Below are 86,102 nucleotides of genomic sequence, written 5' to 3' on the forward strand. Positions count from 1 at the left end.
TGGTTGTATGTTAAAGATCATGCTATTGCAATAGATTTAATTTTTCATAAAGGTATTACTGGAGAAACATACAATATAGGAGGTTTTAATGAGTGGAAAAACATAGATTTAATTAATTTGCTATGCGAGCAAATGGATATAGCTTTAAATAGACCAAACGGATCATCAAAAAAATTAATTACTTATGTAAAAGATCGTCCAGGACATGATTTAAGATATGCCATTGATGCTTCAAAAATAAAAGAAGAATTAGGTTGGCAACCTTCAGTAACTTTTCAGCAAGGTTTAAAAAAAACCATTGAATGGTATTTAAATAATGAAGATTGGTTACAAAGTGTTACTAGTGGTACTTATCAATCTTATTACGATAAACAATATAATTAGATTTTCATCTTTGCCCATTGGCAAGCAAGCAATATAAAATAAAAATTTTAATGAAAGGAATTATACTAGCAGGAGGATCAGGAACCAGATTACACCCTTTAACATTATCTGTAAGTAAGCAATTAATGCCTATTTATGATAAACCAATGATTTACTATCCACTTTCAACCTTAATGTATGCTGGAATTAAGGAGATTTTAATAATCTCTACCCCTAAAGATTTGCCCCTCTTTAAAGATCTTTTAGGAGATGGAAAAAAATATGGTTGCACCTTTGAATACGAAGTACAAGAGCACCCAAACGGTTTAGCTGAAGCGTTTATAATTGGAGAACATTTTATTGGAAAAGATAAAGTTGCACTTATTTTAGGAGATAATATTTTTTATGGTACAGGATTAGCTAAACTACTTCAAAGTAATAACAATCCTGAAGGAGGTGTTATTTATGCTTATCGTGTTCACGATCCTGAGCGTTATGGTGTGGTTGAGTTTGATAGTAAAGGACAAGCCATTTCTATTGAAGAAAAACCAAAAAAGCCTAAATCTAATTATGCAGTTCCCGGAATTTATTTTTATGATAATTCCGTAGTTAATATTGCTAAAAACATAAAACCGAGTGATAGAGGCGAACTTGAAATAACAGATGTTAATAGAGAATATCTAAATCAAGGAAATCTTAATGTTAGCATATTAGATAGAGGTACAGCTTGGTTGGACACAGGAACTTTTCAATCTTTAATGCAGGCTTCTCAATTTGTAGAAGTCATAGAGGAAAGACAAGGTTTAAAGATAGGCTCTATAGAAGCAGCGGCCTTTGAAATGGGATATATATCAGAAAACACCTTCAAAGACCTAGCAAAACCACTCTTAAAAAGTGGTTATGGAAAAAATTTATTGGGCTTATTGAATAAAAAATAAATGAAAGTATTAGAAACAAAATTACAAGGTTGCTTTGTATTAGAACCTAGAATTTTTAAAGATAAAAGAGGTTATTTCTTTGAATCTTTTAATCAGAATCAATTTAATCAGTTAACTGGAAACAATACCAATTTTGTTCAAGACAACGAATCTTTTTCAACCAAAGGAGTTTTAAGAGGTCTGCATTATCAAATAGGGATTCATGCTCAAGCCAAGTTAGTTCGTGTTATTAAAGGAAGGGTTTTAGATGTGGCTGTAGATATTAGAAAAAACTCTCCTACTTTTTCTCAATATGTTGCTGTAGAATTAACAGAAAACAATAAAAAACAACTTTTTATTCCAAGAGGGTTTGCTCATGGATTTGTAGTTTTAAGTGATACTGCAATATTCTCATATAAGTGTGATAACTACTATAATAAAGAATCTGAAGGTGGTATTATTTACAACGACCCTTTATTAAACATAAATTGGCAATTACCTGAAGAATCTCTCTTAGTTTCAGAAAAAGATGTAGTTTTACCAAAATTAGTGGACGCAAAACTATGATTAATATATTAGTTACAGGTGGAAATGGGCAACTAGCAAGCTGTATTAAGGATTTAGAAACAACTAATTTTAATTTTATATATACAGATTATTTAGATCTGGACATTACTGACCGAGAAAGCTTAGAAATATTTTTTAAGAATACGACTGTAAGTTACTGCATAAACTGTGCAGCTTACACGGCAGTAGACCAAGCCGAAAGTGATTTTGAAAATGCCACTAGAATTAATGAGCTTGGTGCAAAAAATTTGGCACAAACATGTCAAAAATATCAAACGACCTTAATTCACATTTCTACTGATTTCGTTTTTAATGGGAATCAAACTCGTATTTATAATGAAGAAGCTATTACCAATCCAATAAGTGTTTATGGTGAAACAAAACTTCAGGGAGAAATCCAAATACAAAAACATCTAAGTCATTATTTTATATTAAGAACTTCTTGGTTATACTCCGAACATGGTAATAATTTTATGAAGACCATGATCAAATTATCAAAGGAAAGAACGGAATTAAATGTAGTTTTAGATCAAATAGGCACACCTACCTATGCAACAGATTTGGCGTCTATAATCTTACACTTAATTTCTAAAAAAATCAACCAATATGGCGTTTATCATTATAGTAACGAAGGTGTAGCTAGTTGGTACGATTTTGCAAAGGCTATTTTTGAAGAAATAGATTCTAAAATAAAATTATTGCCTATTAAATCTATAGAGTACCCAACTCCAGCTAAAAGACCACCGTTTAGTGTACTTGATAAATCTAAAATAAAACAGACATTACAAATTGAAATTCCACATTGGAGAGATAGTTTAAGAAAAGCTTTAAAAAATTACAATGAATAAAAACTTACAAACAGCCATAAAAGCTTCATTAGAAGCAGGGAAAGTAATAATGGAAGTTTATGATACAGCTTTTAATGTGGAGATTAAAGACGATAAATCTCCTTTAACTGAAGCTGATAAGAAGGCAAACGACATTATTAATACTTTTTTGATACCTACAGAAATTCCTATTATTTCAGAAGAAAACAAACAAACAAATTATACTGTTAGACAAACTTGGGAAACATGTTGGGTTGTCGATCCTGTAGATGGTACTAAAGAGTTTATCAAACGTAACGGCGAGTTTACGGTTAATATTGCTTTAGTTACAAATGGAAAACCAGTATTAGGAGTTATTTATGTTCCGGCTACTAAAGTTTTGTATTACGCTGATGTTGAAAAAAATAAAGGCTTTAAAGTTGAATTAGATTCACCTGATGTAAATATTGAAAAGATAATAGAAAAAGCTAAATCGTTACAGCCAAAATCAGGAGATTCAAATCTCATTCAAGTAGTTGGTAGTCGTTCACATATGAGCCAAGAGACTTTAGACTATATGGATGTTCTTAAAGAATCAGGGAAAGAAGTTAAAGTTGTTTCAAAAGGAAGCTCCTTAAAGTTTTGTTTGATTGCAGAAGGAAATGCAGATGTGTATCCACGTTTTGCGCCAACTATGGAATGGGATACAGCTGCAGGACAAGCTATTTGTAATGCCGTTGGTATAGAAGTTATTTCAAAAGAAACAAATAAGCCTTTATTATATAACAAAAAGAACTTGTTAAATCCTTGGTTCCTAGTTTCTAAATAAAAGATAAATGACAGCAATAAGGAAGGAGTCTCATCTACGCAGCATAATAAAAGGTATTTCATGGCGAATTGTTGCCACGTCAGATACTATTTTGGTGGTGCTTTTAATTACCTGCCTTTCAGGAAACTGTAGTATTGAGGATGCATTGAAAATAGGTTTTATTGAGTTTTTTATAAAACTAGCAGTTTATTATTTTCACGAAAGAGTATGGCAACACGTCTTAAAAGATGGTGTGGTTACAAAAAAAGAAACTTTGTATAAAACTATGTCGTGGCGATTAATTGCTACAACGATGACATTTATAATTTCTGGAGCCATCTTGGATGTGTTTGGCGAGATAGCACTTTATATTGCAATTATTGAGTTATTTAGTAAATTTATTCTATATTATTTACACGAGCGTATATGGTTAAAACTGCCATTAGGAAAAATTCGTAATTTCTTTTTTCCAAAAAGGAATCATTAAAAAGATTTCCAATTCTGCTATTTAGCATTTATGTGTACAAAAAATATAAACGAAATGAGCTGTCACTGTTTTGGTTAAAAACAAAATCTTAAAAAGCAAACGCTATCTGACTAGTAAAAAAATAAAATGTACAGATGAAAGAAAATATTATCCCACATAATTACCTAATATCAGTAGAAGATAGAAGGAAATTTAATAAGCACAATTCCTTTTTATTATGGTTTACTGGCCTTTCAGGTTCTGGTAAATCAACTATTGCAAATGTAGTCGAGCAAAAATTATTTCAACAAGGTATTAATGCCTATACTTTAGATGGAGATAATATTAGAAAAGGTCTAAATAAAGACTTAAGTTTTTCACCAAAAGATAGAACAGAAAATATTAGAAGAATAGCCGAAACAGCAAATTTAATGATTGATGCTGGTTTAGTAACACTTGCAGCTTTTGTGTCACCTTATAAAAAAGATCGTGAGAATATTAAAAGTATCGTTAAAGATGTTAACTTTGTCGAAATATATGTGAATACCAGCGTTGAAGAATGTGAAAGACGTGATGTTAAAGGACTTTATAAAAAGGCTCGAGCTGGAGAAATAAAAAACATGACAGGTATTTCGGCCCCTTATGAAGAACCAGAAAACCCGAACATTGAAATAAATACAGAAAACGAATCGGTTGAAGCAGCAGCAGAACGAATCGTAGAATATATAACACCAAAATTAAAACTCAAAAATGAGTAAGTATTATTTAAATTATTTAGACGAATTAGAAAGCGAAGCCATTTTTATTTTACGTGAAGTTTGGGCTCAATTTCAAAATCCAGTTATTTTGTTTTCAGGTGGTAAAGATTCAATTTTAGTTGCACATTTAGCTAAAAAAGCATTTTATCCTGCTAAAATTCCGTTTCCATTAATGCATGTAGATACAGGACATAATTTTCCTGAAACCATTAAGTTTAGAGACGATATTTTAAAAGAACTGGGTGTTAACCTTATTGTTGGTTCGGTTCAAGAATCTATTAATGATGGTCGTGTAGCTGAAGAAAAAGGTAAAAACGCGACAAGAAATGCCTTGCAAATAACAACATTATTAGATGCTATTGAAGCTAATAAGGTAGATTGTGCTATTGGTGGTGGAAGGCGTGATGAAGAAAAGGCTAGAGCTAAAGAACGTTTCTTTTCACATAGAGATGATTTTGGACAATGGGACCCAAAAAATCAACGCCCAGAATTATGGAATATTTTTAACGGTAAGCATTTTCAAGGAGAACATTTTAGAGCGTTTCCAATTAGTAACTGGACAGAAATGGATGTTTGGAATTATATTAAACGTGAAAATATAGCCATTCCATCATTGTATTTCGCTCATGAACGTGAGGTAGTTTGGAGACAAGACTCTTGGATTCCAAACTCAGAGTTCTTGGTATTAGAAGACCACGAAGAAATAGTAACAAAGAAAATTCGTTTTAGAACTTTAGGAGATATTACTATTACCGGAGGTATTGAATCTGATGCAGACACCTTAGAAAAAATTGCCGAAGAAGTATCAGGTATGCGCCAAACAGAACGTGGAAATAGAACGGATGATAAACGTTCTGAATCTGCTATGGAAGATCGTAAACGTCAGGGATACTTTTAGATTAATAAATTAAAATTGAAAATGTTACCTTAAATTTAATTTAGGAGTTTTCAGAATTTCAAAGAATAAACATGTTAGACAATAATCAATTATTACGTTTTACAACAGCAGGAAGTGTTGATGATGGTAAAAGCACCTTAATAGGACGCTTACTATACGATTCTAAATCAATATTTGAAGACCAATTACAAGCCATTGAAAATACAAGTAAGAAAAAAGGTCTTGAAAATGTAGATTTAGCATTATTTACAGATGGGTTAAGAGACGAACGCGAACAAGGGATTACTATCGATGTAGCTTATAGATACTTTACAACGCCAAAGAGAAAATTTATAATTGCAGATACACCTGGACATATTCAGTATACACGTAATATGGTTACAGGTGCTTCAACTGCTAATGTGGCAACCATTTTAATAGATGCTAGACATGGTGTGATTGAGCAAACTAAAAGACATGCTTTTATAGCTTCTTTACTTAATATACCACATATAATTGTGTGTATAAATAAAATGGATTTAGTTGATTTTTCAGAAGAAGTTTACAATAAGATCGTTAGAGAATTTGAAGAAATAGCCTCTAAGCTATTAGTAACAGATGTGCGTTTTATACCAATGAGTGCCTTAAATGGAGATAATGTTGTAAACAGATCTACAAATATGCCTTGGTATCAAGGAGCCCCTATGCTTCATACTTTAGAAACCATGCATATAGGTAGTGATATTAATAAAGTTGATGCACGTTTCCCAGTACAAACCGTTTTAAGACCACAACGCGAAGGGTATATTGATTATAGAGGGTATGCAGGACGTGTTGCAAGTGGTATTTTTAGAAAAGGAGATGCCGTAACGATTATGCCATCTGGATTTACTTCAAAAATAAAAGGGATAAACCTAGAAGACAAAGAACTAGATGAAGCTTATGCGCCCATGTCTGTGTCTATAACGCTTGAAGACGATATAGATATTAGTAGAGGAGACATGATTGTGCGTTCTAATAACAAACCAGAAGCATCGCAAGATATAGAAGTTATGTTGTGCTGGTTAAATAACAGTCCAGCAAAACCACGTGCTAAATACTCTATTCGTCATACTTCTAACGAGCAAACAGCCATGATAAAGGAGGTGGTTTATAAATACGATATCAATACATTAGACCGTATTACAGGGGATACAGAATTAAAAATGAATGATATTTCTAAAGTAAAAATAAGAACGACCAAACCATTGATGGTAGATTCCTATCGAGAGAATAGAACAACAGGAAGTATTATTCTTGTGGATGATGCAACCAATGAAACTGTTGCTGCCGGAATGATAGTTTAATTATAAAATTTCACTAAATGAAGAATTTATATTTTGTATTTATATTTTGCATAGCTCTTGTGTCTTGTAAAGATGACAAAAAGGGAAATAAAAATATAGATAATGACGCAAATAATGTAGAAAACCAAGTTAAAGAAGAACCTAAAGAAGAGGGACTTCAAGTTACCCTGAATGCTGTTGTAGCTTCAGATATGGATTTGTTGTTAAGATACACGGAAAAGAAGACATTACAGTATAGCCCCAAAGATTTTGTAAAAGTAAGTGTTATAGGAAAAAATGAGCCTCAAGACATTTTATTTACATTGCCTGCTAATGTATATCCAACTGATATGAGAGTAAATTTTAAAGGAGGTATTAATGAAGGTCTTTCTATAAATAAGGCAAATTTTAACATGAGCCAAAGGAGTTTTGAAATTCCTAAAAATAAAATTTGGAACTTTTTTAACCCAAATCTGTTAACAGATTTTAATCAGGAGACAAATACATTTGTTGTTAAGAAAGAAAAGAAAAATACATTACCTGGATTTAATTTTAGACCAATTTTAATTGAAAAGCTAGAAGAAAAGATTTTTTAATTTTGTTGAATACTCCTAAACCAAAAACTATAGTTGCTACAAAAAATTAAAAAAAAAATATCTTCAGATAAAAATTTTAAAGAGTTATTATCTGGTAGTTCAATTACTTTTGTTTTAAAAATTTTAGGAATGCTATTTAGCTATTTAGTCCTAAAATTAATTTCTAAAGATTTTGGAGCTGAAGGTGTAGGTATTTACGGTCTTTCTAATAAAATTTTACGATCTATTGGCTTAATTTGTGCTTTAGGGTTTAATATTTCTGTATTAAGATATGTTGGAGAGTATAGTAGTAATAAAGATAAGTCCTCATACTTACAAGCTATATTTAAATACTTCAATCAATTAGCACTTCCTATTTCACTTATCGTTGCAGTTTTTATCTATACATATTCAGATTATATAGCTACCTATGTTTTTGAAAATTCAGATTATACTACAGCACTTAAGATCATTGCATTTACACTACCATTTTTTACTTTAAACTTAATTAACGTAGAATTTATTAGAGGGTTAAAGCTGTTAAAAGTTTCAGAGTTTTTAAGGAGCATCAGTATTTATTTAGTAATGCTCATTGTTTTGTTTTTTTCCTTATTAAATAGCGGGCTATTAAACCCAATATATGCTTTAGCTTTAGGAGTTTTTATAACCTTTTTAATATCTGTAATATTTATATATACACATTTAAAAAAGTTAGGTAATAAAAAAGAAAAAATATCTTTAAAAAGGACTAGTTTTGTAAAAACATCAATGCCAATGATGGTCATTTCAATATCATCTTTTGTGCTGGCTTTTTCTGGAGTATTTTTTTTAGAAACGTTTTCCTCAACAAAACATGTTGGAATATATAATATTTGTGTTATGTTGGCACAATTAGTTAGTCTAGCCTTGACAGTTGTTAACACCATATCAGCTCCAAAATTTTCAGAATTATATTGGAATAACCGAAAAAAAGAATTAAAAAAAGTAATTAGACAATCTTCAAAGCTTATTTTTTGGAGTTCACTATTTGTTTCAATAGTTCTTCTAGTTAATTCTGAAATGGTATTGACTTATTTTGGAGAAGAGTTTTTATTGGGGCAAACAGTATTGATTATTCTAATTTTCGGACAAATAATAAACGCGACCACAGGGTCTGTTGGTGTTTTTTTAAACATGACAGGTAACCAGAAGGCTTTACGAAATATTATTTTAACAACAGCTTTATTTGTTGTAGTTGGTTATTATTTTATAATTCCAGTCTATGGTATGGTAGGAGCGGCATTAGTGTCAGTTTCAGGAACTATTATTTTAAATGTTTGTTCAGCTGTGTATGTTTACAGTAAATTAAAATATGTTACTTTTTACATTCCTTTTTTAAAGTTTAGATATAATGAATAATGATTTGCCAAATTTTCTAATAGTTGGAACTGCAAAAGCAGCAACAACAACTATACATGAATACTTAAAACAGCATCCAAATGTATTTATGACAGACTGGAAAGAGCCTAGCTTTTTTAAGTTTAAGGACAAAAAAAACATTAGCTTCACTACAGGAAGACCAGTTAAATTTGTAACAGAAATAAAGGCTTATAAAGCACTTTTTGAAGATGGCCGGGATAGAGCCATAAGAGGTGAATCCTCTACCCCTTACTTGTATTTTTATAAGGAGACTATAGATAATATTAGAAAAACTATTCCTAACCATAAAGATGTAAAAATCCTCATTATTTTAAGGAACCCTATCGAAAGAGCTTTTTCTCAATACATGATGAAGGTTAGAGATTTAGTCGAAGATAAAAGCTTTCTAGAAGCCGTTAAGAGTGAAAAAACGAGAATGGAACAAAATGCTCATTTTGACTTTTTTTATGTAGATAGAGGGTTTTATTATAATCAAGTAAAAGCTTATCTAGAAGAGTTTAATTCTGTAAAAATAGTTCTATATGATGACTTTAAGAAAAACCCTGACAGAATATTAGATGAAGTTGTTACTTTTTTAGATCTTGATAAAATACAGTTTAAAAAAATAGGAAATCAAAACATATCTGGCAGACCAAAAGTAAAACTTATATCAAGGTTACAAAAGGAAGATTCTTTCTTAAAATCTTTTTTTAAAAATATTGTACCAAAAAAACTTAGAATAGAATTTACAAGCTTTATTCAGAAAAAAAATCTTGAGAAAGAAAACATTGACCAAGAATCTAAATATTATTTACAAGGGCTATATTTAGAAAATATTAAAAGTTTAGAAAAACTTATCGATAGAGATTTATCCAAATGGCTTGAATAGATATGATAAACAGAACGCCAAATATAAACTTATTCATTGTTGGGGCTGCTAAAAGTGGTACAACATCTTTATATAACTATTTATCACAGCATCCAGAGATCTTTCTCCCAAGGGTTAAAGAACCAAATTTTTATTCAAATGCCGAGTCTGATAACCCTGCTGATTATATAATTCCAAAAAAAGGTAAAACATGCCACAAGAGAATGATTAACGATAAAAACGTTTATTTTTCTTTATATGAAGAAGCTCGGAATCAAAAAATATTAGCAGATGCTTCCCCTTCTTATTTATGGGATAAAGATGCTGCAAAAAATATATATTCTGACTTTCCTAATACTAAAATTATTATATTGCTTAGAAGCCCTATACACAGAGCCTATTCTCATTACTTAATGGATTTAAAGTATGGTCACCAATTGGAAAATAATTTTAAACAGGCAATATTAAAGGACCAATTTGCAGAACCAAAAGTTTGGGGTAAAGCCCATATGTATTTAGATATAGGTTTATATTACGAACAAGTAGTTAGATATTTAGATGTTTTTGATAAGAAACATGTAAAAATTATAATTTATGAAGATTTTATAAAAAGCACAGAACAGTACTTAAGAGAAATATTTGATTTTTTAAAAATTGATAACTCTTTAGTCAATAAAATTGATTTTCAAAAAGTTCATAACCCATATGTTACACATAGGGGAAACATTTCAAAAGGATTTTTAAAGTATAAAAGTAAACTTAAAGTGCTGAAACATTTATTTCCAGAATTTTTGAAAGATTATTTAAATAAAGAAATATTATATAAGGAAGCAGAGAAACCAAAATTAAAACCAGAAGATCAATTGTTTTTAAATAATTATTATAAAGAAGATATAAAAAACTTACAATCACTTTTAGGCATAGACTTGTCTAATTGGTCATTATAGATAGGAAATGAGCACGAAAGGAATAACTATTTCATATAATAAATTATACATTTGGATGTATTCAATAGTTTTATTGGTACCATTTATTATCAACTCTCTTGAGGTCAATGTTCTATTATCTATCTTTCTACTGTCATTTTTGCCCTTAGTTAAAAGTTTAAGGTTTACAAATACCTTATTAACATCGCTATCGTTGTTATTTGGTATTTTGGCTATCAGTTTTTTTGCGTATTTTTTTTATGATAATACCTTATATAATACTATTAAGGATATAGTATACTTATTAAAACCCTTTCTTTATTTGTTATTAGGATATGTTTTAGCTAGTAAGATAAAAAACAAAGAATACATTTTTAAAACCGTAATATTTCTTGGTTTATTATTATCTGTTATTCATATTTCGAAAATACTTTTCTCTCTTATAACAACAGGAATTTTTGAAATAACATATCTAAGATATATTGGAGGGAAAGATAACTTTTTGTTGTTAATAGCTTGCACTTTGTTAGTTTTAAATAAGAAAGATAAATATTTCACAATTTCTTTTCGGTATAAAAAGTTAACTTATCTAATTTTGGCCACTTCATTTATTTTTTATTTTTCAAGAACAATGGTAGTGGCTTTTTTAATTTTGCTATTAGCATCAAAAGGTTATACAAAAATTACCAAGAAAGCTATTATAATTGGCTTTTCAATAATGATAGGTATTTTAGTGTTTTATAAAGCGCTATTTTCATTTGATATTGAACGTGGTGCTAGTGGTCTTGAAGGGTTTTTATATAAACTTAAAATAGCACCAAGTGAAATATTTACTACTGATGTTAATATGGATGATGCTTCTGAACGTTGGGATCATTGGAGGGCTTATGAAGCGAAAAGAGCTTTTGAGACCATGCGTGCAGAAAAAAGCATTACACCATTTATAATAGGAATGGGGTCAGGCTCGCTAATTGATCTGGGGTTTGTTGCTCCTCTTGGTAACGAACATATGCAGTATATTCCTAAAATACATAATGGTTATGCTTATGTATTTTTTAAAACCGGAATTATTGGTATTTCACTCTATCTTCTCTTTTTATTAAACCTCTATTTGCAATCTTATATTAGATCACGAAATGATAAATTAAAATTCATTAATAATTATATTTCTGGCATTGCTATATTTTATTTATTTACTAGCTTTATTATTTCAGGAATATTTAATCCAAAAGATGTTGTTTCAATATTTTTAGGAGCGTTACTTTTTTTACAATTACATTATAATAAAATTGCATGAGAATAGGGATTTTAGGCACAAGAGGAATACCAAACTACCATGGTGGTTTTGAGCAATTTGCAGAGTTTTTTGCAGTCTATGCACAACAGGAAAACCATGAAATTTTTGTATATAATTCGCATAATCACCCGTATCAAGAAAAAAAATATAAAAACGTTACTATAATTCATTGTTATGATCCTGAATCTAAGATAGGAACAGCAGGCCAGTTTATTTATGATTTAATTTGCATAAAAGATGCAAGAAAAAGAAACTTTGATATCGTTTTACAGTTAGGGTATACTAGTAACTCTATATGGGGAAAGTTTCTTCCTAATAAATCTACTATTATTACTAACATGGATGGATTGGAGTGGAAAAGAAGTAAATACTCAAAGAAAGTTCAAAAGTTTCTTATGTATGCAGAAAAGTGGGCTATTAAAACAAGTGATTATTTAATTTCTGACTCAATAGGTATTCAAATCTATTTAAAAGAGAAATACCAAGTAAAATCTAAATTCATAGCTTATGGAGCTAATATATTTTTACCTACAAGTAAAAAGCTAATTACTGATTTTGATTTATTGACAGAACAGTATTATGTTTTAATAGCTAGAATGGAACCAGAAAACAATATTGAATTAATTTTAGATGGTTTTATTAAAAGTAAATCATCACGTAAATTCTGTGTAGTTGGAAATATGGAGGCAACGGTTTTTGGAAGATATTTAAAAGATAAATATTCAAATTATAGTAATATACGTTTTCTAGGAGCTATATACGATTTAGATTTCTTAAATCATTTAAGATGTTATTCGTTACTTTATTTTCATGGACACTCAGTTGGAGGAACAAACCCTTCTTTGTTAGAGGCTATGGGGTCTAGAGCATTAATTGCAGCTCATAATAATGTTTTTAACAAGGCTATTTTGGAAGAAGATGCTTTTTATTTTAAGACAGTTAATGAAATATCGAATTTAATTTTAACGGTTAAAAAAGATCAAAATTTTAATAAGATCGAAAATAATATAGAAAAGATTAAAGTTCAGTATAATTGGCCAATAATAAACAAGCAATATTTAGATTATTTAATACAATGTCACAATGATCAAGATAAATAAATCTTGGGAATCTGGATTTTGTGCAGTAAGTCTATTGTTACTTATTTCTATTCCATTTGGTTATTTTTTAGGTAATTTAGCTTTTGCTTTATGGTCATTATATTCTTTCTTTTGGATTATAAAGAAGAAGAGTTTTATGCCCAATAAACAATTCTTTCCACTATTGTTTTTTTCCATTACCTTGTATGCCTCTGTTTTATGGTCTCAGGATTACGCTTCAACATTACATGGCATAGGCAGGCAAAGCTCTTTATTTATTTTTGCAATAGTTGGTGTGTTTTTACCAAAATTATCTAAACAAAAACTAAAACAAGTGCTTAATGTGTACGCTGTTTTTTTATCAGCTTTAGGAGTTGTTTTTTTAGCGATTGCAGCTTTTAAATACCATAAATATCAATATAAGAGTTTTTTATATTATCATGATTTAGTTTCTCCTCTTGATTTAAACGCTATTTACGTTTCCTATATAGTATCAGTTGTTTTTTTGTGCACTTTAAATAGCCATAATAGAAAGAATATATGGAGCCTCTTGGTGTCGGCTATTTTATTTGTATTTTTAATTATGTTAAGCTCTAAAATGATACTTTTTGTTACGGTTTTAATTGGTGTGGGTATAGTATTTTTTAATATAAAAAGTAACGTTCTAAAACTATCATCTGTAATCGTTATTGCGGTTTTAACTTTTGGGGTACTCACATTTTTTAAGCCTGTTCAAAGTAGGTTTTTAAAAGAGTTTGACACTTCATTGGTAGAAATCTTTAAAGAAGAATCATTTAAGAAAGGACGTGTATATACAGGGCTAGAAGCAAGGCTTTTACAAGTAAGAGTGTTTACCAATATTGTAAATACACCTTTTGAGTATGTTTTTGGGGTGGGTATTGATGCTTCTAAAGAAGAAATAAAAACGATACATCAAAAATTAAACACTCCAAAAGCATTTCAATCCTATAATTTTCATAATCAATACATACAGGTTTTTGCAGAGCTTGGTTTAATAGGTATAATATTACTTATCTTGGTATTGATATTTGGCTTAAAAAGAAGCTTAAAAGTTCATTTTCTTTTTCCATTTATTATCGTAACGATGGCTTTGTTCTTTACAGAGTCTGTAATATGGAGGCAAAGAGGAATAATGTTTTTTGGGATAATGTATATTTTATTAATGATAACAAGTAGTACCTATGAAAGCAAAAAATCAATATCAAAAATATAAATATTACCTTTTAAAAAAGAAAGAAATATATTTACATGGGCTGCAGGAATCACAAAAATTAGGAAAAAAAACAGGACCTAAAGTCGTGTTAAATTCTTTGCCAAAATCTGGAACACATCTTTTAGAAAGTTTGTTTTTTCAACTTCCATTAATGAGACATTGTGGAAAAAGAACACTTAAAATAGAAACACAAAACCCTGTTGAATCAAAACTACCTGTAATATCATCATTAAAAAAGGGGCAGTTTTTGTTATCGCATATGCAATTTCATGATTCAATAATAAAAACAGTTAATGAAAACAACATTAAAATAATTCATCTTATACGCGATCCAAGAGATGTCCTTTTGTCTCATTTAAATTACATTGAAAAAATGGACACAACGCAAAAGTCTCACAAATTAATTAGGCAGTACAATACAAGATTTGATAAATTAAAAGCTATGATAGAGGGTAAACATGATGTGCTTGAGCCTTTTTCAGAAGTGTTAGATAAATTCCAGCCGTGGTTAAACCAACCGGAAGTTTTATGTGTAAAATTTGAACACCTAATTGGTCCAAATGGGGGTGGAAGTAAAGAACTTCAGGTGGATGCTGTAAAAAATATTTCGAATTTTATATCCGTAGACATAAATAAGGATGAGCTTGAATCTATATGTAATAGTATTTTTTCTTCTAAAAGTTCAACCTTTAATAAAGGGAAAATAGGGAATTGGAAAAATACTTTAAGCGAAGAAGAAAAAGTATGGCTTAACAATGTGTTGCAGGTTCAAATTATTAATTATTTATATAATAATGATTAGTTTGAAGTTAAAATAATTTCAGAACGAACTAAGCTCTTAAAATTTAATTTATGTTATTTAATTCAATTGAGTTTTTATTATTTCTTCCAATAGTTTTTATTATTTATTGGATACTATCAAAAAAATTAATTCTACAAAATATTTTTTTGTTAGCTGCTAGTTATTTGTTTTACGGTTTATGGGATTACAGGTTTCTTTCTCTTATTATTTTTAGCTCTTTAGTAGATTATTTAATTGGGCTTCAATTAAAAAAGCAAGTAAACGGAAGAAAAGCTTTATTATTTACAAGCTTATTTGTTAATATCGGCTTTTTAATGGTGTTTAAATACTTTAACTTTTTTATAGATTCCTTTGTCGATTTCTGCAGTATTTTTAGCTATAAACCAAGTGTTACCACATTAAACATTGTGCTTCCTGTTGGTATAAGTTTTTATACATTTCAAACTTTAAGTTATTCTATAGATGTGTATAGAAACAAATTAGAGCCAACCAAAAGTATGCTAAACTTTTTCACATACGTAGCATTTTTTCCACAGCTTGTTGCTGGACCAATCGAAAGAGCCATTAATTTATTACCTCAAATAGAGAACAAAAGACTTTTTGATTATGTAAAGGCAAAATCGGGTATGCGACAAATTCTTTGGGGATTATTTAAGAAAGTCGCAATAGCAGATAGTTGTGCCGCATTTGTAGATCCAATTTTTGCCGATTACACTAATTTTAGTTCAATAGGTTTAATACTTGGAGCTGTTTTTTTTGCTATTCAGATTTATTGTGACTTCTCTGGATATTCTGATATTGCAATTGGCGTTTCTAAACTTCTTGGTATTGATTTAATGCAAAATTTTAGTTTTCCATACTTTTCAAGAGATATTGCTGAGTTTTGGAGACGTTGGCATATTTCACTCTCTACTTGGTTTAGGGATTATGTATATATTCCGTTAGGTGGTAGTAAAGTATCAAAGATTTTGCAGCTGAGAAATATTTTTGTTATTTTTTTAGTCAGTGGGTTTTGGCATGGTGCTAACTGGACATTTGTTTTTTGGGGTTTTTTACATGCGTTATGCTACATCCCGTTAATTTTCTTAAAACGTAATAGAAAAAACCTTGATGTTATAGCTCAAAATAAAATTTTTCCAAATTTTGTAGAGGTTATTCAGGTATTCAGAATGTTTGTCATTGTAACCTTTGCTTGGGTCTTTTTTAGGGCTAATAATATTCAAGAAGGATTTGGTTATCTAGAGCATATGTTTAAAAATATGTTTTTTGATAATTCATTTTTAAATAAAGTAGGGTTGGAAACTGAAAATTTATATGTCGTAACTTTTTTTATAATAGTTATGTTCGTTTTTGAATGGTTTAATAGAGCATACTCTTTTGGTTTATATAATATGCCTAAAAATAAAATTAGCCGTTATGTATTATATTTATTTTTGTGTTTAACAATTATTCAGTACTTATCCGGCAAAAACGAATTTATATATTTTCAATTTTAATTTGACTATGAAAAAATTCTTATTAGAAATATTGATATTTACAGCTGTGCTTTTCGTTGTTTTAAAAGCCATAAAATTAATGGTTCCATATTATTGGGGGAATAAGCAAGTAGCGCAAAAAATGGAGTTTTTGAAAACTTCAAATAAAGATTTTGATGCCTTTTTCTTTGGTTCTAGTAAAACATATCGTCATATAAACCCAATTCTATTCGAAAGTAAAACCGGGAAATCTGCGTTTAATTTAGGTGCTACTGGAACATTTACATTAGAAGTAGAGTATTTAATGGACAATTTTCTTCACACAAAAAAGTTTTATGATAAAAAAGATATTTATGTTCAAAACATTACTTACAGCTTTATAGGGAAAAAAAATCTACACTCTGTAAGATCTAATTATTATCTAGACACAAAACGTGCATTTAGAGGAATTAATTATTTCACATCCAGGAAAGAATATACTCAAGCTTACTACCATTTAGTTGGTTTTATTGAAAATCAATTATGTATCGGACAGGTTTTTGATATTTTTAAGTATAATATAAATGGGGTACTTCCCTTAAAAGGTATTATTGCTCAACAAAATGGGTTTTATCCATTGGATCAAAGTTTAAAGCATTCGCCCAATAACAAAAACCTAATTAAAAGAAACACAGATTATTTAAAACTTGTAGAGCAAAATAAACAACCTATAAAAACAAATCAATCAAAAGAATTAAAACTTATTAAATTAAAACCTATTGCTTTTGGGTTAGATGATTATTCTAATAGCTTTAATCTTTGGCTAATTAAAAACAATCCTATTTCAGACCCTAAATATTATTTTGATAGAGGACATTATAACTCTTTAGGGGCAGAAAAGTATATGGAAGAATTATCTGAAATTATTAATAAGCGTAATAAAGATAAAAAATAGTTTGTTATATCTAGTAACTTTTCTTTGCCTTTTTAACAAGCTCATTAATACTTAAGCAAAAATTTGCAATTAATCTATTTAACCCGCTAAAGTGCTTTTTAATATAAATACGGTACCCTTTAACCAGTAAATTGTTTTTAGCGCCACTAAACCCGACAAAGTGTATGTATTCCAGATTGGGCATAAACATTCTTTTGTAGCCTCTTTTAGCAACCTCTTTATTATAATCAACATCTTCTACATACATAAAAAAGGACTCGTCTAACCCACCAATATCTTCCCACAAGCTTTTTGGAGTAACTAAAAATGATCCTGACAACCAGCCTACTTCAATTGGGTTATTATTAGAAAACATACCAGAAGCAAATTCTTTATTAATTATAGAAAACCATTTAAAATAGATTAATTGATATGGTTTTGGTAGTGAGCCACTAGAAATTGTGTAGTTCTTATTTCCATTTAACATCTTAATACCTAAAACACCAATTTTAGAATCTTTCCTCATTAAATCCAATATAGGTTTCATTGGGTTTAATAAAATGGTATCATTGTTTAATAAAAAAAAGTATTTACCTTGAGCATGTTTTGCTGCAGCATTATTTCCACCAGCAAAGCCTAGGTTGTCCTTTGAGGCAAAAAGTTTTATTTTATTACTGTAATTATTTTTCAAAAATTCAATAGAATTATCCTTTGAAGCATTGTCCCAAATTATAATTTCATACGAAAAACCTTGACATTGTTTTTCAATAGAATCTAAACAATCAGTTAAATATTCTTCTCCGTTATAATTGACAATAATAATAGATAAATCCATAAAAAATTACACAGATTTTAATATAGTTAAAACTTCTTTAGCAGCTTTTTCCCAACTAAAAGACTTCACTCTTATTTTTCCTTTAGCAATCAAAGATTTTCTAACGGTATCGTCTGATAGAATCTTATTTATTTGGCTAGCTATTTCCTTTTCATTTTTTGGATCGACATAGAGACTAGCATCACCACAAACTTCAGGCAATGATGTGGTTTTAGATACCACAGTAGGAGTATTGTAGAACATGGCTTCTAACGGAGGCAGACCAAAACCCTCAGCAAATGATGGAAAACAAAAAACACTTGCGTTTTTATATAAAAATGGAATATCATCTTCTGGAACAAAACCTAATTTAAAAACACGATTTTTGATATTTAATTGATTTATGAGTCTATCCCAATCCATAGTTTTATGATCATCCTTGCCTACAATAACTAACCCCGTATTTTCATTTACATCTGGCATAGCCTTTAAAAGGCTTTGAATATTTTTTCTAACATTTAAGCGGCCTAGATATAAAATATAATTTTGAGGGAGATTGTATTTTTTAAATATCTCTAAATTATTAGTAAAACTATTAGATTCTTTTGTTAACCCTAAACCATGATGAACAACACTTATGTTTTCTTTACTAGAAAACCCGTGGTTTGCCATCCTTTCTTTTTCAGAATGAGAGATAGTTATAACATGATTAGAAAACTTAGACAAATACTTCATGGGCCAAAAATAGATTCTCTCGGTAAGAGAAAAATATTCTGTAAAATCCATAAACAAAGCATCATGCACATAATTAACTCTTTTTTTTGCACCAAATAAAGGTGCGTAATTTTGATAAAGACAAATGTCTAGTTTGTGTTTATATGTGTAAAAAGGGAGAATAAAAAAATTAGTAATTGCATTAACCTTGTTTGGCACATATACTAAATGAATATTACTTTGTTTATAGGGGAAAACAAAATTCTTGTCTTTCTTGTCTAAAAATATGTAATAATCATTGGAGGAGTCTACTTCAATAATTTGATTAACAAGATTTTCTACAACAACTTTACCGCTAGGGTGCCCATTAAAATACCACTTCGCATCTATTCCAATTTTCATTGATTTTAATCAAATTAATTTAAAAGCTAAGGTAATAAGATTAATTTTACTATAGTATATAATAAGTGTATTTAATTTATATATTTGATTAATTTACTTATGAAATATTCTTATATAATTTTTTTTGTTCTATGTTTTTTACCACTCATGACAACCTCTTGTTTTGATAGTTGTGATGGAGAAGAATTTAATTTCAGAGCTAGAATAGAGATTTTAATGTCTCACAGGGAGTTATTAGAATTGGAGTATACGGATAAAAATAATGAAAAGCATAGGGTAAAAGGGAATATTAAAGGTAGATTTGTTGAGTTTTGCTTAAACAAAGAGCCATTGGAATTACAATTTGTTTTTCAAAAATATAAAAAGAGTGAAAAAGTAACCATAGAAAGTCTTCTTTTAGAAAACGATGATAATCAAATGTTTATTGAAAAGAAGATGTTTTATTCATATTTTAATTCTAATAAGAGTATTAAATACAATAAAGAAGAAAACTCTTATAGCTTATTGGATGATAGCCCCAATCATATAAGTCCAATTTTAATCTCAAGAAAAAGTTTAAAAAATAGGTTGAAAAAAAGATTAGTATTATAAGTTTTTATATTAATACATTATATATTCATAATAATATGTTTTTAAAAACCAATATAAATACTAAAAAAGCACATCATATGAAATAATTCCTATTTTTGTCATACTTAAAGCAAACTAAATGAACATATCAGTAATAGGAACAGGCTATGTAGGTCTAGTAACAGGAACCTGTCTAGCTGAAACAGGAAACAATGTACTTTGTATAGATATTGACACAGCCAAAGTCCAAAAAATGGAAGAAGGTATTGTGCCAATTTATGAACCACAACTAGATGTCCTTTTTGAAAGAAATATTAAAGCAGGTAGGTTAAAATTTTCTACGTCATTAGAAGAAGGGTTAAATCACGGTGAAATTATATTCTTAGCATTGCCAACTCCAGAAGATGAAGATGGATCTGCAGACCTATCCTATGTTTTAGGTGCAGCTTCAGATATTGGCAAATTAATTACAGATTATAAAGTTATTGTAGATAAAAGTACGGTTCCAGTTGGTACTTCAGATAAGGTAAAAGAAACCATAGCCAAAGAAACCAATGTAGAATTTGATGTCGTTTCAAATCCTGAGTTTTTAAGAGAAGGTTTTGCAGTAGAAGATTTTTTAAAGCCAGAACGTATTGTTATTGGCTCGAGTTCAGATCGAGCAACAGAACTCATGGAAAAACTCTATAAACCATTTGTTCGTTCTGGAAACCCTATTATCATTATGGACGAAAAATCTGCCGAATTAACCAAATATGCTGCTAACTCATTTCTTGCAACAAAAATTACGTTTATGAATGAAATAGCTAATTTTTGTGAAAAAGTTGGTGCAGATGTCGATATGGTTCGTATAGGTATGGGAACAGATTCTCGAATTGGGAAGCGCTTTTTATTTCCAGGTATTGGTTACGGAGGCTCTTGTTTTCCTAAAGATGTTAAAGCACTACATAAATCAGGAAAAGATAACAATTATAATTTTGATATCTTAAGCTCCGTTATTAAAGTAAATGATATTCAAAAGAAAATATTAATTCCAAGAATATTAACTTATTTTAACCATAGTTTAAAAGACAAAACCATCGCCATTTGGGGATTAGCCTTTAAACCTGAAACAGATGATATTAGAGAGGCTCCAGCCTTATATATTATAGAAGAACTTTTAAAACACGAGGTAAATATCAATGTTTTCGATCCGGAAGCCATGCCAAACGTAAAGAATAAATTTGGTAAGCAATTAAATTATGCTTCAAATATGTATGAAGTTACCAAAGAAGCAGATGCTCTGATAATATGTACAGAATGGAGTATTTTTAGAACACCAGATTTCAAAAGGTTAAAACAAAATATGAATGAATCTGTAATTTTTGATGGAAGGAATTTATATGATGTGGAAGATGTTAAAGCAGAAGGTTTTTACTATAGCTCAATTGGAAGACGAGCTGTTAGTAAATAGTTAAATTATTTAAGATGGAAAGAGTATTAATTACTGGTGCAGCTGGTTTTCTAGGCTCGCATTTATGCGATAAATTTATAAATGAAGGTTTTCAGGTTATTGGTATGGATAACTTTATAACAGGAGACAAAAAGAATATTAGTCATCTATTAAGCAATCCTCATTTTCAGTTTATAGAGCATGATGTTACAGAGTTTGTAAAAATAGATGGACCACTAGATTATATTCTACATTTTGCTTCGCCAGCCAGCCCAATAGACTATTTAAAAATACCTATTCAAACTCTTAAAGTTGGGTCTTTAGGGACTCATAACCTATTAGGACTTGCAAAAGCAAAAAATGCTAGAATTTTAATAGCATCTACTTCCGAAGTATATGGAGATCCTTTAGTCCATCCACAAAACGAAGAGTATTATGGAAATGTAAATACCATTGGCCCACGAGGTGTTTACGATGAAGCCAAAAGATTTCAAGAATCAATTACTATGGCATACCACCGTTTTCATGGAGTAGAAACAAGAATAGTACGTATATTTAATACCTATGGACCAAGAATGAGACTGAACGATGGACGTGTAATTCCAGCTTTTATGGGGCAAGCTTTAAGAGGCGAAGATTTAACTGTTTTTGGTGATGGATCTCAAACTAGATCTTTTTGTTATGTAAGCGATGAAGTAGATGGAATTTATAAGCTACTGTTTAGCAATTACTCGTATCCAGTAAATATTGGGAATCCTCACGAAATTACCATCAAAGATTTTGCCGAGGAAATCATTAACCTTACAGGAACAAATCAAAAAGTAATTTATAAAGATTTACCAAAAGACGATCCTATGCAGAGACAACCAGACATCTCTTTAGCCAAAAAACTATTAAATTGGGAACCAAAAATAAATAGGCAAGAAGGGATGCTAAAAACATATAATTACTTTAAAGAACTAACTGAAGAGGAACTTTATAAAAGTGAACATAAAGATTTTTCTAAGCATATTAAAAAATAGTGACTGCATTTAAACAAGGTAGATATTCAGGTTATATAAAGTACATTTCATACTTAATTGATTTAAGTATTATAAATGGGCTTGCTTTATTGTACTTTTTTAAAACTGTAAACCCTATAGTATTTGTTTTGTTAATTTCAAGTGCTTGGATTGTTTTATCTATTTATTCCAAATTTTATGAAGTTTATAGATATTCTAGAGAAATAAATATAGCTTCCTTAATATTAAAACAGTTGGTTTTATTTACCTTACTCATGCTTGCTTTTTCGGGGTTTAATCATGAATTAGATATAAAACCTGCAACTATAATTAAGTACACATTAACCACTCTTTTTTTAATTGGAGTTTTTAAATTTACACTGTATTATTTACTTCAAAAATATAGATCTTCTTTTGGTGGAAATTACAGGATTACAGCGATAATAGGAAAAAATAAACAGACTACTGCTTTAGAAAGTTTTTTTAATAATAATCCAGAGTATGGATATATACACAAAAAAACTTTTAATTTAAAAGATAAAGAGTCCTTTAGCTTAGAATCGTGTTTTAATTTTATAATTAAAGAGTCTATTGACGAAATATATTGTTCTGTTTCGGAGCTTTCAAATTCTCAAGTACATAAAATTATAGATTTTGCAGATAATAATTTGAAGATTCTCAAATTCTTACCCGACAATAAAGATATTCACTCCAAAAAATTGAAATATGAATATTACGATTACATACCCATACTTTCCTTAAGAAACATTCCTTTAGAAGATTCTGTAAATCAGTTTGTAAAAAGATCGTTCGATATACTTTTTTCATCTTTAGTTATTGTTTTTCTTTTATCATGGCTAACGCCTTTAATTGCTTTGCTAATTAAAATAGAATCCAGAGGCCCAGTATTTTTTAAACAATCTAGAAATGGGTTTAATTATAAAGAGTTCGATTGTTATAAGTTTCGCTCCATGATGCCAAACAAAGATGCGCATTTATATCAAGCTACAAAAAATGATCAGCGAGTAACAAAAGTGGGTAAATTTATAAGAAAAACTAGTATTGACGAATTGCCACAATTCTTTAATGTGCTTTTTGGAGATATGTCTGTGGTTGGGCCTAGACCACATATGGTTAGTCATACTAATATGTATGCAAAGAAAATCGACAAATTTATGGTGAGACACTTTGTAAAACCTGGGATTACTGGTTTAGCTCAAATAAGTGGTTTTAGAGGCGAGGTAGAAACAGATAAAGATATAATAGGTCGTGTTAAATACGATATTTTCTATATTGAAAGTTGGTCACTTTTATTAGATCTTAAAATAATTCTAAAAACCTTCTTAAATGCTGTAAAAGGTGAAGATAAAGCGTATTAAAGAATACTTTTTAGATTGCTTAACTGTCTATCGAAATTGAATTCTTTTAAAGCAGTTTTCTGTATTTTTTCTTTTAACTCCAAGTTCAAATTTAATTTTTTGATAGTTGAAATTCTTAAGTTTAAAGCTTCGTAATTGCCTGCTTCTGCAATCCAGCCTAATTGATGAATCTTAATGATGTCCTCGCCTTCACCTCCACCAAAATAGAGCATAGGTAAGCCTAATCTGGCATATTCAAATATTTTTGAAGGGACAGATCCATAAATTCTATTTAGTAAAGGAATAATGGTTAAATCGTATTTTAAAAGTTCCTTATGAAGTTCTTTTCGCGAAACTTCACCATGATAAATAATAGGTAGTTCAGGATGATTAGAAATAAAGGTTTCAATTTTGGTTTGCTCTGCTCCTCGGCCATAAATATGAAACTCTAAGTTAGAATAATCCAATTGTTCACATAACTTATAAATGCCTTGAGCAATGCCAAGCAAACCAGCATAAACCATTTTTATGTTTCCTTCAGACGAAGTTGTACTTCCTAATTTTGGGACTTCAAAATTTGGATAATTTCTATATAAATAAGTTTCTTTATTTGGAAATAGAGACTTTATATGAGTTGTAATCTCTTCGCTCTGACCTAAAACAAGGTCAGCTTTTTTATAGTTAAAACGCTCAATTTTTTCTAACACTTTGTAGGTGAAACTCTTTTTTAGAGCACCTAATTCCAGTCCAGCTATGGGCCACAAATCACTCACATTTAAAATAAGCTTTCTGTTTTTCGATCTCAAAAAAAACATGTTTGTAAAAGCAACTAATAAAGGTGGAGATTGTACAATAACTGTTTGTGGAATCTTATTCCAGATAAAAAACCATATCAGACTAAAGCTATAAGAAAACATAGCAAACAAACGCAAAAATTTATTACTAGAGTTACTTGCATAAAGCCATAATCTATGAATAGTTATATTGTTTTCAATAGTTGTACACTTAAATTTCCCTTTATACTCTTTAAAGATTTTTCCAGTAGGATAATTTGGTAGAGGAGTAATAACAGAAATATCTATTTTCTCCTTTTGTAAACCTTCAGCTAAATGAAACATCCTATTGGATGCAGCTCCAGTTTCTGGTGGGAAATAACTAGTTATTATTAAAACCTCTTTCACTATAATTGGTAAATTTCTATTAAATGACTTACAATTCTTAGAGCAGATTTACCATCCCATAATTTAGGAACTTGACCTTGTTTCCAACTTCCAGAGTATAATTTATTAAAAGCTTCAGATATTTTTTCAAAATCGTTTCCCACCAATACATTGGTTCCAATTTCACATGTTTCAGGTCTTTCGGTTGAATCTCTAAGTGTAATACATGGCACATTCATAATGGTTGTTTCTTCAGTAATACCTCCTGAATCTGTTAATACAACCTTTGCATGTTTTACTAAATAATTGAATTCTAAATATCCCAAGGGTTTAACATAATGCAGATTTTCAAAATGTAAGTTTAAGCCTTGTAATAACTTTTTGGTTCTTGGATGTACTGGGAAAATTATTGGGAAGTCTGTTCCTAACTCGACAATTTTAGTAATCAGTTTTTTAAGTTGAAGTTCTTCATCTACATTACTTGGTCTATGAAGCGTCATAACAAAATAATCCTTCTCTTTTAAGCGTAAATCTCTCCAAAGATTTGGTTCTTTAAAACGATTTTCATTTTTACGGAGGGTGTCAATCATTACATTTCCAACAAAGAATATGTTGTTTTTAGATACTCCAAGTTTTTCTAAATTACTATTGGCATAGTTTGAGGTTGTAAAAAAATAATCAGTTAAGCTGTCGGTTACAATTCTATTTATTTCTTCAGGCATATTCATATCTCCCGAACGTATCCCAGCCTCTACATGCGCTACTTTTACACCAGTTTTTTTGGCTACTATGGTACAAGCCATGGTTGAGGTAACATCTCCAACTACCATTACCAAATCGCACGGGTTGTGTTGTAATTCTTTTTCAAAACCAATCATTATGGCAGCTGTTTGCTCGGCTTGTGTACCACTTTTAACCTCTAAATTGGTGTCAGGAAATGGAATGTTTAATTCTTCAAAAAAGGTGTCGCTCAAATTCTTATCGTAGTGTTGACCTGTATGAATAAGTCTAAAAGAGATATCAAAACCTTCTGATATTTTTTGTTTAATGGCCTCAATAATTGGAGCTATTTTCATAAAATTTGGTCGTGCACCTGCAACTATGGTAATATTCATTCGGTTTCTTTTAATAAGGATGAAAATTGTTTCAATTTACCACTTTTTGAACGTTCTAATCGATTTAGTCGTTCAAAATTAACTTGAAGACCTTTTTCTAAATAATGCTCCATTTCATTCGAAATAAGTGTCATTTTTTCTGGAGAAAGCACTTTTGTACTAACATACTTTATAATAAAAGTATCTTTTTTGTGTTGCTCTATTATAAATTCCTTTACATGTCCATCGTCTTCAATAATACTTTTTGTGATATAGTAAAAAGTTAAACCTGCAGCTTTTTTTCCACTTGGTAAGATTGCCATGTCGTTAGTTCTTCCAATAAGTTTTTCTAAAATAGGCTTTTTAGATGTGCTTTGTTTTGAAAGAATACCAATATCTCCAATATCATATCTAATAAATGGATGCGCTTTGTTGTAAAATGAGGTAATGACAATTCTTCCCTCTTCACCATGAGGTAATATTTTATTGTTGTCATCTAAAATTTCTACGAATAATGTTTCACTAGTAACCTGCCATTCATTTTTAAGATTTTGGAAAGCAATAATATCAAGTTCAGAAGCACCATATTCGTTAATTACAGGAATTCCAAATTGCAACTCCATGAGTTTCTTATCATCTTCAAAAAGCATTTCAGAGGTAACAATGCATGCTTTCAAACTAGAACAAACTTGTTTTAATAGCATATTTTTTTTCTGAAGAAACTTTGCAAATTGAACAAGAGAACTTGTATATCCGTTGATATAATCGAATTTGGTCGATTTAAATTTTTCTAAATAGCCATGAAACGCTTTATCGCTTAAATCAAATACAGAAAATCTATAGCGCTTGCTTAGAGCATCTTTAAAACGTTCTTTATAATATCCTTTCCTATCTAAGGGAATACCGTAAAATCGCGCTTGTTTGGAACTATTAAAATCTAAGTGATACCAACCAAACCTATCTTTAATAAGTGCCCAGGTTAAAGCATGACAAAACTTGTCTTTAGCAAATACAAAGGGATTTCCAGAAGAGCCAGACGTCTTGTTGATATAAACGTTTTTACGAGTAAAATTTATAGATAGACGCTCATCTAACGACTGTTGTAAATCGCGTTTAGTCATAATTGGAATGGAATTCCAATCTAAAGGATTAACATGTTTTGCAAGTTGTTTATAAAATGGTGTCTCTTTTAAATGATGACTAACAATGGCTTGCTTTTTTTCGATAATATGAGCTTCAAATTCTATATCTGACTTTTTTTGAATCTCTCGTAAAGCAATTTCAGCCTCCTTAATTGGAAAGCCATTGAGTTTTAAAGAAAGATCGAATAAATTCAAAACAGAAAAACATATTTTCTGTAAAGTAAACAAAAATTATTCGTGTATTCGAAGCATTAGTTTTATTTTTGTGCAAACAACTCACAACATGAACATTTTAATTCTTGGCTCTGGTGGTAGAGAGCATACATTTGCTTGGAAAATAGCTCAAAGCCCTCTATGTAATTCAATTTACGTGGCTCCGGGTAACTCTGGAACAGCTCAGATTGCAAATAATTTGGATATTAAAGTAACCGATTTCCAAGCTATTAAAAAGGCTGTTTTGGAATATCAAATTCAAATGGTCGTGGTTGGCCCAGAAGACCCTTTAGTACAAGGCGTTCACGATTTCTTTTTAAAGGATGAAGACATTAAGCATGTTTCTGTTATTGGACCTCAAAAAGCGGCCGCCAAATTAGAAGGCAGTAAAGAATTTGCTAAAGAATTTTTAGCACGTCATAACATTCCTACAGCTGCATACCAGAGCTTTGACTCCTCCAATGTGGAAGAAGGTTATGCCTTTTTAGAAACCTTAAAGCCACCTTATGTATTGAAAGCAGATGGACTTGCAGCAGGAAAAGGTGTGCTGATTTTAAACGATTTAAACGAAGCCAAAACCGAATTGAAAAGTATGTTAATAGATGCTAAATTTGGCGAAGCTAGCAACAAAGTAGTAATCGAGGAATTTTTAGATGGAATCGAGCTAAGTTGTTTTGTTCTAACAGATGGGGAGAATTATAAAATATTACCTACTGCAAAAGATTATAAACGTATTGGTGAAGGTGATACAGGCTTAAATACTGGTGGCATGGGAGCTGTTTCTCCAGTACCTTTTGCTACTGATGACTTTTTAAATAAAATTGAAGAACGCGTTGTAAAACCAACTATTGAAGGTTTAAAAAAAGACGATTTACCATACAAAGGTTTTGTGTTTATAGGCTTAATTAAAGTAGGAGACCACCCAAAAGTAATTGAATACAATGTTCGAATGGGAGATCCTGAAACTGAAGTAGTTTTACCAAGACTAAAAACAGATTTGGTTGAAATATTTAAAGCCATAGCCAATCAAACACTTGATAAGATAGACATTGAAATAGATCCACGAGCAGCCACAACGGTCATGTTAGTATCTGGTGGTTATCCAGAAGCCTATGAAAAAGGAAAAGAAATTACAGGTTTAGAACATGTTATAGATTCCATCCCGTTTCATGCTGGCGCCATAAATAAAAATGGAAAAATTATAACGTCGGGAGGTAGAGTTATGGCAATTACTTCTTTTGGTGATACGTATGAAGAAGCCATAAAAAAATCTTATCAAAACATAGAAAAACTACATTTTGATAAGATGAATTATCGAAAAGATATTGGTTTCGATTTATAAGTAAGAATGAGATGTAATGCTTTTATCATCATCGTTTGAGTCATTATATCCTTTTAATTGTTTCATCCAATATAAAAAGGCTACAAAACCAACAATAATAAATAACCAAGAAACAGCATTTGCTGCAAACCAACTCTCTAATTCTAATGCTCTTAAAGCGTCAAATGGAGCAAATAATATATCTACAAATAAATCTTGAATGGCGTAAAAAAAGTCTTTCATTTTATATAAATTTTAGGCTCAATAAGAGCTTATAAGGTATTATCAATATATTTACCTTACAAAATTACATATTTTTTCAATCTAAATCTGAATAAATAGGAAAGAAAGTTAGTAATTTACTTTTACTTATTAATTTCAGAAGAAAATTTTAAACAAATCAATACATGATTTCTAGTTTTTTTAGCAGAGCAAAACCTATTCATTTTGTAGCAGTAACTTTGTTGCTGTTAATTGCTTTTACAATAACTAAAGTCTATAGCATAAAGGAAACAGTCGATGTTTTTCTAATACTTAAACAAATATCCCTTTTTGTTATTTGTGTTTTATCAATTTTCGTTTTCGATTTTTTATCTGGAAAAAACGACTTGACCAAAAGTAATAGTTACAAAATATTGTTTTTCAGCTTGTTTATGGTCATGATGCCACAAACATTTTTAAATTCTAAGCTTTTAATAGCAAACCTCTTTATTTTATTTGCTTTAAGACGAATTATCAGCATTAGAACCATGAAACATGTTAATAAAAAAGTGTTTGATGCAGCTTTTTGGATTAGCCTTGCTACGCTGTTAAGCTTTTGGGCATCACTTTTTTATATTTTAATATTTGCAGCTCTTTTATTATATACTATAGCCGATGTTAAAAATTGGATCATTCCATTTGTTGGAATTTTAACAGTAGCTATCATAAGTTTTTGTTTTTTACTGTTAACAAATACAGATGTAATGGGTTACTTTTCTAATATAAATACAGATATAAGTTTCGATTTTAGCATGTTAAATACAACTCAGATTGTAATCTCCGCTACTGTTATTTTATCTTATTTTGCTTGGGCAGTCGTATTTTTTATTATCAATATAAAAACAAAGTCTAGAAGCTACAAACCATCATACATATTAGTGCTTTTAGCTGCATTGATAGCTATTACCGTTATCGTAATTTCACCTGAAAAAACAGGTGCAGAATTTATTTTCTTATTTGCTCCATTGTCAATTATTATGGCAAACTATTTAGAAATTATATCTGAAAATTGGTTTAAAGAAATTTTAATATGGGTACTAATTCTTGTGCCAGTAATTAATTTAGTTCTGTAATTTTTCACCAAAAGCTAAGTCGCCAGCATCTCCTAAACCAGGAATAATATAGCCTTTTTCATTGAGTTTCTCATCTACTGTAGCAACCCATAAATGCGTATCCTTTTCAAAATAGTTTTCTATAAAGTCAATTCCTTCCTGTGCAGCAATAACACTTACTAGATGAATGTTTTTAGGGGTTCCAAAAGGCTTTAAAGCTTCAAAAGTGGCCACCATAGATTGTCCAGTTGCAAGCATAGGATCTGCTAAAATTAAGGTTTTGTTTTCTAAATTTGGACAAGCCAGATACTCTACGATGATTTCAAAATTCTCAGGCTTTTCTTTATGATGTCTGTATGCTGAAATAAACGCATTTTCAGCTTTATCAAAATAATTCAATAGTCCGTTGTGTAAAGGAACTCCTGCTCTTAGTATAGAACAAAGTACCACATCGTTATTTATGGTTTCTAGTTCGCAAATACCTAATGGCGTTGTTATAGTTGTAGGTTTATAGCTTAACGTCTTGCTTAATTCGTAACCTAAAATTTCGCCAATACGTTCAATATTTCTTCGAAAACGCATGCTATCTTTTTGAATGTTAACATCTCGCATTTCTGCTATAAATGTATTTAATATGGTTTGTTTATCTGAAAAGTTATGAATATACATATCTGTACTAATTTATTGAGTGGTAAAGTTAATTAATTAGGCTTATATTTACGTTTGTAATTTCTAAATTTAATATAATGTGAACGGGAATCTACATTCCTTAGGCTTTAAAAATATTTTAGCTAAAAAATTATGTAGATTTGTGTTTAATAAAATAAAAATCATGTTTACAGACAAAGCCAATAAAATTTTCCAAGACGTTATCGAAAAATACCATGTTATAAACACAGTCGACCAACCTTTTGAAAATCCGTATAACAAAGAAACTCATTTATTAGAACATTTACTTTATAGAAAGAGTTGGATTGATACGGTTCAATGGCATTACGAAGATATTATTCGCGATCCACAAATAGATCCTGTTGCTGCTTTAAAACTGAAACGTCAGATTGATGCTTCAAATCAAGACAGAACAGATATGGTAGAATATATTGATAGCTATTTTCTTGAAAAATATAAACATGTAACACCTAAAGCTGATGCCACTATCAATACAGAAAGTCCTGCTTGGGGAATTGACAGATTGTCTATTTTGGCTTTAAAAGTATATCATATGAATGAAGAAGCTACGCGTACAGATGCTTCTGATGAACATATTGCTGCTTGTAAAAAGAAACTAGATGTTTTGTTGGAACAACGTGTAGATTTATCAACAGCTATCGATACCTTGTTAAGCGATATTGAAAAAGGCGATAAATACATGAAAGTGTACAAACAAATGAAAATGTACAACGACGACGAGCTAAATCCAGTGCTTCGTTCGCAAAAATAAATGTCATTCAGAACGAAGTGAAGAATCAAATAGATATTTCTACTGCGCTCAATATGACATTACGTTTGTTCTATGTCTTTACCAAAACACATCCTAGTTATTCGTCTCTCAGCTATGGGAGACGTTGCTATGACAATTCCTGTTTTAAGAGCATTTACTACACAATATCCTGATATAAAATTAACCATTTTAACCAGAGAGTTTTTTGCACCTTTTTTTAGAGATTTAGAAAATATCACTGTTTTTTCAGCCGACTTAAAAGGAAAACATAAAGGTGTTTTCGGACTTTATAACCTCTCAAAAGAGTTGAAAAATCTAAATATTGATGCTGTTGCAGACTTGCACAATGTGTTAAGAACAAATATTTTAAAAGTTTTTATCTTAGGAAAACCTTTTGTGCAAATCGATAAAGGGAGAGCAGAAAAAAAAGCTTTGGTTTCTGGTAAAAACTTTCAACAACTAAAATCCACTCACGAACGTTATGCAGATGTTTTTAGAAAACTAGGTTTTCCATTGGATTTAACAAATCCTAGTTTTCCTAAACGTGTTGCCTTAAATTCTAAACTGCAAAATATTGTTGGTACAGATACTAAAAAATGGCTTGGAATAGCTCCTTTTGCAGCTCACGAAAGTAAAATGTATCCATTAGATTTAATGGAACAAGTGATAGAAACGCTTTCTGAATATTATAAAATCTTATTGTTAGGAGGTGGAAAGAAAGAAGTTGACATTCTTGATGGCTTTCAAAACAAGTATAAAAACGTGATTAATCTAGCTGGAAAATTATCTTTAAATGAAGAACTAGATGTCATTTCAAATTTAGATATCATGTTGTCTATGGATTCCGGAAATGCACACATGGCAGCCATGATAGGAGTAAAAGTAATTACTATTTGGGGAGTTACACATCCTTTTGCTGGCTTTGCACCTTTTAATCAACCAGAAGATTTTGCTTTGCTTTCAAATAGAGAACAATTCCCACTTATTCCAACATCTATTTATGGAAACAAGTTCCCTGAAGGATATGAGGAAGCATCAAAAAGTATCGCTCCCAATACAATTATAAAAAAGATAGAATCTCTTCTATAAAAAAAGATCTTTTAGGTTTTTAAAACCTAAAAGATCTCTTCAATATTTTTAAATTACTTTTATTCAAAAGCTATAAATCCACTTCTTTTATAAAGTAACAGGATGACTTAAATATCATCATAATCTATTTTCACAGTTGGAGTTGTTGGATGTGCCTGACAGGTTAAAATCAATCCTTCAGCCACTTCACTATCAGTTAAAATATTGTTTTGTCTCATAGTCACTTCACCCTCAGTTACTCTAGCCAAGCAACTACTACAAATACCACCCTGACAAGAGTAAGGCGCATCTAAATCTTCATCTAAAGCAGCTTCAAGAATGGATTGTTTTTGAGACATTTCGAACGTGGTTTCTTCATCATCTACAACAACTGTAATTTTAGTTTTTCCATCTGCAATTTCTTCTTCATTTACATCTGCAGGTTTTGCAGCTTTAAAAAGCTCATAATGCACGTTTTCTTTAGGGATGTTATGTTCGGTTAAGACATCTTTTACTGTGTGTATCATAGCTTCTGGGCCACATAAATAGAAGGCATCTACAACCACGTTTTTATGCGTGTTTTTCATCACGAAATTAACGGTGCTTTTTTCAATACGTCCAAAAATAGCATCTTCTTCATCTGCTTGACTAAATACAAACTGGATAGAAAAACGGTCTTTATATTGATGTTGCAAGTCTAAAAGTTCCTGTAAAAACATGGTGTTTTTAGTCGATTTGTTTCCATATACAAGAATCACTTTACTATAAACTTCTTCTTCTAAAGCACATTTTATGATGCTTAAAATGGGTGTAATACCAGATCCTGCAGCAAAAAGAGCAATGTTTTTAGTTTTAGAATCATTTGGCTCGAAAACAAAACGCCCTTTTGGTGAAGCTACTTCTAAAACATCACCAACTTTCAAACTGTTATTAGCATAAGCCGAAAATGTACCATCTGTAACTTCTTTTACAGCTATTTTTAAATCGCCACTTTTAGGAGAAGAACATAAGGAGTAATCTCTCCGAATTTCATGATTATTAATAGTGGTTTTTAAAGTAATATATTGACCAGCTTTAAATGCAAAGGTGGCTTTTAAATCTTCTGGGACATCGAAACTTAATACAACAGATTTGTCTGTTTCTCTTAAAATTTCTTTTAAAGTAAGTTTATGAAAATGTGACATATTTATATTTTTGACAAAAATAAGAAATAGAGTTAGGAATTAAGTTTGATTGTAACAAAATGTGCATTATTATTACTAATAATAAAAACCGACTAGAATAAAATGAAAATTAAACACTTTATTAACCTAGAATGGAAACAGTATTTTAGGTCTGCCTATTGGCAAAAAAGTATGGCTTTAAATATTCTTCTTGTTTTTGTTGCTTTGTATTTTGTAGTAACATTCTTGGCTTTAGGAATTGCTTTATTTCCACTTTTAAAAGACGCATTTCCAGATCAAGATCCATTAATAATTGTAAACAGCTATTTATTTTATTGGTTTTTAGGCGATTTACTTATGCGTTTTTTCTTTCAGAAATTACCAGTTATGAGTGTAAAACCCTTACTAACCTTACCAATTAAAAGAAGTAAAGTGGTTCATTATGTATTAGGAAAGTCTAGTTTTTCATTTTTTAATTTCTTGCCACTTTTTGCTATAATTCCTTTTGGAGTAATGTTGATAATTAACAACTACCCATTGGTTTCAGTTATTTTCTGGATGGTTGGCATTTTTATTATCACCTTAATTATTAACTATTTAAATTTTATAATAGAGAGTTTTTCGTCTGAAACAGACTTTTCTTTTTTACCAATTATTGTATTTGCCGGAGGTTTATTTGCTATTAATTATTTCAATTTAATTTCTTTTACAGATTTAGTTTCAAGTGCAGTTTCTTCCTTTTATGAAACACCATTTCTTGTGGTAATTCCAATACTAGTTTTAATAGTTCTATATGTTGTAAACTTTGGTAAACTTAAGAATAAATTATATTTAGACAGTTCATTAAAATCTAAATCTCAAGAAGTTAAAGCTTCTAATTTGGAGTGGACCAGAAAATTTGGAGATGCTGCTCCTTTTATGCAATTGGATTTAAAATTAATTTGGAGAAACAAACGCCCAAGATCTTCAGTTTTCTTATTAATATTAGGTTTGTTATATGGCTTAGTTTTCTATCCAAACCCTGTCTATCAAGACAAGCCTTGGTTTTATGCGTTTATTGGAATTTTTGTAACGGGTATTTTCTTAATCAATTTTGGACAGTTTATTCCAGCTTGGGATAGTGGCTATTACAAAATGCTTATGAGCCAGAATATTAAATACAAACAATATTTAAAATCCAAATTTACTTTAATGACAGTAAGTGTTGTTATTTTATTCATTTTGAGTATTCCTTATGTGTATTTTGGTTGGAAAATTTTATTGGCACATTTGGCTGCAGCTATTTATAATATTGGTATTAATACACATGTAATTTTATATGGAGGATCTTTTAATAGAAAAAAAATAGATTTAAACCAACGTGCAGCTTTTAATTATCAAGGTACTGGAGCCGTACAATGGCTTATTGGTATTCCATTAATGTTATTGCCTTTAGCTATATTTGGAGCTTCGTATTATTTTTTTAGTTTCGAAATTGGCTGCTTGTTACTTACTGTTTTTGGTTTAATTGGGATTGTTTTTCATCAAAAACTCATGAACCTTATTACAGATAAATATTTAGATTCAAAATATAAAATGATTCAGGCTTTTAGTCAGGACAATTAATAAACACACCTCATGATAAACGCATCAAATCTTACAAAAAAATACGGCAGTAAATCTGTTTTAAATATTAAAAATTTAGAAATTCCAAAAGGTCAAAGCTTTGGATTGGTTGGAAATAATGGCGCAGGAAAAACTACTTTTTTTAGTTTACTTCTAGATCTAATTAAGCCAAGTACAGGACAAATAATAAATAAAGGAATTCAAGTGAATAATAGCGAAGACTGGAAACCTTTTACGGCATCTTTTATAGATGAAAGTTTTTTAATTGGTTATCTAACTCCAGAAGAATATTTTTATTTCATTGGCGAACTTCGTGGTCAAAACAAAGCAGATGTTGATAGTTTATTATCTCAGTTTGAAGATTTTTTCCATGGCGAAATATTAAATCAGAAAAAATATTTAAGAGATTTAAGTAAAGGAAATCAGAAAAAAGCAGGTATTGTGGCCGCTTTAATTGGAAATCCAGAAGTTATTATTTTAGATGAGCCTTTTGCAAATTTAGATCCCACCACTCAAATACGTTTAAAAACCATTATTAAAAACCTAGCCGAAACTCAAGAAGTTACCGTTTTAATTTCCAGTCACGATTTAATGCATGTTACAGATGTTTGCGAACGAATTGTAGTTTTAGATAAAGGGGAAGTTATTAAGGATTTAGCCACAAGCGCTGCTACTTTAAAAGAATTAGAAGCTCATTTTGCTGGCAATGAAACGGTTGTTAAGGAAACTATTTAAGCCTCAAGAAGTAAGTAAAATAGGAATCGCTTTTTGCTTACATAACTATCAAGAAGTTATATTTGATATATTTCTTTACAAATAATTCAAAAAGATGCCTTATTTTTACGGCTATACATAATAAATGTAGCTAATTTTAGTTTAAACTTAAACCAAATACAATCCACGTTGCGCACATCTTTTAGAATCATATTATTCCTGTTTTGCATCACGCTTTTGATAGCGAGTTGTTCTAGAAAAAAAGACTCCTTTTTAAGTAGGAATTATCACGCACTTTCAGCAAAAGACAATACGCTCTATAATGGCTACTTGGCTTTGGAAGAAGGCAGACAAGATCTTAATGCAACCTACGAAGACAATTATTGGGGTATTCTTCCCATAGAACGAATGCAAGTTTCAGATGAAATTACACTTCCTGGACAAAATGAAAACGAACGTTTTTCTAGAGCAGAAGAAAAGGCCGTGAAAGCCATACAAATGCACAGCATGAATATTCAAGGGAAAGAAGTTAATCCTCAAATGGACGAAGCTTATTTACTTTTAGGGAAAGCTAGATATTTTGATCAAAGATTTGTTCCAGCTTTAGAAGCTTTCAATTACATTCTTTATAAATACGCTGCAAGCGATAAGATTAATCAAGCAAAAATTTGGAGAGAAAAAACAAATCTGAGATTAGAAAATGACGAGCTGGCTATAGAAAATCTAAAACGTTTATTTAAACAAGAAGAATTAAAAGGCCAGGATTTAGCAGATGCCACTTCTACAATGGCCCAAGCCTATATTAATTTAGAAGCTTTAGATAGTGCTGCAACCCAATTAAATATTGCTAGTTTAAACACGAAAAACGATGATGAGCGTGGGCGATATCGATATATTCAAGGGCAATTATATAACAGACTTGGCTATATAGACAGCGCTAATATGGCTTTTGACAAAGTGATAAAGCTAAACCGAAAAACACCTCGTATTTATTTAATTGCAGCTCAGTTAGAAAAAGCAAACAATTTTGATCATGCTAATGGAGATAAAGTTTTATTGGTAGAAACCTTAACTAAGATAGAGGAAAACAGAGAAAATAGACCTTATTTGGATAAAATTTATCACCAAATAGGTAATTTTTATGGTAGAAGCAATCAGGATTCCTTAGCTGTAGAATATTATAACAGATCTTTAAGAACCAATTCTAGCGACAAAAGATTAAAAGCTATTAACTATGAAATATTAGGAGATTACTTTTTCGATTATACCGAATATAAAATAGCTGGAGCTTATTATGACAGCACCATGTTAAACATGGTTAAAAATACAAAGCCTTATAGGATTATTAAAAGAAAACGAGATAATCTAGACGATGTTATTTATTACGAAGACATTGCTTATTCTAACGATAGTATTATTGGTTTAACTAGATTAAACTCTGATGAACAATTGGCTTACTTTACAGATTATACCGAAAAACTAAAAATTAAAGCCCAAGAAGAACAAGAACAAAAGGAGTTAGAACAAGAGTATGCTAATATAAATCAAAATTTGGCTTCGGTTGATAGTAAAAATAGTTTTTCGGCTTCTAATGATTTAAAAGCACAATCTTCAAGAGGTCCAAACATGCCTCCTGGAGCATCTAGTTTTTATTTTTATAACCCGACAACAGTAGCTTATGGTAAAAACGACTTCCTTAAAAAATGGGGAAATAGAATTCTAGAAGACGATTGGAGATGGTCCACCAGAACTAAGTCTAACATAAGCACCACAGTTAACGAATCTGAAGAAACCCTAGTTGAAAACAACGAGCTTTTTGACCCGGAACACTATATCTCTCAAATTCCTACAGACCAAAAAGTAATAGATAGTATTGCAAAAGAGAGAAACTTTGCATACTATCAATTAGCTGTTATCTATAAAGAAAAATTTAAAGAATACGAACTTTCTAAATATAGGTTTCAAGAGTTATTAGCTATGGATCCAGAGCAGAAACTGGTATTACCTTCTAAATACAATTTGTATAAAATTTATTTGCTTTTAGATGAAAATGATGAAGCTTCTATAACTAAAAACGATATTATTACAAATTACCCAGATTCTAGATATGCTACCATTTTAAAGAATCCAGATGCTGCAAATCTAAGAGATGAAAACAGTCCGGAAAATATTTATCAAGCCTTATATGGCAAGTTAGAAAACCAAGAATACAGCCAGGTAATAACAGAAGCAGAATCTTATGCAACTTCTTTTGAAGGAGATCCTATGGTTCCAAAATTCGAATTATTAAAAGCCACTGCTATAGGAAGACTACGAGGTTTTGAGGCTTATACAAATGCCTTAAATTTTGTAGCTTTAAACTATGCTAATACTGCAGAAGGTGTAAGAGCACAGGAAATTATAAATGATGTTTTGCCAAAATTAGCTAATAAAGAATTTATTGATAATGAAGCAGATACAAACTTTAAAATAGTTTATTATTTCACAAACCCCTCTGAAAAAGAATTAGAGGCTTTTAAAACAAAATTACAAGCAGAAATAGAGAATGTAAATGTTTTTGATTTATCACTTTCTGTTGACGTGTATAATCCAACAACAACTTTTGTTATTGTTCATGGATTAAAAAGTAAAGATGGAGCCACAGGCTATGCGCAATCGCTTCAGGAAAAGAAAAAAGATAAAATTATTCATGACTTTTTCTCAGTATCTTCATCTAACTATAGAATCATTCAAATTCATAAGAATTTCGATGAGTATTTAAATTTACAATAACCCCAAATAATTAGTATTATGTTTTCCGATAATAAAAAAGACAGACAAAATACAGACCTCATTTCAAGTCAGAATATCATTTCTAAAGGCACTAAAATTATTGGTGATTTAATAAGTGAAGGCGACTTAAGAATTGATGGAACCATAGAAGGTAATTTAAAAACACCTGGAAAAATAGTTGTAGGAAAATCTGGATCTATAAAAGGAACTCTTAATGGAACTGATGCTCATTTTGAAGGCAAATTTTCTGGAAAATTATCTTTATCTGGAACACTTACTTTAAAATCTTCAGCACATATTGAAGGTGAAGTTGTATTAGGAAAACTGGAAGTAGAACCAGGAGCTACATTTAATGTTACATGTGCCATGAAAGGTGCGGTAAAAGAGTTTCACTCAAAAAATGAGCAAAAAGACACATCAAAACCCGGACAAGAAACAGCTTAATAACTACGCACGTTACTCAAGTATTGCTTTTCAAATGTTTGCTATTATAGGCATTGGAGCATTTATTGGTGTAAAATTAGACAATGCTTTTCCAAACAAATACAACCTCTACACGATTATTCTGTCTTTAGTGTTTGTAATTTTTGCCATTGTTTTTGTAATAAGACGTATTATTGCAATCTCAAAAGAAGACAATTAAATGAATCCAGTTTTTAAAACCAGACAACTTTCGTTTTTAATTCAAAACGTTGTACTTACCCTTATTCTATTAGGTATACATAGCTACTTACTTTCTCATTTTGAATCAATCACTTACAAGGTTCCTTTGTGGCAAGTTTATGTGTTCCATTTTGTTGTTACTACTTTAGTTTATTCGGTAATCAATTTTCAATATTCTAGAGGAAAAGCCGAGATATTTAACTTATTTATGGGTTTTACTTTATTAAAAATGATATTATCAGTTGCATTTTTATTGCCAGTTATATTGTCAGATATGGAGAAAAAACAACCTGATGTATTTAACTTTTTTATCCCTTATTTTTTATACTTGTTTTTTGAAGTTTATTCTTTAACAACTTTTCTTCAAAAGAAACCATAAAACATATTGATTTTCAAAGCATTAAATAATCATAAAAAAAGTGTTTGACAATTAATATAATGTACGTACATTTGCACGGAATTTAAAGCAAGGTATTTTTAATCAATACATAATGACATTAAGCACCTTTAGAAACGTATTTTTTTCTGCATTATTTATAGCAATTTCATTTGTTGGATATGCGTCAGAAAACCCAGAGAACGAGAACGGTAAAGAGTTCAATGCCAAAGAGATGATCATGCATCACGTTAAAGACGCGCATGAGTACCATCCATTTGATTGGAACGGAAAGCCTGTAACCATTGCTTTACCTATCATTTTATGGACAGATCAAGGTTTGGTTACTTTTATGTCTAGCGAATTTCATCATGACGATTCTGGAACTCAAATAGTTGAAAGAGATGGAGCTAGATTTGTAAAATACCACGAAAAAATATACCAATTAGATGCTAGTTCACAAGAAATAGTGTTTGATGAAGCTCATTACCCAGCAAACGCTAGTTTGCCTTTAGATTTTTCTATAACACGAAATGTGTTTATGATGTGGGTTTCGGTAATTGTTTTACTACTTATTTTTTTAACATCAGCTAAAGTTTATAAAAAATCTAACAATAAAGTGCCAACTGGAATTGCTGGATTTACAGAACCTTTAATCGTTTTTGTTCGCGACGAGATTGCGAAGCCAATGATTGGAGATTATAAGTATAAAAAATACATGCCTTATTTATTGACCATATTTTTCTTTATATGGATTAATAATATTTTTGGATTAATACCATTTTTAAATGGAGCTAACGTAAGTGGAAACATTGCTTTTACTTTAACCTTGGCTGCGTTTACTTTTATTATTACAACTATAAGTGGAAACAAAAATTATTGGAAGCATATTTTCTGGATGCCTGGAGTTCCAGTGCCAATGAAAATATTCTTAATGCCTATAGAAATTGTGGGAATGTTTGTTAAACCAATATCATTAACCATTCGTTTATTTGCAAACATTACGGCAGGACATATTATTATCCTGTCATTAATGGCACTTATTTTTATCTTTGAATCTATTGCAGTTGCTCCGGTATCTGTAGCATTTTCATTGTTTATTTTATTGATTGAAATTGTAGTTACTGCAATTCAAGCATATATTTTTACCGTGCTATCTGCTTTGTATATCGGGATGGCCACTGAAGAAGAACATTAATTAATTTAAATTTTATATTATGACTATTACAGGAATTGCAGCAATCGGAGCTGGTATCGCAGTAATTGGAGCTGGAATGGGAATTGGAAAAATCGGTGGGTCTGCTATGGACGCAATGGCTCGTCAACCGGAAATCCAAGGAAAAATCCAAACTTCAGCGCTAATTTTAGCAGCTTTCGTAGAGGCAGTAGCACTTTTTGGTGTTGTTGCATCATTAATCGTTTAATTATGATTATTAAATACAGAGATAACGGTTGGTTATCTCTGTATTTTAAATTTAGTAAGCCTTGAGGATTATTTCTTAAGAGTTATACGTAAAAATTAAATTTTAATTGAGGTAAACCTCAAAAGTATACCCACCTAGTGGGATTAAAAACTAAATAAATTAAGGAATGGATTTAATTACACCCGGTTTAGGACTTGTCTTTTGGACAGTAATTACATTTTTGTTTTTACTAATTGTCTTAAAAAAGTTTGCTTGGAAACCAATTCTTGGAGCTGTAAGCGATAGAGAAGATGGTATTAAAACAGCATTAGCATCTGCTGAAAATGCTCGTAAAGAAATGGAGAATCTTCATGCCGATAATGAGCGTATTTTAAAAGAAGCTAGAGCAGAACGTGAAGCATTACTTAAAGATGCTCGTGATATTAAAAACAAACTAATTGATGATGCTAAAGGTGAAGCACAAGCCCAGGCAGACAAAATAATAGTACAAGCTCAAGCAGCCATTGAAAGCGAAAAGAAAGCCGCAATGGCAGAACTTAAAAAACATGTTGCAGATTTATCTATTGATATAGCTGAAAAAGTAGTACGTGCAGAACTTTCTAACAAAGACAAACAAATACAATTGGTTGAGTCTATGTTAGGTGAAGCAAAATTAAACTAATACATAATGGCAGGAGCAAGAGCAGCAATACGTTACGCAAAAGCAGTTTTAAGTTTAGCATCAGATAAAAATACAACTGAGATTGTAAATAATGATATGAAGCTAATAGCTAAGACTATAGCAGAAAGCACAGACTTAAACAATATGCTTCAAAGTCCTGTTGTGAGTTCTTCAATTAAAAAATCTGTTTTATTAGATGTTTTTAAAGACTCTAATGAACTTACTAGTGATTTAATTGATACCTTAATTATAAATAAAAGATTACCACTTTTACAAGAAGTTGCTTTAAAATACAATCTTTTATTTGACGAATTAACTGGAACTCAAATAGCTCAAGTTACAACAGCAGTGCCTTTAACAGACGAATTAAGAACAAAGGTATTGGCTAAAGTTAAAGAGCTTACAGGTAAAGATGTTGAAATTAAAAGTATGGTAGACGAAAGCATTCTAGGAGGTTTTATTCTACGTGTTGGAGATACTCAATATAACGCAAGTATTGCGAACAAATTAAATAAGTTAAAAAGAGAATTTACATTAAACTAAGACTTGCCCAGTGCTTGTCGAAGGATCTAAATATTTAAAAAGATGGCAGAAGTAAAACCAGCTGAAATATCAGCAATCTTAAAGCAACAACTATCAGGTTTCGAAGCAGGAGCTACATTGGACGAAGTTGGAACAGTATTAACTGTAGGTGATGGTATTGTACGTGCTTACGGATTAGCTAACGCTCAATATGGAGAATTAGTTGAATTTGAAGGAGGTGCAGAAGGTATTGTACTGAATCTTGAAGAAGATAATGTTGGTATTGTACTATTAGGAACTTCAGTAGGAGTTAAGGAAGGTTCTACAGTAAAACGTACAGAACGTATCGCATCTATTAAAGTAGGTGAAGGAATTGTTGGTCGTGTGGTAGATACATTAGGAAACCCTATTGATGGAAAAGGACCAATCTCTGGTGAAACATACGAAATGCCTTTAGAGCGTAAAGCTCCAGGTGTTATTTTTAGAGAGCCAGTTACTGAGCCATTACAAACAGGAATTAAAGCAATTGATGCTATGATTCCAGTTGGTAGAGGGCAACGTGAGTTGGTTATTGGAGATAGACAAACTGGTAAAACAGCAGTGTGTATTGACGCCATTTTAAATCAAAAAGAATTTTATGATGCAGGAAACCCTGTATATTGTATATACGTAGCAGTTGGGCAAAAAGCTTCAACAGTAGCTTTAATTGCTAAAACTTTAGAAGAAAAAGGAGCTTTAGCTTACACAACAATAGTTGCTGCAAACGCATCAGATCCTGCGGCAATGCAAGTATATGCACCTTTTACAGGAGCATCTATTGGAGAGTATTTTAGAGATACTGGTAGACCAGCTTTAATTGTATTTGATGATTTATCAAAACAAGCAGTTGCTTACCGTGAGGTATCTTTATTATTACGTCGTCCACCAGGACGTGAAGCGTATCCTGGAGACGTTTTCTACTTACACTCAAGATTATTAGAGCGTTCTGCAAAAGTTATCAATAACGATGCTATTGCCAAAGAAATGAACGATTTACCAGAAACCTTAAAACCTATGGTTAAAGGTGGTGGATCATTAACAGCTTTACCAATTATTGAGACACAAGCAGGTGACGTATCAGCATATATTCCAACAAACGTAATTTCTATTACAGATGGACAAATCTTCTTAGATGGAGATTTATTTAACTCTGGAGTACGTCCAGCAATTAACGTAGGTATTTCTGTATCTCGTGTTGGTGGTAACGCACAGATTAAATCTATGAAGAAAGTATCAGGAACTTTAAAACTAGATCAAGCACAATATCGTGAATTAGAAGCTTTCGCGAAATTTGGTTCAGACTTAGACGCTGTTACTTTAAATGTTATTGAGAAAGGAAAGCGAAATGTTGAAATCTTAAAGCAAGCACAAAACGATCCTTTTAAAGTGGAAGACCAAGTAGCAATTATCTATGCAGGTTCTAAAAACTTATTAAGAGATGTGCCAGTTGCTAAAGTAAAAGAGTTTGAAAGAGATTTTATCGAGTTCTTAAAAGCGAAACATGCAGATGTATTAGCAACTTTAAAAGCAGGTAAATTAACTGATGAAGTTACAGATGTTTTAACTGAAGTAGCAAAAGATTTATCAGGAAAATATAAAGCATAATTAATATTCCCACGAAAGTGGGAATCTTATTTCATATTCTAAAATATGGCAAATTTAAAAGAAATACGTAACAGAATTTCATCGGTATCTTCCACGATGCAGATTACCAGTGCCATGAAAATGGTATCTGCTGCAAAATTAAAGAAGGCACAAGATGCTATTACAGCAATGCGTCCTTATGCAGATAAGTTAACAGAGCTTTTACAAAGTTTAAGTGCCACTTTAGATGCAGATTCTGGAAGTAAATTTTCAGAACAAAGAGAAGTTAAAAAAGTACTTTTAGTTGCTATTACTTCTAACAGAGGATTATGTGGTGCGTTTAATTCTAACATTATAAAGGAGGTAAGTAAATTAACTAAAGTTACTTATGCTAACCAAGAAGTTTCTTATATAGCAGTTGGTAAAAAAGCAAACGATGCCTTTAAAAAGACCAATAGAGTTGTTGCAAATGAAAGTACTATTTTCGATGATTTAACTTTCGATAATGTTGCGGATATTGCACAAACCCTTATGGATAAATTTGTTACTGGCGAATACGATAAAATAGTACTTGTTTACAATAAATTTAAAAATGCTGCGACACAAGAAATTATGACAGAACAATTTTTACCAATTGTTCCAATTGAAGCAGATGCGAATGTAAATTTAGATTATATTTTTGAACCTTCAAAAATAGAAATCGTAGAGCAGTTAATTCCTAAGTCTTTAAAAACCCAATTATATAAAGGAATTAGAGATTCTTTTGCTTCAGAACATGGTGCTCGTATGACTGCTATGCATAAAGCAACAGACAATGCAACTGAGTTGAGAGATCAATTAAAATTAACTTACAATAAAGCACGTCAAGCTGCTATAACCAACGAAATCCTCGAGATTGTTGGTGGAGCTGAAGCACTTAATAATTAGATTATTATTTGTACGAAAGTGCCAAATTTTATAAATAGTAAAACCTCACTGTATAAGTGAGGTTTTTTTATGGAACAGAATTTGATTTAGTATCTTTATAAAAACAACAACTAACACAATGAAAACACAAAAGCAGTTTCTGGGATTTATTTTAATTTTAAGTATCCTTATAACATTCACACAATGTTCTAGCGCTCAAAAGCTTCAAGAACAAGCCTCTTTTGAGTTAGGTGAAGTGAGTTTTCAAAGATGGATTGCAGGTGTACAAGGTGGAGGTTCAGGATACCATATGCTAATAAACGTGATTTCAAATAAAAACAATGTGGTTTTCGATTCTGTTTATTTTAGAGGTTATAAAGCTAAAATTGAAATTGGAAAAATAGCATACGTTGCAAATATTAAAACTAAAGACAATCAAAGAGAAGACCTTATTATGAGTAATAATGGACAAGAAGAATTTGGTAACAAACAACCAAATAAAGAAGCCAATTCCTCTTTTAAATTATCAGATAAGGAGTGTGTTATCAGTTATATTGAGAACGAAACAACCAAATATCTAAAAGTAAATAACCTCATAGAAAAACCCAAAGAAGAATATCCTTCTGCTCCACCAAGAGAGCCTTAATTTAATTCGTTGTGTGGCATCTTATAAAACTGTATATTTAGCAGCATAAAAACAACCACTTGAGTACTTTAAAATCTCTATTTAAACAAACTTTTATTTATGGTTTAGCAACAGTGCTACCACGAATGTTAAGTTTTTTATTAGTGCGTTTACACACAGACGAAAGCGTCTTAAAATCTGTTGCAGATTATGGAGATGTGTCTTTAATTTACTCTTATTTCGTTTTATTTAATGTTATTTTGGCTTATGGAATGGAAACAGCTTTTTTTAGGTTTTTCCATAAAGAAGATGATAAATCGAAAGTCATTGGAACCTCTTCCATATCCCTAATTATTTCATCCATTTTCTTTTTTGTTTTTGCTTTAGCTTTTCAAAATCAGATTGCAAGTGTTATAGATATTAAAGCCGAATACATCAATCTAGTTATATGGATTTTATTACTAGATGCTTTGGTTATCATTCCTTTTGCTTGGTTAAGAGCTAATGCAAGACCTGTAAAATATGCTTTTGTAAAAATTTTAAATGTAGTCATTAATCTAGGGTTAAATTTATTCTTCCTATTGTGGTTGAAAGACTTAGCAACAGAAAGTTCTTTGTTGGCATCCATATACAAACCTAATTTTGAAATCAACTATATTTTTATTGCCAATTTGGTAGCTAGTGCTGTCACTTTGTTAATAATGTTGCCTTTTTACTTCAAAATTAAATTCACATTTAATACAAGTCTTTGGAAACAGATGATGCGTTATGCTTTTCCCGTTCTAATTGCTGGAGTTGCATTTTCTATAAACGAAACTTTCGATAGAATTCTTCTAGATAAGCTCTTACCAGAAAATATCGCGAAAACTGAGATTGGTATGTATTCTGCCTGTTACAAATTAGGCATGTTTATGACGCTTTTTGTAACGGCTTATAAACTGGGTGTAGAACCTTTCTTTTTTAGTCATGTAAATACTGAAAACCCTAAAAAGAATTACGCTAGAATTCTTGAGTACTTTGTCATTTTTGGTTCAATTATTTTGTTAGGAGTTGTCGTTTTTGCCGATGTTTTAAAAGTAATCCTAATTGGAGATGAAGCCTATTGGCAAGCCATGATAATTGTACCAATTATTTTATTGGCTAATTTGTGTTTAGGAATTTATCATAACCTATCAGTTTGGTATAAAGTAACAGATAGAACCAAATTTGGTGCCTATATTTCAGTATTTGGCGCTCTTCTAACCTTAGCCCTTAATTTCTGGTTAATTCCTATAATTAGTTATGTAGGTTCTGCTTTTGCTACATTAGCTGCATATGCATCCATGATGGTGATATCATATTATTACGGAAGAAAATATTACCCAATTCCTTATAATCTTAAAAAAATCTCATGGTATTTATTTCTGTCAATAGGACTTTCATCGATAACGTTTTATGGATTTAGAGGGAATTATGTTGTTGGAATTTCAGCATTAATTGTATTTTTAGCTTTAGTTTTTCAACTAGAAAAAAATGATTTAAAAAGATTATTAAAAAAAACATAGCTTAAGGTCTTTTAGGTCTCAAAATATTATAATTTAAAATAGATTACCACTTTAGCGACAATAAACATGAATATAAAAATAATTAACAAATCCACTCATGCCTTACCACACTATGAAACTATAGCGTCTGCAGGTATGGATTTAAGAGCAAACTTAACCGAATCTATAACACTTAAGCCATTAGAAAGAACCATTGTAAAAACCGGTCTATTTATCGAATTGCCTATAGGTTTCGAAGCGCAAGTACGACCAAGAAGTGGTTTGGCTGCCAAAAAAGGAATTACTGTTTTAAATTCCCCAGGAACGGTCGATGCAGATTATAGAGGAGAAATTGGTGTAATTCTTGTAAACCTTTCAAATGAAGATTTTACTATAGAAAATGGTGAGCGTGTTGCCCAATTAGTTATTGCAAAACACGAACGTGCAGAATGGATTACAGTTGAAGAACTATCCGAAACCTCAAGAGGTGAAGGTGGTTTTGGAAGCACTGGAACAAAATGATTAATGAATTATGATTAACGATTTTTAATCAAATAGTAAATCAATAATTAAACAAAAAACGACTCAACTTTAAAAGATGAAAATAATAGTACCCATGGCAGGACGAGGCTCTCGTCTTCGTCCACATAGTTTAACAGTACCAAAGCCATTAATTCCAGTTGCCGGACAACCCATTGTCCATAGATTGGTAAAGGATATTGTAAAGGTTTTAAATCAGCCTATCGAAGAAATCGCTTTTGTACTTGGAGATCCAGCGTGGTTTGGAGACGATGTAGTTTCTAGCTTAGAAGAACTTGCAAAAAGTTTAAATGCCAAAGCTACCATCTATCGTCAAGATCAACCCTTAGGAACAGGTCATGCCATTATGTGTGCCAAAGAATCTCTTTCTGGACCTGCAGTTATTGCTTATGCTGATACTTTAATTAGGGCCGATTTCAATTTAGACCCAGAAGCAGATGCTGTAATTTGGGTGAAGCAAGTAGATAAGCCTGATGCTTTTGGTGTGGTTAAGTTAAATGATAATAAAGAAATTATCGAACTGGTTGAAAAACCAAAAACCTTTGTTAGTGATTTGGCTGTTATTGGGATTTATTACTTTAAGGAGGTAGCTGTTTTAAAAGACGAATTGCAACATGTGCTAGATAATAATATTATTAATGGAGGAGAATATCAAATTAATGATGGAATTAAAGGAATGATGGCAAAGGGAAAGATATTTAAAACCGGAACAGTAGACGAATGGATGGATTGTGGAAACAAACCAGTAACTATAGAAACCAATGCTAGAATGTTAGGTTTTTTGCAAGCTGATGGTAAAGAACAACTAATTGCTTCAACAGTTATAAATAATAACTCTACTATTATTGAGCCTTGTTTTATAGGTGAAAATGTGGTTTTAAACAATGCAACCATAGGCCCAAATGTTTCTATTGGTAGCAATTGTACGATTGAGACTTCAACCGTTAAAAATAGCTTAATACAAAACCATACTACTATTAAAAACGCTAATTTAGACGACGCAATGATAGGTAATTATGTTACTTACGATGGTAAGTTTACAAAAGTGAGTATTGGCGACTATTCGGTTTTAGAATAACAAAGAATATCATTCTGTGCTCGACGAAGCATCTATTTAAATATGAAAAACAAAATCTACATCCTCATTTTTTTCTTCGGAATAATTTTCATTCCACAGATAAATTATGCGCAAATAGATTTCAATAAAACCCCAGACGATGATTTAGGAGACGTTGAAGATAAAACTCAGGAATTCTTTTATGAAGCTTTAAAACAAAAGGGAATTGAAAATTACGATCGTGCAGTAACTGCACTTCTAAAATGTATTGACCTAGATAAAAAGGAATCTGTTTTTTATTTTGAATTAGGAAAAAATTATCATCTGTTAAAAAACTTTGGAGCAGCAGAAGATGCTTTAAAAAAAGCCATAAAATACCAGCCGGATAATGAGTGGTATTTAGATGAACTTTACAGTATTTATGCAGAACAAAATGATTCGGATAAGGCTATAAAAACAGTTAAGCAGTTAGTAAAATATCATCCAGATTATAAAGAAGATCTGGCCATGTTATATTTTAAATCTAAAAAATATAACGATGCCCTGGAGATTTTAGACGAATTAGATAAAGAACAAGGTATTACGCCTTCTAGAGATTTAATGCGAAATCAAATTTATACGGCAACTGGTAGAAAAAAGGACCAAATTGAAAACTTAGAAACTCGGGTTGAAGATAATCCTGACGAAGAATCAAATTATCTGGCTTTAATTTATAGATATAGCGAAAACAACGATAAAGTAAAAGCTTTTGAAACGGCAAAAAAACTCTTGGAAATTAAGCCAAACTCACAATTGGTGCACTTGGCTCTTTACAAGTTTTATTTAGAAGAAAACAATCCAGAACTAGCTATTGCTTCTATGAAAGTTGTGCTTCAAAGTCCACAAATAAATCCAGATGCTAAAATGATGGTCTTAACCGATTTTGTGAAGTTTGTTGGAGAAAACCCGGAATATGAACAAGATTTGGTTGACGCAACTAGCTTTACCTTAGATGATACCAATGAAAAAAGTCAAATAGAGTTAGCACAATACTATTTAACAAAAGGTGATAAACCTAAAGCCTTGGAGTACTTTAACGAAGCCTTAAAAATAGATTCTGATAATTTTAGTGTATTAAAAAATGTCCTTCTTTTAAATATCGACTTAGAACACTATGATGAAGCTGTAGTTAAAAGTGAAGATGCTTTATTAAAATATCCCTCTCAACCTTTACTGTATTTAGTTAACGGTGTGGCATTAAATAAACTTGAAAAGCCTAAAAAAGCTATTGATGCTTTAGAAACCGGACTTGATTACGTAATAGACGACACGAAAATGGAAGCCGATTTTTATAAGCAACTTAGCTTAGCCTATATGCAGTTAAACAATACAAATAAAGCCAAAGCGTTTAGTGATAAAGCCAATAAGTTAGAATCTCCAAATTAATGAAATTACCTTTTCTTAAAAAATATCTAGTTATAGGATGCATGTTAGTGACTTTTTTGGGATGTAAATCCACGAAAATAGCTTCTGATGGTTCTGTAAATTTAAATTTATCTTCAAAAGAAGTTATCAAAGAGAATTCTAAAATTTCGGCAGATTTTAAAACCCTTCAGGCTAAAGTTAGAATAGGTTACACCCAAGGAAACGACTCTCAAACACACACAGTTTCGTTTAGAATGCTGAAAGACCAAATAATCTGGATTAGCTCGTCTTTTAATATAATTAGAGTAATGATTACGCCTGAAAAGGTAAGGTATTACAACAAGTTGGACAACACCTATTTCGATGGAGATTTTCGTTTTTTAAGTGATATTTTAGGCACAGAATTGGATTTTGAAAAAGTACAAAACCTGTTGCTTGGAGACCCTTTGTATCCGCTAAACAAAACAGATTTTAGCATGTCTGTAAATAACGATGCATATCTGTTTCAGCCCAAAGAACAATTAGCGCTTTTTGAGTTGTTTTATATTATAAATCCAAGCCATTTTAAAATGGATTCACAACAGTTGGCTCAAACTATTGAGGCGAGATTTCTTCAAATAGATTATTTAAATTACCAAAAAGTAGAGAAACAAAGTTTGCCTGAAAATATTAAAATAATTGTGTTGGAAGGAGACAAAGAAACTGTTATAGAAATGGAATTCAAATCTGTATCTTTGAACCAAGATTTAAGATATCCTTTTAGCATACCTTCAGGATTCGAAGAAATAGTCTTAAAATAAATGAGGCAAAAAAACACTTTTAAATACATATTTCTACTGGTTTTTACTTTCAGTAGTGTGGTTGGGTTTTCACAAAGCAAGAAACAACAAGAGTTAGAGGAGCGACGTCAGGAACTTAGAAGAGAGATCAAGCAAATAAATGATTTATTATTCAAAAACAAATCTGAAAAGAAATCGCAAACATCTCTTATTGAAGATTTGAGTTATAAAGTGAGTGTGCGTAGAAATTTGATAAAAATTACCAATCAACAAGCCAATTTACTGACTCGAGAAATAAACACCAATCAAAAGAAAATTACTGAATTAAGAGACGAGCTTCAAACACTTAAAGACAATTATGCTAAAATGATTGTTACCTCCTATAAAAGTAAAAGTGAACAAAGCAGAGTCATGTTTTTATTATCGTCTAGCAATTTCCAACAAGCTTATAAGCGTGTGCAATACATCAATCAGTATGCAGAATACCAAAAAGAGCAAGGAGAATCTATTAAAATTAAAACAGCCGAATTACAAGAAACTAACAAAGCTTTATTAAAACAAAAAGAAGATAAACAAAAGCTTATCGACGAAAATAGAGTGGCACAAAGAGAACTGGAAGTCGAATTAAAACAGCAAGAAAGCCTGATGGCTTCTATCAATAAAAATTTAAATAATTACACCTCACAAATCAGACAAAAGCAAAGCGAAGCAGATAAAATTGATCGTGAAATCGAAAAAATTATCCGTGAGGCTATTGCTGCATCTAATAAAACGAAGGGTAAAACAACAACGACTACCTCTACAGGTTTTGCTTTAACACCCGAAGACAAACTATTAGCAAGTAATTTTGTGTCTAGCAAAGGAAAACTGCCTTGGCCAGTAGAAAAAGGTATTGTAAAACTGCGTTATGGAAAACAACCACATCCGGTAGTAAAAACAGTCATGATACAGAGTAATGGGGTACGTATAGCTACAGAAGAAGGGGCTCCAATTCGTGCTGTATTCAACGGAAAAGTACTTGCTGTACAAGCCATAAAACATGGTAATCTTTCGGTCTTAATACAACATGGTAATTATGTAACGGTTTACAAAAACCTCTCGAAAGTGTATGTTAAAAAAGGGGATAATGTATCTACCAAACAAGAAATAGGACAAGTGTTTACCAACCCTTCTAACAAAGAAACCCAATTAAACTTTAGTATTTTTAAAGATAGCTCCACTCAAAATCCAGCAGATTGGATTTACAAGATGTGATAACATTTTGAAACCTTTTTTGGGAGATTTACAAGATGTGATTTGTCATTCAGAGCAAAGCGAAGAGTCTCTGTGTTATTGACTACGTCACATCTTCAATTTAAATGCTTGGAGGAATCTATTTCTTCTATAATATCTTAATCAATACCCAATCCATTACGGAAAAACCGTAACCACAACCATGCATTTCATCGAAAAGTAGGAAAAATACGTAGTAACACGTAGAAGATATTTTAAATTTAACTTTTAGGTTTATGCTATATAAATTTAAAAATTATTTATTATGAGCAAAATTCAAAATTCAAAATTCAAAATTTTAAAAGCGTAAAGCTAAGGCGTTTTTTATCTAAAAGTTTAATCTTAGTTTTATTGTTTGGTGTACTTGGTTGTCAAAAAGATGATGATTCATTTATAAAACAGGAACATACCCCACAAACTTTAAAAACCAAGTATAGTATTACCAAAATAAACTATCAAACAGTGCAACAAAACAACCTTTTGGTAAATTCCATAACTAAAATCAAGAAGCAAACAGAAACAAAAGGCTCAAGCCCACAAAACAGATTGGTACATTCCAGTGCTTATGATTTTTATATAGATACAGATGTTGCCACCTATATGGAAAACACTAATGGCAGTTACCACTCTTATACCTTTCCAGTAATAAGGGACAACCCAACCGTAGCCTTGGAAAACATTTTATTTTCTTTACAAGCTGATGGCACCTACAAAGTGTCCTTGGTGTCCTATAACCTATCAGAAAGTGAAAAAGAGGCTTTATTTAATGAGCAATTTGTAGATTTAACTAATAAGATAGCTAAAGAAGATATTGATGAAGTAAATTTAATGGACGATGTGTTTAATAAGGAAATACAAACAACTTTTACTACATCTTATGTATGTGCATGTAATGTACCCGATCATGTTGGAGGGGTTAATCCTGATTCAGGAAATTTTTGTGATTGTGTTGGAATTCAAATTTCGATTACAAATGGTACTGAAGAAAATACAGAAGGAAATGGTCCAGAAGAGTTTCCTAATAATAATGAGATACCAGATGGAGAAAACAACTCAGGAGGAGGCGTACCAACTGATCCCAACAACCCTAAACCAAAAGAGGATGCCACATCTCCAACGGTTTCTATACCTTTTGATCAACAGGTTGCCAATTGTTTAAGCGAATATGCATTCAATGGCAATACGTCTATACAAACATGGTTAAATAGCGCAAGCTCTAGCGAGATTAAAGCACTTGCTAATTATTTAGGAAAAGGAGATAATTGCAGCAATCCAGCTACTTTGGATTTTGTTGTTGCTGGTATTGAGGCGATGAATGAAGGTGGATACTTTGATCATGCAAATAATGTTATTTTAGACTCTACGTTTCTAGCAAATGAAAAATTAAATTGCGTTTATAATAAGTTAAAAGCCGATAATTCATCACTGTTTAGAGAAACAGTAGGTGCTTTTATAGACAACCGTAATGCAAACCTAATATTTACTGTAGGTGAATGTGTCATGACTGATCTAGCTTGTACGGATGATAATTATTTTGCAGAGACAGGAATAATCAAAATAATCATTGAAGATATTAATACAAATTCTATTGATATAGCAAAAATGATTCTCCATGAATCTATACATGCAGAGTTAACTAAATATGTTGTAGAATATGAATCTGGGATTGATATTAATAATAGGTCTTTATTGTTTGAAAAATATAAACACTATAAAGATTTATATGGAGATGGTCATATTGAGCACATATATATGACAAATAAATATATAAACCCAATAGCAAGTGCTTTAAGGGTATATGACAACAATAGCTATCCAATAGATTATTACAAAGCATTTGCTTGGGATGGTATAAGAAGATGGGATGCTGATAATCTACTTTCAATGGAAATGGATTTAATATATGAGAGTTATAGACCAATCATAGTAGAAAATAGTGAAGTATGCAATTAAGAGTTATTTATATTTTAGTTTTTCTAGTTATTTTGTGTTCTTCTTGTCAAAACAACAACGAAGAGATAAAAGTTATAGGAATTGTTTATAATAGTATTCCAAAACTGCTTCCTTCATTTAACGAAAAACATGATACAATTTCTATAGATTCTAAACCTAAAAGTGGTAAAAAATTAAAGTATGCCATAAATGAAAATTTTGTAAATGATAAATTTGGAAACAATATTTCAAATTATTTTTATAAATATAATGAAGGTAAACTTAAAGAGAAAGTAAGCATAAACCATGATTATTGGTCTTTAGTAGAGCAGTTGCAAAAACAGAACAATAAAGGAAATATAATAGATAAGAAGAGCTTTATTAAATTTATTGGTAATGAGAATGTAGTGTTTCTGCCTAAAAAACAAATTAAAAATATAGAGAAATTAGAATATGGTGTTAATGCCATTATAAGTTTTTCTAATGTAGAGTTTAGTAAAGATTACACAAAAGCTGCTGTTACCGTTTATATTTACGGCGATGGCTTGGATGTGTCGTTACTAGTATATGTTTTACAAAAAGAAGTGGATAATTGGAAAATTATTTATCAAAGCAATATTTCATAAATTGATTATTAAAAGCCTCTTATTCTAAATTAGAATAAGAGGCTTTTTTTTTTAGTTTAAAAAAACACTAAACAAACAAAGCCTTCAACTCTGTAGCATCTTTAGGCTTCATTTTTCCAGCAAGAACCAAACTTAATTGCTTGCGTCTTAAAGCGCCTTTAAAGCGTTCTTTTTCTAATTTGGTTTCTGGAGTAATTTCAGGAACTTGTACGGGACGTCCGGTTTCATCTACTGCTACAAAGGTATAAATAGCTTCGTTGGCTATGGTTTTTTGTCCAGATTCTCTGTCTTCAATCCAAACATCTAAGTAAATTTCCATCGAGCTTCTAAACGCACGAGATACTTTAGCTTCAACCGTAACCACAGATCCAACAGGAACAGCACGATTAAATTCCACGTGGTTTACAGAAGCTGTAACCACAATACGTCTGCTATGTCTTCTAGCAGCAATACTAGCCGCACGATCCATTCTAGCAAGTAATTCGCCACCAAATAAGTTGTTTAACGGATTGGTTTCACTTGGCAGCACTAAGTCTGTCATAATGGTTCTAGATTGTTTCGGGGTTTTTATAGACATGATGGGTTGACATTTATTAAATGAAATGCAAAGGTAAGCCCATTTTGGATTTTAAACTTACGAATTATGAAAATTTTGTCACTGAAAATGAAATACAATGCAACGAAAAATCGCTACGTTTTTTTTGTAATAATTTGTCATTCCGACGAGAGGAGGAATCTATTATTTAAAGTAGAGTTAATTATAAAAATATAGATTCTTCAGTCGTACCTTCCTGCCTGACGGCAGGCAGGCTTCTTAAGGGCATTGTTATTGACATCATCGAATCTTCGATTTCCACCATTAGGAGGAATCTATTAATCAAAGTTTCGTAATTATAGAACGATAGATTCTTCGGTCATTTCTCCCTCTAAAGGACAAAACTAGTCTAATTCTTTCACCAACAACCAAGCGGCTGTATTATGCGAACGTTTTACCTCTCTTAAAGCACTTAAAGCTTCTAAACGGTCTTGGTAACTAGCGTAAACCACTTCGTGTAAACCGTATTTGTTGACACCAATTTTTTTAGCATCATAGCCTAAGCTTTTAAGCTCTTCTACTTTTTTGTCGCTGTTTTCTTCAACTCTAAAGGCACCAGCAATAATATGGTAATTGCCAACTTCTTTTTTCACGTTTAAAGTAACGGCTGGAAGTGGATTCTCGATAACAAAAGTAGCTTCCTGAATTTTACTTTCAAGTTGCTGATTGGCTTCTTCTTGAGCTATTTGATTTTGAGAGTTTATGTTTTCAACATAATAATTAGAAGCAACAAATCCACCTATAGTAAGTGCAATTACTGCTACAGCAGCATATTTTAAATACCCTCTAGACTTGCGTCTTTCTGGAGTAACTGCAATTGGAATTACTTTTTCAATTTCTTGAACGGCTTCTTTGTAAACTTCTCTGTTAACAGAAGGAGACACAAATTGCGATAAACCAAAAGCATCTGTTAAATAGTTTAAATGGTAAGAAGGCTCAAAAAGCATCTTGCCTTCATTATTTAATGAAAGCTCGCCAATATTATTAAAGGAGATGGTTTCCCCTTCAGTGAGATAAGATTTTAAGGCTTTAACACGTTTTTCAATCTTCTTTGAAGCTTCTTCAAAAGGAATCTTTTCTACATCGGCAATATAATGGGTTAAAATACCATCGTTTGCCTGGATTTGCTCGTTAAAAGATAGTTTCTTTTTTGGAGGATAAAAGGCATTTGTAGTCTCGTGAATGGTAGCCGAAACACGTTGTGTTAAAAAAGCTCCAAACTCAGGAACTGTAACACATTCATATCTATATAGTAAGTCGCTTATGTAAGATTCTAATTGCATAAAAACAAAGTTAGTAATTTTTGAATGCGAACAAAAATTCGGCTTAACTATTTATTAACATGATAAAATTGCTTTACTTGTAGTCTCATTATCAAAATATTAACATGACTGAAAATAGTTTACTATATATTTTGGCCTTGCAGCACGTGCCCAACATTGGTGATATTACAGCTAAAAAGCTGATTTCGCATTGTGGTTCTGTTGAAGCGATCTTTAATGAGAAGAAACAAAACCTCCTTAAAATTGATGGTATTGGAAGCTTGGTTATAAGAGATTTATATAGCAAACATCATTTTAAAGCTGCTGAAGAAGAGTTAAAATACATTCAACAGAATAATATTACTACCTTATATTTTGCAGATTCTGATTATCCTGAAAAATTAAAACACTGTATTGATGGTCCTATTTTACTGTTTCAGTCTGGGAATATCAATCTAAAGAAACAACGCATAATTAGTGTGGTGGGTACAAGGAAAATTACCACATACGGAATGGCTTTTTGCAATAAATTAATTGATGAATTAGCCGTTTTTAATCCAGTAATTGTATCTGGATTTGCTTATGGAACAGATATTACAGCTCAGAAAGCAGCCATTAATAATAACTTACAAACTATAGGCTGTTTGGCTCATGGTTTGAATCAAGTATATCCAAAAGCACATAAAAAATATGTAGCTGAGGTTGAAAAAAATGGGGGATTCTTTACCGATTTTTGGAGTAGCGATCCTTTTGATAGAAATAACTTTTTAAAACGAAATCGAGTCATTGCTGGTTTAAGTGAAGCCACTATTGTTATTGAATCTGCCGAAAAAGGAGGTAGTTTGGTAACTGCAGATATTGCAAATTCCTATAACAGAGATGTGTTTGCTGTTCCAGGAAGAGTAACAGATAGCCAAAGTTTGGGATGCAATAACTTGATTAAATTTCAAAAGGCTCATGTGTTGTCCACTCCGTTAGATATTCCATATATGCTGAATTGGGAATTAGAGGAACAAAAGAAAGCACCAGTACAAAAGCAATTGTTTGTAGAATTAAATGATGAAGAAAAAGTAATTTATAACTATCTAAAAGAAAAAGATAAACAACTTCTTGACGTTATTGCCTTAGAATGTCACTTGCCTATTTATAAAATAGCTGGTATTTTATTAAATATGGAACTTAAGGGCGTAGTTAGACCTTTGCCTGGAAAACTTTTCGAAATTATTTAGAAGTTTATTTTTAGAATCCAGATATCTTGAAAATAATCTAGTTTTGAAAGCTCTTTTTGTTTTTGATAAATGGTGTTTGCATCTTCATTCATGTCTAAATAAATATAATTCCAATTATTTTTGGGATTGATATACGACTTTGGTGCGTGTCCTTTTTCTTCCAAAGTTTTCATCCAGTTATCAGCATTTTCTTTTACTGAAAACACATTGGTTACTAAATAATATCCTTTTGGAAGATTGGGAATGCTAATGGATTTTAAACTTTCAATACGTTCTAAACCAGTTTTCTTTTTTGGTTTAGGAGTTGAGACTTGCTGTACTTTAACAGGTTTTGAAACGTCTGATTTAGGCTCAGGAATTTCGGTTGATTTCTCTTTTATTTCAACGTCAAGAAGTTCGGTAGGTTCTTCATTTTCAAATACAACTAAAGTCTCTTCATTACTTTTTCCTTCAAGATAAATAGGACTTATTTCAGTTTCAAAAGCCACAAAAAATAAATAAAATCCATCCGCTTTTGTTTTAAATTGAATGGTAGCTTCCGAAGAATTATTAGATAGAATGTGATTGTTTTTATTTGGAATGGCCATTTTTAAAACATCAAAACCTAAAGTGTTGGAACTGTTAGGATTTCGGTCTAAAAAAGCTTCGTCTTCAATAGTTATTTTACTATTAAAAAAATTATTTTCTGGGCGTTCTTTGTTTGATAATAAGACAGGCGATTTTTTTTCAGTATCTAAAATAGCACAATTATCTGTTTTATATTTTTGGTCGCCTTCTAAAGCGCCAATTAAAAGAGACGTTTTGATATTGCCAACTTCATCGGTTTTAAAATCTTTAAAAGTAATTTCGGTAATCGTTCTATCAACCCCAACAAAACCATTATAAGTAGTAAAATATTTAGCAGTTTCAAAATCGTTCTCATAAATAATATATAATAGCCAACCACCAGCAGCACCTCCAGAAACGTAGCCTTCGGTAGCTTTTATGTTTGCAACCGAATACGTGCCATCTATGGTGTTTGCATTTTTTAGCAACTGGGTAACATCTGCATAACAAACATAAGGTTTTGTATCGTTAAAGAGATTGGTTTGGTAACTATCGAAGATAATATTTCCATGAATAGGTTGATAGTCGCTCTCAGGGAGTTTAAACAATATGGAATTAACAATGGTATCGCGTTCATCTTTACCTTGATAGACCATTTTTTCGTAGTTAATAACTCTACGAACACCTTTATCATATTTATAAATAGCGCTCCAATATAAAGCGGCATATTTTATAGATGAAGCTTCGTTATTAAGGAGTAGGTTGGCCTGGCTAGAACTAAATGTCGATGCGTTATTGTCAACGTCTATATACTGCATTTTTAGTACATCGTTAATTTCAGAATCTTCGTTAAAAGGTGCTACAGCATCTGTGCTTACAATACTATTTCCAATAATGGCAGAATTCCCTTTTAGATAGAATTTTTTATTGGAAGCAAAGCGTTCTCCATCTTGAGCATAACTCCAAATAGATGTTGTAATTAAAAGAAATAAGAATAAACGCTTCATTTAATAGCTATTTAAAAACTAAATATACTATTAAAAATGAACCTATAAAATTTTGAAACTTAGTAACCTACTTTTTCACGAACACGCTTTAACACATCATTAGCCACAACTTTGGCTTTTTCTGCCCCTATGGCTAAAAGTCTGTCGATCTCATCTATATTATTCATATAATAATGATAACGTTCACGTTCTGTTGCAAATTTTTCAATTATTAATTCAAAAAGTGCTTGCTTAGCATGTCCATAACCATAACCACCTAGTTCGTAATTGGTTTTCATGGTTTCAATTTGATCTTCAGAAGCCAATAAACTGTAAAGAGCAAAACAGTTGCAAGTTTTCCAATCTTTAGGATCTTCAAGCGCTGTGCTATCCGTTTCAATAGTCATAATTTGCTTGCGAAGTTTCTTATCATCTAAAAAAATATTAATAATATTACCTTGACTTTTGCTCATTTTTCCACCATTGGTTCCAGGAACAATCATGATGTTTTCTTGAATACTTCCTTCAGGCATAACAAAAGTCTCTCCCATTTTATTATGGAAACGAGAAGCCACATCACGTGTCATTTCTATGTGCTGTAATTGATCTTTTCCAACAGGAATAATATTTGCATCATATAACAAAATGTCGGCTGCCATAAGCATCGGGTAATAAAACAAACCAGAATTAACATCTTCCAACCTGTCTGCTTTGTCCTTAAAACTATGCGCAAGTGTTAACCGCTGATATGGAAAAAAGCAACTTAAATACCAGGATAATTCTGTTACTTGAGGAATATCACTTTGTCTGTAAAAAACTGTTTTTTCTACGTCCAAACCAAAAGCCAACCAGGTTGCAGCTGTAGAATATGTGTTGTTCCGTAAAAGTTCAGCATCTTTAATTTGCGTTAGGGTATGTAGATTTGCTATAAACAGAAAAGAATCATTTTTAGGATCGTTAGCCATTTTAATAGCTGGAATTAACGCGCCTAAAATATTTCCTAAATGTGGTGTTCCTGTACTTTGAATGCCTGTTAAAATTCTTGCCATAATATTTCCTGCGAAAGCAGGAATCTTTTTAATTAGTTATTCTATTTTTTTTTACAAGTTACAAAGGTAATTTTTTTGATACAATAGCTCAATAAATTTAAGTAGTTTTGGCCCCTATGAGAATATTTAAGTATTTGTTTTGGATTTTATATCGCATTTGGTTCTATATACTTGTAGCCTTACCCATTATCGTTTTATTTCCATTTCTAATTATTTCTATACTTAAAGAGTCTTGGTATCCATATTTTTTTAGAATAGCTCGAGTTTGGGCAAAATTTATTTTGTTTGGAATGGGTTTTGTTTGGAAAATTGAACATGAACAAGTTCCAAATCCAGACAAAAGCTACATGTTTATTGCCAACCATACATCTATGGCAGATATCATGCTCATGTTGGTATCGGTAAAAAAACCCTTTGTTTTTGTAGGAAAAAAAGAGTTGTCTAAAATTCCACTATTCGGATTTTTCTATAAACGCACTTGTATTTTAGTAGATAGAAGCTCCGAAAGAAGTAGAAAAGCCGTGTTTTTAAGAGCTCAAAAACGATTGAAACAAGGTTTAAGTATTTGTATTTTTCCCGAAGGTGGTGTTCCAGACGAAGCTATTGTTTTAGATACTTTTAAAGATGGAGCTTTTAGATTGGCCATCAACCATCAGATTCCTGTGGTGCCTATGACGTTTATGGATAACAAAAAACGATTTTCTTATACTTTTTTTAGCGGTGGTCCAGGACGTATGCGTGTTAAAATTCATCCCTTTATTAAAACGGAAGGACTAACTATTAAAGACACGAAAGAAGTGAATAGTAAAGCACGATCAACAATATTAAAAACCTTAGAAAGTAACGAATAAAAAAAGCCACTCTTGGCACAGAGTAGCTTTCTTTTTTGATTATTGTTATTCAAACTTCTTTGAAATTAACAAATTAATCTAACCAACCAAAAACTAAAATTTATAACTAAAACCAGTATAAACACCAATAATATATGGGTTGAAATTACCAGAGGTATTTTCGAACGCATTTAATTGGTATTTAAAAGTAGGCTCTAGATTGAACTTAAATTTTTCTGTAAACTTATAGTCTAGTCCAACCCCAAAGTTGGTACTAAAACTCATGCTTTTTATATTGTTTGCTTCTCCTATATACGTGTTTTCATCGTTTAATTCAGAATATACTTCATTGCCATCTAAAATAAATGAACTAAAACCAGCAATCAGGTTTAGTCCTAATTTTTTGTTTCCAATTCGATAGCTTAACTCCACAGGAACTTCGAAATAACTAATGCGCTGACTAATTGCGGCATTCGACTTTGGACTTAAAGAATTATCTATTTGACCAACGCTTAAATTATCTGCACTAATAGCTGTAAGAGATTTGTAACCTTCAGATAAATTGATGTTTCTTAAAGGACTTGGAGCTGTGCTACTATTTGCTATGTTTTCGTAAAGAATAACATCGTTCGTGTCGTAACTCAAGTTTAAAGAACTTAATCCTGTACGTATGGATAGTTTCTTATTTAGATTGTAACTAACATTTACTCCATAACTGGTATTTACTTCTCCGGTTTTAGAATTGTTTGCAAATTGATCGTCAATGTGAGAGCCTTTTCCCATCGAATTATAATAAACAGGCGCAACATTAGCATATACTTGCCACCTGTTTATTATGTCATCTTTCTCTTCTTCAATAAGATCTTGGTTAGCTGCAATAGCTTCTTCTATGGTTAAGTCTGTTTTGTTCAGTGCTTCTTCCACAGTTTCTTCTACCTCAGCTTCTGTATTTTCTTCTATGGCAATCCCAGTTTCTGTTGTGGTATTGCTTAATTGTTGTAATTGATTTTCAGTTTTTGTATTATCGAATTCTAAATTGGTTTTACCATCTTTAGAGTTTGATTGTGTTACAGCTATATTATTGTTTTTAGTAGAGTTGTTGGTGTTATTAGAATTTTTATTCGAGTACTTATCCGAAGTTTTTTTGCTCTCTGTCGGAGAGTTTTTAGTTAGTCGTGAATCGGTTTTACTGTTAGATGTTGAGAGGTTTGTTGAATTCTTTCCATCTTCAATTGAGCTTTTAACATCGAATTCAGTAGTTTTTTCTTCTGTACTCATTTTGCTCTTGGAACTTGTGTTTTCTGTAACTCGTGTATCGGTTATATTTTTTTTAACAGAAAGGTTTGTAATATTATTATTGTTGAAAGGTTTTGATTGAAGACCTTCTTCTGAAGCTATTTGTGACTTATCTGAAGCATCTTCATCTTTATTAGTATTGTTGCTAATCTGAGATTCAGAAGTCGAAACTTTATTTACAACCTTATTTTTTTCGTTTGAAGTATTTGTAATAGTTGAATTTATATCAGTTTCATTAGAAGGGTTTGTAGCATCTTTTAAAGTGTTTTCAGTATCTACAACCTTTGTATTGTTTGTGTTAATAGAAAAATTATTATTCAATAATAAACCTCCAACCGTTAACATTAAAAGTAATAGAGCTGCAACTCCAGCAACTTTATACCAAAAAGGAAATACTTTCTTTTTGTCTTTTTGTGGTTGGTTTAATTTGTTTTGAATGCTGTTCCAAACTTGTGGGTTTGGTGACACTTCAAAGTCTTTGAATTTTTCTTGAAAAACTCTATCTATATGTTTTTTATCACTCATTACAAGGTATGCGTGTTTAAACTTGTTTTGTAATCTTCAATTTTATCTTTTAAAATCTTTCTAGCTCTTGCCAAATTAGATTTTGAGGTTCCTGTTGAAATTTCCAACATGTCTGCAATATCTTTATGTGAATAGCCATCTAAAACATAGAGGTTAAAAACCAATCTGTATCGGTCTGGTAATTCTTGAATTATCTGTAAAAGAAACTCGATTGAAACATCGTCGTCTTCAACAGTTACTTCTACATCTTCGATATTTGTATCATCAATAATCTCAAAAACACTTTGATTTCTATAGCGTTGTAATGCTGTGTTAATGGTTATTCGTTTTAGCCAACCTTCAAAAGAACCTTTGTGTTTATATTGCGATATTTTATTAAAAATAATCACAAAAGCATCTTGCAGATTATCTTCTGCTTCAGCATAGTTTTTACAATACTTTAAGCAAACAGAAAACAATTTACCCGAAAAGAGTTGATATAGTTCTGCCTGTGCTTTCGTATCATTATTACTACATTTTTGTATGAGTTGTTTTAAACCCAAATGATTACGTATTAATTTAATAAAGTTATTAATCTACTACTGGAACTTCAACAACCATATAATTGTTGCCTCCTTGCCAAAATTTAAAAATATAAGATCCGCTTTGGGTTGCTTTTAAATTAAACGAAGTTTCCATTTCTTCATTTAATGTTTCGCAATTATTATTTCCAGAAACCACATAAGCAACAACTGCTACTGTGCGTTCATTAGCTTCCTGTACAAAATAAATGTTATTAAAGGCATAACAAGTGGAAGGTCTAATATAGGTTAAAGTAATCTCATACGTGTCACCCAAATGGAATTGATCTGGCACAATAGCACTTTCTACAGGTAGAATTTCATAATAAACATCTTGTGCGCTATCGTCGCTAGTACTACAAGAGAAAATGAAACTAACCAATAAATAGTAGGCTACAAATTTCTTCATTAAAAAATACATATTTATCTTGTAGATGCAGAAAGTATAAAAAGGTTGCGTGAGATATTAAAAAATCCCGATACAAGTCGGGATTTTTTTCTTTATTCTTTATTAGCTTTTAGCTGAGCTTTAATTTTTTGTTCCAGTTCGTCTTGTAATTCTGGATTGTCTTTTATTAAGGCTTTAACAGCATCTCTACCTTGACCTAATTTGGTTTCGCCATAACTAAACCACGATCCTGCCTTTTTAATAATTTCAAAATCTACAGCAATATCTAAAATCTCGCCAACTTTCGAGATTCCTTCTCCATACATAATATCAAATTCCGCCATCTTGAAAGGAGGAGCGACTTTGTTTTTCACCACTTTAACTCTGGTTTTGTTTCCAGTTACATTCCCATCTGTTTCTTTAATTTGTGTAGAACGTCTAATATCTAATCTTACAGAAGCGTAGAATTTTAAGGCATTTCCACCAGTTGTAGTTTCTGGGTTTCCAAACATTACCCCAATTTTTTCACGTAATTGGTTAATAAAGATTACGGTACAATGTGTTTTGCTAATCGAAGCTGTTAGTTTTCTTAAGGCTTGCGACATCAATCTAGCATGAAGCCCCATCTTAGAATCTCCCATCTCACCTTCAATTTCACTTTTTGGTGTTAAAGCTGCTACCGAGTCAATAACAACAATATCTATAGCACCAGAACGAATTAGGTTATCAGCAATCTCTAAAGCTTGTTCTCCGTTATCTGGCTGCGAAATAACAAGGTTATCAATATCAATTCCTAAGTTGGCTGCATATGTTCTATCAAATGCATGTTCTGCATCAATAAATGCAGCAATACCGCCAGCTTTTTGAGCTTCTGCAATAGCGTGTAAGGTTAACGTTGTTTTACCAGAAGATTCTGGACCATAAATTTCAATCACGCGTCCTCTTGGATATCCACCAACGCCTAAGGCAATATCTAATCCTAAAGACCCTGAAGATATAGCATCGACATCAACAACCGCTTGGTCGCTCATTTTCATGACTGTTCCTTTACCGTATGCTTTATCTAATTTATCTAAAGTAAGTTTTAATGCTTTTAATTTTGCTTCTTTTTCGTTGCTCATTTCTCTATATTTTATCTTGTAAAAGTGATGCTAAAATACTACTTCTTTTTTCAGTTTACAATTTTATCACGCAACCTTTTTATACTTTCTGCATCTACTATATAAAGTGGGAAAATTTTAACTGTGAAAAAGAAAAAAATAAACACTCGCTTTTAATAAATGATTAGTTTAAACTTAAAAGTGTCAAAGACTATGAAATTTTTTAAAAAATGTATTAATGCACTAGGTGTTTCAGTGGCTATATTTATAAATAGTAACTGTAAAGCCGATGGAGGTTAACTCGTAACAATGTTTTTTCGATTTAGAAATTAAATTAAAAAATATTAATAACGAGTTAGTCTACTTAAAGCACTTTATAAATTTTTATAAAGTGCTTTTTGGTTTAAGGAAATCTATAAAAATATAAAAAACATTACCTTTGCAGCAAAAATAATCTTTAACCTTAAAAAATTAGTATAGCATGCAACTGTACAATACCTTAAGCGCTAAAGAAAGAGCCGAACTTATCGAGCAAGCGGGAAAAGAACGCTTGACCATCTCTTTCTACAAATACGCCAAAATTGATAATCCTGAAATTTTTAGAGATCACTTATTCTTAACTTGGAATAAACTTGATGTTCTGGGAAGAATTTATGTCGCTCACGAAGGCATAAACGCTCAACTTTCAGTCCCAGCAGATAATTTTAATCTTTTTAAAAACCATTTAGATACCATTTCGTTTTTAGAAAATGTGCGATTGAATATTGCCATTGAACACGATAATTTTTCATTTTTAAAACTAAAAGTGAAAGTACGCGATAAAATTGTAGCCGATGGATTAAACGATGATACGTTTGATGTGACTAATCTAGGAATTCATGTAGAAGCTGAACAATTTAATGAGCTTATTGACGATCCAAACGTCGTTTTGGTTGATATGAGAAATCATTACGAAAGTGAAATAGGACATTTTAAAAATGCCCTAACTCCAGATGTGGATACCTTTCGGGAATCGTTAGATATTATTGAAGCAGATTTAAGAGATCATAAAGAAGATAAAAAACTAGTCATGTATTGCACTGGAGGTATCCGTTGCGAAAAAGCAAGTGCTTACTACAAACACAAAGGTTTTAAAAATGTGTATCAACTAGAAGGAGGCATCATTAATTACGTGAGACAAGTTGAAGCTAAAGGTTTAGAAAATAAATTTATTGGAAAGAATTTTGTGTTCGATGAACGTCGTTCGGAGCGTATTTCAGACGATGTAATTGCACATTGCCACCAATGTGGCGAACCAGCTGATTTACATACAAACTGCGCTAATTCTGCATGTCATTTATTGTTTATTCAGTGTGAGGCTTGCAAAGAAAAAATGGAAAACTGCTGTTCTTCACATTGTCAGGAAATTATCCAGTTAACTTTCGAGGAACAAAAAGCTTTGCGTAAAGGACAAGGTAATAGTAATGACATCTTTAAAAAAGGACGAGCAGACCATTTACCTTATAAAACCGATTTGCGTAACATATTTGATAATTTTAAAAGTAAAACACCTTAATCTTCTGGTTATGCAACATATAGAATTAATGGCACCTGCAGGAAACTTCGAGTCTTTACAAGCAGCTCTGGATAACGGTGCAAATTCGGTTTATTTTGGAGTCGAACAATTAAACATGAGAGCTCGTGCAACGGTAAATTTTACGATTGCCGATTTACCTGAAATAGCCAGAAGATGCGCAAAGAAAAATGTTAGAAGCTATTTAACATTAAACACCATAATTTACGATCACGATTTATCTATTGTAAAAACCTTGTTAAAACAAGCTAAAGAAGCCAATATTACAGCAGTAATTGCCATGGATCAAGCTGTAATTGCTTCAGCAAGGGAGATTGGAATGGAAGTGCATATTTCCACCCAATTAAACATAACCAATATTGAAACGGTTAAGTTTTACAGCCTGTTTGCCGATACCATGGTATTGAGTCGTGAGTTGAGTCTGCGACAAGTAAAAAAAATAACCGAACAGATAGAGAAAGATCAAATAAAAGGCCCTTCAGGGAGATTGGTTGAAATTGAAATTTTTGGTCATGGAGCGCTTTGTATGGCTGTTTCTGGAAAATGTTATATGAGTTTGCACTCACATAATTCTTCAGCAAATAGAGGTGCTTGCAAACAAAATTGTAGAAAAAAGTATACGGTTATCGACCAGGAAACTGGTTTCGAAATGGAACTGGATAACGAATACATTATGTCTCCAAAAGACTTATGTACCATCGATTTTTTAGATGAGATTGTTGATGCCGGAATAAAAGTTCTAAAAATTGAAGGTCGAGGACGAGCGCCAGAATATGTAGCAAAAGTAATTAAATGTTATCGCGATGCGATTGATAGTGTAGCCAATAAAACTTACAGCAAAGAAAAAGTTATTTCCTGGATGCAAGAGTTGGAAAAAGTGTATAATCGTGGATTTTGGAGTGGGTATTATTTAGGTCAGAAATTAGGCGAATGGAGCAATAGCTCTGGTTCTCATGCAACTCAAAAGAAAGTGTATTTAGGGAAAGGCACACACTTTTACCCTAAAGCAAACATTGGAGAATTTAAAATTGAAGCTTTCGATATTACTGTTGGAGACACCATTTTAATTACAGGCCCAACAACAGGAGCCAAAGAAATGGAAGTACGTGAGATGATGATTAATGATGTAAAATCGGAGATAGGCTCTAAGGGAGATTTGGTAACCATTCCTATGGATTTTAGAATTAGACCATCGGATAAATTATATAAAATTGTTGAAAATAAAGTAGAAGCCTAATGGTAATTGTTACCTTACAACGCCATAAATGTATTGGTTGTAATTATTGTGTAGAAATGGCACCAAGCCAATTTCAGATGTCGAAAAAAGACGGAAAGACTGTGCTGTTACATGGGGTTGAAAAGAAAGGATTTTTCACATTAAAATCTAACGATTATACTATTTTGGAAGCTTGCGAAAATGCTTCAAAAGCATGTCCAGTAAACATAATTAGCGTTAAAATAAATTGATTAAATATCAATAAAATGAATATTTACAAACTCTTACAACTCAATAGAAAAATTAAAAGTCATAGAATTAAGTTTCTAGGACTCTATATGTTGCATAAGTTTAATCAACGCTATCTGGCAGTTAATATAGATCCAGTTATGGCCTGTAATTTACGCTGTAAAATGTGTTACTTTACAGATGCTGATTATGTAAAAACCTTAAAAGGACAATTTAAAGAAGACGAATTAAACCAAGTGGCTAAAACCATTTTTAAACGTGCTTTAAAACTTCAAATAGGCTGTGGTACCGAACCAACTTTATATAAAGATTTAGTTAAAGTTGTTGAGCTGGGGAAAACCTATAAAGTGCCTTATATTTCTATTACTACCAATGCAAACTTGTTGGACGAAGAAAAAATTGAAGCTCTTTTAAAAGCAGGCTTAAGCGAGTTTACTATCTCACTTCATGGTGTTCATAAAGAAAGCTATGAAAATTTTATGCAAAAGGCCAGTTACGAAAAGTTTCATAATGCTTTTAAAGCTTTTGAAAAATTAAAAAAGCAATACGATTTTAAAGTTCGCATTAATTATACCTTCAACAAAGATAATTTTTACGAATTGGCTGATTTTTTTAAGCATTTTAATGGCGAAAGTTTTGATATACTTCAAATTCGTCCCATTCAAAAAATTGGAAATACGGAATACAACGATTTCGATTTAGATAGCATTCGAGATGATTATCCAAAATTAATTAAAGATATTAGAACGCAGTGTAAAGAAAATCATATTACTTTATTAGCACCTAATAACATTCCTAAAAACCAAAGCACAAATGCTTCTAGTTTAATTTTCGATTATACGTTTTGTTATGTCTCGCCACAAAAATTCTGGAAGGATGGGTTTGATTATAACAATGAAAGTTTTAATACCTACTCCAAAAAAATTGGTTGGAGTAAGCAATTATGGTCTAACATTTTTAAATCTGAAAAAGAATTAAAATCTATGGCAAACAGGCTTAATTACGAGATTGAATTTAACTAAACTACTGTTTAATAATTTTAAAACTTTCTTGTTCATTTTTATTAGAAACTACCGAAAGAAAATACAGGCCCTTCGATACATTTGAAATATCAATATTGTACGCTGAGGTTTCATTGAAATTAACAGATTTAATCAATTTCCCACTTATATCGTAAACAGAAGCAGACTCTAATACTTTTGTTGTTTTTATTGATATGCTATGTCTTGTAGGGTTTGGAAAAATAGTTATTGGTTCTAAAACCTCGTCATCAACACTTAACGCACCTATATTAAAGGTGTGTGTTACCGTTTCACCAGCATAAGTTACTTCCCATTTCCATTCACCTTCTTGGTCGTACACACCAGTGTAGTACCAATAATAATATCCAGAAGATTGCGTAGCTTGATTAGTAAAATTCCAATCGTATAGAAAGGTGTTATCAGGTTTAATAATAGATAAATGGACATTAGTTCCAGCGACAAGATCTCTTAAATAGATAGCAAAATAGATTGTATCATCTACTTGAAAACTATCACTCGTATTTGGAGTTTCAGGTGTAGGACAAGTAGGGAAAATAACTGGCGGAGCAGTGTGAGTTAAAGCAGCATTGATTCCAGAGTAGTTATATGGAATTTGAGTTTCCCACCAACTAGTTGAATTCATGTTATTACAAGTTCCCATAAATGGATCTACCAATTGGGTGTAAGAGTTGTCGGTATATATCTCAAAATGCAAATGTGGACCTGTGGAATTTCCAGAACTTCCAACGGTTCCAAGAACTTCTCCTAAAGTTACCATATCTCCAACATTTTTTGTGGTAACCGAACCATTTTTCATGTGCCCATACCAAGCAATACTACCATCGTTATGTTGAATATAAACTGCATTCCAGATATTGTTATTAAAGTCACAACTTCTGTCAAACTGGCCATCATTTTTTGCAATTATTTGTCCGGGAGCAGCTGCAATAATTTCAGTTTGACCATTGTCCATTTGATTCCATATAAATGGCCATAAGTACATGTCAACCCCTTGATGATTATAACCACTAGCAGCATCGTAAGTTCTTGTACCACAATTATAATCTGTTAATTGATTAGGGTAAGCCGAATTATGATCTACATAGCCAGATATTGCCCAAGTGTTATTATAGCTAAAGCCATCTGCTTGTTTTAGCGGCCATATAAATAATGGATGTCCACCACGGCTATTACTTTCATTAAAAGCCAATTTGTTTTGAAGTTTTAAGGCTTCAATATTATTATTGGTTTCTATTTTAATAGCTTCTCTTTGATCAGTTGTTAAACAAGGTACTTTATCAGGATTGAAAATAAATTCTCCTCCACGAGGCTCTAAGTCTTGAGCTTGTGTGTTATAAATAGATGATATGATTAAGGTTATTACAAGAAAAAAAGTAAAAATAGATTTCATAATGATAGTTTTAAGTGATTTAAACCTTTATCGTAAAAAAATAAAAATGTGAGCATTAAATTGTTTAAAACATTGTTTTTAAAAGAGTATTATTTTTTAAATAATTGTATTACAGCACATTAAATATGTATCTATTTTCAGAAAGCAAGCTAGGCTATAAGTATTTTAACTTAATAAATAATCTTATCTTTACATCTTTAAAAGAATTATTAATCTTCTTCTGGAGGCTGTTACGGTTTTCAGAATCTATATATACATAAAACATATGAGTTGTAACACTTGCTCAACAGGCAAAGATGGACAACCTAAGGGTTGTAAAAACAATGGTACTTGTGGCACAGATAGCTGTAATAAACTAACTGTATTCGATTGGTTAGCCAATATGACGCTTCCTAATGGTCAAGAACCTTTTGACTGGGTAGAAGTGCGTTTTAAAAATGGAAGAAAACACTATTATAAAAATACAGAAAAATTAACTTTAAGCATTGGAGACATTGTTGCTACTCAAGCACAATTTGGACATGATGTGGGTATGGTAACCCTTACAGGGGAACTTGTTAGAATTCAAATGAAACGAAAAAAGGTTTCTGAAACTGATGAAGAAACCTTAAAAATATACCGAAAAGCTTCACAAAAAGACATTGATATTTGGTCTGAATATAGAGACAAAGAAGAACCAATGAAAGTGAAAGCACGCCAATTTGCTATTGATATTAGGCTTCAAATGAAGATTTCAGATATTGAATTTCAGGGAGATGGAAGCAAAGCCACTTTTTACTATACTGCAGAAGATCGTGTCGATTTTAGAGAGCTTATAAAAATGTATGCAAGGGAATTTAAAACCAGAATCGAGATGAAGCAAGTTGGCTTTCGTCAAGAAGCTTCAAGACTTGGAGGGATTGGATCTTGCGGAAGAGAATTATGCTGTTCTACCTGGTTAACAGATTTTCGTTCGGTAAGTACTTCAGCTGCACGTTACCAGCAACTTTCTTTAAATCCTCAAAAATTAGCAGGACAATGTGGAAAATTAAAATGCTGTCTTAATTACGAGTTAGACACTTACTTAGATGCACTTAAAGATTTTCCTAAATCCGATGTGAAACTGTATACCGAAAAAGGAACGGCTGTATGTCAGAAAACAGATATTTTTAAAGGTCATATGTGGTTTGCTTACGAAGGCGAATGGAGTAATTGGCACGTGATAACAACGAAGCAAGCTAGAGAAATTATAGAATTAAACAAGAAAAAAGAAAAGGTAGCTAGTTTAGAAGAATATGCTTCAGATCTCATAGCAGATACTAAAAGCGAATTTGAAAACGTTGTAGGACAAGATAGTTTAACGCGTTTTGATTCTAAAGGACCAAACAAGAAAAATAAAAGAAACAAAAACAAAAAAAGAAGAAAACCTCAAAACAAAAAAAATAATGCGAAATAGTGTTTTGTTAATTCTTTTGGCGTTTCTAATCGCGTCTTGCGATTCTAATAGTGTGTTTGACAAATACCAATCGGTACCTAATAAATGGCATAAAGATTCTATTATTAGTTTTAAAATACATCCACCAGACACCTTAAATACGTATAACCTATATGTTAATTTAAGAAACAATAACGAGTATAAATATAGCAACCTTTTTTTAATTGTTGAAATGAAGTTTCCTCATGGCAAGACCTTAAAAGACACTTTAGAATATAAAATGACACAGCCTAATGGCGAATTTTTAGGCACAGGATTTGCAGATGTAAAAGAAAACAAATTGTGGTATAAAGAGCAAGTTGTTTTTAATGAAACAGGAGATTATACTGTAAATATTCAACATGCCATGAGAGAAAACGGTAAGGTTAATGGTGTTGTTAATTTAGAAGGGATTACAGATATTGGATTTAGAATAGAAAAACCAGCTGCAAAATAAATTTATGGCTAAAACAAAAAAGAAACAAACAGAAAAGAATCAAGATTTTTCAAGCTACGTTAGATGGTTTTGGAAACTGTTTATAGCAGGCATTTTATTTGTTGTCACGCTATTTTTATTAGCATCATGGGGTGTTTTTGGAGACCTTCCAGACTATACCATATTAGAAAATCCTAAAACAAATCTAGCTACCGAAATTATTTCTTCAGACGGAAAAACCTTAGGTAAATTTTATTTTAACGATAATAGAACACCTGTTGATTACGATGATTTACCACAGCATTTAATAGATGCTTTAATTGCAACGGAAGATGTAAGATATTATGAGCATTCAGGAATAGATGCCAGAGGAACTTTAAGAGCAATTGCAAAATTAGGTGGAGGTGGTGGTGCCAGTACCATTTCTCAACAATTGGCAAAACAGTTGTTTCATGGTGAAGGCTCTACCAACACAATTGGTAGAATAACCCAGAAACTAAAAGAATGGATTATTGCCATTAAATTAGAACGTCAATATACCAAAGAAGAAATTATTGCTATGTATTTTAATATTTACGATTTTGGTAATAATGGTGATGGAATCCGTTCAGCAGCTAGTATTTATTTCGACAAAGAACCAAACGAATTAGACATTAAAGAATCTGCCATGTTGGTTGGGATGTTTAAAAACTCCTCGCTTTATAACCCAAGAGATCATAGAAATCCTGTAGGAACTAGAAACAGGCGAAACGTTGTTTTAAACCAGATGGCGAAATATAATTTTATCTCTGAAAAGGTAAAGGACTCGCTTCAAGCAACAGAATTAGAGTTGCGTTATTCTCCACAGTCACATCGCGATGGTATTGCAACTTATTTTAGAGCTTATCTAGATGGTTTTATGAAAGATTGGATTAAGAATAACCCAAAACCAGATGGAGAAAAATACAATCTGTATGGCGATGGTTTAAAAGTATACACAACCATTGATTCTAGAATGCAAAAATATGCCGAAGATGCTGTACAACAACACATGCCAAGGCTACAAGCAGAATTTGACCATCAAAATACACCAGATAGAAATCCAACAGCACCTTTTCTGGAATTGAGCAAAATTGAAATTGATGCACTAATGAAGCGTTCTATGAAACAAAGTGAACGCTGGAGACATATGAAATACGATTTAAATAAAGACGACGACGAGATTATCGCATCTTTTGATAAACCAACTCAGATGACTGTTTTTTCCTGGAAAGGAGAGATTGACACCATTATGAAACCAATGGATTCTATGCGTTATTATAAGTCGTTTTTACATACAGGCATGATGTCTATGGATCCACAAACAGGACATGTAAAAGCATGGGTTGGTGGTGTAAATTACAGACATTTTCAATACGATCACGTAAAGCAAGCTAGAAGACAAGTAGGGTCTACCTTTAAACCATTCGTATATGCTACAGCTATAGATCAATTGCATTTATCTCCTTGCGACGAGTTGCCTAATACACAAATAACCATTGAAGCTGGAAAATTTGGAAACCCAGAACCTTGGACACCTAAAAATTCCGATGGGCAATATGGTGGTTCACGTACGCTAAAAAGTGCTTTGGCAAATTCTATAAATACCATTACAGCTAGATTAATGGATAAAGTAGGGCCACAACCTGTTGTAGATTTAGTTAAAAAACTAGGTGTAGAAGCCAATATTCCTGTGGTACCTTCAATTGGTTTAGGAACTGCCGATTTAAGTGTTTACGAAATGGTAGGAGCTTATTCGACCTTTGCTAACCAAGGAGTTTATACCAAACCAGTTATGGTAACACATATTGAGGATAAAAATGGAACTATTTTATATCAATTTACACCAGAATCTAGAGATGTCCTAAGTGAAGAAGCAGCTTATGTTACAGTTAAATTAATGGAAGGTGTAACCGAAGGTGGTTCAGGAGTTAGATTAAGAACTAAGGGAGCCGATGCTTATCGCGCAGATTATAGAGAGATTATCACGGGATATCCATACGAATTTAAAAATCCTATTGCAGGAAAAACAGGAACCACACAAAACCAAAGTGATGGTTGGTTTATGGGTATGGTGCCAAACTTAGTCACTGGAGTTTGGGTAGGTGGCGAAGATCGAGCGACACATTTTAGAACCATTACTTATGGGCAAGGTGCAGCCATGGCTTTACCTATTTGGGGAGTTTATATGAAGAGTTGTTATGCAGATGAAGATTTAGAAATTTCTACCTCAGATTTTGAAAAACCTTTAGAACTTACCATTGAAGTAGATTGTGACAATTACGATCCAAATAATAGTACAGATTCCAACGCACCAGATGTTGAGGTGCCTGATGAATTGGATTTCTAATAGATGAAATAATACACACATATTAATTTAGCCATTCTTTTTAGAATGGCTTTTTTATTCTTTACTCTAAAACGTTTTGTAAATAAACCAATTACGGAAAAACCGTAATGGGTTTACCAACTTTTCGATGAAATGCGCAAATTTCTTAAAAATGCTTATGTAAAAAGTTTTTTTTTTATAAGTTTGACTTGTTGAAAGCAATGGCATTGGGTTTTGAAGTCTTGATAAAATTGCTTGAAACACGATCAAGATCACACTGGCGTCAGTTTTTTATATTCTCCCAAAATTGAGCAAATAGCATAAAACTTCAAAAAAACAAAACTTCAAAAACTTCTAAAGTTAAAACTTCTGGACTTTAACAAAAGCCAACAATTTAGTTTAATCAACCTGTTATATAATTAATTAAGCAGGTTTAAAATTTTAGAAATTATGAAAAAAGTATTTAGTATAGTTGCATTTGCATTCTTATTAACAACTAACTTAAACGCGAATGAAAATTTAAATAATCAAGTAGCTTTAAGCGAAACGATGGATTGTATAGATGAAGCAAGAGCAATTGCATTTTATCATATGGCAAACAGTGGTTTGTCTGAAGATCAAGGAGCAGAGCTTGTTTTATTATTGATACAAGGCTGTTAACCAGTTATAAAACACTAATAAAAAAATAAATATTAAGCATGCAAAAACAAAAACTTAATAGTATAAAATTATTTTCTATCCTAATATTTGTATTTATTAGTGTTTTTATCAATGCTCAAAGCATTAATGAAGTAAATTATAAGATCTTCATGAAAGAAGATTTAAATACAAAAATGGATCCTCAAATTAAAAACAGAATTGAAGATATAAATAAAGCTATAAATCAGATAGAATGTCGTTTAGTTTTTAATAATCAATTTAGTGTTTTTAAACAAATAAAAAAATTGGGAATAGATGACAATGATCTTTCTCATAAAATTGCGTCTGTGTTTGTTAATGGAGATTACTATGTAGATTTAGATAATAAAAACAAAATGATCCAAAAATGGTTTTCTGATGAACTATTTAATATTTCAATTCAGTTTAAAAGCTTAGAATGGGAAATTACCAAAGAAACAAAACAGATTGGAAAATATTTGTGTTATAAAGCTACCTCAATTAGATATGTTAGTAACTCAATTTCAAATACCAATAAAGAGTTTACAACAACCGTTTGGTTTACACCAGAAATTCCATTTCCTTTTGGACCACAAGGAATGGATGGGCTTCCTGGACTTGTTTTAGAAGCTACTCAAGATGATAAAATGTATTATTATGCTTCCGAAATAAAGCTTAATATACAAAATGAAAACTCAGAATTAAGTATTCCAAAAAAAGGCACTTTAATATCTGAAACTGATTATTCAAAACTAGTAAAATCAAAATCAAAATATTTATTTGAAGACTAATTAAAACTTCAAAAACAAAACTTCTAAAGTTAAAACTTCTGGGCTTTATCAAAAGCCAACAATTTAGTTTAATCAACTTGTTATTTAATAATTAAATAGGTTTAAAATTTTAGAAATCATGAAAAAATTATATAGTTTAACTACAATTCATATAATGTTAATATCATTAAATGCTCATACAACAAATTATAATGAAACAGTAGCCAGTAAATTAGAATTATTAGCTTTCGAACCAGAACAAAGTTGTTTTTCTTTTTATCATGACCTTTTCAATGAATATTATGGTGGAGTTAACATTGGCAATGTTGGTGATTTTAATGGTCTTGTAGCAAATTGTCAAGCTTTATTCGAATAATAAAAATGAACTTTCTATTTTCACATAATGGCACTTTAAAGATTATTTTGTGCCTCATTTTTTTTGGTTTTTTTTCAAGTTTATTCTCACAAACAAAATATTATAAGGTAACTTATTATATTTCAGAAATTAAACTTCATGGTTCCATTGATAATCTGGACGAAAAAGGTAAACGTTTTACAGAACAAGTTATTAATCGTGCGAAAGATGTAAATTATATTCTTACAACAAGTAAAGAATATTCTTACTTTGAGTCGGAAAATGTTTTAAGTAAAGTAAACGAATATTCCCAAGAACATATGCAATTAATTTTGGCAAAAAGGTTTGCTTCATTTAATGAAAAGGTATACAGCAATTTTAAAAAAGACAGCATTGTTTTTTTTAGAAATTTAGGAGGTCAAGATTATGTTGTAAAAAGGAAGGGTTATGTTTTTAATTGGAAAATAAAGAAGGAAACTAAAAAAATATTAGGCTATGATGCAATGAAAGCAGAAGGTCGTTATTTTGACATAATAACAAAAGAAGACTTTGTAGTTGAAGCTTGGTTTATTCCAACAATCCCTATTCAGTCTGGTCCAGATATTTTTATGGGATTACCTGGTTTAATTGCAGAAGTCAATTTAAAAGGAGCTGTAGTTACAGTAGATAAAATAGAGCCATTAGTAAGTGTAAAGATTAAAAAAGTGGATGAATCTAAAGCGATGACCCAACAAGAATTTGAAAGTTTAGTTGGGAATTTAAACAAAAAAATGGAGAATTATATAGAAGATTAATCGTGGCGCATGCTTAAATATTTAAAGTTAACTAGACTCTTTAAATTTTATTACATTTCATGAAGATATTTCATGTTATTATGAAGGTTTAATTTATGAATATTTTAGTGTCGATGGCTTTTTAGCTGATGGTTGTTTTAAAATGGGACTAGAAAATTGCTTATAAATTAAATAGCCATATAGATATTACTAACCTATATGGCTATTTAATTTAATTTTATGTTTTTAAAAAAATAACAGCATCTTTCCTTATTCTATTTTTATTTAAAGGAGTTATCGTATAGAGTTTAATTTAAGAAATATCATGGTATATAATTTATTCTGTTATTATAGAAAACCTTTATAACAATTTAACGAAAAAGTATAAAAGCGATCCTAATTCTATTAATTTAAACCTTTTTAAAAAATTAAAGGAATCGTATTCTAGAGATTAATTTATGAGTTGTATTATAAGAAACATATTGTTGAAAGTTGTACTTCTTTTGTCAGTATGTTCTGCTTATTCACAAAATATCTCCATAAAGGGTCAGGTTACAGACTCTCTAAAAAGCCCTTTAGAATATGCTAATATTTTGGCTATCCCTGAATTAGAAAACAAAGACATACGTTTTGCCATAACAGATTCTAGAGGTAATTTTTTATTAAAACTTGAATCTGAACAACAGTATAAATTAACTATAAGTTATTTAGGATACTTCCCGAAAGAAATAAATATTATTACTTATAACGAAGACATGAATAAAGATTTTGTTTTAGTTGAAGACGTTAGTAAACTAAATGAAGTTAGTTTAACATATAAAATACCAATTTCGGTAAAAAAAGATACCATTACATATAGAACGGATGCTTTTATTACTGGTGAGGAACGTAAACTTAGAGATGTTTTAAAAAAACTTCCTGGAATAGAAGTGGATCGTGATGGCAATGTAACAGCCCAAGGTAAAAAAATTACGAAAGTATTAGTAGAAGGAAAAACGTTTTTTACTGGAAACAGTAAGTTGGCAGTTAATAATATTCCTGCCGATGCTGTAGAAGAAGTTGTGGTGTTAGATAACTATAATGAGATTGCCATGCTTAAAGGCTTACAAGATAGCGAAGATATGGCCTTGGATATAAAACTTAAAGAAGATAAAAAAAAGTTTGTTTTTGGAGATGTTGAAGCTGGAGCTGGGATTAAAGAACGATATCTTGTTCATCCTAAATTATTTTATTACAGCCCTAAAACCAATTTGAATTTTATTGGAGATTTAAACAATACAGGAAATAAGAGATTTACTTTTAATGATTATTTAGAGTTTGAAGGTGGTTTTGGAAAGCTTATTGAAGATGCTGGAAGCTATCTTAATTTAATGAATAGTGATTTTGCAAAGTATTTAATCAATCAAGATTTTAAATCAAATACCAATCAATTTGGGGCCTTAAATATTAGACAAGCTATTAGTCCTGTAACAGATATTAGTGGTTATGTAATAACAAATAACTCTAAAACAGAAACTTTAGATCTTACCGAGAATGTATATTTAGACAACACAACACCGTTTAATGAAACTAGAACCGAAAACAATAAATTTAACACCTTTTTTACCATTGCAAAACTCACTTTAGATTACGAGCCTAGTTTTAAAGAAGATTTGGCTTTCAATAGCTTTGTTAAAGTTTCGAATTTGAATAGTTATGGTTTTATTAATACCATAAATCCAACTCAAAACAATACTATTAAAACGCAAATAGATAGTAAAAACTTAAACATAAAACAAAATGTAAATTACAGTTTAAAATTATCGCAGGACCATACAGGAGTTCTTGAAGCCACTTATAATTTTCAAAATGATAAGCCTATCACTAACTGGCTATCAAATCAGCAAATTCTACAAGGTTTAATTCCATTAGAAGATGATGTTTTTTATAATGTTTTTCAAACAAAAAAACTGAAAACACACAATTTTAATGGGTTAATTAAAGATTATTGGGTATTAAATAATTACAATCATTTATACATGAGTTTTGGGACAAATGTCGCATTTAGTGATTTATATACTAATGACGAACAAGTGCTTACAGATGGACAAGTAAACAATTTTTCAGATGCTGGTTTTGGCAACGATTTTAGTTATCAATTCTTCAACACCTTTATAGGGTTAGAATACAAATTCCAAATTGGGATTGCTACTTTTAAACCAGCTTTATATTATCATTTTTACTTTTGGAATACCAAACAGTTTGATTTGAGTTATACAAATAACAAAGCTTTGCTTTTGCCTCAATTCACAACAAAATTGGAATTTAATAATAGTGAAAAAATCAACTTTAAATATCAATTAAATACGCAATTCCCAACGGTTGACCAATTGGCTAGTAATTTTGTGTTGTCTAGTTTTAATAGCGTTTTTAAAGGGAATCCTACTTTAGCTAATCAATTGTATCATTCAGTAAGTTTAAGTTATTATAAATTTAGCTTATTTAAAGGGCTAAGTATTAATGCAATGCTTAAGTACAATAAAAAAGTAAAACAGTTTAAAACTGTAACCCAGTTACAGGGTATCAATCAGTATGACACATTAATTTTATTTGACCAACCAGAGAATACATGGTCTTTTAATGGAGCCTTTGCAAAAAAGATTAATAAAGTTCGTTATAAATTTAGAACTAGTTATAGTTATAATGATTTCTATCAATTATTAAACAATGAAACCAATAAGAATATCTCAAAAGGGGTATCATCTACATTAAGTCTTGAAACATTTTTTAAAAAATGGCCAAATTTTGATATAGGCTATACCAAAGAATTTAATACGTATGAAGCATTTAACAATAAAACAAAATTTGAGAATGACATTTTTTTTGTAAACCTTGAATATGATTTTTTAAACGATTTTATTCTTAAAATGAATTATAGTTTAGATGCCTATAAAAACAAGAGTGTTACCTTTAATAATCGGTTTGATAATGCAAATGCTTCTTTATTTTATAATAAAGAGGATTCTCCTTGGGGATTTGAAATAGCAGTAACTAATATATTTGACACAAAATATAAACAACAAAATTCTTTTTCTAGTTTTTTAATAAGTGATAGTAAAACTTTTATCATGCCAAGAATACTTATGTTTAAGATATCTTATAAGTTGTAATTCTTATTAAATTCTTCCTAAATACTAGAAATCGTTCTTAGATTTTCGTATTTTTCCACTACAATAAAATGACAGTAACATGATTAATAAAAAAGTGGCAAATGTTCATGAAGCTCTTGATGGGGTTCAAGATAATATGACCTTTATGCTTGGGGGTTTTGGACTTTGTGGGATTCCAGAAAACAGCATCAACGAGCTTGTAAAGTTAAACTTAAAAGGCTTGACTTGCATTTCAAATAATGCAGGAGTCGATGATTTTGGCCTGGGTTTACTACTTCATAAAAAACAAATAAAGAAAATGATTTCGTCTTATGTAGGTGAAAACGACGAGTTTGAACGTCAGATGTTAAGCGGCGAATTAGATGTAGAACTAGTTCCACAAGGAACTTTGGTAGAACGTTGCCGTGCAGCGCAATCTGGTTTCCCTGCATTTTTTACACCTGCAGGTTATGGAACTGAAGTGGCAGAAGGCAAAGAAGTAAGAGAGTTTAATGGAAAAATGTATGTCTTAGAACATGCCTTTAAAGCCGATTTTACTTTTGTAAAAGCTTGGAAAGGCGATGCAGCAGGGAATTTAGTTTTTAAAGGAACAGCAAGAAATTTTAATCCAGCCATGTGTGGATCTGCAAAAATTACCGTTGCTGAGGTGGAAGAATTAGTTCCTGTTGGAACTCTAGATCCTAACCAAATTCATATTCCAGGTATTTTTGTACAACGTATTTTTCAAGGGGAAGCTTATGAGAAACGTATTGAGCAACTTACAGTTAGACAAAGAGATTAATCAATTTGATGATTAAATGATTTGAAAATGAAAAATGACAAAGATAATTTAATCGTAAAATTAACATTTACACTAGCTATTGATGTTATTTCATTTTCTGAAGAAATTAGAGCTAAAAACAAATTTGAAATGGCGTCCTAAATTTTTAGAAGTGGTACTTCTATTGGAGCTAATATTAGAGAAGCTCAAAATGCTGAAAGTAAAAAAGACTTTATTCATAAATTTAAAATTTCAGCAAAAGAAGCTGATGAATTAGAGTATTGGCTAAAACTTTGTGAGTCATCTGAGTTTTATCCGAATCCAAATGAAAAATTATTAAAAGATTTGAAATCTGTAATTCTAGTTATTTCTAAAATTATATCAACTAGTAAAAAAAGCTAATTTTCAAATCATCAAATTAACACATTATCAAATAAAATTATGTTAGATAAAACAGGAATTGCTAAACGCATAGCTAAAGAAGTACAAGATGGCTACTATGTTAATCTAGGAATTGGTATTCCAACTCTAGTAGCTAATTATGTAAGAGACGATATAGAAGTGGAATTCCAAAGTGAAAACGGAATTCTAGGAATGGGGCCTTTTCCTTTTGAAGGCGAAGAAGATGCCGATCTTATAAATGCAGGAAAACAAACTATTACCGCTTTACCTGGAGCTAGTTTTTTTGACTCCTCCATGAGCTTTTCTATGATTCGTGGACAACACGTAGATTTGACCATTCTTGGCGCAATGGAAGTAGCAGAGAATGGCGATATAGCCAATTGGAAAATACCAGGAAAAATGGTAAAAGGGATGGGTGGTGCCATGGATTTAGTTGCTAGTGCCGAAAATATTATTGTTGCCATGATGCATACCAACAGAGCGGGCGACTCTAAACTACTTAAAAAATGTAGTTTACCTTTAACGGGCGTAGGCTGTGTTAAAAAGGTGGTGACTAATCTAGCCGTTCTAGAAGTTACTGAAAATGGATTTAAACTCTTAGAACGTGCTCCAGGAGTTTCTGTAGAAGAAATCCAGAAAGCTACAGAAGGTACTTTAATTGTTGAGGGTGATATTCCTGAAATGAGTATTTAGAATATTTAAAAGCCTAAAACACTTTATATAAATTTTAGCCATAATGTCTTGGATATGTATTATTAACATTCAAGACATTATGGCTTTTCTTTTTTTAAACTTATTATTTTCAATAACTCATTGTAGGAAAAGTAATAATAATTTTTATTAAATGTTAAAATTTAATGTATTTCATCGATTTATTATGTATTTTAGCTGAGTAACTCAAAAAAAGTTTCATATTAGCAGAACCAAATCAAAACAACTAATTAACCTAGTTCTTTAAAAAATTGAGTTTGTAATTTGCCCCAAATCTATTATAAATTTAAGATTTAAAGAAAACAAAACCCAAATCTACCAAAAACCTACTTATTATGAATTTTGCCTCAAATCTACCTAAACAACCTACAAATTACGAGAGCAAACTTTATACAAGTTTGCAAAGTACTGGACGCTTTATTAAAAGTTTACTGTATTTGACTAAAAAAATATTCATGCTATAACCCTTTTGGAATAGCATGAATTAATTTTTTGGTATAGTCTTTCTTCGGGTGGTTATAAATAACATCTGCATCGTCCATTTCTTCAATTTGTCCTTGATTCATTACAATTAATTGATCGGACATATATTTTACCACAGCTAGATCGTGTGAAATAAAAATATAAGTAAATCCAAAATTCTCTTTTAAATCGTTCAACAAATTAAGTACTTGTGCTTGAACAGAAATGTCTAAAGCGGAAACAGACTCATCGCAAATAATTAATTTTGGCTCTATAGAAATGGCTCGCGCAATACCAATTCGCTGTCTTTGTCCTCCAGAAAATTCATGAGGATATCTATTAAAATACGTTTCATCTAAACCAACTTTCAGCAATAAATCTAAAACGAGATTTTTTCTTTCTTTCTCTGAAACTCCAATACCATGAACTTTCATTGGTTCCATAATGGCTTTCCCAACAGGAATTCGTGGATTTAATGAAGCATAAGGATCTTGAAAAATAATTTGAATGTCTTTTCTAAGTTTTCTTACTTCTTTTTTAGTTAGTTTATTGATATTTAATCCGTTATATAAAATAGACCCAGATGTGGCTTTATCCAATTGTAAAATGGCATTTGCTAGAGTAGATTTCCCACAACCAGATTCTCCAACTAAACCAAGGGTTTCACCTTCATATAATTTAAAATTAACTTGATCTACAGCTTTAAAAACTTCAGGTTTAGAAAACCAACCAGGTTTAGAAATATAAGATTTCTCCAAATTAATCACTTCTAATAATGGTGCTTTAGAATAAATGTTTTTATGAAATAGCTTTCTGTCTTCGCTAGAAACAATAGACCTATCCGTAGTTTCATTCATAAAATCTTTTATGGTAGGAAGTCTTTTTAATCGCACATCTAGGGAAGGTTTGGAGTTGATCAAGGCTTTTGTATAAATATGTTCGGGACTTTTAAAAATTTGAAGAACAGAACCTTGCTCTACAATATTCCCTTGATACATAACTAAAATCCGATCTGAAATTTCAGATACCAGAGATAAATCGTGCGAAATAAAAATAATGCTCATGTCTTCTTCAGCCTGCAACTGTTTTAAGAGTAAAATAATTTCCTTTTGAACGGTAACATCTAAAGCTGTTGTTGGTTCGTCTGCAATCAAAATTTTAGGTTTACATGCTATTGCCATGGCAATCATAACCCGTTGCTTCTGACCACCAGAGATTTCATGCGGATAAGCTCTATAAACGCGTTCCGGATTTGGGAGTTTTACCTTTTTAAAAAGTTCTAAAGTCTCAGTTTTAGCTTCCTTTTTAGAGAGTTTTGTGTGCTGTAATAAAATTTCTAATACTTGTTTTCCACAAGACATGGATGGATTTAAAGAACTCATAGGTTCTTGAAAAATCATGGCAATATCGTTCCCTCTTATTTTTTGAAAATCCTTGGAATTAATTTTAGTTAAATCTACACCATCATACAAAATACTTCCATTGGTTGTTTTTGAAATTTGTTTTGGTAATAATCCAAGTATAGCAAGAGACGACACCGATTTTCCAGAACCGGATTCTCCAACAATTCCAAGAATTTGATTGGTTTTTAAATTAAAGGAAATATTATGGATAATCTCTTTCTCAATCTTATTGGAAATAAAGGAAATAGATAAATTTTTAATATGAAGCAAATGAGTTTTCTGCATACGTAAATGTAGCTATTTTGCAATTTTTAATTACGGTTTTTCCGTAAATAAATTAAAAGCTATTGTTTTTTATCGAAAATATTAATTTTAATATTACCATTTTCACAAAAAAAAGTTACATTCATGGGATTTTTAATAAATATTAACCAAAATAATTAAATTATTATCATGAAAAAAACCCTCACACTAGTAATTTTATGTTTGTTTTTTAGTGGATACAGTTTTGCTCAAGAGCGAAATTGTGCTTCTATGGATAACTTAGAATACAGAATGCAACAAGACCCTGGTCTAGCGCAAAAAATGGCTCAAATTGAAACTTACACTCAAAACAAGATTCAAAACATGGAACAAAATAGAATTGATGGTTCTATTATAACAATTCCTGTGGTTGTCCATGTTATTTACAGCAATTCTAACGAGAATATTAGCGATGCACAAATCTTATCGCAAATTCAAGTATTAAACGACGATTTTAGAAGAATGAATTCTGATGCCAACAACACGTGGTCTCAAGCTGCAGATACACAGATTCAGTTTTGTATGGCGACTGTAGATCCTAATGGAAATCCAACCAATGGAATTACTAGAAAGTCTTCAACAAAAACATCTTGGGGAACCAACGATGCGATGAAAAAGTCAGCTCAAGGTGGTGTAAACCCTTGGGATACATCACAATACTTAAATATGTGGGTATGTAATATTGGAGGAGGAATTTTAGGCTACGCACAATTTCCTGGAGGAAGTGCATCTACTGATGGTGTTGTAATTGGTCCAAATTATTTTGGAAGTATAGAAGGAGGCTCTGGATTTTACCTATCGTCTCCTTTCAATTTAGGAAGAACAACAACTCATGAAGTAGGTCATTTTTTAAACCTGCGTCATATTTGGGGCGATGGTGGATGTTCTGTAGACGATTATGTTAGCGATACACCAACCTCAGATGCTGCAAACTATGGTTGTGCTACCGGACATGTGTCTTGTGGAACCACAGATATGGTACAAAATTATATGGATTATAGCGACGATGCGTGTATGAATCTATATACACAAGGTCAGAAAAACAGAATGCGTGCAATCTTACTTCCAGGAGGTTCTAGAGCTAGTCTTGGAGCTTCAACAAAATGTGATGGAGGTGGAAATACCCCAACTTGTTCAGATGGCGTTCAAAACGGTAATGAAACAGGTGTAGATTGTGGTGGACCAGATTGTGCACCTTGTGAAACTTCTTGTACAGATAATGAAGTTATTGTATCTATTAAATTTGATAATTATCCTGCTGAGACAGCATGGTCACTTAAAAATAGTTCAGGTACAACCGTAGCTTCTGGTGGAACTTATGGGTCTGCAGCTGGAGGATCTACTATCTCTGAAACCTTATGTTTACCAGACGGATGTTATACATTCACAATCACGGACACTTATGGCGATGGCATCTGCTGCTCTTACGGTAATGGAAATTACTCTGTTACAGGTTCTACTGGAACATTAGTTTCTGGGAGTTCTTTTGGAAGTTCAGAAGCCACTGATTTCTGTTTAGGTGGTGCACCAGCTCCAACATGTACAGATGGTATTCAAAATGGTGATGAAACCGGAGTTGATTGTGGAGGTTCATCTTGTG

The 86,102-nt window shown here is 31.2% G+C and carries 83 protein-coding genes and 1 pseudogene (1 of these 84 only partly in view); 66 read left to right on the forward strand and 18 right to left on the reverse strand.

All coding sequences use genetic code 11. From position 1 onward, the window contains the following. From rfbB to OS191_RS10850, 19 genes are all read left to right on the forward strand, one after another. Window positions 1-384, forward strand: the 3' end of a protein-coding gene (rfbB, locus tag OS191_RS10760; protein WP_267155688.1) for a dTDP-glucose 4,6-dehydratase. Its footprint begins 672 nt before the window's first position; 384 of the gene's 1,056 nt are visible here — the last part of the coding sequence; its start codon lies beyond the left edge, outside the window; its stop codon occupies window positions 382-384. Window positions 385-434: 50 nt separating this feature from the next. Next, window positions 435-1,301 carry a glucose-1-phosphate thymidylyltransferase RfbA gene (gene rfbA / locus OS191_RS10765; protein WP_267155689.1) on the forward strand — a complete coding sequence of 289 codons (867 nt, stop codon included), beginning with the start codon at window positions 435-437 and terminating at the stop codon, window positions 1,299-1,301. Continuing rightward, window positions 1,302-1,847, forward strand: a complete 546-nt coding sequence (gene rfbC / locus OS191_RS10770; protein WP_267155690.1) for a dTDP-4-dehydrorhamnose 3,5-epimerase — start codon at window positions 1,302-1,304, stop codon at window positions 1,845-1,847. After that, window positions 1,844-2,695 carry a dTDP-4-dehydrorhamnose reductase gene (gene rfbD / locus OS191_RS10775; RefSeq protein ID WP_267155691.1) on the forward strand — a complete coding sequence of 284 codons (852 nt, stop codon included), beginning with the start codon at window positions 1,844-1,846 and terminating at the stop codon, window positions 2,693-2,695. Before rfbC ends, rfbD begins: the two co-directional genes overlap by 4 nt. Beyond that, window positions 2,688-3,482 carry a 3'(2'),5'-bisphosphate nucleotidase CysQ gene (gene cysQ, locus OS191_RS10780; RefSeq protein WP_267155692.1) on the forward strand — a complete coding sequence of 265 codons (795 nt, stop codon included), beginning with the start codon at window positions 2,688-2,690 and terminating at the stop codon, window positions 3,480-3,482. Before rfbD ends, cysQ begins: the two co-directional genes overlap by 8 nt. A gap of 7 nt (window positions 3,483-3,489) precedes the next feature. Beyond that, window positions 3,490-3,948: a DUF2061 domain-containing protein gene (locus tag OS191_RS10785; RefSeq protein WP_267155693.1), complete on the forward strand. Its 459-nt coding sequence runs from the start codon at window positions 3,490-3,492 to the stop codon at window positions 3,946-3,948. 134 nt (window positions 3,949-4,082) lie between these two features. Continuing rightward, window positions 4,083-4,685 (forward strand): adenylyl-sulfate kinase, encoded by a 603-nt coding sequence (gene cysC, locus OS191_RS10790; RefSeq protein WP_267155694.1) that lies wholly within the window; start codon window positions 4,083-4,085, stop codon window positions 4,683-4,685. Next, window positions 4,678-5,583 (forward strand): sulfate adenylyltransferase subunit CysD, encoded by a 906-nt coding sequence (gene cysD / locus OS191_RS10795; RefSeq protein ID WP_267155695.1) that lies wholly within the window; start codon window positions 4,678-4,680, stop codon window positions 5,581-5,583. Before cysC ends, cysD begins: the two co-directional genes overlap by 8 nt. A gap of 71 nt (window positions 5,584-5,654) precedes the next feature. After that, window positions 5,655-6,908: a sulfate adenylyltransferase subunit CysN gene (cysN, locus tag OS191_RS10800; RefSeq protein WP_267155696.1), complete on the forward strand. Its 1,254-nt coding sequence runs from the start codon at window positions 5,655-5,657 to the stop codon at window positions 6,906-6,908. Between the two features lie 17 nt (window positions 6,909-6,925). Beyond that, the gene (locus tag OS191_RS10805) at window positions 6,926-7,483 is read left to right on the forward strand and encodes a hypothetical protein (protein WP_267155697.1); all 558 of its coding nucleotides are present in this window, start codon (window positions 6,926-6,928) and stop codon (window positions 7,481-7,483) included. A 33-nt stretch (window positions 7,484-7,516) separates the two neighbouring features. Next, window positions 7,517-8,860, forward strand: a complete 1,344-nt coding sequence (locus tag OS191_RS10810; RefSeq protein ID WP_267155698.1) for a flippase — start codon at window positions 7,517-7,519, stop codon at window positions 8,858-8,860. Continuing rightward, window positions 8,853-9,749, forward strand: coding sequence for a sulfotransferase domain-containing protein (locus OS191_RS10815; RefSeq protein ID WP_267155699.1), 897 nt, complete (start codon window positions 8,853-8,855; stop codon window positions 9,747-9,749). The genes OS191_RS10810 and OS191_RS10815 overlap by 8 nt, the downstream gene beginning before the upstream one ends. A 2-nt stretch (window positions 9,750-9,751) precedes the next feature. Further along, the gene (locus OS191_RS10820; protein WP_267155700.1) at window positions 9,752-10,675 is read left to right on the forward strand and encodes a sulfotransferase family protein; all 924 of its coding nucleotides are present in this window, start codon (window positions 9,752-9,754) and stop codon (window positions 10,673-10,675) included. Between the two features lie 301 nt (window positions 10,676-10,976). Beyond that, window positions 10,977-11,951 carry an O-antigen ligase family protein gene (locus OS191_RS10825; RefSeq protein ID WP_267155701.1) on the forward strand — a complete coding sequence of 325 codons (975 nt, stop codon included), beginning with the start codon at window positions 10,977-10,979 and terminating at the stop codon, window positions 11,949-11,951. Then, entirely contained in the window at window positions 11,948-13,051 is a 1,104-nt protein-coding gene (locus tag OS191_RS10830) for a DUF1972 domain-containing protein (RefSeq protein ID WP_267155702.1), read from the forward strand. The genes OS191_RS10825 and OS191_RS10830 overlap by 4 nt, the downstream gene beginning before the upstream one ends. After that, window positions 13,035-14,264, forward strand: a complete 1,230-nt coding sequence (locus OS191_RS10835) for an O-antigen ligase family protein (RefSeq protein WP_267155703.1) — start codon at window positions 13,035-13,037, stop codon at window positions 14,262-14,264. Before OS191_RS10830 ends, OS191_RS10835 begins: the two co-directional genes overlap by 17 nt. Further along, window positions 14,233-15,066, forward strand: coding sequence for a sulfotransferase domain-containing protein (locus tag OS191_RS10840; RefSeq protein WP_267155704.1), 834 nt, complete (start codon window positions 14,233-14,235; stop codon window positions 15,064-15,066). The genes OS191_RS10835 and OS191_RS10840 overlap by 32 nt, the downstream gene beginning before the upstream one ends. Window positions 15,067-15,473: 407 nt before the next feature. Next, the gene (locus OS191_RS10845; RefSeq protein WP_323370114.1) at window positions 15,474-16,562 is read left to right on the forward strand and encodes an MBOAT family O-acyltransferase; all 1,089 of its coding nucleotides are present in this window, start codon (window positions 15,474-15,476) and stop codon (window positions 16,560-16,562) included. A 7-nt stretch (window positions 16,563-16,569) separates the two neighbouring features. After that, on the forward strand, window positions 16,570-17,475 hold the full coding sequence (locus OS191_RS10850) for a hypothetical protein (protein WP_267155706.1): 906 nt from the start codon (window positions 16,570-16,572) through the stop codon (window positions 17,473-17,475). A 10-nt stretch (window positions 17,476-17,485) separates the two neighbouring features. Here OS191_RS10850 and OS191_RS10855 read toward each other — a convergent pair whose 3' ends face one another. Together OS191_RS10855 and OS191_RS10860 are read right to left on the reverse strand one after the other, a co-directional pair. Then, window positions 17,486-18,289: a glycosyltransferase family 2 protein gene (locus OS191_RS10855; protein ID WP_267155707.1), complete on the reverse strand. Its 804-nt coding sequence runs from the start codon at window positions 18,287-18,289 to the stop codon at window positions 17,486-17,488. Between the two features lie 6 nt (window positions 18,290-18,295). After that, window positions 18,296-19,384, reverse strand: coding sequence for a glycosyltransferase family 4 protein (locus OS191_RS10860; protein ID WP_267155708.1), 1,089 nt, complete (start codon window positions 19,382-19,384; stop codon window positions 18,296-18,298). Window positions 19,385-19,483: 99 nt separating this feature from the next. On the opposite strand from OS191_RS10860, the gene OS191_RS10865 reads away from it, so the two are divergent. The 4 genes from OS191_RS10865 (at window position 19,484) to OS191_RS10880 (ending at window position 23,766) form a co-directional block, all read left to right on the forward strand. Then, window positions 19,484-19,975, forward strand: coding sequence for a hypothetical protein (locus tag OS191_RS10865; protein WP_267155709.1), 492 nt, complete (start codon window positions 19,484-19,486; stop codon window positions 19,973-19,975). Between the two features lie 118 nt (window positions 19,976-20,093). Continuing rightward, window positions 20,094-21,407, forward strand: coding sequence for a UDP-glucose dehydrogenase family protein (locus OS191_RS10870; protein WP_267155710.1), 1,314 nt, complete (start codon window positions 20,094-20,096; stop codon window positions 21,405-21,407). Between the two features lie 14 nt (window positions 21,408-21,421). Beyond that, window positions 21,422-22,408 carry a UDP-glucuronic acid decarboxylase family protein gene (locus OS191_RS10875; protein ID WP_267155711.1) on the forward strand — a complete coding sequence of 329 codons (987 nt, stop codon included), beginning with the start codon at window positions 21,422-21,424 and terminating at the stop codon, window positions 22,406-22,408. Continuing rightward, window positions 22,408-23,766: an undecaprenyl-phosphate glucose phosphotransferase gene (locus tag OS191_RS10880; RefSeq protein ID WP_267155712.1), complete on the forward strand. Its 1,359-nt coding sequence runs from the start codon at window positions 22,408-22,410 to the stop codon at window positions 23,764-23,766. Before OS191_RS10875 ends, OS191_RS10880 begins: the two co-directional genes overlap by 1 nt. On the opposite strand, the gene OS191_RS10885 is transcribed toward OS191_RS10880, so the two are convergent. From OS191_RS10885 to OS191_RS10895, 3 genes are read right to left on the reverse strand one after another with little or no spacing between them, the layout of a single operon-like run. Continuing rightward, entirely contained in the window at window positions 23,763-24,926 is a 1,164-nt protein-coding gene (locus OS191_RS10885; protein ID WP_267155713.1) for a glycosyltransferase family 4 protein, read from the reverse strand. The two genes, OS191_RS10880 and OS191_RS10885, sit on opposite strands and share 4 nt — an antisense overlap. Further along, a complete protein-coding gene (wecB, locus tag OS191_RS10890) occupies window positions 24,926-26,020 on the reverse strand; it encodes a non-hydrolyzing UDP-N-acetylglucosamine 2-epimerase (RefSeq protein WP_267155714.1) in 1,095 nt (364 codons plus the stop codon). Before wecB ends, OS191_RS10885 begins: the two co-directional genes overlap by 1 nt. Further along, the gene (locus OS191_RS10895; RefSeq protein WP_267155715.1) at window positions 26,017-27,336 is read right to left on the reverse strand and encodes a phenylacetate--CoA ligase family protein; all 1,320 of its coding nucleotides are present in this window, start codon (window positions 27,334-27,336) and stop codon (window positions 26,017-26,019) included. Before OS191_RS10895 ends, wecB begins: the two co-directional genes overlap by 4 nt. An 88-nt stretch (window positions 27,337-27,424) precedes the next feature. Between OS191_RS10895 and purD the strand changes: the two genes are divergently transcribed. Then, window positions 27,425-28,696 carry a phosphoribosylamine--glycine ligase gene (gene purD, locus OS191_RS10900; RefSeq protein WP_267155716.1) on the forward strand — a complete coding sequence of 424 codons (1,272 nt, stop codon included), beginning with the start codon at window positions 27,425-27,427 and terminating at the stop codon, window positions 28,694-28,696. Here the strand turns inward: purD and OS191_RS10905 are convergent. Next, on the reverse strand, window positions 28,691-28,918 hold the full coding sequence (locus tag OS191_RS10905) for a DUF6341 family protein (RefSeq protein WP_267155717.1): 228 nt from the start codon (window positions 28,916-28,918) through the stop codon (window positions 28,691-28,693). The genes purD and OS191_RS10905 overlap by 6 nt on opposite strands. 164 nt (window positions 28,919-29,082) lie before the next feature. Between OS191_RS10905 and OS191_RS10910 the strand changes: the two genes are divergently transcribed. Next, a complete protein-coding gene (locus OS191_RS10910; protein WP_267155718.1) occupies window positions 29,083-30,009 on the forward strand; it encodes a DUF6427 family protein in 927 nt (308 codons plus the stop codon). Here OS191_RS10910 and upp read toward each other — a convergent pair. Continuing rightward, the gene (gene upp / locus OS191_RS10915) at window positions 29,998-30,657 is read right to left on the reverse strand and encodes a uracil phosphoribosyltransferase (protein ID WP_267155719.1); all 660 of its coding nucleotides are present in this window, start codon (window positions 30,655-30,657) and stop codon (window positions 29,998-30,000) included. The genes OS191_RS10910 and upp overlap by 12 nt on opposite strands. Window positions 30,658-30,820: 163 nt before the next feature. Between upp and OS191_RS10920 the strand changes: the two genes are divergently transcribed. Together OS191_RS10920 and OS191_RS10925 are read left to right on the forward strand one after the other, a co-directional pair. Next, on the forward strand, window positions 30,821-31,429 hold the full coding sequence (locus OS191_RS10920; protein WP_267155720.1) for a DUF4254 domain-containing protein: 609 nt from the start codon (window positions 30,821-30,823) through the stop codon (window positions 31,427-31,429). Between the two features lie 72 nt (window positions 31,430-31,501). Continuing rightward, window positions 31,502-32,518, forward strand: a complete 1,017-nt coding sequence (locus OS191_RS10925; RefSeq protein WP_267155721.1) for a glycosyltransferase family 9 protein — start codon at window positions 31,502-31,504, stop codon at window positions 32,516-32,518. Window positions 32,519-32,625: 107 nt separating this feature from the next. Here the strand turns inward: OS191_RS10925 and OS191_RS10930 are convergent, their stop codons facing one another. Further along, window positions 32,626-33,681: a ferredoxin--NADP reductase gene (locus OS191_RS10930; protein WP_267155722.1), complete on the reverse strand. Its 1,056-nt coding sequence runs from the start codon at window positions 33,679-33,681 to the stop codon at window positions 32,626-32,628. 102 nt (window positions 33,682-33,783) lie between these two features. Between OS191_RS10930 and OS191_RS10935 the strand changes: the two genes are divergently transcribed. The 21 genes from OS191_RS10935 (at window position 33,784) to OS191_RS11035 (ending at window position 54,684) form a co-directional block, all read left to right on the forward strand. Next, on the forward strand, window positions 33,784-35,265 hold the full coding sequence (locus OS191_RS10935) for a DUF5687 family protein (RefSeq protein WP_267155723.1): 1,482 nt from the start codon (window positions 33,784-33,786) through the stop codon (window positions 35,263-35,265). Between the two features lie 12 nt (window positions 35,266-35,277). Then, window positions 35,278-36,000, forward strand: a complete 723-nt coding sequence (locus tag OS191_RS10940) for an ABC transporter ATP-binding protein (RefSeq protein ID WP_267155724.1) — start codon at window positions 35,278-35,280, stop codon at window positions 35,998-36,000. A 168-nt stretch (window positions 36,001-36,168) separates the two neighbouring features. Then, on the forward strand, window positions 36,169-38,751 hold the full coding sequence (gene porW / locus OS191_RS10945; protein WP_267155725.1) for a type IX secretion system periplasmic lipoprotein PorW/SprE: 2,583 nt from the start codon (window positions 36,169-36,171) through the stop codon (window positions 38,749-38,751). An 18-nt stretch (window positions 38,752-38,769) separates the two neighbouring features. Further along, window positions 38,770-39,195: a bactofilin family protein gene (locus tag OS191_RS10950; RefSeq protein WP_267155726.1), complete on the forward strand. Its 426-nt coding sequence runs from the start codon at window positions 38,770-38,772 to the stop codon at window positions 39,193-39,195. Then, window positions 39,152-39,394 carry an AtpZ/AtpI family protein gene (locus OS191_RS10955; RefSeq protein WP_267155727.1) on the forward strand — a complete coding sequence of 81 codons (243 nt, stop codon included), beginning with the start codon at window positions 39,152-39,154 and terminating at the stop codon, window positions 39,392-39,394. The genes OS191_RS10950 and OS191_RS10955 overlap by 44 nt, the downstream gene beginning before the upstream one ends. Next, window positions 39,395-39,793 (forward strand): hypothetical protein, encoded by a 399-nt coding sequence (locus OS191_RS10960; protein WP_267155728.1) that lies wholly within the window; start codon window positions 39,395-39,397, stop codon window positions 39,791-39,793. A gap of 112 nt (window positions 39,794-39,905) precedes the next feature. Then, window positions 39,906-40,988 (forward strand): F0F1 ATP synthase subunit A, encoded by a 1,083-nt coding sequence (gene atpB, locus OS191_RS10965; RefSeq protein ID WP_267155729.1) that lies wholly within the window; start codon window positions 39,906-39,908, stop codon window positions 40,986-40,988. A 19-nt stretch (window positions 40,989-41,007) separates the two neighbouring features. Then, entirely contained in the window at window positions 41,008-41,214 is a 207-nt protein-coding gene (gene atpE / locus OS191_RS10970; RefSeq protein ID WP_267155730.1) for an ATP synthase F0 subunit C, read from the forward strand. A 166-nt stretch (window positions 41,215-41,380) separates the two neighbouring features. Further along, window positions 41,381-41,875 (forward strand): F0F1 ATP synthase subunit B, encoded by a 495-nt coding sequence (locus tag OS191_RS10975; protein WP_267155731.1) that lies wholly within the window; start codon window positions 41,381-41,383, stop codon window positions 41,873-41,875. A gap of 6 nt (window positions 41,876-41,881) precedes the next feature. Then, entirely contained in the window at window positions 41,882-42,418 is a 537-nt protein-coding gene (gene atpH / locus OS191_RS10980; RefSeq protein WP_267155732.1) for an ATP synthase F1 subunit delta, read from the forward strand. A 42-nt stretch (window positions 42,419-42,460) separates the two neighbouring features. Continuing rightward, entirely contained in the window at window positions 42,461-44,041 is a 1,581-nt protein-coding gene (gene atpA / locus OS191_RS10985; protein ID WP_267155733.1) for a F0F1 ATP synthase subunit alpha, read from the forward strand. Between the two features lie 45 nt (window positions 44,042-44,086). Continuing rightward, entirely contained in the window at window positions 44,087-44,947 is an 861-nt protein-coding gene (gene atpG / locus OS191_RS10990; protein ID WP_267155734.1) for an ATP synthase F1 subunit gamma, read from the forward strand. Between the two features lie 118 nt (window positions 44,948-45,065). Next, window positions 45,066-45,572 (forward strand): hypothetical protein, encoded by a 507-nt coding sequence (locus OS191_RS10995; protein ID WP_267155735.1) that lies wholly within the window; start codon window positions 45,066-45,068, stop codon window positions 45,570-45,572. 59 nt (window positions 45,573-45,631) lie between these two features. Beyond that, window positions 45,632-47,095 carry an oligosaccharide flippase family protein gene (locus tag OS191_RS11000; RefSeq protein ID WP_267155736.1) on the forward strand — a complete coding sequence of 488 codons (1,464 nt, stop codon included), beginning with the start codon at window positions 45,632-45,634 and terminating at the stop codon, window positions 47,093-47,095. A 66-nt stretch (window positions 47,096-47,161) separates the two neighbouring features. Beyond that, the gene (gene dut / locus OS191_RS11005) at window positions 47,162-47,596 is read left to right on the forward strand and encodes a dUTP diphosphatase (RefSeq protein ID WP_267155737.1); all 435 of its coding nucleotides are present in this window, start codon (window positions 47,162-47,164) and stop codon (window positions 47,594-47,596) included. 76 nt (window positions 47,597-47,672) lie between these two features. Then, complete coding sequence (locus tag OS191_RS11010; protein WP_267155738.1) at window positions 47,673-48,692, forward strand: sugar phosphate nucleotidyltransferase; 1,020 nt, start codon at window positions 47,673-47,675, stop codon at window positions 48,690-48,692. Between the two features lie 42 nt (window positions 48,693-48,734). After that, entirely contained in the window at window positions 48,735-50,096 is a 1,362-nt protein-coding gene (locus OS191_RS11015; RefSeq protein WP_267155739.1) for a tetratricopeptide repeat protein, read from the forward strand. Further along, window positions 50,096-50,875 (forward strand): lipoprotein insertase outer membrane protein LolB1, encoded by a 780-nt coding sequence (gene lolB1 / locus OS191_RS11020; protein WP_267155740.1) that lies wholly within the window; start codon window positions 50,096-50,098, stop codon window positions 50,873-50,875. The genes OS191_RS11015 and lolB1 overlap by 1 nt, the downstream gene beginning before the upstream one ends. Next, the gene (locus tag OS191_RS11025; protein ID WP_267155741.1) at window positions 50,876-52,108 is read left to right on the forward strand and encodes a murein hydrolase activator EnvC family protein; all 1,233 of its coding nucleotides are present in this window, start codon (window positions 50,876-50,878) and stop codon (window positions 52,106-52,108) included. A 369-nt stretch (window positions 52,109-52,477) separates the two neighbouring features. Then, window positions 52,478-54,079: a hypothetical protein gene (locus tag OS191_RS11030; protein ID WP_267155742.1), complete on the forward strand. Its 1,602-nt coding sequence runs from the start codon at window positions 52,478-52,480 to the stop codon at window positions 54,077-54,079. Beyond that, window positions 54,070-54,684 carry a hypothetical protein gene (locus OS191_RS11035; protein WP_267155743.1) on the forward strand — a complete coding sequence of 205 codons (615 nt, stop codon included), beginning with the start codon at window positions 54,070-54,072 and terminating at the stop codon, window positions 54,682-54,684. Before OS191_RS11030 ends, OS191_RS11035 begins: the two co-directional genes overlap by 10 nt. Window positions 54,685-54,751: 67 nt before the next feature. Here the strand turns inward: OS191_RS11035 and OS191_RS11040 are convergent, their stop codons facing one another. Both OS191_RS11040 and OS191_RS11045 read right to left on the reverse strand, forming a co-directional pair. Next, a complete protein-coding gene (locus tag OS191_RS11040) occupies window positions 54,752-55,261 on the reverse strand; it encodes an acyl-CoA thioesterase (RefSeq protein ID WP_267155744.1) in 510 nt (169 codons plus the stop codon). Between the two features lie 362 nt (window positions 55,262-55,623). Further along, window positions 55,624-56,562, reverse strand: a complete 939-nt coding sequence (locus tag OS191_RS11045) for an HU domain-containing protein (protein WP_267155745.1) — start codon at window positions 56,560-56,562, stop codon at window positions 55,624-55,626. Between the two features lie 104 nt (window positions 56,563-56,666). Between OS191_RS11045 and dprA the strand changes: the two genes are divergently transcribed. After that, window positions 56,667-57,770, forward strand: a complete 1,104-nt coding sequence (dprA, locus tag OS191_RS11050) for a DNA-processing protein DprA (protein ID WP_267155746.1) — start codon at window positions 56,667-56,669, stop codon at window positions 57,768-57,770. Here dprA and OS191_RS11055 read toward each other — a convergent pair. Both OS191_RS11055 and trpS read right to left on the reverse strand, forming a co-directional pair. After that, window positions 57,767-59,323 (reverse strand): hypothetical protein, encoded by a 1,557-nt coding sequence (locus tag OS191_RS11055; protein WP_267155747.1) that lies wholly within the window; start codon window positions 59,321-59,323, stop codon window positions 57,767-57,769. The two genes, dprA and OS191_RS11055, sit on opposite strands and share 4 nt — an antisense overlap. Window positions 59,324-59,382: 59 nt before the next feature. Next, a complete protein-coding gene (gene trpS / locus OS191_RS11060) occupies window positions 59,383-60,351 on the reverse strand; it encodes a tryptophan--tRNA ligase (RefSeq protein WP_267155748.1) in 969 nt (322 codons plus the stop codon). Window positions 60,352-60,467: 116 nt separating this feature from the next. Between trpS and OS191_RS11065 the strand changes: the two genes are divergently transcribed. Then, the gene (locus OS191_RS11065) at window positions 60,468-61,202 is read left to right on the forward strand and encodes a lysophospholipid acyltransferase family protein (RefSeq protein WP_267155749.1); all 735 of its coding nucleotides are present in this window, start codon (window positions 60,468-60,470) and stop codon (window positions 61,200-61,202) included. Window positions 61,203-61,295: 93 nt separating this feature from the next. Here the strand turns inward: OS191_RS11065 and OS191_RS11070 are convergent, their stop codons facing one another. From OS191_RS11070 to recA, 4 genes are all read right to left on the reverse strand, one after another. Beyond that, the gene (locus tag OS191_RS11070; RefSeq protein ID WP_267155750.1) at window positions 61,296-63,002 is read right to left on the reverse strand and encodes an outer membrane beta-barrel protein; all 1,707 of its coding nucleotides are present in this window, start codon (window positions 63,000-63,002) and stop codon (window positions 61,296-61,298) included. Then, the gene (locus tag OS191_RS11075) at window positions 63,002-63,544 is read right to left on the reverse strand and encodes an RNA polymerase sigma factor (protein ID WP_267155751.1); all 543 of its coding nucleotides are present in this window, start codon (window positions 63,542-63,544) and stop codon (window positions 63,002-63,004) included. The genes OS191_RS11070 and OS191_RS11075 overlap by 1 nt, the downstream gene beginning before the upstream one ends. Before the next feature lie 28 nt (window positions 63,545-63,572). Then, on the reverse strand, window positions 63,573-63,971 hold the full coding sequence (locus OS191_RS11080) for a hypothetical protein (RefSeq protein WP_267155752.1): 399 nt from the start codon (window positions 63,969-63,971) through the stop codon (window positions 63,573-63,575). 92 nt (window positions 63,972-64,063) lie between these two features. Next, entirely contained in the window at window positions 64,064-65,071 is a 1,008-nt protein-coding gene (recA, locus tag OS191_RS11085) for a recombinase RecA (RefSeq protein WP_267155753.1), read from the reverse strand. A 460-nt stretch (window positions 65,072-65,531) separates the two neighbouring features. Here recA and trhO point away from each other — a divergent pair, with 460 nt between their 5' ends. The 4 genes from trhO to OS191_RS11105 are packed head-to-tail and all read left to right on the forward strand — an operon-like array spanning window position 65,532 to window position 69,110. Further along, complete coding sequence (gene trhO / locus OS191_RS11090; RefSeq protein ID WP_267155754.1) at window positions 65,532-66,605, forward strand: oxygen-dependent tRNA uridine(34) hydroxylase TrhO; 1,074 nt, start codon at window positions 65,532-65,534, stop codon at window positions 66,603-66,605. A 10-nt stretch (window positions 66,606-66,615) separates the two neighbouring features. Continuing rightward, on the forward strand, window positions 66,616-67,860 hold the full coding sequence (locus tag OS191_RS11095) for a peptidase U32 family protein (RefSeq protein WP_267155755.1): 1,245 nt from the start codon (window positions 66,616-66,618) through the stop codon (window positions 67,858-67,860). Then, entirely contained in the window at window positions 67,860-68,090 is a 231-nt protein-coding gene (locus OS191_RS11100; RefSeq protein WP_267155756.1) for a ferredoxin, read from the forward strand. The genes OS191_RS11095 and OS191_RS11100 overlap by 1 nt, the downstream gene beginning before the upstream one ends. Before the next feature lie 15 nt (window positions 68,091-68,105). Next, window positions 68,106-69,110: a radical SAM protein gene (locus tag OS191_RS11105; protein WP_267155757.1), complete on the forward strand. Its 1,005-nt coding sequence runs from the start codon at window positions 68,106-68,108 to the stop codon at window positions 69,108-69,110. Between the two features lies 1 nt (window position 69,111). On the opposite strand, the gene OS191_RS11110 is transcribed toward OS191_RS11105, so the two are convergent. Further along, entirely contained in the window at window positions 69,112-70,521 is a 1,410-nt protein-coding gene (locus OS191_RS11110) for a peptidoglycan DD-metalloendopeptidase family protein (RefSeq protein ID WP_267155758.1), read from the reverse strand. 265 nt (window positions 70,522-70,786) lie between these two features. Between OS191_RS11110 and OS191_RS11115 the strand changes: the two genes are divergently transcribed. The 11 genes and pseudogenes from OS191_RS11115 to OS191_RS11165 all read left to right on the forward strand — a co-directional run bounded on the left by OS191_RS11115 (window position 70,787) and on the right by OS191_RS11165 (window position 82,316). Next, window positions 70,787-71,956: a PSP1 domain-containing protein gene (locus OS191_RS11115; protein ID WP_267155759.1), complete on the forward strand. Its 1,170-nt coding sequence runs from the start codon at window positions 70,787-70,789 to the stop codon at window positions 71,954-71,956. Then, on the forward strand, window positions 71,946-72,431 hold the full coding sequence (locus tag OS191_RS11120; protein WP_267155760.1) for a gliding motility lipoprotein GldH: 486 nt from the start codon (window positions 71,946-71,948) through the stop codon (window positions 72,429-72,431). Before OS191_RS11115 ends, OS191_RS11120 begins: the two co-directional genes overlap by 11 nt. 4 nt (window positions 72,432-72,435) lie before the next feature. After that, complete coding sequence (locus OS191_RS11125) at window positions 72,436-74,778, forward strand: penicillin-binding protein 1A (RefSeq protein ID WP_267155761.1); 2,343 nt, start codon at window positions 72,436-72,438, stop codon at window positions 74,776-74,778. Between the two features lie 429 nt (window positions 74,779-75,207). Next, window positions 75,208-75,417: a hypothetical protein gene (locus OS191_RS11130; protein WP_267155762.1), complete on the forward strand. Its 210-nt coding sequence runs from the start codon at window positions 75,208-75,210 to the stop codon at window positions 75,415-75,417. 38 nt (window positions 75,418-75,455) lie between these two features. Then, window positions 75,456-76,205 (forward strand): GLPGLI family protein, encoded by a 750-nt coding sequence (locus OS191_RS11135; RefSeq protein WP_267155763.1) that lies wholly within the window; start codon window positions 75,456-75,458, stop codon window positions 76,203-76,205. A 118-nt stretch (window positions 76,206-76,323) separates the two neighbouring features. Continuing rightward, window positions 76,324-76,560: a hypothetical protein gene (locus tag OS191_RS11140; RefSeq protein WP_267155764.1), complete on the forward strand. Its 237-nt coding sequence runs from the start codon at window positions 76,324-76,326 to the stop codon at window positions 76,558-76,560. 5 nt (window positions 76,561-76,565) lie between these two features. Further along, the gene (locus OS191_RS11145; RefSeq protein ID WP_267155765.1) at window positions 76,566-77,333 is read left to right on the forward strand and encodes a GLPGLI family protein; all 768 of its coding nucleotides are present in this window, start codon (window positions 76,566-76,568) and stop codon (window positions 77,331-77,333) included. A 464-nt stretch (window positions 77,334-77,797) separates the two neighbouring features. After that, window positions 77,798-80,461: a carboxypeptidase-like regulatory domain-containing protein gene (locus OS191_RS11150; RefSeq protein ID WP_267155766.1), complete on the forward strand. Its 2,664-nt coding sequence runs from the start codon at window positions 77,798-77,800 to the stop codon at window positions 80,459-80,461. Window positions 80,462-80,540: 79 nt separating this feature from the next. Beyond that, window positions 80,541-81,242: a CoA transferase subunit A gene (locus tag OS191_RS11155; protein WP_267155767.1), complete on the forward strand. Its 702-nt coding sequence runs from the start codon at window positions 80,541-80,543 to the stop codon at window positions 81,240-81,242. A 27-nt stretch (window positions 81,243-81,269) separates the two neighbouring features. Then, window positions 81,270-81,623: pseudogene (locus OS191_RS11160) on the forward strand (four helix bundle protein). Window positions 81,624-81,662: 39 nt separating this feature from the next. Then, complete coding sequence (locus tag OS191_RS11165) at window positions 81,663-82,316, forward strand: 3-oxoacid CoA-transferase subunit B (protein ID WP_267155768.1); 654 nt, start codon at window positions 81,663-81,665, stop codon at window positions 82,314-82,316. 476 nt (window positions 82,317-82,792) lie between these two features. Here OS191_RS11165 and OS191_RS11170 read toward each other — a convergent pair whose 3' ends face one another. After that, the gene (locus OS191_RS11170) at window positions 82,793-84,484 is read right to left on the reverse strand and encodes an ABC transporter ATP-binding protein (protein WP_267155769.1); all 1,692 of its coding nucleotides are present in this window, start codon (window positions 84,482-84,484) and stop codon (window positions 82,793-82,795) included. A gap of 168 nt (window positions 84,485-84,652) precedes the next feature. Between OS191_RS11170 and OS191_RS11175 the strand changes: the two genes are divergently transcribed. Then, window positions 84,653-86,102, forward strand: a 1,450-nt coding sequence (locus OS191_RS11175) for a zinc metalloprotease (RefSeq protein ID WP_267155770.1), incomplete at its 3' end; no start/stop codon positions are given.

It is taken from the genome of Xanthomarina sp. F2636L (genome assembly GCF_026410195.1).
Taxonomy (GTDB): domain Bacteria; phylum Bacteroidota; class Bacteroidia; order Flavobacteriales; family Flavobacteriaceae; genus Xanthomarina.

Excerpts from the sequence above, each read along its gene's own strand:
- OS191_RS11110 (WP_267155758.1), bottom strand. The coding sequence starts at position 70,521 with ATGAAATCTATTTTTACTTTTTTTCTTGTAATAACCTTAATCATATCA.
- OS191_RS10940 (WP_267155724.1), top strand. The coding sequence starts at position 35,278 with ATGATAAACGCATCAAATCTTACAAAAAAATACGGCAGTAAATCTGTT.
- OS191_RS10835 (WP_267155703.1), top strand. The coding sequence starts at position 13,035 with ATGATCAAGATAAATAAATCTTGGGAATCTGGATTTTGTGCAGTAAGT.
- cysN (WP_267155696.1), top strand. The coding sequence starts at position 5,655 with ATGTTAGACAATAATCAATTATTACGTTTTACAACAGCAGGAAGTGTT.
- dprA (WP_267155746.1), top strand. The coding sequence starts at position 56,667 with ATGACTGAAAATAGTTTACTATATATTTTGGCCTTGCAGCACGTGCCC.
- OS191_RS10975 (WP_267155731.1), top strand. The coding sequence starts at position 41,381 with ATGGATTTAATTACACCCGGTTTAGGACTTGTCTTTTGGACAGTAATT.
- OS191_RS10815 (WP_267155699.1), top strand. The coding sequence starts at position 8,853 with ATGAATAATGATTTGCCAAATTTTCTAATAGTTGGAACTGCAAAAGCA.
- cysQ (WP_267155692.1), top strand. The coding sequence starts at position 2,688 with ATGAATAAAAACTTACAAACAGCCATAAAAGCTTCATTAGAAGCAGGG.
- OS191_RS11140 (WP_267155764.1), top strand. The coding sequence starts at position 76,324 with ATGAAAAAATTATATAGTTTAACTACAATTCATATAATGTTAATATCA.
- OS191_RS11065 (WP_267155749.1), top strand. The coding sequence starts at position 60,468 with ATGAGAATATTTAAGTATTTGTTTTGGATTTTATATCGCATTTGGTTC.
- OS191_RS11165 (WP_267155768.1), top strand. The coding sequence starts at position 81,663 with ATGTTAGATAAAACAGGAATTGCTAAACGCATAGCTAAAGAAGTACAA.
- OS191_RS10820 (WP_267155700.1), top strand. The coding sequence starts at position 9,752 with ATGATAAACAGAACGCCAAATATAAACTTATTCATTGTTGGGGCTGCT.
- OS191_RS11100 (WP_267155756.1), top strand. The coding sequence starts at position 67,860 with ATGGTAATTGTTACCTTACAACGCCATAAATGTATTGGTTGTAATTAT.
- OS191_RS11035 (WP_267155743.1), top strand. The coding sequence starts at position 54,070 with ATGCAATTAAGAGTTATTTATATTTTAGTTTTTCTAGTTATTTTGTGT.
- wecB (WP_267155714.1), bottom strand. The coding sequence starts at position 26,020 with ATGAATATTACCATAGTTGCAGGTGCACGACCAAATTTTATGAAAATA.
- OS191_RS11115 (WP_267155759.1), top strand. The coding sequence starts at position 70,787 with ATGAGTTGTAACACTTGCTCAACAGGCAAAGATGGACAACCTAAGGGT.
- trpS (WP_267155748.1), bottom strand. The coding sequence starts at position 60,351 with ATGGCAAGAATTTTAACAGGCATTCAAAGTACAGGAACACCACATTTA.
- OS191_RS11070 (WP_267155750.1), bottom strand. The coding sequence starts at position 63,002 with ATGAGTGATAAAAAACATATAGATAGAGTTTTTCAAGAAAAATTCAAA.
- OS191_RS10785 (WP_267155693.1), top strand. The coding sequence starts at position 3,490 with ATGACAGCAATAAGGAAGGAGTCTCATCTACGCAGCATAATAAAAGGT.
- atpB (WP_267155729.1), top strand. The coding sequence starts at position 39,906 with ATGACATTAAGCACCTTTAGAAACGTATTTTTTTCTGCATTATTTATA.
- OS191_RS10930 (WP_267155722.1), bottom strand. The coding sequence starts at position 33,681 with ATGTCACATTTTCATAAACTTACTTTAAAAGAAATTTTAAGAGAAACA.
- OS191_RS10910 (WP_267155718.1), top strand. The coding sequence starts at position 29,083 with ATGATTTCTAGTTTTTTTAGCAGAGCAAAACCTATTCATTTTGTAGCA.
- OS191_RS11170 (WP_267155769.1), bottom strand. The coding sequence starts at position 84,484 with ATGCAGAAAACTCATTTGCTTCATATTAAAAATTTATCTATTTCCTTT.
- OS191_RS10950 (WP_267155726.1), top strand. The coding sequence starts at position 38,770 with ATGTTTTCCGATAATAAAAAAGACAGACAAAATACAGACCTCATTTCA.
- cysD (WP_267155695.1), top strand. The coding sequence starts at position 4,678 with ATGAGTAAGTATTATTTAAATTATTTAGACGAATTAGAAAGCGAAGCC.
- rfbD (WP_267155691.1), top strand. The coding sequence starts at position 1,844 with ATGATTAATATATTAGTTACAGGTGGAAATGGGCAACTAGCAAGCTGT.
- atpE (WP_267155730.1), top strand. The coding sequence starts at position 41,008 with ATGACTATTACAGGAATTGCAGCAATCGGAGCTGGTATCGCAGTAATT.
- OS191_RS11145 (WP_267155765.1), top strand. The coding sequence starts at position 76,566 with ATGAACTTTCTATTTTCACATAATGGCACTTTAAAGATTATTTTGTGC.
- OS191_RS10830 (WP_267155702.1), top strand. The coding sequence starts at position 11,948 with ATGAGAATAGGGATTTTAGGCACAAGAGGAATACCAAACTACCATGGT.
- rfbC (WP_267155690.1), top strand. The coding sequence starts at position 1,302 with ATGAAAGTATTAGAAACAAAATTACAAGGTTGCTTTGTATTAGAACCT.
- recA (WP_267155753.1), bottom strand. The coding sequence starts at position 65,071 with ATGAGCAACGAAAAAGAAGCAAAATTAAAAGCATTAAAACTTACTTTA.
- atpH (WP_267155732.1), top strand. The coding sequence starts at position 41,882 with ATGGCAGGAGCAAGAGCAGCAATACGTTACGCAAAAGCAGTTTTAAGT.
- OS191_RS11015 (WP_267155739.1), top strand. The coding sequence starts at position 48,735 with ATGAAAAACAAAATCTACATCCTCATTTTTTTCTTCGGAATAATTTTC.
- OS191_RS10855 (WP_267155707.1), bottom strand. The coding sequence starts at position 18,289 with ATGGATTTATCTATTATTATTGTCAATTATAACGGAGAAGAATATTTA.
- OS191_RS11040 (WP_267155744.1), bottom strand. The coding sequence starts at position 55,261 with ATGTCTATAAAAACCCCGAAACAATCTAGAACCATTATGACAGACTTA.
- lolB1 (WP_267155740.1), top strand. The coding sequence starts at position 50,096 with ATGAAATTACCTTTTCTTAAAAAATATCTAGTTATAGGATGCATGTTA.
- OS191_RS10905 (WP_267155717.1), bottom strand. The coding sequence starts at position 28,918 with ATGAAAGACTTTTTTTACGCCATTCAAGATTTATTTGTAGATATATTA.
- OS191_RS10875 (WP_267155711.1), top strand. The coding sequence starts at position 21,422 with ATGGAAAGAGTATTAATTACTGGTGCAGCTGGTTTTCTAGGCTCGCAT.
- OS191_RS11155 (WP_267155767.1), top strand. The coding sequence starts at position 80,541 with ATGATTAATAAAAAAGTGGCAAATGTTCATGAAGCTCTTGATGGGGTT.
- OS191_RS10935 (WP_267155723.1), top strand. The coding sequence starts at position 33,784 with ATGAAAATTAAACACTTTATTAACCTAGAATGGAAACAGTATTTTAGG.
- OS191_RS11125 (WP_267155761.1), top strand. The coding sequence starts at position 72,436 with ATGGCTAAAACAAAAAAGAAACAAACAGAAAAGAATCAAGATTTTTCA.
- OS191_RS10840 (WP_267155704.1), top strand. The coding sequence starts at position 14,233 with ATGAAAGCAAAAAATCAATATCAAAAATATAAATATTACCTTTTAAAA.
- OS191_RS11120 (WP_267155760.1), top strand. The coding sequence starts at position 71,946 with ATGCGAAATAGTGTTTTGTTAATTCTTTTGGCGTTTCTAATCGCGTCT.
- OS191_RS10860 (WP_267155708.1), bottom strand. The coding sequence starts at position 19,384 with ATGAAAATTGGAATAGATGCGAAGTGGTATTTTAATGGGCACCCTAGC.
- OS191_RS11095 (WP_267155755.1), top strand. The coding sequence starts at position 66,616 with ATGCAACATATAGAATTAATGGCACCTGCAGGAAACTTCGAGTCTTTA.
- OS191_RS10920 (WP_267155720.1), top strand. The coding sequence starts at position 30,821 with ATGTTTACAGACAAAGCCAATAAAATTTTCCAAGACGTTATCGAAAAA.
- OS191_RS11135 (WP_267155763.1), top strand. The coding sequence starts at position 75,456 with ATGCAAAAACAAAAACTTAATAGTATAAAATTATTTTCTATCCTAATA.
- OS191_RS10995 (WP_267155735.1), top strand. The coding sequence starts at position 45,066 with ATGAAAACACAAAAGCAGTTTCTGGGATTTATTTTAATTTTAAGTATC.
- OS191_RS11025 (WP_267155741.1), top strand. The coding sequence starts at position 50,876 with ATGAGGCAAAAAAACACTTTTAAATACATATTTCTACTGGTTTTTACT.
- rfbA (WP_267155689.1), top strand. The coding sequence starts at position 435 with ATGAAAGGAATTATACTAGCAGGAGGATCAGGAACCAGATTACACCCT.
- dut (WP_267155737.1), top strand. The coding sequence starts at position 47,162 with ATGAATATAAAAATAATTAACAAATCCACTCATGCCTTACCACACTAT.
- purD (WP_267155716.1), top strand. The coding sequence starts at position 27,425 with ATGAACATTTTAATTCTTGGCTCTGGTGGTAGAGAGCATACATTTGCT.
- OS191_RS11130 (WP_267155762.1), top strand. The coding sequence starts at position 75,208 with ATGAAAAAAGTATTTAGTATAGTTGCATTTGCATTCTTATTAACAACT.
- upp (WP_267155719.1), bottom strand. The coding sequence starts at position 30,657 with ATGTATATTCATAACTTTTCAGATAAACAAACCATATTAAATACATTT.
- OS191_RS11055 (WP_267155747.1), bottom strand. The coding sequence starts at position 59,323 with ATGAAGCGTTTATTCTTATTTCTTTTAATTACAACATCTATTTGGAGT.
- OS191_RS10925 (WP_267155721.1), top strand. The coding sequence starts at position 31,502 with ATGTCTTTACCAAAACACATCCTAGTTATTCGTCTCTCAGCTATGGGA.
- OS191_RS10805 (WP_267155697.1), top strand. The coding sequence starts at position 6,926 with ATGAAGAATTTATATTTTGTATTTATATTTTGCATAGCTCTTGTGTCT.
- OS191_RS10865 (WP_267155709.1), top strand. The coding sequence starts at position 19,484 with ATGAAATATTCTTATATAATTTTTTTTGTTCTATGTTTTTTACCACTC.
- cysC (WP_267155694.1), top strand. The coding sequence starts at position 4,083 with ATGAAAGAAAATATTATCCCACATAATTACCTAATATCAGTAGAAGAT.
- OS191_RS11105 (WP_267155757.1), top strand. The coding sequence starts at position 68,106 with ATGAATATTTACAAACTCTTACAACTCAATAGAAAAATTAAAAGTCAT.
- OS191_RS11080 (WP_267155752.1), bottom strand. The coding sequence starts at position 63,971 with ATGAAGAAATTTGTAGCCTACTATTTATTGGTTAGTTTCATTTTCTCT.
- OS191_RS11010 (WP_267155738.1), top strand. The coding sequence starts at position 47,673 with ATGAAAATAATAGTACCCATGGCAGGACGAGGCTCTCGTCTTCGTCCA.
- atpA (WP_267155733.1), top strand. The coding sequence starts at position 42,461 with ATGGCAGAAGTAAAACCAGCTGAAATATCAGCAATCTTAAAGCAACAA.
- atpG (WP_267155734.1), top strand. The coding sequence starts at position 44,087 with ATGGCAAATTTAAAAGAAATACGTAACAGAATTTCATCGGTATCTTCC.
- OS191_RS10870 (WP_267155710.1), top strand. The coding sequence starts at position 20,094 with ATGAACATATCAGTAATAGGAACAGGCTATGTAGGTCTAGTAACAGGA.
- OS191_RS10955 (WP_267155727.1), top strand. The coding sequence starts at position 39,152 with ATGAGCAAAAAGACACATCAAAACCCGGACAAGAAACAGCTTAATAAC.
- trhO (WP_267155754.1), top strand. The coding sequence starts at position 65,532 with ATGCAACTGTACAATACCTTAAGCGCTAAAGAAAGAGCCGAACTTATC.
- OS191_RS11045 (WP_267155745.1), bottom strand. The coding sequence starts at position 56,562 with ATGCAATTAGAATCTTACATAAGCGACTTACTATATAGATATGAATGT.
- OS191_RS10960 (WP_267155728.1), top strand. The coding sequence starts at position 39,395 with ATGAATCCAGTTTTTAAAACCAGACAACTTTCGTTTTTAATTCAAAAC.
- OS191_RS10850 (WP_267155706.1), top strand. The coding sequence starts at position 16,570 with ATGAAAAAATTCTTATTAGAAATATTGATATTTACAGCTGTGCTTTTC.